The following is an 84,970-nucleotide window of genomic DNA, read 5'->3' as shown; positions in this document are numbered from 1 at the left end:
AGAATCAGACACGCTTTCTGCTACTTAGCCCCACAAAAACGAGCACACCCCAGTCGCCGAAGCGACTGGGGGTGGTACCGGATGCGGTCCAGAAAGCCTAACCCAGAAGGCGCGGCACGACCTTGCCGGTGGGGTTGCGCGGCAGGCGGTCCAAGAAGTGGACGTCACGCGGGACGGAATGTGACGCCAGGTTCTCCTCGACGAATTCGCGGATGGCGTCTTCGGTGAGTGCCTCGCCCAGCTTGTCCTTCGTGCGGACAACCCAGACTGCCACGCGCTTGAACAGGTCCTCGTCATCGACGCCACCGGAGTAGACCTCATGGACGCCTGGCATGGACTCCAGCACCTCGGAGACGGACTCCGGGTGGACGTTCTCGCCGCCCACGATGATCATGTTGTCGGCGCGACCCACGACGTGGAGGTAACCCTCCTCGTCGATGTAGCCCAAGTCGCCGATGGACACGAGACCCTGCACGCGTTTGACCTCCATGCCGGGCTTCGTGTAGCCCGTGAGCGTCATGGAGTTATGTAGGTAGATCTCGCCTTCCTCGCCGCGCGGCAGCTCGTTGCCATCCTTGTCGAGGATCTTCAGACGTGTGCCCGTGGCGACGGAACCCGCGAGCGTCGGATCCGAGGCAACCTGCTCGGCATTCGCGGCTGCGGCGAGCGTGAGCTCCGTCGAGCCATAGATGTTGGCGAGGATGGGGCCGAAGCGATCGATGGTTTCCTCGACGAGGGTTGGCGTGAGCGCGTGGCCGGAAGAGCAGATAAAGCGCAGAGAGGACGTGTCATACGTGCCCTCAGGATCGGCCTCGACCATGCGGCGGTAGAACACAGGCGAAGAAATGAGGCCGTCCAACTGGTAGCGCTGGATGTCATCGAGGCACTGGACGGGGTCGAAGACGCGGTGCGTCACGATGGTGTTGCGTGCGCCCAGCGCAATGTTGAGGCATGCCCAGCCCCACGTGTGGAAGATCGACGCGGTGAGTTGAATCTTTTGGTCGGCGCGCCACGGCACGTTGCCCATGACGGTGCTGAGCACGAACGGGAACTTCGGCTCGGGGCGGATGATGCCCTTGGGGATGCCCGTCGTGCCGGACGACATGAGCACGATATCGCCGTGCTTAGGGAACGCCGGCAGCTTCTCGTCGGCAACGAGCTCCGGGCGGCGGACAATGGAGTCCAGCGTTGTCAGGCCATGGTCGGCTGCGCCGTCGCCCTCGTGGGCGACGATGAGCTCGAGGTCGTGGCTGTAGTTCTTCGGCACGCGCGGCAAGAACTCATCGTCGACGACGAGCACATTGATGCGGTTTTCTTCCATGGAGCCCAGCAGCTGCTCTGCAGAGGAGCCGATGTTGAGCAGGTAGATGGTGGCACCTGCGTAGCCCTTTGCACCAAGCGGCGTGATGATGCCGCGGCCGTTGCGCGCCATGACGCCGAGGCGGATGTCATCGCCGTGGTGGTGACGCAGGTGACGCGCAAACGTGCGTGCCTCGTTGCGGAGCTGACGGTAGGTCAAAGCACCGTCATCATCAATGAGAGCAATACGCTCGGGGCACGTGAGGTAGCCCTGCTCGAGCTCGCGTGCGGTGGTGAACCTGTAACGGGCAAGAACTCCCGGCAGCGATGCCATGGCGCGCGGTCCGCCCTCGGGGCTGACGATGCCGCTGCTGACGAGGGTCTTCGCTAAAGCGCCGAAAGCCTTCGCATAGAACGGCACGCTAGAGAGCGAGAGGGTCATGAGGGATCATCCTTTAATTAAAGTTACGGGTGTCAATCAGGGTATATCTAACTATCGCCGTAGGCATAAGCACCGTTGCATTCACCAGATGGAGTGTTGCGCACGTTACTCGTGTGACAATATAGTGTAGTTTTGTTTCGGAACATAGCCGTCCCAGTACCTAGCAGGGAAGTAACTCATGCTCTTTACCAAGAAATCGTTGAAGAAGTCTCTCACGGCGACGCTTGCCGGAGTCCTCGCGACTGTCTCACTCGGTGTTGCTGCCCCGCAGGCCGTCGCCCAGGAGCGCAACCTCGTTGCGTTCGGTGACTCCGTCCTTGCGGATCCGCGCGCCGATGTCTACCTGGGTGCCAAGATGAGCTCCACTAGCCCCCTTGGCACGAATTGCCCGCAGTCCTTTAACTTTGCCAAGCGCGCGGGCGCGAAGCTTGGCCTCCCTGTCCGTGACTTCTCCTGCTCTGGTGCTGTGTCGATGGCCCCGGGCCCGCAGATGTCCACGCAGGTCGACGAAGCCATCCGCACCGGTGCCCTCACTGGCGCCACCTCGCGCGTGATCTACGCGACCGGCTTCAACGACACGTACAACAATCGCTCGTTGAGTATGCAGGATATTCGTAACCGCTGGGTGGCCTACAACGCGCCCATCGTCAATCGTATCCGTGCTGCCGCCCCGAACGCACGCATTCAGATTGTCGGCTACCCGACGATTGGCTCTGGCGACCGTTACTGCTTGTTCCACGTCAACGGTGGCGTCCTTGACGCTACTGCGCTGCCCGAGGTGCGTTCCTGGGAGGACAAGGCTCAGTGGATGCAGGTGGATCTTGCCGCAGCTACGCGCACGGAGTTCCTCGACCTGAAGCCTTCTACGCGTAACAACGGCATGTGCGCCGGCGATAACAACCGCATGTGGGCAGGCCTCATTGATTTCAGCGGTGGCCCGGGCAACCTGCCCATCCACATCAATGCTCGCGGACACGAGCATGTAGCTAACGTCGTCGCTGCGTCTTAAAGACAGGCCTTAAAGAAGGCCACAGCAACATCGCTCAAGGCGGACACCACGTGTGTCCGCCTTGTGTACGTTTGCGGAGTGTTTACCCTATGGCTGTACTAGGGAACCCTATCGGTCGAAGGAAAATGACCACTGGTGGGCTGGGCGCGTTGCGTGGTTAGTCGTCCCGTGCGGAGGCGAGGAGATAGTCCCCGTAGCCGGACTTCTGGAGGGGTGCGGCTAGGGCAGCGAGGGTTTTGCGAGAGATAAAGCCTTCCCGGAATGCGGCGACCTCGGGTGAGCCGATGATGGTGCCGGTGCGCTTTTGGAGGACCTCGACGTAGGACGCGGCCTCACTCATGGAGTCGATGGTGCCGGTGTCGAGCCACACGTCGCCGCGCTGCATGGTTTGGACGTGCAGGCGGCCACGGCGGAGGTATTCCTCATTAATGGCGGTGATTTCGAGCTCCCCGCGGGCACTGGGTGTGATGGAACGGGCGATATCGACAACGGAGTTGTCATAGAAATAGAGTCCCACCACCGCGTAATTGGACTTGGGTGCTGCGGGCTTCTCCTCGATGGACAGAGCGTTGCCCTCGGCATCGAACTCCACGACGCCGTAGCGCTGGGGATCAGAGACCTCGTAGGCGAAGATGGTGCCGCCGTCGGGGTGTTGGCAGTGCGTGAGCGCGGAGGAGAAGCCGTGTCCGTCAAAGATATTGTCGCCGAGGACGAGGGCGACGTCGTCGTCACCGATGAAGTCCTCGCCGATGAGGAAAGCCTGGGCGAGACCTTCGGGGCGGGGCTGGACGGCATAGTCAAGCATGAGGCCCCACTGTGAGCCGTCGCCGAGGAGACGTTGGAACGCGGCCTGGTCTTCGGGCGTGGTGATGATGAGGATCTCGCGGATGCCGGCTTGGATGAGCGTGGTGAGCGGGTAGTAGACCATCGGCTTGTCGTAGATGGGCATGAGCTGCTTCGAGATGCCCTTGGTGATGGGGTAGAGCCGCGTGCCAGACCCGCCGGCGAGGATGATTCCCTTCATGGGGTTTAGCTTATCCCACGCGTCGCGTCGCACGGCGCGGCACGGGTTCGAGACGAAAACGATTTTCAGCATGTGACCTGGGCCATCAGTAGAGTGGGCCACATGAGTGAAACTGTACAAGGAGTCATCGCCCGTTCGAAGGGCGCCGAAGTTGAAACCGTCTCTGTCGTTATCCCGGACCCAGGCGCCAACGACGTTATTGTCAAGATCCAGACCTGCGGCGTCTGTCATACGGACTTGGCGTACCGCGACGGCGATATCGAGGACGCGTTCCCGTTCCTGCTCGGCCATGAAGCCGCGGGCATCGTGGAGCGCGTGGGCGACGCGGTAACCCACGTCGAGGTCGGCGATTTCGTTGTCCTCAACTGGCGTGCGGTGTGTGGCGAGTGCCGTGCATGCAAGAAGGGTGAGCCGAAGTACTGCTTTAATACCCATAACGCGTCGAAGAAGATGACGCTCGAAGACGGCACGGAGCTCACCCCGGCGCTGGGAATTGGTGCCTTTGCGGAGAAGACCCTCGTTCACGAGGGGCAGTGCACCAAGGTCGACCCGAGCGCTGACCCGGCCGCGGTAGGCCTGCTTGGCTGCGGCATCATGGCGGGTCTCGGCGCTGCCGTGAACACCGGCGATGTGCAGCTCGGCGAGTCCGTCGCGGTCTTCGGCTGCGGCGGCGTGGGCACGGCCGCGGTGGCCGGTGCGCACCTCGCGGGCGCGGCGAAGATCATCGCGGTGGACCTTGATGACGAAAAGCTCGCCACCGCGAAGGAATTCGGCGCGACCCACACCATCAATTCCAAGGGCAAGTCGGAGCAAGAAGTTATCGATGCCGTCCGTGAGCTCACCGATGGCTTCGGCACCGACGTCGCCATTGACGCGGTGGGCATTCAGCCCACCTGGCGCCAGGCATTTTATTCGCGTGACTTCGCAGGACGCCTCGTTATGGTGGGCGTACCGAACCTCACCGACCATATCGATATCCCGGCCATCGACGTCTACGGCCGCGGCGGCTCCATCCGCCCGGCGTGGTACGGCGACTGCCTGCCTGAGCGCGATTTCCCGGCCTACACGGCACTGTTCCAGGCGGGTAAGTTCCCGCTGGATAAGTTCGTCTCTGAACGCATTGGTCTCGACGACGTCGAGGAAGGTTTCGCGACGATGAAGGCGGGCAAGGTCCTGCGCTCGGTTGTGGAGCTTTAGGTATCCTGCGGGTAAACGACCCAAACTCAGGAAGAAAGGTAGACCATGAAGATCGATTCCTTTGTTACCTCTGGCAAGTTCCGCCTCGACGGCAACGAGTGGGACGTAGACAATAACGTCTACATCCTGGGCGGCAAGGGTGGCTGCTACATCGTGGACCCGGCTCACAACGCCGAGCGCATCTACGACGAGGTCGGCGACCGCCCCGTGCGTGGGATCCTCCTTACCCACGCCCACAACGACCACTGCGAGCTCGCCCCAGAGATTGCGGAGCATTACGGTGTCGAGGTGTACCTCCACCCGGATGATCATCCCTTGTGGGAAGAATCCAACGGCGACGCGCACTACACGCCGCTCGCGGACAACCAGACCTTCACCATCGACGGTGAGGATGTCGTCGTGTTCCACACTCCGGGTCACTCGCCGGGCTGCGTGGTGCTCTACATCAAGAACGAGAACGCGCTGCTCTCTGGCGACACGCTTTTTAATGGCGGCCCGGGCGCCACGGGGCGCAAGTACTCCGACTTCGACCAGATCGTCGAGTCCCTGCGTAACGTCATTTTCCACCTGCCGCCGGCCACGAAGGTGCTGCCGGGCCACGGGGATCAGACGACCGTCGGCGCGGAGGCCGAGCGCATCGACGAATACGTCGAGCGCGGCTACTAACGCCTCTGATCGTGCGACCGGCGCCGGGCCCGCGACTGCGGTGCTCGGCGCCGGTCGTCTTGTGGGAGGGGCCTACGGACGGAACGCGGCGAGGGGGAACGTCACCGTTCCGTCGTCGAGGGTGAGACACGGGCCGGTGCCCGTGATGACGGCACGGAAGGCGGGGCGGGGCCGTCAACGACGCGCGGCCAATATTCGGCAGAACCGTTCATGATTCTGCAATTGACCGGTTACGATCCCTGCAATGCAAGGATCGTAACCGGTATTTTGCAGAATTAAGGGGGAACTCCGCAGGTCGTTAGTCTTCGGGCAAGAGCGCGAGGTAGAGTGCGAGCGCCGCGCGCCAGTTCATGGGTGTGAAGCCGGTGGCCTCGATTTTGGAGAGGTCGAAGGTCGAGTGGGCCGGGCGCGGGGCCTCGGGGCCGGCAATCTCGGCGTACTGCTCCGTGGAGACCGGCGTGACCTTGGAGGGGTCGTGTCCGAGCCCGATGAAGGTGGCCATGGCCATCTCGTCGCGGCCCACGGCGTCGCCCTCGGAGGACAGGTTGTAAATCCCGTAAGGAGCCGCGTCGGGCCCGACGCGAAGAAGGTGGGGGATTCCCTTCGCCAGGTCCTCCGCGAAGGTCGGACGGCCCTTTTGATCATGGATCACGGCGGGCTCGACGCCGCGCCGCGCGAGGTTCGCCATGGTCTTAATGAAGTTGTTGCCGTCGCCAAAGACCCACGACGTGCGCACAATGTAGTGCTTCGGGCTTGCCGATGCCGCCGCCTCGCCCGCTGCCTTCGACGCGCCGTAGGCAGACAGCGGGGAGGGAATCTCGTCTTCCGTGTGTACCTCGTGGGAGCCGTCGAAGACGTAGTCCGTGGAGACGTGGACGAGCGTGAGATTGTGGTCGGCGGCTACGCGGGCGAGCTTGCCCGGGGCCAGGGCGTTGACGGCCCAGGCGCCCGCGCGGTCGGTCTCCGCGCCGTTGACGTCGTTATACGCCGCACAGTTGATAATGGCGGAGTACTGCTCCCAATCGCGCGCCGCGTACGCGGAGTCATCCGTGATATCGAACTCCGCATGGGTGACGAACTCTGCGTTGGGAAGGAGCGGGCGCAGCGCGCGGCCGAGCTGGCCGTTGGCGCCGGTGACGAGGATGCGGCGTGGGGCCATGGAGGGGGCATCGGCAAGCTGGGGATGGGCGAGGTCTTTCTCGGAGATCTCGGTGGGCTCGAGCGGCCAATCAACCATGTCGAGGTTAACCGCGGCGTAGCGCGCGTCCGGCGACCAGTGCGCGGTGACGAGGTAGGTGTACGCCGTGTCGTCCTCGAGGGCCTGGAAGCCGTTGGCGACGCCGCGCGGGACGAAGACGGCTGTGTCGGGGCCGACCTCGGCGGTGACGAGCTGTCCGTAAGTCTCCGAACCTTCGCGCAGGTCGCACCATGCGCAGAACGCACGACCGGTAGTTACGGAGATGAACTTGTCCCAGGGCTCGGCGTGGAGGCCTCGTGTGGCGCCTTTCTTCGCACTCAGCGAGACGTTGTTTTGCACCGGCTTGAAGTCCGGCAGGCCTGCGGCGACCATCTTCTCGCGCTGCCAGTTCTCTTTGAACCACCCCCGGTTATCGCCGTGGACGTCGAGGCGGACGAGGAGCAGGCCGTCGATGGTGGTGTTCTCGATGTGCATTTACTGTCCTCGCTGTGCATAGGTTGCTTCTGTGGCGTCCTTGGCCGGGCGCCACCACTCTTCATTGTCGCGGTACCACGCGATGGTCTGCTCGAGGCCTGCGCGCAGGTCCGTGAAGCGCGGCCGCCAGCCGAGTTCGCGCTTGAGCTTCGTCGCGTCCATGGCGTAGCGCTGGTCGTGGCCCGGGCGGTCGTTCACGTGCTCGTAGCCGTCAGCGGGATCGAGGCCCATGAGCGTGCAGATGAGCTCGATGACCTGCTTGTTGTTGATATCTGGCTGGTCCGCGCCAATGTTGTAGGTCTCGCCGATTATGCCCTTGTCCAGGATGTCGAGCACCGCCCGGTTGTGGTCGTCCACGTGGATCCAGTCGCGGACCTGCTCGCCGGTGCCGTAGAGCTTCGGCGAGCGCCCGTCCACGATATTGGTGATCTGGCGGGGGATGAACTTCTCGATGTGCTGGTACGGCCCGTAGTTATTCGAGCAGTTGGAAATTGTGGCGCGCAGACCAAAGCTGCGCACCCAGGCGCGCACGAGGTGGTCCGAGCCCGCCTTCGACGCGGAGTAGGGGCTGGACGGCGCATACGGCGTGGCCTCGGTGAACTTGGTGTCCGCGCCGATCTCCAGATCGCCGAAGACCTCGTCTGTGGAAACGTGGTGGAAGCGCACGTCGTGCTTGCGAGCGGCCTCGAGGAGCGTGAACGTGCCTACGAGGTTGGTCTGGATGAACGGGGAGGGGTCCTCGAGCGAGTTGTCGTTGTGGGACTCGGCGGCGAAATGGACGATGACGTCATTCTTCTGCGCCAGTTCATCGACGAGGGTGGCGTCCGCGATGTCGCCGTGGACGAACTCGACCCCCTCCAGCCCGGCGAGGTTCGCGCGGTTGCCCGCGTAGGTGAGCTTGTCGAGGACGGTGACCTTGATCTCGTCACGCGTAGCGTTGACGAGGCGGACGAAGTTGGCGCCGATGAAGCCGGCGCCGCCGGTAACGAGCATGCTGTGCATGGTTGTCCATCCTAGTCGCCACGCGGGGACGCTTCTCTGACCACAGTTGCACAGTTAGACCCGGGCTGTGGTCTCCGCAGCCAGGCGAGGGCAGCGTCGATCCCACAGAGGGCATGACGGATCCCCATCGTGCTCGTCACGTTGTCCACGGAGTTTCAGAACGACACGACGCTCGCGCAGTCCGCGCTCGACGCGCTCGACGGCACGGGGGATGCACGTCGTGGTCACGACGGGTGCCATCGAGCCCAAGCTCGTGCGCCCGAATAGCAATTGCACCATCGTGCGCCTAGGCGACCACGCGAAGATTCTGGGCCACGCGGCGCTGCTCATCGGCCACGGCGGCATGGGTGTTACGCAGAAGGCTCTCATGCGCTCCGTCCCCATGGTCATCGTGCCCATGCGCGCGGGCGCGCCCATGATGGTGGTGACGTAGCCGGTGAGCCAGATGCCCACCTCCGAGTCGTGGCGGCGGATGACGTCGCGGACCTGCTTATTCAGGTTGCGGAGCTTCTGCAGCGTGGATTCGGAACAGAAGTCGAGCGCGCAGGGGATGGTCTCCGCGCCGGCCGAGGGCTCGTTGATGGGGCCGTAGCCGATGATGCCCGGGGTGTCCGCGAAGTAGGCGGCCGTGTGGTCCCACATGTTCACGTAGTGGTCGCGGATGCCCACGCCGTCTGAGGCTGTGCGGTTATTGAAGAAGTTATCGAAGGCACCCTGGATGGCGGGGGAGAACTGTGCGTCGGCCAGGCCCATGTCTGGGTCGTAGAGACCGTTCGTGAACGTCGCCTAGCGCGGGGCGCCCTCGCAGCCTCGGGACTCCGTGTAGAAGTCCCGGTGAGATTCGAGGAAGGCGGAGATGCCGTAGGAGTTACACGTCTCGATGGCGGCCCAGCTCATGCCTCGGCGTACCGAGTTGAATCCCTGCTTGGCGAGGAACGCGGCGGCCATGCCGGAGCCGCTTGCCGATGCCGTCGGTGCGAGGCCGCAGGCAAGCACGACCGAGGCAGCGACGGCGACGGCAGCTTTGGGAAGAGAGAGTAGAGCGTTATTCACCCGTTTAGACTAATAAAACCGGGGGAATTCTCTCAGACCCTTACGCGGGGAAGTGAGGCAGCGCCGTCTCATCGAGCCAGGCCGCGAGCGTCGCGTCGATATCGGCGGGAGTCACACCCGCGTCCTCGGCGACGCTGTGGAGCTCACGGATGAAGTCCTCCGGTGTCACCGTGCCATGCTGGGAGGCTGCGACGTAGGCGCGGACGGCCTGGAAGAAGGGGGCATCGGCAAGCTGGCGGCGCAGTGCGTGGAGGGTGAGCGCCCCGCGCTTATAGACGCGGTCGTCGAACATGGCACGCGTGCCGGGATCGGCAACGAGAATGTCCTCCTTCTTCCGGGCGAGGACGTCGTAGTGGGAACGTGCGGCCTCATGCGCGGTGGGGCCGCCGGAATGCTCGCCCCAGAGCCACTCGGAGTAGCAGGCAAAGCCCTCGTTGAGCCAAATATCGCGCCAGGCGGCAAGGCCTAAGGAATTGCCAAACCACTGGTGGGAGAGCTCGTGGGCGATGAGTCGCTCGTAGCTGCCGTTCGTGTGGTTGGCGCCGAAGATGGACAGGCCCTGGGCCTCCAACGGGATCTCGAGCTCGTCCTCGGTGACGACGACCTGGTAATCGTTGAAGGGATAGTCGCCGTAAGTCTGCGCAAAGAAGTCGAGCATCTCCTGCTGCTGCGCGAAGGCCTCGCGGACCTGAGACTGGAGATCTGCCGGGGTCCAGGCGCGGGTATCCGGCCCAAGCTTCATCTCGGTGAACTCGCCCACCATGACCGTGGCGAGGTACGTCGCCATGGGGTGTGCGGTCCGGTAATGCCAGCGCGTCATAGATCCGAAGCGCTTGCGGGAGACGAGCTTGCCATTGCTCACGACGGTAAACGGGGAGTCCGCCGTGATGATGATGTCGTAGGGCGCTTTCGCGCTGGGCGTGTCATCGCACGGGAACCAGCTGGGCGCGCCGCACGGCTGACTCGCCACGAGGGAGCCGGACTCCGTCTCCTCCCAGCCGATCTCGCCCCATGCTGTGCGCAGCGGGCGCGGGGTACCGCCGTAGCGAATCACAAGATCGAGCTCCGCTCCGGCGGCGAGCTCATCGCCGAAGGAGACACGCAGCTTGCCGTTCGACTGGCGGAACTTCGCGACGTGCGCACCCTTCGCGCTGACGCGCCGGGCGACCATCGCTCCTGCGAGATCTACGGTGAGCTTGTCCAGCGGCTCGTCGCCGACGCGCAGGTGTAACGTGGCCTCGCCTTGGAGACGATTGGGCTCGACGTTATAGGTGAGATCGAGGTGATAATGCTCGACGGTAAAACCCAGGTTGTACTCGACAGAAGTGTACGGATCGCGGGCAGATTCCTTGTGAAAAACGCCCGCGCGGGCGAGAGAGTCAAGCGTTGTCATAATGCTTGAAACTCTACCGCCCGCGGAGTGCCGACTGTGAGTCGGTGGAGGCTACGCCGGATTTACTTGGCGTAGAACGCGCGCCAGAAGGTGCCCCAGGACGCCTCGAGGTCCTGGCGCCAGCCCGGCCAGGAGTGCGTGCCGGTGGTGCGGAAGTTGTAGTCCGCGCCGATGCCGGACTTGTCCAGCTTGGCCTTGAGGTTGTGCGTGCAGTGGTTGACGGCGGCCTCGATGACGCCACCCTCGACGACGAGCTGGGTGACACCGGCAGCGACGATGGCCGGGTTCATGCCCTGCTTGAGGTAGTACTCCGGAAGGTCAGTCTCGGACGCCAGGCCGGAGGACGCGGAGATGTAGAGCTCCGAACCGCGCAGCTTCTCAGCGTTGAGGAACGCGTCGTTGTAGCGGTTGTAGTCCCCGCCGCGCGGGCCCCACATCTGCTCCGGCTGGCCGCCGCCACGGTTGACGGTGAGGCGCAGGAACTCGTACTGCATGGGCGCGGAGGTCTGCGCGCAGCCAGCGTAGGAGCCGACGGCGTCGTAGAAGCCCTGGTTGTGCTCGGCGAGCAGCAGCGCGGAGGTCGCGGACATAGACATGCCGGCAATCGCGCGCTTGTTATTGGCCTCCAGGCGCTGCTCGAGCGGTCCCGGCAGCTCCTTGGTGAGGAAGGTCTCCCACTTCTGCGGTCCGTTCAAGTACTTGCCGTTCGGGTCCTGGGCCCAGTCCGTGTAGTAGGAGAACGCGCCAGCCTGCGGGATGACGACGTTGACCTTCTTATCGGCGTAGAAGTCCACGACCTGGGACAGGGTGGCCCAGTCAGAGTTCTGCTCGGCGCCACCGGCACCGTTGAGCAGGTAGATGGTCGGGCGGTTCGCCTCACCCGCCGGGATGACGGCGAGCGGGATGGCGCGGCCGTTCATGGCCGGCGAGGTGGCCTGCAGCTTGAGCACGCGCGGGTCGTTGCCGAACTTCTTAAACCACGCTTGGCCGGCGACGGCGTCGGTGACCTGAAGATCGCCCACCTGCGAGACCGGGGTGGCACCGGCGACCTGCTGCGGCGTGAGAACCGCAGCGTTCGCCGGGACGAGAGTGGCGGTAACCAGCGTGGCGGCCACAGACGTTGCCGCGAGGAAGGACGTAAAGCGCTTCATGAGGGTCAATATTCCTTGCAGTGAGAGGTTTAGTTGGTCGCGGCGAGATCGTCAGCGGTGTCGGTGCGGGCAGCGGCCTCGTCGGTCAGAGCGTCGGCTGCGGTGTCGGTGCCGTTGGTGAGGGCGTCTGCGGCGGCCGCGGCAGCGTCGGTGACGTTGTTGAGCGCGCCGGTGTTGCGCTCGGCAGCGTTGGCTTCGTTCTCTTCCTCAGCGGTCGGCGAGAGCTTTTCGACGGTCTCGGCGTTGGCAGCCTGCGGGGCGGCAGAGCGGTCTTCCGATGCCTCCGGAGTTGCGGTCGGCACCTCGGTGGACGCATCTTGGCCGAACGCGGCAGCGTAGGTCGGCCAGGACTTCCAGATATCTTCCTTCCAACCCGGCCAGGAGTGGGTGCCGGTTGCACGGAAGTTCCAGTCAGCGTCGATGCCCTCGCGGTCCATCTTGCGCTTGAGCTGGGTGGTGCAGTCGAACATTGCGGCCTCGATGGCGCCGCCTTCGACGACGAGCGTGGACGAGGACTTGAATGCGGAGGACAGGTCGCCGCCGTTTTTCTCCGCGATCGAGGACAGGTTTTCGTGTTCGCCCGGCAGGCCGGTCGAAGCGGAGACGTAGGTGTGCGTGCCCTTCAGGTTGTTGGAGTTGATGAGCGCGTCGTTGAAGCGGTTGTACTCCCCACCGCGCGGGCCCCACATCTGCTCCGGCGTTGCGTTATTGGCGCGGTTGACGGTGAGACCAACGTAGAAGTTCGTCATCGGCGTGGAGGTCGCGGCGCAACCGGAGTAGGAACCGACGGCGTTGTAGAAGCCCGGGTTGTGCTCGGCGAGGAGCAGCGAGGACGTCGCGGACATGGACATGCCGGCGATGGCGCGCTGGCCGTTGCCGTTGATGTTGGCGTTCACGGTTGCGCCGTCAGTGGCGGTGGACTGATCCTCCGGAGCATCCTTGGCCAGCTCGCCCTCGAGCGGTCCCGGCAGCTCCTTGGTGAGGAAGGTTTCCCAGCGCTGCGGGCCAGGCAGGTACGTGCGGTCCTCTACCGTGTCCGTGGGGTGCGGCGAGTTGTACCAGTCCGTGTAGTAGGAGAAGGCGCCGGCCTCGACCACGACGACGTTGACGTTCTTCGACGTGTAGAAGTCGATGAGGTTGGTCTTACCCTTCTCGCCGTTGGTCATGTAGAGCCAGTCCATACCTTGCTCTGCGCCGCCAGCGCCGTTGAGCAGGTAGATGGTCGGGCGTGCTGCATCGAAGTTGCCGGTCGGCGTGATGACGGCGAGCGGGACCTCGCGGTTGTTCATGGACGGCGAGGTGGCCGTCATGAACTTGACCTTGCCCTTTGAGTTGTTGACGTCAGAAAGCCAGCGCCACTTCTCGTTCTTCGAGGTGACCGTCATCTTGATTTTGCCATCGGCGCCGCGGACGTAGCTGTTGCCGTCCTTGGTGATAAGGCCCTTCTCTGCCATGAACGGCAGGACGTCGTCGTACTGCTTGATGACGGAGAGCTGAGAGCGGTCGACCTGGTCCAAGCTGTCGACGTTCCAGCGGCTAGCAGCGGAGGCGGCCTTCTCGTTCGGGGCCATCTTGTCGTCGGCCTGGGCAAGGGGAGCAGCGGCAAGGCCGAGGGTGAGCGCGACCGCGGCGGAGGTCGTGGTGAGAGTCCTCAAGAACTTCATGTGGTGGCTTCCTGTGTATGTCCTGGCGCGTCCGTGTGGCGCTGGTGGGCGACCTTGACGGGCACGTAGAGATCCATGTGCATCTTCTTGAAACATCGTTGTCTATCCGTCCATCGTTATCAAGCCTTTATGAAATCTCAGGCGCGACCGGGCTTGACGGGGGTGGTGCGCCTGATGGTGGAGCGACGAGATCTGGTGGGCGAGGAGACGTATGGGCTGGCGGCGACCTGGTTGGTGCCGCAGTCCACGCGATTGTGACAAGAGTTTAACAGGTAAAAATTGTTACCCCTGGTACTGAAGTGGCGTTTGTGTCATAATTTCAGGGACCATTTGTGGGTGACATCGCCGTGGCGCGTTCGCGCCAGGAGGTAACGCCCGCGCTGGCGGTAGTGACAAATAAAGATAGAGACCCCGTGTTGCGCGAGGCCGCGTCGCTCTATGTCGGCGAAGAACACCTGACCTTCCAAAGGAAATTTCATCATGTCTTTTGACAGCATCATTCTGGCTATCAACAACGCTCTCGGCCCGTTCGTCCACATGGGCTCCTCCAACCTTTCTATGGCGCTGCTCGACTTCGGCCTCATCTAATTCGGTTTCAGCGCCTGGGGGCTTGAATCCCCGTTTCCGCGCGTCGCGTGCCCCCGTTTCGAGGGGTGGCGACGCGCGTTTGTTGTCTCTTGGTGGTGCCTGTGCGCGGGGACGCGGCGCGGGAGGGGGCGCGTTTGGGGGAAGAAAAGACAAAAGGGGGAGAGGGTAAGTATCCTGTAGTGCGTGACTAATGAACATTATGACGTTGTAGTACTCGGCGCGGGCCCTGGTGGCTACGTTGCCGCCATCCGCGCAGCACAGCTGGGCAAGAAGGTTGCCGTTATCGAGAAGCAGTACTGGGGCGGAGTCTGCCTCAACGTGGGCTGCATCCCGTCCAAGGCGCTGCTCAAGAACGCTGAGGTTGCCCACACCTTCAACTTTGAGGCCAAGGACTTTGGTATCTCGGGTGAGGTGTCCTTCGACTACGGTGTGGCGCACAAGCGCTCCCGCAAGGTTTCTGCAGGCATCGTCAAGGGCGTGCACTTCCTCATGCGCAAGAACAAGATCCAGGAGATTAACGGTCTGGGCTCGTTCAAGGACGCACACACCATCGAGATCACCGAGGGTGACGACAAGGGCAAGACCGTCACGTTCGACGACTGCATTATCGCCACTGGCTCCGTCGTCCGCTCCCTGCCGGGCGTGGAAATCGGCGGCAACATCGTGTCCTTCGAGGAGCAGATCCTCAAGGAAGAGGCTCCGAAGTCCATGGTTATCGTGGGTGCCGGCGCGATCGGCATGGAGTTCGCCTACGTCTTGGCTAACTACGGTGTGGACGTCACCATCGTCGAATTCATGGACCGCGTCCTGCCGAATGAGGACAAGGACGTCTCCAAGGAGATCGCCAAACAGTACAAGAAGCTGGGCGTTAAGCTGCTCACCGGCTACAAGACCACGTCCATCACGGACAACGGCTCCGACGTTACCGTCGAGGTCGAGTCCAAGGACGGCTCCAAGACGGACTCGCTTACCGTTGAGCGTTGCATGGTCTCCATCGGTTTTGCCCCGCGCGTTGAGGGCTTTGGCTTGGAGAACACTGGCGTCAAGCTCACCGAGCGCGGTGCCATTGAGATCGACGACTACATGCGCACGAACGTCGAGCACATCTACGCTATCGGCGACGTCACGGCCAAGCTGCAGCTGGCACACGTGGCTGAGGCGCAGGGTGTCATCGCCGCCGAGGTTATCGCTGGCGCGGAGACCCAGATCCTGGGCGATTACATGAACCTGCCGCGCGCGACCTTCTGCAACCCGCAGGTCGCCTCCTTCGGCTACACCGAAGAAGCCGCTCGCGAGAAGTTCCCGGACCGCGAGATCAAGGTCGCTACCTTCCCGTTCTCCGCAAACGGCAAGGCTGCCGGTCTCAACGAGACCGCAGGCTTCGTCAAGCTCATTGCTGATGGCGAGTACGGCGAGCTCATCGGTGGACACATGGTCGGCGCCAACGTCTCCGAGCTGCTTCCGGAGCTCACCCTGGCACAGCGCTTCGACCTCACGGCTGAGGAAATCGGACGCAACGTCCACACCCACCCGACGCTGTCTGAGGCTATGAAGGAAGCTGCCGAGGGCATCGGCGGCCACATGATCAACCTCTAAACTGCGCACGCAGAACAAAAGGCCCTTCCGGGTAGTTTATCTGAACTACCCGGAAGGGCCTTATCTCTGCGCGGGGACTGGCGCCGCGGGGGATGCCGTCCGGGGTGCGGCGAATCGATCAAGGGGAGTGGAGTGGGAGGGCGCGTGAGCCTGGAAGCGCGCTAGTACGGGGCGATGGTGGAGGAGTGCGCGTCGATGTCGAGCGACTCGTTGATGGCGGGGAAGGCGCGCTGGGCGCAATTGGTGCGCGGGCACGTGCGACATCCGGCGCCGATGGGCGTTGCGGCGGCATCGGAAAGCTCCAGCCCCGCGGCGTAGACCGTGCGATCTGCATGGCGGGACTCGCAGCCGAGGCCAATGGCGAAGAGCTTATTGGTGTCGCTGAAGCGGCCCTGGTGGTGGCGGACGGCGCGAGCGACCCAGAGGTAGTTGCGACCGTCGGGCATCTGAGCGAGCTGGCGGACGATGACCTCAGGCTGGGCGAAGGACTCGTAGACGCACCAGAGCGGGCAGGTGCCGCCCGAGTTGGCGAAGTGCACGCCAGTTGCGGACTGGCGCTTGGACATATTGCCGGCGCGGTCGACGCGAACGAAGGTAAAGGGGATTCCTCGCTTATTGGGACGCTGCAACGTGGAGAGACGGGAGGCGACCGTTTCATAGCCCACGCCGAAGACTTGGCAGAGGTACTCGATGTCGTAGCCGGCTGTCTCAGCCTGGGAATGCATGAGGCCGTAGGGCAGGAGAGTGGCGGCCGCGAAGTAACTGGCGACGCCACGCTTGGCAAGATTCACGGAGGCCTCGGATGTGAAGGGCTCGTGCGACACGAGCTGCGAGATATCCGAGCCGGCCTCGAGGTAGCTGAGCTCCGCGGCCATGCGGAAAGCGCGCTGTCCGGTGCTCAGCCGCGCGGCGAGCTCGAGCGTGCCGGTCTCCGGGTTGAAGCGGTGGAGCGTATCGCCGAGGTTGGGCTGTGTGCGGATCTCAATATTGTGTTTCTCGCGCAGGCGCGTGGCAATGGCCGCCTCGGTGTCGCGGATTCCGAATTCTGCAATGTTCAGGTCGTGGGCGAGACGCTCGGCCTGGTGGTCGAGATCGTCGAGATAGTTCTGCCGGGCATAGAAGAAATCGCGGACCTCGTCATGTGGCATGGACAGCGTTTGCGCACCGGGGCCACTGCGCCGCGTGTCCGTGACCAGCGTGAGCTTGTCGCGTATGGTGCGGTAACGGCGGTGGACGTCGACGAGCGTGCGTGCGACGGACGGGTGGTTATAGACGAGTTCCGACAGTTCCTGAAGCTCGACCGGCGAGGGGGAGATCTCCTGGTCCTGGATAACGTCCTGGATTTCGGCGAGGAGACGGGAATCATCGTCGCGGGAGAAGAACGTGGCGTCGACGCCGAAGACCTCCGTGATCTTCATGAGGACCGGCACGGTGAGTGGACGGACATCATGCTCGATCTGGTTGACGTAGCTGGCGGACAGGCCGAGCGTCGATGCGAGCGAGGCCTGGGAAAGATCGCGTTCGCGGCGGAGCTGGCGGAGGCGGGAGCCGACGTAGGTCTTGGACATGTGAGCTAGGTTACCTGGAACCCCGTGAACGATCCGCAAAATTTGCAAAACTGCTGTGAAGCAAGTTTGCGAGCCGGACATTCGGGGTTGGATCGTGCGAAAGTTTGATACCTAAAGGGGGAAGACTTTCACGTTTCGCTAATCGGGTGAGGAAAGTCACATCAGTGCACGTAAATACGCAACACAACCGTTTCGTAAATCTAAGTCCCCAAGCGTGTTGCGAGTTTTAACATCTGTGACTTAGGCGATCCATGCCTAATGTATTTAATACGGAAATGGGCATGCGCCGGGATCGCTCATTCTTGACTCAAAATCGAATAGTAACCAGCAGTTAAGCGGGTTAATCTAAGGGGCGACTATGGAGGTGTCATGACTGTAAGAAATCCTGACCGTGAGGCTCTCGCTCACGGCCGCATCACTAATGAAACTGTGCGTACCAAGCCGGGCGTTCCGAGCTGGGTACTCAAGCTGACCATGGCCATCACTGGCCTCATCTTTGCGCTTTTCGTTGTCGGTCACATGGCCGGCAACCTCAAGCTCTACTTGCCGAACCACGACGGCGCCCCGGCGCTCGACGTCTACGGCGAGTACCTGCGCTCCCTGGGTGAGCCGCTGCTCCCGCACGGCGCGTTCCTGTGGATGTTCCGTATTGTGCTGCTCGCCTGCCTGGTGGGCCACGTCTATGGCGCATTCGCTCTTACCGCCCGGTCCAAGCAGTCGCGCGGCAAGTTCAAGCGCACGAATCTCATGGGTGGCCTGGATTCCTTCGCCACGAAGACCATGATCGTCACCGGCGTTGTCCTGCTGCTTTTCGTCATCTTCCACCTGCTGGACCTGACCATTGGCGCAGCCCCGGTCGCATCCGCGGCCTTCGAGCACGGCGCCGTGAAGGCTAACATGCTGGCAACGTTTAGCCGCTGGCCCGTGACCATCGTCTATGTCATCGCGATGTGCTGCCTGTTCCTGCACCTGACCCACGGCATCCGCCTTGCTGCGTCTGACCTGGGTATCACCGGCCGTAAGTGGCGCCAGACCTTCCTGGTTCTGGCCTACATCATCCCGGCGGTCGTCTGCTTGGGCAACATCATCATGCCGCTGTCCGTCGCCTTTGGCTGGGTCTCTTAAAGGAGCGTTGTAAACCCATGACTACTACTGAATTGAAGCGCGAGCACCCGAAGTTCACGCACCCGCAGTCCATCGTTCCGGGCGTGACCGCAGGCACCATTCTGGAATCTCACGAGCCGCACGGCGTGCCGATGCGCGACATGTGGGACCACCAGAAGGACCACATGCAGCTGGTCTCCCCGCTCAACCGCCGCAAGTTTGAGATCCTCGTCGTCGGTACCGGCCTGTCCGCTGGTGCTGCCGCCGCTGCCCTCGGCGAGCTGGGCTACAACGTGAAGGTCTTCACCTACCACGACTCCCCGCGCCGTGCGCACTCCATTGCCGCCCAGGGTGGCGTGAACTCCTCGCGTCACAAGAAGGTCGACAATGACTCCGCGTACCGCCACACCAAGGACACCGTCAAGGGCGGCGACTACCGTTGCCGCGAGTCCGACTGCTGGCGCCTGGCCTACGAGTCCGTGCGCGTCATCGACCACATGAACGCTATTGGCGCTCCGTTCGCTCGTGAGTACGGCGGAACCCTCGCTACCCGTTCCTTCGGTGGTGTTCAGGTCTCTCGTACCTACTACACCCGTGGCCAAACGGGTCAGCAGCTGCAGCTGTCCACGACCTCGGCGCTCTACCGTCAGATCGGTCTGGGCAACGTGGAGCTCTTCGCGCACCACGACATGCAGGACATCATCACCTACAACGACGGTGGTAAGAAGCGCGTGGGCGGCATTGTCACCCGCAACCTGATTACGGGTGAGCTCAAGACCTTCACCGGTCACTCCGTCATCCTGGGCACTGGTGGTTACGGCAACGTCTACCACATGTCCACGCTGGCTAAGAACTCCAACGCAGGCGCCATCATGCGTGCCTACGAGCAGGGCGCGTACTTCGCATCTCCGGCGTTCATCCAGTTCCACCCGACGGGCCTGCCGGTCAACTCCGAGTGGCAGTCCAAGACGATCCTCATGTCTGAGTCTCTCCGTAACGACGGTCGCATTTGGTCGCCGGTGAAGGAAGGCGACGACCGCCCGGCCAACGAGATTCCGGAAGAGGAGCGCGACTACTTCCTCGAGCGTCGCTACCCGGCCTTCGGTAACCTCGTCCCGCGTGACGTTGCGTCCCGTGCCATCTCTCAGCAGATCAACAAGGGCCTGGGTGTTGGACCGCTGCACAACTCGGTGTACCTCGACTTCCGTGACGCCATCGAGCGTCTGGGCAAGGATGTCATCCGTGAGCGCTACTCCAACCTCATCGAGATGTACGAAGAGGCCATCGGTGAGTCCGCGTACGAGACGCCGATGCGTATCGCACCGACCTGCCACTTCACCATGGGTGGCCTGTGGACGGACTTCAACGAGATGACCGCCATCGACGGTCTCTTCGCCGCCGGTGAGTGCTCCTGGACCTACCACGGCGCGAACCGCCTGGGCGCCAACTCCCTGCTGTCCGCTTCCGTCGATGGTTGGTTCACCCTGCCGTTCACCATCCCGAACTACCTGGCTGACCACCTTGGCGAGGCTAAGCTGGCTGAGGATTCCGCTGAGGCTGTCGAGGCTCTGAACCGCGCACAGGCGCGCATCGACCGCCTCATGGGCATTCGCGGCGAGAACCCGCACGGCCCGGCGTACTACCACCGCCAGCTGGGTGAGATCCTCTACTGGGGTTGCGGCGTGTCCCGCAACATCGAGGACCTCAAGGTTGCCATCGAGAAGATCCGCGCCCTGCGCGCTGACTTCTGGGCCAACGTCCGCATCACGGGTGCTGCCAACGACATGAACCAGGTTCTCGAGTACGGCCTGCGCGTGGCCGACTACATCGACCTGGGTGAGCTCATGTGCGTTGACGCTCTCGACCGCGACGAGTCCTGTGGCGCCCACTTCCGCGACGACCACCTCACCGAGGATGGCGAGGCCGAGCGTGACGACGAGAACTGGTGCTTCGTCTCCGCATGGGAGCCCGGTGCGGCTGAGGGCGAGTTCATTCGCCACGCTGAGCCGCTGTACTTCGATTCGATTCCGCTGATGACAAGGAACTACAAGTAATGAAACTTAACCTGAAGATTTGGCGTCAGGCCGGACCGACTGAAGAAGGACACTTTGAGGATGTCCAGGTCGATGACGCAGCAGAGCAGATGTCCATCCTGGAGCTGCTGGACCACGTCAACGAGGGCTACATCGAGCGCGGCGAGGAGCCGTTTGCGTTCGCCTCTGACTGCCGCGAAGGTATTTGCGGTACCTGTGGTCTGCAGGTCAACGGCCGCCCCCACGGCCCGGGCCAGAACACTCCGACCTGCCAGCAGCGTCTGTTCCAATTCAAGGACGGCGACACCCTGAAGATCGAGCCGATGCGCTCCGCCGCATACCCGGTCATCAAGGACATGATCGTCGACCGCGCCGCGCTCGACCACGTCATGGAGCAGGGCGGCTACGTCTCCATCATGGGCGGTACCGCCCCGGATGCGGATACCCTCCACATCAACCACGAGACGTCTGAGTACGCCCTCGACCACGCGGCCTGCATCGGCTGTGGCGCCTGCGTTGCCGCCTGCCCGAACGGCGCAGCCCACCTGTTTACCGGCGCCAAGCTGGTTCACCTCTCCCTCATGCCGCTGGGCAAGGAAGAGCGTGGCCGTCGCGCCCGCAACATGGTTGATGACCTGGAGACCAACTTCGGTCACTGCTCTCTCTACGGCGAGTGCGCCGATGTCTGCCCGGCCGGCGTTCCGCTGACCGCAGTGAGCGCCGTCACTCGTGAGCGCGCTCGCGCGGCTCTGCGTGGCAAGGACGACTAAAAGACGCTGTACCCGTGCGAAAAGCATTCGCGCGGGTGCTATAGTCTGTTACTGAAGTTAAAAGAAACGAGAGAAAGTGTCAGCCATGAGCGACAATCATGCAGTAGCTGATTACCTGGAGGAGACCTACCCCGACTTCTCCTACAAGATCCAGGACGGCTACATCGAGGGTTATGATCCCGTCTCCTTCGGTGCTCCGCACTCCTCCCTGCTGCGCATTTCTACGTGGATCGGCATGGGCCTTATCCTGGGTATTCTGCCCGCAGTCGGTACCGTCATCTGGGGTCTGTCCTCCGGCATGTTCTGGGGCGGTTCCTCGTCCGAGGGCAACCAGGCTCAGATCACCCTGTACGTCGGTATCGCTGCGACCATCATCGTCTCCGTCGCCGCTGTGGCGCTGGTGCACTTTGGTCGCCGCTTCTACCGCCAGTACCGTCAGGAGACCGGCCGCGTGAACTAATTCCTCACGCACGCATTCACCCCCGCTGCCCACCCCGGGCGCGGGGGTTTTATGCACCCGAGTCTCGAGATTTTCGCCACTGACAAGGACCCTGCCCCGTGTCCCCGCGAGGGCGCGAAAGGATGACCATGACGCACCGCGCCGCCGAGCCCACCTCTACGTTCGTTCCTTCCCCGAGTAACCAGGAGGCCCGCAGCGCCGAGCTGCGCCGCTGGAAGCGTTACATGCTGCTTCTGCTCGTGCTCGCCGCCGTGGTGTTCCTCAGCTGCTCGTGGTGGCAGAACGCGGCCGGGGGCGCCCCGGGCTGGGTGGGCTACCTGCGCGCCTTCGCGGAGGCCGGCATGGTGGGTGGCCTCGCGGATTGGTTTGCGGTGACTGCGCTCTTCCGGCATCCCATGGGCCTGAAGATTCCGCATACGGCGCTCATCCCGGAAAACAAGGACAAGGTGGGCGACGCGCTGAGCGAGTTTGTCGAGGAGAACTTCCTGACGCCTGATGCATTGAGTGGCAAGATCCACGAGTGGGACGTGCCCCGCAAGGCCGCAGAATGGATCACAGGGGAGGGCAATGCCCATTACGCCTCGGAGATCATCGGTACGCGCCTGGCCTCCGTCATCCGCGACATCGATCCGCAGGATGCGGCGACGATCATCCAATCCCAGATCATCGACCGTGCCATGGAACCGGAGTGGGGACCGCCCGCCGGGCGCGTGCTGGAATCCTTCATCGCCGAAGGCAAGGCCCGTCCGCTCGAGGATGATCTCATCGCCTGGGCTCACGCCAAGATCCTCACCATGGAGGACACGGTGGTCACGACTATCGATGAACGCATGCCGGGCTGGGCCCCGCGCTTTGCTCGCAACCTCGTGGGCGAGAAGGTCTACGCGGAGCTCGTCGGCTTCGCGGACGAGGTCGTCGCGGATTCCAACCATGACGCGCGCCTGGCCATCCGGCGGAACCTCTCCAAGCTCGCGCAGGATCTCCAGTGGGACCCGCAGCTCATCGCCAAGGTCGAGGACATCAAGGCCGACGTTCTCGCCTCCGATCGCATGCAGCGCGCTCCTGAAGCCATCTGGACGTCCGTCTCCGCCACGCTCGTGGACATGCTCGAGGACGAAACCTCGCTGCTGCGCACGAAGATCGAGACCGAGCTCGACGCGTATGGCCAGCGCCTGCTCGCGGACCCCGAAAAGATGGCGGAGCTGGGCGAGCTCGTGGACAAGGCTGCCCGCTACCTCGCTGAGAAGTTCGCGCCGGACCTTGTGAGCATTATCCCCGAGACCATCAAGAGCTGGGATGCCACGGAAGCCAGCGAGAATATCGAGCTCATGGTGGGCAAGGACCTCCAGTTCATTCGCTTGAACGGCACCCTCGTGGGTGGCTTCGCGGGCTTGGCCATCTACAGCGCGAACCAACTCTTCCTCCTTCTCACTTAAGTCATCTGGGATGGCTTCAATCGTCCCGTCTGCCCGCGTCCCGCCTACACTTGGTACTAAATACCCACAGAGAAAGGACCAGCCATGAGTGTCATGGACAACCTCAAGAAACTGTCCCAGTCTGAAACAGTCAAGGCCGCCGGTGCCTCCGTCGCGGAGGTCGCGAAGACCTTCGGCGAGAACGTCAAGGCAGATCGCGCCGCCCACCCGCAGGAGGCCACGCCGGCCGATGCCTCGCTGACGGACAAGGCCACGGCCGCAGCCAAGGAGTGGGGCGGCGTCCTCCGCCGCAGCGTCGAGGCCACCGCGGGCTCCGAGTCCGTCGCCAAGGCCAAGGACTCCCTCTCCGAGGCCGCCACGGAGGTGCGCACTACCTTCGGCACCAAGGGGGTGCAGCAGCCCAAGCCCAGCGCAGATGACAGCGTGGTCGAGGGCGAAGTAATCTCTAGTGACGATCCCGGGCAGTCCCCGTACGCTTAGACCCCTCTCGCAAAGGAAGCACTGTATGTCCTTTACTTCGGCCGTCCTCAACGGCATGAACCTGCTCTATTACGGCCTCTACGCCGCCGTGGGCATCGCCGGCCTCGTCGGCTTTGTCCTCATCCTTATGACGCGCGCAGACGCCTTTGAGGTCGGCGACCGCCAGCCCAAGGCCGTGTGGGCCGCGCTCGTGGGAGTGTCCGCCTTCGTGTTGCTCATCCCCATGCCGGGCCTGTCCATCTTCACCTGGGTCGGCGCCGTCATCGTCGGTCTGTACTGGTTTGACGTGCGCCCGCAGCTCAAGGACATCATCGGCGGCGCCAACAACGCATGGTAGCCGAGCTTTCCGATGTCGCCTGGCTCGCCGCCCGCACCTACCGCTGGGCGGCAGACGCCCAGGCGAGCTTCGCCTGGGACGCCACCGGCTACCGCGGCATCGTCGTCCCACCCACGCATATCGCACACGCCCTGCGTGCTGGTGATGAGCGTGTAGTCGCCGTCGCAGGCTATCCCACCGGCCGCCACCACAGCCTCATTAAGGCCTCCGAAGCCCGTCTCGCCATCCAACAAGGTGCGCACGAAGCATGGGTGAGCGTCGACGACACGAACGCCGATCCCAATTCTGTCCTTGCCGATCTCATCGCGGTGCGCGAGGCCTGCCCCCGCCCCGCTGAACTCGGTCTCCTGCTCCCCGCAGAGGGAGCGCTTTCCGCAGCTCAACTCGCCGAGCTCGCCGCGACCGCGGGCTATGAGCGCGTCATCGCGGACGCCCCAGTCGACGCAGCCCTTGAGGTTGTCGCCTGGGCCGCTGACGACGATGCCGCCGTCGCCGCTCTCGGGGCTGGCGCCGCGGCGCTCGTTCGTCCTTAGGTGTTCGCAGGCGCGGTGGCCGGCGCCTCCGTCGGCGCTGCGCCGCCGAATTGCTCGCCCATCTCGTTGAGCTTGACGTTCTCGCCCGAGATATCGATCGTGATGTCGCCGGCGCCAACGTCCACGCGGTCGATGCGCATGGTATCGCCCGCAACCTGGTTCTTCAGGCCCTCGCTCAGGGCATCCGAAATCTGGTTGGTGACCTCTTCCGGCAGATCCCACGCGAGCAACTTGGAGCCGGTGGCCTCGAAGGCGAGCGCGCCGTGGCGGGCCTCCGGCTTGAGGGTGAGCGTGAACAGGCCACCAGCGAACTCGACGTCGACGACGTCTTCCGCGTCATTCGTGGTGAGGTTCGTCATGACGATATCGCCGAGCATGTCCTGGCCGGAGCGGCTCGCGATTTCATTTTGGAGCGTGACGAGCAGGTAGTCCGTGGGCAGCGTCGTGGTCGTCTGCAACGACCGCGCGACCGGATCCTGGCTCATGGTCATGCCCTCCATGTGGATCTTCGTGGCGGGCTGGCCCTCGATGGTCTTCGCTTCCTTGTCGATCGTGAGCGTTGAGGGCGTGTCCATGTTCATCTCGCTAATCTCGCCGCGAGCGAGGCCGAAGAGGAGCGGCGTCGCGCCAAAACTTACGTTGGCGCCTTCTGCGCCTTGTTCGTCGAACTGCTTCGTCATCTGTGAAGACATGAACCAGCGCAGGCCGAACTCCACGAGAAGGGCGAGCACGAGGAGAGCGACGAGCACGATGAGAACAACGCGCCAGACGCGTGCACCCACGGATTTCTTTCCAGACGAAGCAGACATGGTTAACAATGGTGCCCGTGTTACGCCCGTGGCGCAACTGCTGCCCAGTCGATGGTGAGCCAATTGTCGGAGTAACGGCGGCGCTGCGGCACGAGCGGCCAGCCTTCGGCCACGAGCTCCGCATGCGTGTGCCGCCACCGCACCCGTGGCCCGTGCGGCGCCCAGCCCGCGTTATTCGCCCATGCCTGGTCCGCTGCCGCGAGGAACTCGTGGATGGGCTCGCCCGGCACGTTGCGGTGAATGAGTACCTTGGGCAGGCGCTCCGCGACCTCAGACGGCGTCTCGAGCTCGAACGGATCCCAGTCGAGCGTGAGCGTCTGTGGTCCCTCTGCGTTCAACAGAATCCACGCGCACCGCCGCCCCAGCTCGTCGCACGTGCCCTCGACGAAGAACCCGCCGGGCGCTAGGCGCTCGATTACGGTCTCCCACGCCTCGTGGACCTGGTCCACGTCGTACTGACGCAGCACATTAAACGCTCGCACCAGCTGTGGACGATAGCCCGCGAGCTCGAATCCGCCGAGTTCAAACGTCACGCCCTCGCGCGGCGGCAACACACGCTCCGGCGAGATCTCTAGGCCTGTGACCCGCACGTCGGGGCGCACGGTGCGTAGCCACCGTGCCCATTCACATGTCGTTGTATGGGACGCGCCGTAGCCGACATCCAACGCCAAGGGGGCGGCATCGGCGGGCCCAGCAAGCTGTGCCCGGAGTAAAGACGAAATCTGCGGGTGTGCGACCATCCAGCGGTCGCACTTGCGAAGGCGATTCTGGTTGGTGGTACCGCGGGTAATGACGCCAAAAGGCCGACCCGCGCGGGCGGTGGCCCGGAGATTATGCGCGTGGTCGGCCATTCGGGGTACAGATTTTTAGAGGTTTGCTTCGATCCACTGGGAAGTGAGGTCGGCCTCGTTCTGGTAGAGCTCGCCCAGAGCCTCGGCGACCTTGGGCTCGATGGCAGCGCCCATCATCGGGATGTTGACGGAGACCTCGGAGACGTAAGAGGCGACAGTCTTATCCTCGCCTTCTGCCTTGTACGTGATATCGCCCTTGAAGTCGACCGGGGTGCCCTTGACGTCAGCGACGAAGGAGTTGGACAGCTGGTCAGCGGCGACCTCGCCGATGGTGACGGTGCGCTTGACCTTGAGAGCCTGGGACACCATGGCGCGCACGGCCTCCGGCAGGAGGGTAGTGGGCAGAACCTCGAAGAGGACGGCCTGGTTCTCGGTGAACTCGTGGACCTGGCCCGGCTCCGGCGACAGGGTAGCCACGATGTGCTCCCAGTATGCCTTGGTGGTGAAGGCCTGGTGGACCTTCTCGAGCGGCTGATTGATGATTACGGTGTTTTCGCTACGGGTTGACATGGTTTTCAGACTACCTTGGTAGGCGTGCTTGATTCATTTCTGACCCAGCGACTGTCCGCAATTGACGGCGTTTCCTTGGACGATTCTCAGACATTCGCCGATCTCACGACGCTGCGCGTGGGTGGCGCGCCGCAGGTCACGGTGGTCTGTGAGTCCGCCGCAGCCGCCGTGTCCGCCCTGCGCGAACTCGACGCAACGTCCACGCGCTACATGGTCGTGGGTGGCGGATCCAACCTGCTCGTCTCCGATGATCCGCAGGACATCGTCGTCGTGCGCCTTGCCTTCGAGGACATCGACGTCCATGTCGCCTTCGGCCTCGTGCGTGCGGATGCGGGCGCTACCTGGGACGACGTCGTCGCGATGACCGTCGACTGCGGCCTGGGCGGCATCGAGTGCCTCTCCGGTATCCCCGGCGACGCGGGCGCCGTGCCTGTCCAGAATGTCGGGGCGTATGGTGCGGAAACTTCCGACGTCCTCACGCAGATTTACCTCTATGAATCTGCCACCCGCTCCGCGGCCTGGGTTCCTGCCTCGTCTTTGGACTTGTCTTACCGCTACTCGAACCTCAAGTTCACCGGCCGCGGCGTCGTGCTCGCCATCGAGCTGCAGCTCACCACCGACGGCCTGTCCAAGCCCCTGCGCTTTGGCCAACTTACGCAGAACCCCGGCGAGCGTCGCCCCGTTGCTTCCGTGCGCGACGACGTCCTGCGCCTGCGCGCTTCGAAGGGCATGGTCCTCGACCCCGCCGACCACGACACGTGGTCCGCTGGCTCCTTCTTTACCAACCCGATCGTTTCTTCTTCTACGGCTGACGTGATTCAGTCGAAGGTGCGCGTAGCCCGCGGCGACGAGGATGCGGACCGCATGCCCCGCCACGCCGTCCCCGCAGGCTCGGACGGCGAGGAAGTAAAGCTGTCTGCAGCCTGGCTCATCGAGCGCGCCGGGTTCGCGAAGGGCTACCCGGGCTCCGGTCCCGCGACTTTGTCCACGAAGCACACGCTCGCGCTCACGAACCGCGGCGATGCGAAAGCCGCCGATATCGTGGCGTTGGCCCGCGACATCCGGGCTGGCGTCCTCGCCGCTTTCGGTGTCGAGCTCGTGCCGGAGCCCATTTGGTTGGGTGTGTCCATCGACGAGTAGTTTTCAAGCGCTCGCAACGGCATTTCACGACAACGAAGCCTCAGATTTTTCGAAAATCTGAGGCTTCGTTGTTCTGAAATCCGGCTCGGTGTGAAGTCGTGGCGCTACGCCATGACCTCGAGCCACTCGTCCTTCTTCGCGAGGTACGCGCGGGCTGCTTCCTGCGCGCCCTCGAGGGAGTGGCTGGCACCCCAGCCACACTGGCGCTCGTTGGCGGCGGGAACTTCAGTGGCGGTGAGAATATCGTTTAGGCCGTTCTCGAGCGCCATGAGGAGCTCGTCCTGCTCCATGTTGTAGGTGATGGCGTAGAAGCCGGTCTGGCAGCCCATCGGCGCGAAGCCGATGAGCTTATCCGTGTAGTCGCGCATAAAGTTGGCCATCATGTGCTCAATGGAGTGCATCGTAGGCATCTCCAGGTGCTCCTCGTTGGGCTGGCAAAAACGCAGGTCATACTTGATGATCTCCACGTCGTCGCTGAGGCGCTCGCGCTTGGCCACGCGTACGTATGGGGCCTTGACCAGGCGGTGGTCGAGTTCGAAGGATTCCACGTTGCTCTTTGTCATGGTCTCGAGTCTATCGTTCGACTTCCGCGAATCCCGATTTAAAGTCCCAGCGCCGGGGCGATGGCCTGCGACCACGCCTTTGGCAGTTGGTGCTCGAAGAACTCATAGGAGTGCGAGCCGTAGTTCTCGCGTGCGTAGGTGATGTCCACGCCGGCGGCGCGGGCCTTGGCCACGAATTGGTCGGTCATGGGGCGCGAGACTGTCTCCGCGAGCATCTCCTGGAAGTCGTCGACGTCGTACGGATCCTTTGTCATGGGCGTGCCGTTTCCGGTGGTCACCCACACCTTGATGCCGCGCAGGCGCTCCGGGTGTGCGGACGGATCGTTGTCATCCCACGCCGGGTCATCCGGCCAGCCGAAGGCGTTGACGAGGTCGCCGCCCAAGCGCGCGGTCATGACCGTGTTAAACGCGCGGCCGATGACGGACGACGGCGCCGGATACGGGGAGAAGCCCACGGCGGCTGCGAACTTGCCATTGGACTTCGTCGCGATGTTCAACGCAGCCGAACCGGACATGGACAAGCCCGCGATGGCCGAGCGGCCATCGCCGTGGAACTCATGCTCCATGACGTAGGGCAGCTCCTGGGAGTAATACGTGATCCACTTGTTCATGCCCAATCCGGAATCGTTGCGGCGCCAGTCCGCGAACTGCGAGCCACGCCCACCCACGGCGGAGACGACGTTGACCGGTTTGTCGGCGAAGAAGTCTTCGTAGTTGGTTTGCGTGTACCACGTGGAGCCGAACTCGCCGCCCTCGGAGCCCTGCATGAGGTACACCGTGGGACGCGGGGCATCGGTGGTCGGCTTCACGTAGTAGTTGGTGATGGTGCGGTCCATCGACGGCGAGTAGACGTCGATTTCGTAGACGTTCTTCTCTACGTGGCGGGTATCGACCAGCCGTGCACCCGAGCCGTCCGTGGTCGGCGTATTCGAACCTCCAACCTGGGGCAGTACGGTAGAAGAGCCCTGCGGGAAGTGCGAAGGCTCAAATCCCGGGGCGAGTCCAGACAGGATTTCCGAAGGAGCGAAGTTCGAGGACTGCGCGAGCGCCGGAGCGGCAGTCGACGCAGCAAGGAGCGCAGCAGCGCAGGCTACGGCCGCGCGAGAGAAAGTAAGAGACATGCCACGAATGTAGCCGGTGGCGGGGTCCTTTCCTAATGGCAGCACAGCAGCCGAACCAAAGTTAACTTTAAATTCCGTCCGGAATAGGCGGAAAATAAAACTTAACTTTAAATTGTTGGCGCCATTGGTGAAAATCTGAAGTAAACTTTAAGTCATGACTCGCGCACATGAACTTCGCACCCGCAAGGACTACCTGCAGACATTGGTGGATTGGGACGCGGATCCGGCAACTAACGGCATGGTGAGAGTAATAAGTGGTGTGCGACGTTCGGGAAAGTCGTCTCTACTGGAGCTTTATAAGCAACACGTTGGTTCCGATAAGGTCGTGTCTGTCAACTTTGAGGATTTTTCCACTCTGGGGCTTCGTGAAGCCCAGCGGTTTCACGAGGAAATGACGACACGAATTGCAGCAACGGGGGCGACGCATCTTCATGTGGATGAGGTTCAGGAGCTCGACGATTGGCCACAGGTTATTAACTCGCTGCGGCTTCACGAGAATCTCACCATCACGGTGACAGGTTCGAATGCTTCCATGTTCGTGGGCGAGGGACTTACATACCTAGCTGGGCGCTATATACAGCTGGAGATGTTTCCTCTTTCGCTTCATGAGTACTCCTCTTTCGCTCCGGAAGCTCCTTCTCAGCCTGCGGCTCGTTATGCGGAATGGATGCGGGGTACGCTGCCAGCCGCGGCGCAAGCAGGATCTGCGAAAATCCGACGGGAGATCAACAACGCCATTTTTGACTCTATTTTCGCGCGTGACATTGCACTGCGAGGTGCAATTAAAGATCCTGACATCTTCATGAGGGTTGCGAGCTTCGTATTCGATAATGTGGGATCGCAGCTGTCGTCTCACAAGATTGCCAATTACCTGACATCTGCGGGTGCAAAAACGACGCAACCAACGGTGGAGCGGTACCTCGGTCTTTTGGTCGATGCGCACATGCTCTATCGCTGTGACCGCTTTGATGTCCGTGGGAAAGCACATCTCAAAGGCGGTGCCAAGTATTATTTCGTCGACCCAGGACTGCGTGACGTGTTACTTGGAGCGAACTCGTCGAATACCGGGCACGATCTGGAAAATATGGTCTATCTCGAGCTGCTTCGCCGGGGATTCTCGGTCGCAGCAGGAAATGCGCCGCAGGGAGAAATCGACTTCGTGGTGACGCGGGATAAGGAACGCTATTATGTGCAGGTCGCGCGCACGGCCATGGATGATAAGACGCTGCATCGGGAGCTGTCTTCTTTCCGGGGCCTGCCCGCTGGCAGCCATTGCATTCTCCTCACATTCGATGCAATGCCTCTGAACACTGGAGAGGTAGTACATCTCCATGCCGCTGATTTCCTGGACGGCGCCCCGTTGCGTTAGGCCAGCAGGTCCCTAATCGCCGCCGCATCGAGCGCCGCCCCGCTGGTCGCGGAACCGGTGGGCTCGAGGAAGGCGCTGGACAGCGCGCGCTTGGTGTCCTGGAGGGCGACGACCTTGTCCTCGATGGTGTTCGCGGAGACCAGCCGGTAGACCGTGACGGGCTGCGTCTGGCCAATGCGGTGGGCGCGGTCGATGGCCTGGGCCTCCGCCGCCGGGTTCCACCACGGGTCGGCGACGATAACGTAGTCCGCCTGTGTGAGGTTGAGGCCCACACCGCCGGCCTTCAAGCTAATGAGGAAGACCTGCGTGTTACCTTCTGTGAACGCGCGGATGGCGGTGTCGCGGTCGCGCGTGCCTCCGTCGAGGTAGGAGAAGGAGACACCCTCGGCTTCTAGCCGAGTACGAATCTCTGCGAGGTAGCTCGTGAACTGGCTAAAGATGAGCACACGGTGGTCCTCGGCCAGGATGTCGCGCAGAAGCCCGGTCATTGCGTCGAGCTTGGAGCTGGGTGCGGCGGACTCGGGTTCCACGAGCGTCGGAGAAATCGCGAGCTGGCGCAGACGGGTGAGCGCGGCGAGCACCTCGACGCGGTTGGACTCGGGATCCTCGGTGAGCAGGTGAAGCACGCGCTGGCGCTCGCGGGCCAGGTGCACGTCGTACAATTTGCGGTGCGCGGGCGCGAGCTCCACCGGCACGACCTGCTCTTGGATGGGCGGCAGGTCGAGCGCCACGTCAGCTTTGCGACGACGCAGCAGGAACGGCTCGACGCGGCGGCGCAGCTCCGCCATGCGCGTCTTGGACAGCTCCGTGTCGTTGCCTGCGATGGGCTTTTCGAAACGCTCACGGAACTGCTGGAAGCTCCCCAACAAACCGGGCGCGGCGAGGGAGAACTGGCTCCATGCGTCTTTGAGCGAGTTCTCAATCGGGGTCCCCGTCACCGCGTAGAGCACCGGCGCCTGCAGGTCGCGCACCGCTGCGTAGATCTTGGATGTCGGGTTCTTCACGTTCTGTGCCTCGTCGAGCACCACGCCCGCCACGCCCAACGCCTGGTACTCGGATGCCTCGAGACGCAGAAGCGTATACGAGGTGACGAGCACATCCGCCGACTCCGCCAGAGATTCCAGAGAATCTTGGCGTCGTTTCGACGTCGCGTCCACCACCGCCACCCGCAGTGACGGCGCGAATTTCGCGGCCTCGGCCTTCCAGTTGGAAACCACAGACGTCGGCGCCACGACCAACCAGGGACCGGCGCCAGAATCGAGGATCATCGACAAAAACTGGATGGTCTTGCCCAAGCCCATGTCGTCAGCCAACACACTGCCGAATCCACGCCGCCGCAGGCTTGCCAGCCAGCGGAAACCGTCTTCCTGGTACGGGCGCAGCGTCGCGTCCAACGCAGCCGGCACGTCGAACGAGGGCAGCTCCGTGTGCGCCGCTGCCACGACCTTGTCGAGCCACGCGCGCTCATCGACCTGGAGCGCGTCGAGCTCGCCTAGCTGGTCCCACCAGTCCACGCGCGTCTTCGGCACGCGGACGGCGCTGCGGCGGGCATCGGAAAGCCCCTGCGCCTCCTCGAGGAGCTGGGCAAACTTATCGAATTGTGGCGAGTCGAGGTGCGCGTAGTGCCCGTTTACGATGAGGATGCGCGCCTGCGAGCGCAGCGCCCGAATGACCTCCGCGAGCGGCACGCCCTGGCCGTCGACACGGACTTCCATCGACAAGTCGAGCCAGTCCTTGTCCTGCCCCTCGAGCCCCGCGTGGAGCTCGATGGACTCGGCCGCCTCCAGTCCAAGGAGCTCCCGCGCGCCGGGCGATAACCGCGCGTCGACGCCCGCGGCTTCCAGCTGCGGCAGCGTCTCATGCAGGAATTCCATGAGCTCCGCGCCGATCATCTCGCGATCCGTGAGGTCGAAGCCCTCCAGGCCCGCCAGCAGCTCGCTTTCCGATTCCCCGTTGCGCGTCGGGTCCGCGTCCGTCCCCAGCGCGTACGTGCGCCCATCGGAGTAGGCGAAGCAGAACTCGACGGCCCCGCGCAACAGATGGGCCGTGGCCGTGACAAACGCCCGCACCACGGGCGGTGCCGGTGGCGTGGGCACAAACGACTCGTCCGGACTGCTCCACCCGGTTGCACGCAGTCGCGGCAGGAACTTCTCTTCGAATTCGGCGCGGCCCTCCGGCGGCACCGTGATGGGGCGGCGGGCTTCCCGCAGGCGCTGCCATTCCACTGGTGCGCGGTGCCGGAAGCGTCCCAGGTTCAGATACCCGTCATCATCGAACCATGCCGCACCGCGCGCCTCATATCCCAGAATGAGTGGGGGATGGTCGCCGGACTCTACGATCGCGGCGTGCATGCGCAGCCCCTCATCATTTTCGGTGACGTGCACGGTTGGGGTGAGTGGATCTTCATGGAGGATGACGAGCCCTCCGCCTGCCGTGGCGAGCTCGATGCCGTGCCCCTGGGCTTCGTCCAGAAGCGCAAAGAACTCGGGATTGCGGAGACTACGCAATGACTGAGGCTGGCTATGAACGTCGTAAGAACCGGCCTCGGAAAGAATTTCAATGAGCCTGTCGCGGTCGCGTTCTGCCACCGGATGACCGGTGCCGTTCTCCAGCTTGGCCAGCGTCATGTCAGAGCTCACCCACCCGCGTCCGTTTTTACGCGGTCGGCCGCCGGTGACGCTGAGGTTGCGCAGCACCGCATGATCCCCCACAACGTCAAAGTCGGTCTCGAAGACCACCGCGACTGGCGTGGCGGCCGAGGACTCTGCGGATTCCACAGGCAGGTATTCCTCTAACAATTCCTGCCACGTCGGCTCGCGTCGTACAGGCCGGCGGCGCCGTCCCCACCCCAGTACCTCGCTGAGCACCTCCCGTGTTTCGCGGAAGCTGTCCGTGTGCTCCACAAGGTGGTCAACAAACGCGCCGAACGCGCCCAACGGCTCGCGCTTGTCTATCCCGCGATAGTCACGGTGGTGCTTGAGTGCCAGCGCCACCGCGTGCTTGCACCGCTCGCCATATGGGCACGCGCACCACGAGTTAAATGCCGCGACCACCCCGTCGGTGCCCAGCGTGTAGTCGACCGTGACGAAGTACTCGTCCCCACGCGACCCGGTGCAGTAGCCCGACACCTTGGCGCCCTCGCCCCGGGCAGCCTCGACGGACTCGATGCGCGCGGCATCCTGCGTGGCCAGCGCTACCCCGCGCTGGACGACCCGCGGGTCTACGAAGCTATTGAGTGTCTCTGTCCTTACACCGCACATGCTACGGGAGGGTGCCGACACGAGGTCGCTGACGGCGAAAGCGCTGCTAATTCATGGGGCGAGCGATTTGCCTATCTAACGCCAGAGAGAGCTGCGGGTTGCTCAGAATGCACCACCAGCCTGCGGCATAACTGCTCATCATGCCGGCAGTGCTCCAGCGGTCCCGCGAGCTGCTGGGTGCCGAATCCATGCAGCGGATGAGCTGCTCCTCGGCGGGACTCGTGGGATGAATGACCCGATAGCCGGCATTGATATTGATAAACATGGACGCGCCCGCATAGGAGTCGATGACCTCGGTGAGGCTTGTCGAGGACAGTGCAGGCAGCGGTGCAGCTTCTTGAGCGGACGCCGTGGTCGGGGCGAGCGCCGCGAGGGCAAGGAATGAGGCAGCGGCGGCCTGGGCGAGCCGTGCCGAGCAAGTGAGAGCGGACATTCTCTCATCGTACTGGCACCCTTGCTGCGGCGTTGTGGGATTCGAAAGAGGACCTTCACTTGCGTATACGTTACGTGTGCTGCGACGAATTCGAGCATTCCGCATGCGCCGTCAGCGCTGCCGATGCCCCCTCGCGTGCCGCCGCCCGAATCGCGCCGGGCATCGTGCGTACTCCACTCATGAAGGGCCTTGCTGAGGAACTCGCAGAAAACGCTGGCAAGCCTGCCGAGTGGGGCTGGGAGCAGTTCACCAAGGACATCTCCTTGGGGCGCCTTTCCGAATCCGAGGATGTCGCCAAGATCATCGGCTTCCTCGCTGGTTCCGACTCTGACTACATCACCGGCCAGACCATCATCGTCGACGGCGGCATGGTCTTCCACTAAACCGCAGTCTCACTAAACCACAGGTCAACGCGCCGCGAGCGCACCGTCAGACAAACTGACGGTGCGACTCTGAAACCGGCTGGCACCCGAAAGGTCACCAGCCGGGTTCTTTATGCGCGCATTCTGTACACCGATGGTGTAGGCTCACACGCAGCACTAATAGCCCGAAAGAAGAACAAGAAAGCATAAAGGAGGCGAACCGCGATGATGACCTATAACAATCAGCCGCTAGGACGCTTCTTTAAGCAACTCTTCTAACAGGCTGACTTGACCATTTCCCGGGAAAGCGGCCCTGCTTATCCCGGACGTTGGTGCCAGCCGCGCGACCCGCGCGCACTTATAAGTCAGCCGCCCAAGCAGGCCCTTTCTCACGAACTGCGTTACGCAAACGCAGAGAAAGGCTCTCTTATGCGCCTGCACAACTTCGCCTCCATTGTTGAAGACAAGACGGTGGCGCAGGCACAACTCGTCGCTGACCTGCCCTTCGTCTACCCACACGTGGCGCTCATGCCTGATGCCCACTTTGGCAAGGGCTCCTCGGTCGGCACCGTCTTCGGCACGCTGCGCGCCGTCATCCCAGCGGCCGTCGGCGTGGACATCGGCTGCGGCATGATTGCCGTGCGGACCCACCTCACGCACGCGGATATCCAGGACTTCGCGCTCGAGGACCTGCGCACCGCGGTCGAAGACTCCATTCCGCTCTCGCCCGGAAACTACAACGGTTGGATCATGGACCCGCGCACCGAGGCCCGCACGCGCGAGCTCGCGCAGCTGGCCCAGGACACCGGCGTGGACCTTAGGCATTCGAAGAACTGGCGTCAGCAGCTGGGCAGCTTGGGCGGCGGTAACCACTTCATCGAGCTGTGTCTCGACGAATCCGACCGCGTCTGGCTGTTCCTGCATTCTGGCTCGCGCGGCGTGGGCAACAAGATTGCCCAGAAGCACATCAAGGCCGCGCAGCGTCACTGCGAGAAGCACTGGATCCAGCTCGCGGACAAGGACCTGGCCTACCTCGTCGAGGGCACGCCCGAGTTCGAGTCCTACATTGCGGATCTTCACTGGGCACAGCACTTTGCGCTGCTCAACCGCGATGAGATGATGGACCGCTTCCTCGACTGCGTCGCCACCTGGTCCGGCGCGGACCGGGAGACGCTTGAACTCGAGCGCATCAACTGCCACCACAACTACACCCAGCGCGAGAACCACTACGGCAAAAACGTGTGGCTCACGCGCAAGGGCGCCATCAAGGCGGATGAGGGCGACCGCGGTCTCATCCCCGGCTCGATGGGCACGGCCAGCTACGTCGTAGAAGGCAAGGGCTACGCGCCGGGCCTCAAGTCTGCGCCGCACGGCGCAGGTCGCGTAATGTCGCGCACTCAGGCCAAGGCCCGCTTCACCGAGGCAGACCTTGCCGCACGCATGGAAGGCATCGTCTACCGTCCCGGCGCCGAGTTCGTCGATGAGATTCCGGACGCCTACAAGGACATCGACCGCGTGATGGCCGATGCCGCCCAGCTCGTCGAGGTCAAGCACACCCTGCGCCAGATCCTCAACGTCAAGGGCACCTAACCTGCGCCATGATGGGACCGTCACTTTGAGTGACGGTCCCTTGTGAGCTTTCCGATGCCCCCTCTTGCAGCGTCGCATTACAGCTGACTCATCTCATGCGCTCGACGCATTGGGGATAAGACTTATCCCGGTAGATCGATATCTTAGTTCACCGGGATAGCTGTTATCCCGGTGGACTGCGAGCGCAATGCGCCAGATAACTCTTATCGTGAGTCACTGTTTTGTTAAAGACGCTTGATACGGTCCTTTGCTTCGTATGACACTCGGCCGCTGGATGAGTGGAAAAGATTAACGGAGTTGAGAAGCAAAAGTTGGTCGAGCGTTAGCTGAAACGTAGTGGCCGATTCGGTGGCGGCTACAAAAGCTCAGGCCCGCTTCCCCTTTCAGGAAGCGGGCCTGAGCTCTATCTACTACTGGCTGGTCTGGCCAGCCAGTTAGTTAACGACTACGCACCCGGGAACTCCCCGTTTGCGCCCAGGCGCGCATCGGCGTCGAGGAGCATGGAGATTTCCGCGGCCTTGTCGGCGTCGACGAGGCCGTAGCCGTCGATCATCACCTTGGCGTCGGCGTGCGGCAGGCGGCGGCCGTCGATGACCTCGAAGAGCGGCGCGCGGCCGAGCATGCCGGCCTCGAAGTGCGCGTGGCCTGCGGCCAGGCGTGCCTCGGCGCGCTCGCGCCAGGCGGCGGCATCGGCAGCACCGCGCTGCTGCTTGATGGCCTCTTCGAACACGCCCGGGTGGGCGTAGACAATGAGGGCACCGACGTGGCCGAAGCCCAGCGAGGTGAGTGCCGCGGCCTTGACCGGGCGGCCAGCGGCCCCCAGGTCGAGCGGGGAGCGCAGCCACACGAGGTTCTTCGCCTTCGGCGCGATAAGCGGATCGACGCAGTCCAGGGACACGTTCGCGGGAACGCGGCCGGTGCGGAAGACGTCGATGAGACCGCCGGTCTGGAAGAGCGCGGCACCCGCCTTGGAGTGACCCGTGAGCGTCTTCTGGGAGATGACGAACATCGGCTCATCCGCGTCGCGGCCCACGGCTGGCCACAGGATGGAGTGCAGCTCGGATTCGTTCGGGTCGTTGGCGTTGGTGGAGGTGTCGTGCTTGGACAGGACCGTCACGTCGTTCGGGGTCAGGCCCAGGCCGCGCAGACCCTTGGCCAGCGGGGAGTTCTCGCGGCCACGACCTGCGCCCAGGGTGCCGAGGCCCGGAGCCGGAATGGAGGTGTGGGCGCCGTCGCCGTAGGAAGCGGCGTGGGCGACCACGGCGAGGACCGGAAGGCCCAGGTCCGCGGCGAGCGAGCCACGCACCATGAGAACGGTGCCGCCGCCCTCGCCCTCGAGGAAGCCGCCGCGGCGACGGTCGTTGGCGCGGGAGATGAAGCGGTCATCGATGCCCTTGGCGGTCATCGTGGCCGTTTCTGCGGTGGCGTTCATGTCACCGAAGCCCTGGAGGGATTCGACCTGGACGTCATCGATACCGCCAGCGACCACGAGGTCGGCCTTGCCCAGCGTGATCTTGTCCACGGCCTCCTCGATGGAGACGGCCGCGGTGGCACAGGCACCGATGGGATGAATCATCGAGCCGTAGCCGCCAACGAGGGACTGCATGGTGTGCGCCGCGATGACGTTCGGCAGGGCTTCCTGCAGGATGTCGGACGGACGCTCCTCGCCGAGGAAGCGGGCCACGAAGACCTTGTGGAGGGACTCCATGCCGCCAATTCCGGTGCCCTGCGTCGTGGCAATCTGGCCCGGGTGGATGGATTGGAGCAGCTCCGCGGGTGAGAAGCCCGCCTGCGTGAACGCGTCGACGGCGGTGACGAGGTTCCACACCGCCATGCGGTCGAGCGCGTCGAGCATGTGGTCTGGGATGCCCCACTGAGAAGCGTCGAAGTCGTCCGGCATCTGGGCCGCGACCGTGCGGGTGAGCGTGGCCTTGCGCGGGACCTTGGCGGTCGCACCCTTCAAGCGGGTGACCTCCCACTCGCCGTCGGCCTCGCGGATCTGGGTGAACTCCGGATCCGCCTCGGCGATGTCGTTGGCCTCGGCCTCGGTGGCGACGGTGAATGTGATGTCACGGTCAAGGAAGACCGTGGTGAGGTCGATAGAACCCTGGTCAACGAGGTGGTACTTGTCCGTCAGGGTGCGCACGCCGGCACGGGCGACGACCTCGTCGCGGAAGCGGTCGTAAATCTCTTCCTCGGCGATCTCGGTGCCCTCGGCGTCGAACCAGCCCGGGTGCGGATCCTCGGCCCAGTGGACCAGACCCGTCATCCATGCCAGCTCCAGCACGCCCGCGGCGGTGAGCTCGGCGGAGCCGTCGCGCTGCATGCCAAACTCGGCCTCGAAACGGGTACGGCCGGAGCCCCAGGAGCTCACCTCACCGATACCAGCGATGACGACCATGTCGTCCAGGTCGGTGCTGATGCTGCCGATGCCCTCAAGGCCGCCCGGCTGCACCGGGCTCACCGTGTTGGGCAGGGCCTTAATGACTGGCGTTTCCTCAACCTCCGGCTCGGCGGCCGGAGCCTCAGCCTGGGCCGCGAGCTCCTTGAGGGACACGCCCTCGAGGCCACCGGTGAGGTCGGCTTCGAGCGGGCGCTCGCAAGCTCGCGCCCGGTTTTCAACGGATGCGAGACCCATAATCTCGGAGGAGATTTCCTCCGGCGACCACACGTGGATGCCGGCCTTCTCGGCCGCAGGCACAAGGCCGTCATTGCCGCCCATGAGGTGCGTGCCCGCGACCCAGCCGATCTTGGCTTGGGCCAGGGTGACGCCAGCGGGCCAACCGGCTTCGGCGTGCCACTTGGCGAGGATGGCGTCGAGCGCGGCCTTGACCTCGCCGTACGCGCCGTCGCCGCCGAACATACCGCGGTTCGGGGAACCCGGCAGCACGATGTGGGTGCGCGCCGCTCCTCCGTCGCGGCGCGACAACTCGGAGAGACCTGCAATGGTGCGCTCGACGGACCAGAGAAGCAGGCGTGCCTGCTGCTCGGTGGACGCACCGGCGTCGGCCAGCGAGCCGGAGACAGACGGTGCGGCGAACGGGAAGGCGAGCGTCGGTGTGAGCGCGGGTTTGAGGATCTTCACCTCGTTGCCCACGGATTCGCGTTGTTCGTTGCCGATCCACTCGATGAGCGCGTCGATGTCGCGGTAGCTCGAGAGGTTGGCCGGAACGAGCCAGAGCGCGGAGCCCGCGGCTCCGTGCGCGGCGTAAAGCTTGCGCGCGAATTCCTTGCGGGCCTGGGAGACGCGAGACGCCGTCATGATGACGGTGGCGCCGCCTTCGAGCAGGCGCTCGACAAGTGCGGTGGCAATCGAGCCCGGCGCCGCGCCGGTGACGAGCGCGACCTCGCCGGCGAATTCGCCCTCGAACTTCGTTTCCGCCTCCTTCGCGATGGCCTTGAGATCGCCCTGGCCGCCGTTGGCCGCCCACCAGGTGGCCTGGGCCGCAATGGTGGCGCCGGTGCCACGGAAGTAGCGCGCCGGGGTGTCTACCTCGCCCAGTGCCACGCGGGTGAGCTGCTCACGCGCGATAGCCCAGGCGTCATCGAAGAGGACGGCCTTGTCCGCGTCGAAGGACGGGGTCACGGACTTGACCCAGCCGGATCCGAGCTCGGCCTCGACGGTGTCGATGACCGTGGTGTCCGGAGCCTCGAAGGCCTCCGGCTCGTCCATGAGACCCAGCTGCGTGAGGACTTGGCGTGCGGCCGTGGCGAGCACGCCGTTTTCGCCGGTGACGGTATCCGCGTAGGCGTCGAGCGCGGCGGAATCGACCACGCCGCCAGCAGCGGAACCGCCGGAGGTGAGCGAAACGCTCACGCCGTTATTCGACGCGACCGCGTGGATGGCGGCGTCGACGAGGTCGTTGGCAGCGGACTTGGAGGTCGCCGCAGACGGAACGGTGCCCAGTGAGCCGCCGCGCACGGAGTCTTCCTCGCGGGAGCCGAGGAGAATCTCAGCCTCGACGTGGGCGGTCCAGGAGGCCGGCAGACCCCACGCGCCGGTGACGCGCTCGCCGACGAAGGCGGGCTTGAGGCCAGCGGCGCCGAGAATCTGGCGCAGGCGTCCCTGCACGGCCTCGCCCAGGACGGAACCGAACGGGGCGTAGCCCGGGGCGGCGGCGGTGACCTTCTCGCGCAGGGATTTCACGTCTGCGTCGGCGGCGCCGTCGATGGCCGGCACGCCCAGCTCCGCAGACATGTCCATGAGCAGCTGGTTACGACGCGAGGACACGCCGTTGGTGAGCTCCTCGATGGTGTCTGAGTTGGTGATCTGGTCGACGCGAATCTTGTTCTGGAACGCGAAGAGCACGTCGATGGCCTGTGCCGGGCCGAAGGGCAGCTCCGGCGCGTCGGCGGCGGAGCCGCCGGCGGAAGGAGCGGGAGCCGGCGCAGCAGCCTGGGGCTCAGGGGCGGCGGGCTCGGGCTCAGCCGAGGGGGCATCGGAAAGCTCAGGCTCCGGGGCCTCCTCGACCGGGGCGGCCTGGACGTCCTGCAGCATGACCTGGTCCTGGTCGCGCTCGACGTTGAAGACGGGCACGTCGACTCCGGCGACGGCCATGGAGCGCTTCGCCATGGTGGCCAGCGTCGGGGAGGCAGCGAGGCCGACCTCGACGATCTGCTCGACGTGGTCGAAGAGGAAGTCCTGCGTCTCGATCCAGCGGACCGGGGAAGCGAACTGCCAAGACAGCAACTCGATGACGAGGAGACGGGCGAGTTTTTGCTCGTCCATGTCCTCGACCTTGAGGCCGTCGAGCTTGCCGGACGGGGCGAGCGGCGCGACCGCGTCGACGAAGTCCTGGGTGAGTTCGAACGGACGGGCCACAAGGTTCGGGATGTAGCGGCCCACGAGCTTCGACAGATCGAATTCCTGCGGGAGCAGCTCGTCGAGCTTCTGAGCGAAGGCCGGAACACCGTCGCGCAGGACGCGGGAGTGGAACGGGACGTCGATGCCCGGGACCATGACGGCGGCGCGCGGCGTGATGGCATTTGCGCGGCGGACCAACTCCTTGAGACCGGCCTTGGTGCCGGCCACAGAGTACTGCTGACCCTTGATGTTGTAGTTGACGATTTCGAGGAATTCGCCGGTCTCTTCGCTGAGCGCGTTGACCCAGGCGTCGACCTCGTCGCCGGAAATGCCCACCATGTTGGGGCGCAGCGCTGCCATGGCGTAGTTGGAGTTACCCTCCGCGTCGCGCTCGACGAGAGAGCCCATGGCGGAGCCGCGGGAGTAGACGACGTCGATAACCCCCTCGAGCTCAAAGATGTTCGCGAGCGAAGCCAAGGCGGTGTACTCGCCGAGGGAGTGGCCGGCGTAGAAACTGGTTGGAGCCAGCGCGTCGTTCTCGCGCAGGCGCTCGGTCTGGGCGTAGGCGACGACGGCGAGGGCCACCTGCGTGAACTGGGTGAGGTGCAACACGCCGTTCGGGTGGCGGAACTCGACGCCCTTGACTTTGACGGTCGTGGGGTTCTCGTCGATGATGCGCTGGATGCTGAAGCCAAGGTTGTCGCGGGTGTGACGGTCCGCGCGACGCCAGATTTCGCGGGCGGCCGGGGACGCGTCGCGGTCGCCGCGACCCATGCCGACGGCCTGGATGCCCTGGCCCGGGTAGACGTAAGCGGTCTTCGGTGCTGCGAGCAGCGCCTGGCCGCGAGAGACGACTTCGCCGCCGATGCGGCAGGTGACCTCGAGCGCGGCGTGGATGCCCTTGCGGCCCACGCGCTCGACGGTGATTTCGACCTCGTCATCGAGCTGGACCATGCCGTACATGGAGTAGGTCCAGCCCACGACCTCGCCGTGGCGCGCGGCGAGGTGCTGCGCGGTGGCCGACAGCCACATGCCGTGGACGAGCGGCGCCTGCAGGTTGACCAGCTGCGCCGCGTTGTAGGAGGTGTGAATGGGGTTGTAGTCGCCGGAGACCAGCGCGAACGGAGTCATGTCGTGCGGCGCGGTGACGGTCTCACGATCCACGAAGGAGCGCGGCGTGGACACCACTGCTCGCGCGGCGTACGCCGCGCCGCCGCCCCACTCCGGAGCCGGGACCGGCATCGCGGTGCCAGTGGCGCGGCCGCGGATGGCGAAGCGCTGCATCTGCGTAGCGACGACGTCCTGGGTGTCATGGTCGCGCAGTTCGAGTTCGACGGTGACGATACGGCCGGAGACGGACTCGTCGATGGCGGTGCACTTGGAGGTGACGTCGATGGTGCGACCATCCGCTAATTCGTCAAGCGGCAGCTTGACGTCGACGACGTGGTCGAGGTGCACCGCGTTGAGCAGGCCCTCGATGACCGGGTAGCCATCGGCGAGCTGGCCGGAGCCGAGCGCGGTGTAAATGGCGGGCCAGCATGGGCCGACCAACACATCCGGCGTTCCTACCGGGGACTCGCCGTCGAGAGCGGCGCCAGTGACGTTGGTGTGGGCCTGCAGCAGGGAAGCCGGCAGGGTGAAAGAGTAGTGCGCGACGCCGAAGGGAGCGTCCTCTGAAACAGAGCCTTCTTCGATGACCGGCATCTTCTCAATGGCGTCGCCCTGTTCGGCGGTGGAGCCGACACCAGCGAGACCCTCGAGGAGCTCGAAGACGGCCTTGGGCAGGCGCTCGTCGGAGACGACCGGGGAACCGCCGGTGGACACGTCCGCCGGGAGGTCGAGCGGTACGGAGACGTGTTCGACGTAGAATGGACGATCGTCGGGCTTCAGGTCGTCCCAGTAGGAGTCCGCGTTGATACGGATTTCCCAGTTGCCGTTCTCGTCCTGAATGAGGTCAAAGGCGTCGTTGTCCATTTCGTAGGCTGGGTTGGCCATGAGGTGGCCGTGCCACTGGATGGTCGGCGCATGGAGGATGTAGTCCTCGGCGGTCTTAGCGGCGTGGAGACGAGCGAAGATCTCTTCCGGTTTGTGTTCGGACGAACGCAGTTCGTCCGTGGCAGCCTTTTCGAAGCGACCGAGCAGGTCAGCGACCGGCTCGTTCTTCTTCGTGATGCCGGCCACGGCGACGGGCCCCGGGATGATGCGGACCTGGTCCGCGGTGTAGCGCTCGTCCTGGGCCTGCCACAGGGTGTCCTTGCCGAACCAGACCTTGAGGTCGCCATCGATGGCGGGGACCCACGGCATGGGTTTTACGTGCTTGTAGTGCAGCGAAATCCACCATGCGGCGTCGCGCGGGGAGACTGTCGTCTCGAAAGCGGACGGGTACGCCGCGAGTAGCTTTGCCGCGGCGGCCGGGGCATCCGCGATCTCCTCGATGGAAGGGAAGAGGGTCTCAATCTCGCCGTGGTCGGCGTCGTTGAGGCGGGCCTCGATGCGGTGAAGAAGGTCGAAGAAGCGGTCGTCCCACGTCGGGTCGACGAAGGGGTGCGCCAGCTCGACGAAGCGGTTCAGCCACTGCGCATACGTCATGGTCTCGACGTCGCCGAAGTAGGGCTTGGACGTCTTGTTCAGCGCCGCGATGATGTCGTCGCGACGGGCGTCGTACTCTTCGAGCGGCAGAGACGTGATGAGACGCGATGCCGCGGCGAAGAAGTTGTCCAGGTCGTGGATGTCCGCGAGCAGGTGGGATTGGGAGGAAGCCACACCGTGAGTGCCGGTGCCGCGGCCAACCCAGCCGCCGTTCGTGTCGTAGCCAATGCCCGGGGTGTTGACGAGGAGTTCCTTGACGGAGTCCGTGGCCTTGGCCTCCTTGGTGGCCATGGCGACGGTGCCGATGAAGACGGCATCGACAGGCATGGCGGGCACATCATATTGGGAAGCCCAGGAGCCGGTGAGGTAGGTCGCGGCGCGCTCCGGGGAGTAGATGCCGCCGCCCACGGCGAGGTAGACGTTGGGGTGCAGGCGGACCTCGGCGTAGGTCTCGAGCAGCATGTCGTCGAGGTTGACCCACGAGTGGTGGCCGCCAGCGTGGCCGTCCTCGACCTGGATGATGATCTGATCCTCCGGGTTCGCGGCGGCGATCTTGAGCACGTCGCGAATCTGCTTCGCGGTGCCCGGCTTGAAAGAGATGAAGGGGAAGCCGTCCTCGTGTAGCTGTGCGAGGAGCTCGGTGGCCTCGTCGACCTCCGGGATACCGGCGGACACACACACGCCGTTGAACGGAGCGCCGGCCGCGCGGGCCTTGGGCACGATGCGGGTCTGGCCGAACTGCAGGTTCCACAGGAAGCGGTCGAAGAACATGGTGTTGAACTGGGCGGTGCGGCCCGGCTTGAGTCTCGACTCCATGACTTCACGGTGCTTGGTGAAGACCTCGTCGGAGTACATGCCGCCACCGGCCATCTCCGTCCAGTAACCGGCGTTGGCGGCCGCGGCGACGATCTCGCCGTCGGCAGAGGTCGGCGTCATGCCGCCAAGCATGATGGGGGACAGGCCCGTGAGATCCGAGAAACGGGTCTGCGTATACTCCTGGCCGTCCGGCAGGCGGACGAGGCGGGGAGCGAAGTCGGCGTAGTTCACCGCTTCCGGCAGGGAGTTGCCCGGCGTGGCCAGCGCGTCACGCTGCGCAGGGGACGCAACCTCGACGACGGCGGCGCCGGAGCCGGCGATAAGGGGAGTGGTGAGGCGAGTGAGGGAGGGATCCAGGGAGAGGAAGTAATCCGCGTCGAGGGCGCGGACCTGTGCGGGCCAATCGTGCGGCTCGACGAGGATGGCGCGGGCCAGCGCATGGTCATTGATGCCGCAGTTCTTCGCCCACTCTTCGGTGAGCTTGGCCGCGTCACGCAGGCAGGTGTGGTGGAAGGGCAGTGCTACCGGCAGCTCGTTGAAGGTCGCGACGAGTTCGTCGCCACCCACCGGACGCTCTTCCAAGTTGTCGTTGAAGGCCTGGGCGGCGGCCTCGAGCGCGGACTGCGTTGCTTGGAGGTCCTCCGGCGCGCCAGCGAGCACGAACGCGCGGCGGCCATTGATGACGGCGATGGCGGCATCGCCCGCGATATTGGCTTCGATGAATTCGCGGGACAGGCCCCGCACAGCCAGCATGTGCGAGCGTGCGTCCGAGCCGCCATGGCTTGCCGATGCCGCCGTCCCCATCAGGATGGCAAGAGTCAGGGCTTCCTGCGGATCCTTGAGCGCGAGCACGCCGAGGGAGCCCTGGGAGTGGCCGGCGGCGAGTTCTGGCTTGAGTCCCAGCTGCTCGAGGTGCTCGATGGCTGCAATCTGGCCGAGGACGATGCCGGGAATGGAGTACGCCGGGAAGACGTCCACCGGCTTGACCGTTGCGTCGCCAGCGAGGAGCTCCTCTAGGCGATCGAAAACGCCCGGGCAGGTCGAGGCGATCTGGCGGGCGATGGGAGCGGCGGTGGCGCGGGCGGCAGTGAGAAGCTCGCGCAAGCGCGTGGCAACGTGCGGGGCCGTGGTGGCCTGGGCAAGCGACGCCTGCCATGCGGAACCCTGGCCTGCGAAGAGGAGGGCGGGGCGCTGCATGGAGTTGAGCGGTGTCAACGACGAAAGCGGCATGTAAGGAAACCTCTGTGATTCTCGGGGATCGTGCGCGATAAAAGGATTGTTAGCAACAACAAACAAATCGCAATTACGCTACCGTAGCCTACTGCTCCGTAACTTTCTAGCTATGACGGCCCAAAACGTGAGGTTTTACTCAACTTTCAGGAAATCTTTAGAAACTTAGTTGTCGTGTGCGCAACCCGACCATGAGGGGTAGACTTAAGGATTCAAGTTAGAAACTGCGCATTTGTGCAGGTTAAAAGTGCTGAAAGGCTTTAGAAATATGGCAAAGATTGGCATCATCCTGGGGTCCATCCGCGAAGGCCGCTCCGGCGAGGCCATCGCGAACTGGGTCAAGGAGATCGCTGACAAGCGCGAGTCCGGCGTCGAGTACGAGCTGCTCGACCTCAAGTCCTTCAACGTCCCGCTGCTCGAGTCCGCCATCGTCCCGGGCATGGCCAACGGTCAGTACGATAACGCCAACGTTCAGGCTTGGGCCGACGCCATCACGTCCTGCGACGGCTTCATCTTCGTCACCCCGGAATACAACCACTCCGTGCCGGGCCCGTTCAAGAACGCCTTCGACTCCATCGCTGAGTGGCAGGGCAAGACCGTCGCCTTCATCGGCTACGGCTTCTCCGGTGGCGTCCGTGCCGTCGAGGCATGGCGCCTAGCCGTCGCGAACTTCTCCATGCACCAGATTCGTGCCCAGGTTGAGCTCAACCTCATCACCGACATGACCGACGGCGAGTTCACCCCGGCCGACTTCAAGTCGGGCCTCGTGGACGGCGTCCTCGCTGAGGTTGAGGCTGCAGTCAAGTAAGCGCCTCCGCTCACCTCTGCATAACCCACCCGTAACTCCCGAAATCTGTCAGATTCTCTGAGTTATGGGTGGGTTCTGCTGATCCTGGGCACCGTCACTTTTTCTAACGCCCCTGACTCAGTCCTGGGCTGTGACACCTTTGCTCCGGGGCCGTCCGCGAGCTGAAGGCTAGCCCCTCAACGTCGCGCCCAAACCCCACCACAACTCTGGAATCCTGTACACAATTCCGAATTGTGGGTGGGGTTTGGGCGCCGTCAGTTTTCTGACGGTCTTATTTGGGCGGAATCACAGAAAGCGCTCCGCGACGGATCGGCGCCTCAGCTTGCCGAGGGCATCGCGGCCGAGATCGTCGACGCGCACAAAAGATCGCGGCACCTTGTAGCGGGCGAGCATGCTGTGGCACCACGCGCGCAACTCGTCATTGGTGGGCGCGGAATGTGCACCGTCATTTTTAATGACGATGCATGCGACGACGTCTTCGGACCCATCCTCGCGTGCGCGGCCGAGGACGGCGGCATCGGAAAGCGCGGGATGCGCGGTGAGGACGTTCTCGACCTCGGCGGGGTAGACGTTGAACCCGCCGGTAATGATGGTCTCCTTGAGTCGCGCGTGGAGAGTGAGGAAGCCGTCCGCGTCCTGCGTGGCGACGTCGCCCGTGCGTAGCCAGCCGTCCTCGAACGCGGCGCGCGTGGCTTCCTCGTTGTGGAGGTAGCCCGCGAAGACCTGGGGCCCGCGGACGAGGAGTTCGCCGGACTCCGGAGAGATGCGGACCTCGGTATCGGGCATCGGAAGGCCAATGCATCCGGCGCGACGGTGTTCATTGAGGGGATTGCAGGCGATGACGGGTGCGGCCTCGGTGAGCCCGTAGCCTTCGACGAGGATGCCGCCGGTGAGTTCTTCCCATTCGGCGACGGTCGCGGCGGGCAGCGTGGCGGCGCCGGAGATGGCCTGCTTAATGCCGTGTGCCTGCGGCGCCGCGCTAATGACGCGCTGATAGATGGTCGGCACGGCGGGCATCCACGTGGGTGGGTGTGCAGATAGCGCGGAGAGAATGAACTCCATCCGTGGCGCGGGCAACAAGGTGATTGTCGCGCCGGAGAGGATTCCGACGGTGAGTGACATGGTGAGGCCGTAGGAATGGAAGAGCGGCAGGACGGCCAGCGCCTGTGGGTGCTCCTCGGGCAGGCGCCACGCCGCCATCTGGAGGGCATTGGCCGCGAGGTTGCCGTGCGTGAGCATGGCGCCCTTGGGCGTGCCTGTCGTGCCCGAGGTATAGAGGATGAGTGCAACGTCAGTTTTAGTGACGGTGACACGTTCCGGCAGTTCAGTGCCGCGGGAGAGGAACTCATTCCAGTCATCGTCGACGTTGATGACGTGCTCGATCTCATCGAGATCCTGGAAGATGGTCACGGCGGGGCCCGCCGCGATGGCGACACGTGCGCCGTGGTCGGCGACCATGGGGGCGAGCTCATGCGCGGTGAACTGGGGGTTGTGTTCGACTACGGTCGCGCCGAGGCGGAGTACTGCGTAGAAGGCGATGACATGCTCGGGGCGGTTGGGCAGCGCGAGAGCGACGAACGCGCCGGGCTTGACGCCCAGTTGAGCGAGTGCTGCGGCGAGACGATCGATCTCGTGATCCAACGAGGCGTAGGTGACGACCTGGTCTACGTAGCGCAGTGCGATGCGGTCTGGGTGGGTGGCGACGGTCTCGGCGAGCTGGCTTACCAAGGTGGCGTCGCCGTAGTCGAGGGATGCGGGCGTCCACGAACCGTAGAACCGGTGCCAGGGTTGAGTTTCCACGCGTCGCCTTTCTTGTTGTCGGACGAAAGTATCCTAACGCGCGGGCAACCTAGAGCAAGATCTTCAAAGACGATTTCAGATATGGCACATGCCGCGCTATCGGAACCGCTCTTTCCGCGGGAGACGTACCTCGGCACACTCACGCGTCCACTCGCCGGCGACAGGGTTCGGATCATCACCGGCGTGCGTCGCGCGGGTAAGTCCACACTACTTCTCGTTCTTCTCCAGCAGCTTGAGCAAGTCGGCTTGGACCTCGCGGCGGCGGATCTTGCCCAGCTGGTCCTTGGCGAGCTCCTCGAAGTGGTAGAAGGTGCGCGGGACTTTGTAGCGGGTGAGACGCGTGCGGGCGAATTCCTTCATGCCCTCAGGGTCGAGTGCGGCGCCGTCGCGGAGGATGACGCAGGCCACGACGTCCTCGGAGCCATCGTCGCGCGGGCGGCCGACCACGGCGACGTCTGTGACGTCGGGGTGGGCGAGCATGGTTTCTTCGACCTCGGCGGGGTAGACGTTGAAGCCGCCGGTGATGATGATCTCCTTGATGCGGCTCACGAGGCGGATGAAGCCGTCTTCTTCCATGATGCCCATGTCGCCGGTGCGGAACCAGTCGCCGTGGAAGGACTCGGCGGTGGCCTCCGGCTTGTTGAGGTAGCCTGTGAAGACCTGCGGACCGCGGACGAGGACCTCGCCGGGCGTGCCGTCGGGCTGTGTTTCGTCGAGGTTATCGGGGTTGCCGATGCGAATCTCGGTATCCGGGAAAGGCAGGCCGATGTAGCCAGGGCGGCGGTTGCTGTTCATAGGGTTACCGACGATGACGGGTGAGGTCTCGGAGAGGCCATAGCCTTCGACGAGGAGACCGCCGGTGAGCTCTTCCCACTCTTTCACGGTCTCCGTGGGCAGGGCGGCCGCACCGGAGAGCGCATTGCGCACGCCGTGGATGCTGATGTTCTTCTCATGCGCGGTGGCGATGATCTTCGAGTACAGCGTGGGCACACCCGGAATCCAGGTGGGCGTGTGCTTCTTCATGATGTCCATGATGAGATCCATCTTCGGCGCCGGGGTGAGCACGAGCTCGCCGCCGATGGCGACCCCGAGTGCCGCGATGAGCGTCATACCGTAGGCATGGAACATGGGCAGCGCCGCGAGCATGCGTTCGCGGTTCTCGCCCAGGCCAGGCACCCAAGCGACACCCATCTTGGTGTTAGCCACGATATTGCCGTGCGTGAGGATCGCGCCCTTGGGCTTGCCTGTCGTGCCGGAGGTGTAGAGGATGATGGCCGGGTCATCCTTGCTTACGTCCTCGGCGTCGATGAAGGCGTGGCCGTCGCCTCCCATTGCGGGGCTGGCCAGGGTGGACCATGGCACGGTATTCGGGGCGGGCGAGGTGAGCTGTGCGCGCTTCTCCGCAATCGGTGGGAGCGGAATGCGCAGCAACAGCGCCTTCATGCGTGGCATGGCGTCCGTCATGTTCACGGAGACGATGGTTTCCAGCGGCGTGGTCTCGCGCAGTTCCTCGAAGACCTCGGAGCGGTTGTCCCACGCGATAACGACGCGGGCTCCGTGATCGATGAAAAGCTCCTCGAGCTCGCGTGCCGTATAGAGCGGGTTGTGCTCGACCACGACAGCGCCGAGTTTGAGGATGGCGTAAAACGCCGCGATGTGCTGCGGGCAGTTGGGCAGCGCGATGGCTACGCGGTCACCCTTGCGGATACCGAGGGCCTTGAGTCCCGCGGCGGCGGCGCGCACCTGCGCGTCGAGCTCGGCATAGGTCTGCGTGCGGCCGAAGAACCAGGTGGCCGGCCACGTGCCGTGGGCCTCGAGGTTCTCGCGGTAGCTGTCGATGAGCGTGGTGTCGTCGTACTCGAGCGTGTGCGGCGTCCAGTCTGCGTAGTACTGCAGCCAGGCCTTGGACTCATAGGCACCCATACCGATCCCCTTTTATTTCTTAAAGTGAACTATCTATTGCGATTAGTATAGCTATGAAAAAAGCCGCCTTTGCGCATTCGGAGCGCTGGGGCGGCCTATTCGTGCAGACTTAGTCCTACTTCTTTTCGGCTTCGAGGCGCTTGATGAGGTCCTCCTGAACCTCACGGCGGCGGATCTTGCCCATCTGATCCTTGGCCAGGGACTCGAAGTGGTAGAAGGTGCGCGGGACCTTGTAACGGGTGAGGCGTTCACGGCAGAATTCCTTGAGGCCTTCGGGGTCGAGTGCGGCTCCGTCAGCCAGATCGATGCAGGCCACGACGTCCTCGGAACCGTCGGAGCGCGGGCGGCCGACCACGGCGGCGTCATCGATGGCCGGGTGGGTGCGCAGGACTTCCTCGACTTCGCCCGGGTAGACGTTGAAGCCGCCGGTGATGATGATTTCCTTGATGCGGCTCACGAGGCGGACGAAGCCATCCTCTTCCATGATGCCGAGGTCGCCGGTGCGGAACCACCCGTCGTGGAAGGCGGCATCGGTAGCCTCAGCATTGTTGAAGTAGCCCTTGAAGACCTGCGGGCCGCGGGCGAGGACCTCGCCCTCCTGGCCGTCCGGCATGGTCTCGTCGAGGTTATCGGGGTTCGCAATGCGGATGTCGGTATCGGGGAAGGGGATGCCCACGTAGCCAGGGCGGCGGTCATCGCTCATGGGGTTGCCCACGATGATCGGCGAGCACTCGGTGAGGCCGTAGCCCTCAACGAGGCGGCCGGCGGTGTACTCCTCCCACTTCTCGACGGTCTGAACCGGCAGAGTAGACGCGCCGGAGAAGGCCGCGCGCACGCCCTTGATCTCCACGGAATCCTTCTCCGCCGCTTCGACGATGCGCTCGTAGAGCGTGGGCACGCCCGGAATCCAGGTGGGGGTGTGCTTCTTCATCAGCCCCATGATGAGCGGGATCTGCGGCTTGGGTAGAAGCACGAGCTCGCCGCCAATGAGTTGAGCGAGGGTCAGGTTCATGGTGAGGCCGTAAGCGTGGAAGAAGGGGAGCGCGGCGAGCATGCGCTCGGGCTGGTCGCCCAGGCCCGGAACCCATGCCTTGCCCTGCAGAATATTGGCGAAGAGGTTGCCATGGCTAAGCTGCGCGCCCTTGGGCTTGCCGGTCGTGCCGGAGGTGTAGAGGATGAGCGCGATGGAGTCCTTGGTGATGGACTCGGGCGACTTCACATCGGAGCCGTCGCCGCCAATGGCGTTGCCGATGAGCGTGTCCCACGGGACGGTATTGGGGGCATCGCCAGTGAGCTGCTCGCGCGTTGACTTGAGGAACGGCGTGCGCAGGGCGAGGCGCTGCACCGTGGGCATGGCGTCGATCATGTTGATGGACACGACCGTCTCCAGCGGGGTGGTGGCGCGCAGCTTCTCCAGCGTGGAGGCCGTCTTATCCCAGGAAATGGCGACGCGGGCGCCGTGATCCTGGAAGAGGCTCTCGAGCTCGTGGGCGGTGTAGAGCGGGTTGTGGAGCACGACCGTGGCGCCCAGCTTGAGGACGGCGTAGAACGCGGCGACGGTCTGCGGGGCGTTGGGGGCGACGATGGCGACGCGGTCGCCCTCGCGGACGCCGAAGGCACGCAGGCCCGCGGCGGCGCGGCGCACCTGACGGTCGAGCTCCGTGTAGGTCTGGGTCTTACCGAAGAAGTAGGTGGCCGGCTTGTCCGCATTGATGGCCAGGTTGTTGTCGTAGATGTCCAACAGCGTTGTGTCGCCGTAGTCGAGGGTATGCGGCGTCCACTCGGGGTAGTACTGGAGCCAGGCTTTGGACTCATAAGCCGACATAAAATGACCTTTCGGTTGCGTAGGTTCTAGCGACCACCCAGTATAACGCGCACGCTCGGCGGACTCGCGGCGCTAGGATGGGCGTCTATGCGTATCGCGATGATCTCCATGCACACCTCGCCCCTGGAACAGCCCGGATCCGGGGATGCGGGCGGCATGAATGTCTACGTCCTCAACACCGCACGCCAACTCGCGCGCCGAGGCATCGAGGTAGACGTCTTTACCCTCGCCACGCGGCCCTCACAGGGCGAGATCGTGGAGGTCGAAGAGGGACTGCGTGTCATCAACATCGTGGCGGGTCCCTACGAAGGTTTGAGCAAAGAAGAGCTGCCCACGCAGCTCGCCGCGTTCGCCGGCGGCATGATTACCTTCGCGCGCTGCTTCGACTTGGACTATGACGTCATCCACTCGCACTACTGGCTCTCGGGCCAGGTGGGCTGGCTGCTGCGTGACCTGTGGGAGGTCCCCCTCGTTCATACCGCGCACACGCTTGCCGCAGTGAAGAACGCGCACCGTACGGCAGATGACACGCAGGAGTCCGAGGCCCGCCGCATCTGCGAGCAGCAGATCGTGGATAACGCGGATCTCCTCGTCGTCAATACGGCGCAGGAGACTCAGGACCTTATTGAGCATTACGATGCCCCGCCGGAGCGCATCGTCGTCGTCTCGCCCGGTGCCGACACCGAGCTTTTTACTCCCGGCACGGACCGCAACACGGAGCGCTCGCGCCGCCTGCTCGGCATTCCGCTGCATATGAAGGTCGTGGCCTTCGTGGGTCGCCTTCAGAAATTTAAGGGCCCCGAGGTCCTCGTGCGCGCCACGGCGGAACTCATCAAGCGCGACCCGTTCCGCAACGTCCGCGTCATTTTCTGCGGCGGGCCCTCGGGCGCGAACGCGACGCCGGAGACCTACCAGAACCTCGCCCGTGAGCTGGGCGTGGAGCGTTATGTCCGCTTCATTGCGCCGCGCCCGCCGGCCGAGCTCGTCGCCGTGTATCAGGCCGCGGATATCGTGGCGGTGCCCAGCTACAACGAGTCCTTCGGCCTCGTCGCCGTGGAAGCGCAGGCATCCGGCACGCCCGTCATCGCCGCGCGCGTGGGCGGGCTGCCTATTGCCGTGGACGACGGGGAGACGGGCTTGCTCGTGGACAACCACGACCCTGAGGCCTGGGCGGACGCGCTGGAACAGCTCCTCGACAACGATGAGCGACGCATCGCGATGGGCGAGGCCGCCGTCGATCATGCACAGAATTTCAGCTGGGCCGCCGCCGCGACGCAGCTCGAGGCCATCTATGCCGATGCCATGAGCATTCAGATCCCGGACTGTCACGCGCGCCGGGCGACGGGCTACTAGATTCGCTTGAGCTAATTCGTTTCATAGAACTTCAGCACCAAGCCCAGCTTGTTATTGATGGCGAGCATGGGAGCGTTGTCCAGCGCGTTATACGTCGTCACGCGCTCGATGTCGGGATAGCGCTGCGCGACTTCGTCCGCGGGCGCGCCGGTGTGCGACTGTGGGGCCCTGCTCCATCGCGTGGGGATGGTCGGGGTAGACATTCGCCGCGGTGAATGCGACGACGCCGTCCACGTCCGCGATTTTCACGATGTCGAGGAACGAATCGATGAGGTCGCCCAGCGGCATAATTCCGGTGAAGAATTCCGCGCGCAGTCCCTCCGGGACTGCCGGGGTGCCCAGCTTGCCGATGCCCACTTCCGACGCTTGCTCCACCAGCCCCAGGTTGCAGCCTGCCGCGCGCAGGATGCGTGCGCGTGGATGTTCCTCGAGCGAGTTCTCGCTTATCGGTAACTGCGTCCACAGCGAGAGCACCGTGCGGCCCGGCGTGGTCAGTGCTCACCGCAAAGTCATCGTGGCCAGTGGCGCAATGGATTGTGCACGGGTGGCCTCCACGTAGGCGGCTATGGCGGTCGACGGCTGGTCGTTCGTGTCGAGGTGCGCGGAGGAGATGCGGATAAGGGGCATGAAATCCTTTGGGTGTGAGGTGTGTTACAGGATGTCTGGTCGGGTAAAAAGAGTAACCAATCAGACAAGCGCGCCGCAGGAAAACCTGGCATGCTGGACACCATGACTAACGGAAAACTCATTCTTCTTCGTCACGGACAGTCCCAGTGGAACGAATCCAACCAGTTCACTGGTTGGGTCGACGTTGACCTCACCGCCAAGGGCGAGGGCGAGGCCAAGCGCGGCGGCGAGCTGCTGCGCGAGCAGGGCATCCTGCCTGAGGTCGTCTACACCTCCCTGCTGCGCCGTGCTATCCGCACTGCCAACATCGCTCTCAACGCCGCGGACCGTCACTGGATCCCGGTCGTCCGCGACTGGCGTCTCAACGAGCGTCACTACGGCGCTCTCCAGGGCCTGAACAAGGCTGAGACCAAGGACAAGTACGGTGAGGAGCAGTTCATGGCATGGCGCCGCTCCTACGGCACCCCGCCGCCGGAGCTCGAGGACTCCTCGGAGTACTCGCAGGCGAACGACCCGCGTTACGCGGATCTGGACCAGGTTCCGCGTACCGAGTGCCTCAAGGACGTCGTCGAGCGCTTCGTCCCGTACTTCGAGTCGGAAATCCTCCCGCGCGCCAAGAAGGGCGAGACCGTCCTCATCGCCGCACACGGCAACTCCCTGCGCGCGCTGGTCAAGCACCTCGACAACATCTCGGATGATGACATCGCGGGGCTCAATATCCCGACCGGCATCCCGCTGGTCTACGAAATCGCGGAAGACGGCTCCGTCGTCAACCCGGGCGGCACCTACCTCGACCCGGAGGCAGCCGCTGCCGGCGCCGCCGCTGTCGCGGCACAGGGCGGCAAGTAAATAACAGCTCGCGCTGCGAACTATCCCCAGGGGGCCTATACTCCCTGGGGATATATTTGTGTCCCCGGCGTTCAATGCCGGGAGAAGAGAAACGAACTTACACAGTACTAGTGGATATTATTTTTGGCCTGGTCGCAGGCGTGATTTTGACGCTGCTGGCGCAGCTGGTGTGGCGTCTCGTCAACGCACGTCTCATGCGCCAAGGCGTCGTCGACGCCCCGAACCAGATCACCACCATCAGCCAGGTGCTCCACCTTGGCGTGCAGGGATCGCCCACGGGACTTATCGTCGTGGCGCAGGCGGGCGACGTCGTGTTGTCCAATAGCTCGGCGCACAGCATGTCGCTCGTGCACGATCGCGTCCTCAACCCGGACGTGTGGAAGGTGGCTCAGGAGGTCTTCAAGGACGGCGAGGAACGCCGTCTCGACGTTGTCATCCGCAAGCGCCGCACGGGCCACCGCGTCACCCAGGTGCAGGCTGTGGTCAAGCCGCTTACTCCGAGTGATGCTCGCTTTGTCATCATCTACGGCACGGACGAGTCCGAGTCGGTGCGCATGGAGGCAGCGCGCCGCGACTTCGTGGCCAACGTCTCGCATGAGCTGAAGACCCCGGTGGGCGGCATCGGCTTGCTCGCCGAGGCACTCCTGCAGGACCCGGATGATCCGGAGCACGTCAAGTATTTCGGCGAGCGCGTCCAGAAGGAAGCCTCGCGCATGGGCAACATGGTCCAGGAGCTCATCGCGCTGTCCAAGCTGCAGGGCGCCGAGCGTCTGCCCAGAATGGAGCCGGTCCGCGTCGACGACATCGTCTCCGAGGCTATTTCGCGCAACCAGCTCACAGCGGACTCGCATGGCATCGAGCTCCTTCGCGGCGAGGACACCGGCGTGGAGGTACTCGCTGACAAGCCGCTGCTGGTCACGGCCGTAACCAACCTCATCTCCAACGCCATCAACTACTCGCCTGAGGCGGCGCCGGTGTCCGTATCGCAGAAGGTCGTGGGTGGGGACATCGTGCTCATCCGCGTCACGGACCGCGGCGTGGGCATTGCGCCGGAAGACCAAAAGCGCGTGTTCGAGCGCTTCTTCCGTGTCGACAAGGCGCGGTCACGTCAGACCGGCGGCACGGGTCTCGGCCTGTCCATCGTCAAACACGTCGTGGCGAACCACGGCGGCAACATCAAACTGTGGTCGCGCCCGGGAACGGGATCGACTTTTACCATTGAACTGCCCGTTCATCACCCTGTATGCGAGACAGATACGGCCTCGACGGGGGATAATGGACACGGCGTCGCTTCCGCGACGGCCGGAAACGCCGGGCGCGTGAGCGCTCGCCGGAAGGACTAGAGAGTAAAGCACATGACTACCATCCTCATCGTTGAAGACGAAGAATCCCTGGCGGATCCGCTCGCCTTTCTTCTGCGGAAGGAAGGCTTCGAGGCTGTCATCGCCTACGACGGCCCTGAGGCGCTCGCCAAGTTCGAGGCCGAGGACATCGACATCGTGCTCCTCGACCTCATGCTGCCCGGCATGTCCGGCACGGACGTGTGCAAGGAGCTGCGCGCACAGTCCAGCGTGCCCATCATCATGGTCACCGCGCGCGACTCGGAAATCGACAAGGTCGTGGGTCTGGAGCTCGGCGCAGACGACTACGTGACGAAGCCCTACTCCTCCCGCGAGCTCATCGCTCGCATCCGCGCAGTCCTGCGCCGTGGCGACGTCCGCCACCACGAGGACGAGGAAGAATTCGAGGAGCAGATCCTCGAAGGCGGCCGCGTGCGCATGGACGTCGAGCGCCACATCGTGACAGTCGAGGACGAGCCCGTCAACATGCCGCTCAAAGAGTTTGATCTCCTCGAATACCTGCTCCGCAACGCCGGACGCGTACTCACCCGTGGCCAGCTCATTGACCGCATTTGGGGCGCGGACTACGTGGGCGACACGAAGACGCTCGACGTCCACGTCAAGCGCCTGCGATCCAAGATTGAGGCGACGCCGTCGCGCCCAGAGCACCTCGTCACGGTGCGCGGCCTCGGGTACAAATTCGAGCTTTAAACCCAGCGCTCGCTGGCTGGGTGCACGGAGACGAGCCCGGCGGCCGCGCGTTTGGCACAGTGCTTGGCGAGGATCGCGTAGGCGTCCTCGCCCATGAGGGCTATGAGCTCGTTCTTCTGGGACTTCCACATGGGCTCGGGGTTGTTGTGGCAGGCGGGGTCCGTCGAGCAATACCAGTCGAAGTCCTCGCCGCCGTTGCCCCAGCCGCGGCGGTCGTATTCGCCGATCTGCGTGCGGAGAATCTCCACGCCGTCGGGGCGCTCTTCGTAGTCCTCGTAGCGGCGTAGCGGCAGCTGCCAGCACACTTCCGGCTTGACCACGGTGAGGTCCTCGCCCTCGGCGAGCGCCCATTGGTGGAGGGCGCAACCGGCACCGGTCTCCCAGCCCGCGCGGTTGGCGAAGATGCAGGCGCCCTCGACGACCGGGGTCTTCAACGCGGGCTCCGGCTCGCCATCGTCACCATCGAGTTCGTCCCACATGAGCCACGGCTCCAGCTCGTCGCCCTCGAGCACAATCTCTTCGGAGGGCGTGCAGCCCGTAACCTCCTCGCGACGCTGCCAATATGTGGCGGGCATGCGCGAGACGGCATCGGCAAGCTGGTCGCGGTCCTGCTCGTCTGCCATGTAGGCACCATGCCCGCAGCAGCCGACATCAGGATTGTTGGAGTCGATGCCGGGGCAGCGCTCGGTACCAAATTGGCACGCGTAATGGGACTCGAGCCACGTGAGATCGATGGAAAAGACGTGCTCAGGATCGTTCGGATCAGTAAATTCAAACCATTCGCGCGGAAAATCCGGGGCTTTTTCGCGACCGGATGCAATCGATATTCCCGCAGGTGAAGTGGCAGGAAAGCCAAGATACACGGGTTTTGTTTTCGGGCGATTCACACTTAACCACGGTAGACCCATTACTCTGTATGTGTGCGATTAGGTGTATTAGACGTGGGAAGCAACACGGTCCATCTCGTGGCGGTCGACGCCAAACTGGGCGGCCGTCCAACTCCGATGAGCGACTGGAAGACCCCTCTGCGCCTCGTGGAGCAGCTCGACAAGCAGGGCAATATCCATGACAAGGGCCTCAAGGCGCTCACGGACTCGGTGGCCGAAGCCTCCGAGCTCGGCAAGAAGCTGGGCTGCGACGAGCTCATTCCATTTGCGACGTCTGCGGTGCGCTCGGCGCCCAATAGCGCCAAAGTTCTCGACCACGTGGAGAAGGAAACCGGCGTCCGCCTGGAGATCCTCTCCGGCAAGGACGAGGCGCGCCTTACTTTCCTTGCCGTGCGCCGTTGGTACGGCTGGTCTGCTGGCCGCATTACCAACCTCGACATCGGCGGCGGCTCGCTGGAGCTGTCCACTGGCACAGACGAGGAGCCGGACATGGCGTTCTCCCTTGATCTGGGTGCTGGCCGCTTGACCCATAACTGGTTTGAGACGGATCCGCCGAGCAAGAAGGACGTCAACGCCTTGCGCGACTACATCGACGCCGAGCTTGCCGAGCCCACCGCGGCAATGAAGACCGTGGGCTCCGCGCGCCTAGCCGTGGGTACCTCGAAGACCTTCCGCAGCTTGGCCCGCCTTACCGGCGCCGCACCGTCCTCAGCTGGGCCTTTCGTCAAGCGAACCCTTACCGCTGCGGGTCTGCGCCAGCTAATTTCCTTCATTTCGCGCATGACAGCTGCGGACCGCGCGGACCTCGAAGGTGTTAGCTCCAACCGCTCGCACCAGATTGTTGCCGGTGCCTTAGTAGCGGAAGCGTCCATGCGCGCTCTAGGCTTGGAACAACTGGAGATTTGTCCCTGGGCTCTGCGCGAGGGTGTTATCCTGAGACGTCTCGACAAAGGTCTCGGCGCAGACCCTCAGAAAGAATTGGTTTAGTAAGACATGGCTGAAGAGAAGCAATTGACTGTTGCGGAGCTCCTTGCCCGCAACAAGCAGGAGCGCACGGGCGGCGACAAGCCGCGCCGTCGCCGCCGCAGCCTGGAAGAAGGCGGCGTTTCCGTCGCCGAGCTCACCGGCTCGCTCAAGAAGGTCGAGGCTACTCCGGCGCAGGCGAAGCACTCGAACGTCGACATTGACGAGACCGCTCCGGTCATCCCGGCGCCCAAGCCTGAGGCCGCGCAGTCCGATGCCGCACAGTCGGACGCTGCGAAGTCTGCTCCGGCGCAGTCCGAAGCTGAGCGCATCGAAGCTCTGAAGAAGGCCGAATTCGCGAAGAAGGCGGAGGAAGCCAAGAAGAAGGCTGCCGAAAAGAAGGCGACCGAGGACAAGGCTGCTGCGTCGTCCATCGACGAGGCACCGCTGGATCCCAAGGCTGAGGAAAACCGCCGCATTCTCGCCGAGAAGCGCGAGCGCGATGCTGTGACGGCGGCGTCTACGCCGTCGACGGGGGATACCACCGTCATCAAGAAGGTCGAGGACGAGCCGGCGGCGCAGCTCGAGGATGCTGCGACCACCGAAATCGACCGAGTGGATGATGCCGAGGACGCCGATCCTGCCGAGTACGAGGATGCCGAGGACGACGGCAAGCTCAATCCCGTGTCCATCATCCTGCTCGCACTCGTGGGCATCGTGCTGGGCGCCGTGGTCTACAAGGGCTTCGAAATCCTGTGGACCAACTTCAACAAGGGCCTTGTGGCCGCGCTCGCCGTGGCTGTGACCGCCGCGATGGCAGGCGTCGTGCACGCCCTGCGCACGGATCGCGACAAGGCGGCGATTGTCTTGTCCATCATCGTGGGCCTGGTGCTCACGTTCGGCGCGCTGCTCACGGCATAAAGTCACGGCATAAAGCGTCGCCGCGGCTAACCCCCGGGACCGACACGATGTGTACGGCCCCGGGGGTTTCGCTATAGGGTGGCAGCATGACTGAGAACGCATCAACTTCCACTGCCCAGCACACCGTCACCGTCATTGGCGGCGGCCAGATTGGCGAGGCGCTCGTCTCTGGTCTCGCCGCGTCGGGAGAGACTGCCATGACGGTGACTAACCGCCGCGCCGAACGTCGCGCCGAGCTTGCAGACCATTACGGCGTGTCCACGACGGACGACAACGCGGCGGCGGTCAAAGACGCCGACGTAGTCTTCCTGTGCGTGAAGCCCTACGCCATCGTCGACGTCGCCAAGGAGATTGCGGACGCGCTGCCGCAGGACGCTGTTGTGGTGTCGCTGGCGGCGGGCGTGCGTCTGGAGACCCTTGAGGCCGCCGTCGCCAACCCTGTGGTGCGCGTCATGCCCAATACGCCCATGCTGTTGGGCCGTGGCATGTCCATCGTGACGCCGGGTTCGCGCGTGAGCGACGAGCAGCTGGCCCTCGTGCGCGAACTCATGGATGCGGTGGGGGAGACCGCGATCGTCGAGGAGAAGAACATGGATGCCGCAACGGCGCTGTCGGGCTCCTCGCCCGCCTACTTCTTCCTCGTGGCCGACGCCCTCATTGACGCTGGCGTCGCGCTCGGCGTGCCGAGGGATACGGCGTCGAAGCTCGTCAACTACGCCCTGGCCGGCTCCGGAGAGATGCTCATCAACTCCGGCTCCGAGGCGTCGACGCTGCGCGCCAACGTCACCTCGCCGGGCGGCACGACGGCCGCAGCCGTCCGCGAGCTTGAAGAGTCGGGCCTGCGAGGCGCCTTCTATCGTGCCGCGGAGGCTTGCGCGAACCGAGCGGCCGAATTGGGCTAGTGCAGCCGCGAAGAACAGCCCCCCGCGTGGGGGTGTAGGGAAGCCTGTGACACATGCGTCTGCCCGGTAAGAAGTTGTCGTGAGAAACTAATGAGAAAAATATCGGCTATTGAGTCGCATTAGTCACAGGTTTCACGCTAGGCTAGAACAAGCACGTGCGTGTACTCCTGCAGGAGGGGAAGCCTTGCAGCGCGCCACGAGCTGAAGGGTTATACAACTATGGCTAATGAAGATAAAGGAACCTTCTTGACCATCGCTGAGGTCGCGGAAATCATGCGCGTCTCGAAGATGACGGTCTACCGTTTGGTTCACGCTGGCGAAATGCCGGCAGTTCGCGTCGGTCGCTCTTTCCGCGTCCACGAGTCTGCCGTCAACGAGTACCTCGAGGCTTCCGTCTACGGAGCCTAGAGTTATTTTTAGTCGCCAGAAGGCGCCCACTGTCTCTCACAGTGGGCGCCTTTGTCATGCGTGCTGGTGCTGAATCTCGCCGTGAGAAAAACTGACGGTCGCGTCTGCGTTGCCGGTGGTCATTTTTGTTGGACTGGGGCCGGTAGGTAAGATGGTGACCATTCGTGTCGGCATCTGCATGCCTGTGACTCTCGCCTGTGTCTCAAGGACTTCGGTTCTGGTAGCGGGCGGTGGACGCAAAGAGTGCACCTTCGCGGCCCAGTAATCCAGGCGGCGCCGGCAGGTCTAGTACGTACTGATCGTGAAAGTGAGGAAACCGTTATGGGTTCTGTTATCAAGAAGCGCCGCAAGCGCATGTCCAAGAAGAAGCACCGCAAGATGCTGCGCCGCACCCGCGTCCAGCGTCGTAAGCTCGGCAAGTAAATCTTGGTCGACGAAAGGTCCCGGTCACACCTCGGTGTGGCCGGGACCTTTCGCATGCGCTTGCCGATGCCCCCCCCTTTTAAAGGTTTCCTTAGCGTCTAGCGTTTGAAAGCCTTCCAGCCGCCGTAGGAGAACAGCGCGGTGACCAGTGCAGGCACGCCGTAGGTACGCACGGCCTTGCGGACGCTGCGGTAGTCGCGGATGAGCCATCCGCGAGCCTCCGCGATATCGCGCAGCTTGGCGTCCGGGTTAATCGCCACGGCGGTGCCCATCATGGACAGCATGGGCACGTCATTCGCGGAATCTGAGTAGGCGGTGCAGCGATCCAGGTCGAGCCCCTCCATCGTCGCGAGCGCCGCAACGGCGTGCTTCTTACCGGGGCCGTGCAGGATGTCGCCCACGAGGCGGCCGGTGAACTTGCCATCCTTGACCTCTGCGACGGTGCCGAGCGCGCCAGTAAACCCGAAGCGGTGTGCCAGAATTTGTGCGAGTTGGACCGGGGTCGCGGTGACGAGCCAGACCTGCTGGCCGGCGTCCAGGTGCATTTCTGCGAGCTGGCGTGTGCCGGGGTAGGCCTTGCGTGCGAGCGATTCGTCCACGATTTCCTCGCAGAGCTGCACCATTTCCTCTACGGAGCGGCCCTTGATGAACTCGAGGGCCTGGATGCGCCCGGCAGCAACGTCGTTGGCGTTCTCGCGGCCCAAGAAGCGGAACTTCGCCTGCTTCCACGCGATGGGGGTGATTTCGCGGATGCGGAAGTAGCGGCGGCGGAACAGTCCCATGGCGAAGACGATGAGCGAGGAACCCTGGATGAGCGTGTTATCCACGTCGAAGAAGGCGGCCGCCCCGGCATCCTGCGGGATATCGGGGTCGGGCGGGGTGATGCGGGCGCGTCCGGCCGAAGTGAACGAACCCTCGACCGAGTCCACGCCGGCCGTGTAGTTATCAAGCGTGATGTCGAAGAGATCCGCTGCGGCGGCCGCGGCGGCTTCGCCGGCCGTACGCTGGGCGGCATCGTCAAGCGGGGCGAGCGCCGTGTTCTCAAGGAAATTGCGCAGATTGCCGCGGCTGGCCGTCCAATTCGCGAGGAAGTCGCGGGGTGAGGGCGGCATGGACGGTGGGGTAGGGGTGGCGGACACGAGGCTCCTTGGACTGCGGCGGTATCGTGTACATCTTAGGACGAAACAGCTCAGCGCGAAGGGTGAGGGAAAATGCGACAAGTCGAACTCATGGTGCGCGCCACGTGTGGATCCTGCACGCGCGTCTATGCGCAGATAGAGCCCGTGGTCGCGGCCGCTGGCGCGAGCCTGACCGCGCGCGACGTTGACGAGGACAAAGAGCTGGCGATGGAATATGGCGACCGCATTCCGGTTGTGGTGATAGATGGCGAAGAATTCGCCTGTTGGGAAGTCGACAACGATGAGCTCGCTGCCGAACTTGCGGTAGACTAAGCCCACCCTTACTACCCCTAGGGTAGGCACAGCTAGTAGTCTTTTGGTTGATTTTTCTCATCCAAAGGGTTGATAAGGAGCGTTCATGAGCGTGCTGGTCGTAGGCATGTCCTACCAGTCGGCGCCGGTTGCGTTACTGGAGCGGCTGAGCATGGCCGATGAGATCCAAAACGACGCATGCGGCAAGCTGGTGGGCCAGGGCTCTCTCAGCGAAGCGATGATCATTTCCACATGCAACCGCATGGAGGTCTACACCGTCACCAATTCCTTCCACACGGGTGTCAAGGATGTCGTCGACGTGCTGGAGAAGCAGTCCGGCGTGACGGCCGATGAGCTGCGCAACTACCTGTATGTCCGCTACGCGGACGCGGCAGCGGAGCACCTCATGAACGTCACCTCGGGCCTGGACTCAATGGTCGTGGGAGAGCAGCAGATCATTGGCCAGGTGCGCACGGCGTACCAGAAGGCCGCGGATCAGGGCACGGTGGGTCCGCGCATTCACGCGCTCGCGCAGTCCGCGCTCCACGCCGGCAAGCGCGTGCACTCGGAAACCGCCATCGATGACGCCGGCGCGTCCATGGTCTCCTTCTCCTTTGACCGTGCGTTGCAGGTCATGGGTACCTCGGATCTCGCAGGCAAGACCGTGCTCATCCTCGGCGCCGGCGCCATGGCTTCGCTCGCCGCGACGCACGCGGGCCGACTGGGCGCGAGCCTCATCATCGCGAACCGCACGCGTGAGCGCGCCGAGCGCGTCGCCGACCACGCCGCTCAGGCTGGCGTGAAGGCTGAGGTCGTCGACTTCGCGGATCGCGCCACTGTCCTTGATCGCGTCGACGTCGCCGTCTCCGCCACGGGCGCGCAGGGGTTTACCATCGCTGCGTCCGACATGCCGGACCGCGAACTCATGCTCATCGATCTCTCGCTTCCGCGCGACATTGATGAGGCCTGCGCTAAGAAGGACGGCATCGAGCTCGTCAATATCGACCGCCTGTCCAACGACCTCACCAGCGGCGAGGTCCACGAGGGGCCGCACTCCCAGGCGCGCGATATCGTGCGTGAGGAGCTGGATTCCTACAGCTCGGCACAGCGCGTACGTGACGTGGCACCTGCGGTCTCCGCACTACGTAAGCATGCCGCGGACCTCGTGCACTGTGAGGCCGCGCGCCTCGAGCAGAAGCACCCAGAACTCACGGAAGCACAGCTCAAGGACGTCAACCGCGCCCTCAAGCGCGTGGTGGACAAGCTGCTCCACGAGCCGACGGTGCGTGCTAAACAGCTCGCCGCGACGTCTGGCACCGTGAGCCATGAGACCGCCTTGCAGCAGCTCTTTGGCCTCAACCTCGAGGACACCGGCTCTGAGGGCGTTGCTGTCAACGCTGCCGAACTGCCCACCGAAATTTAGGAGATAAACACCATGTTCAAAATCGGTACGCGCGGCTCCATGCTCGCCACCACGCAGTCCGGCCACGTGCGCGATTGGCTCGCGGCGGCGGGCTACCCGGTGCAGCTCCACATCGTGACGACGGCGGGTGATACCAACATGGCGCCCGTCGAGCGCATTGGTGTGGGCGTCTTTACTCAGGCGCTGCGCGAGGCACTCGACCGTGGCGAGTGCGATATCGCAGTCCACTCCTTCAAGGATCTTCCCACCGCAGCCGATGAGCGTTTCCGCCTCATCGTGCCGCAGCGTGAAGATAACCGCGAAGCCCTCATCGCTCGCGACGGCCTTAGCCTCGCCGAGCTTCCCGAGGGTGCCACCGTGGGCACCTCCGCCCCGCGCCGCATCTCGCAGCTCAAGGCCCTGCGCCCCGACCTGGACATCCGCCCCCTCCGCGGTAACATCGATACGCGTATGGGCAAGGTGACCTCCGGTGAACTCGACGCCGTCATCCTTGCCTACGCTGGCCTTTCCCGCGCGGGTCGTGCGGACGCGGCAACCCAGGTCTTCGATCCTGACACGTTCATGCCCGCCCCGGCGCAGGGTGCCTTGGCGATTGAGGCCAAGGTGGGAACGGCGGCATCGGAAGCCTTGGATGCCATCGTGGACCCGCGCGCACTCGCCGCAGCTCAGGCCGAGCGCCAGGTGCTCGCGCGCCTTGAGGCCGGCTGCACCGCGCCCGTCGCGGCGACCTCCCACTGGGACGGCGACCAGCTCACGGTCCGCGGCGGCGTCTTCGCGCTCGACGGATCACGCCAGCTCATTTCCGAGGCGACAGGCACAGACGCCAGCGCCTTGGGTCACCGCGTGGCCGAGGATCTCTTCGCTCGCGGCGCGGCAGAGCTCCTGAGCTAATTTCGCTTACTGCAGGTTTTAAATTAAAGTGTGGATACCACATGCCGCGATCTGATCCCGGCATGACCCCCGTGTAAGAGCGTGTCGCCCTGAACTTGAAGCCCGTACATAGAAAAGAACCTTCACATTGAGCAACCCCGTGTCAGCGTCTATTTCTGACTCCCCGGAGCCACTGGGCAAAGTCATCTTCGTCGGCGCTGGTCCAGGCAACCCTGACCTGTTGACCATTCGTGCCCGTGAGGTGCTCGCGCATAACGCGCTTGCCGTCGTCGATCCGGAGGTCACGGGCGGTATTCGCGAGACCATCGCGTCCGCGCTCCCGGTTCCACAAGAGCTTCTTGATGCCGCCGAGGAGGAGTACGCCCGCATCTGCGCCGAGGCAAAGGCCAACGGCGCGCGTCGCAAGCCGCCGCGCCCCGCCGCCCCGACTGCCGCCATCATCGAAGACCCGGCAGAGGATCTCATCGCGCAGTTCCAGTCCGCGCTCGACCAAGGCGGGGACGTCATCCGTCTCGTGGCTGGCAACCCGCTGGGCCGCGAGTCCATTAAGGACGAGATTTCGTCCGTCGCCGCAGCAGGCATGGAATTCCAGGTCGTGCCGGGCATGTCCCTGCCGTCCACCGTGCCCTCCTTTGCTGGTCTCGCGCTCGGCTCGGCCTACACCGAAGCTGATCTCAGCGACGGTGCCGACTGGGACGCCCTGGCCAACGCCACCCAGCCGCTCGTCCTGCAGACCACGCAGGAGCAGCTCGCGGATATCTCGCGCGAGCTGCAGTCCCGCGGCATGCCTGCGGACACGGAGGCCTACGTGACGGTGCATGGCACCACGCGTCTCCAGCGCACCCACGAGACCACGCTTGGCACCCTGGGCAAGCTCTGCGCCGAACTTCCCGGCCCGCTTGTCGTGACCCTGGGCCGTAGCTTCGATGACCGCACGAAATACTCGTGGTGGGAAAACCGCCCGCTCTACGGCTGGCGCGTGCTCGTGCCGCGCACCAAGGAGCAGGCCGCCGCGATGTCCGCGCGTCTCGCCGGCTACGGTGCTATTCCGCAGTCTGTGCCCACTATCTCCGTCGAGCCGCCGCGCAACCCGGCGCAGATGGATCGCGCCATCAAGGGCATTGTCGAAGGCCGCTACAAGTGGATCATTTTCACCTCCGTTAATGCGGTGAAAGCAGTCTGGGACAAGATCTTCGAGCTCGGCCTCGACGCCCGCGATTTCGCCGGCGTTCACCTTGCCGCCGTGGGCCAGAAGACGGCCGACGCCATCCGTGAAAAGGGCATGGTCCCCGAGCTGCTCCCAGATCGCACGAAGCAGAATGCCGAAGGCCTGCTCGAGGTTTTCCCCAATTACGTGGAAGACATCGACGCCGTGGGCCGCATCCTCCTGCCGCGCGCCGATCTTGCTGGCGAGGCCCTGCCCAAGGGCCTCGAGGCCCTCGGTTGGGAAGTCGACGATGTCGTTGCCTACCGCACCGTCCGTGCCGCCCCGCCGTCAGCGGAAATCCGCGACATGATTAAGTCCGGCGCTTTTGACGCTGTGGCGTTCACGTCCGGCTCGACCGTGCGCAACCTCGTGGGCATCGCCGGCAAACCGCACGCCCGCACGATCATCGCCTGCATCGGCCCCTCTACGCAGGCCGCCGCGGAAGAGATGGGCCTGCGCGTCGACGTCGTCCCGGAGGTTGCGGAAGTGCCCGCGCTTATCGATGCCCTCGCGGAGCACGTCGCTGCCCTGCGCGCCGCCGGCAATCTTCCCGCGCCGCGGAAGAAGCGCCGTGCGCGCAAGAAGGCTACTAAAGTCGATTAGGCATTAACTACTTGTGTAAAAGGAGCATTCACGCTGTGAGCACCTTCCCTGTCCGTCGTCCGCGCCGCCTGCGCCAGTCGCCCGCCATGCGGGAGCTCGTTGCCGAGACGCACCTGCACCCGAGCGACCTCATCCTCCCGATGTTCGTCGCGGATGGAATCTCCGAAAAGCGCGAGATTTCCGCCATGCCGGGCGTCTACCAGCACACCATCGACTCGCTCAAGGCCGCCGCCCACGAAGCGCTCGACGCGGGTGTGCCGTGCATCGATCTCTTCGGCGTGCCGCTCGACGAGGACAAGGACGCCACGGGCTCCGTTGCCTGGCAGCCGGACGGCATCTTGAACCGCGGCATTCAGGCCCTGCGCGAGGAATTCGGCGACGACCTGCTCATCATGGCCGATACCTGCCTTGACGAATTTACCGACCATGGACACTGCGGCGTCCTCGACGACCGCGGCCGCGTGGACAACGACGCCACCCTGCAGCTTTACGCCGACATGGCGCGTGCTCAGGCCCGCGCCGGTGCCCACATCGTCTCGCCGTCCGGCATGATGGACGGCCAGATTGGCGTGATCCGCGAAGCTCTTGACGAGGGTGGTCACGAGGACGTCGCCATCATGGCCTACTCCGCTAAGTACGCCTCCGCGTTCTTCGGCCCGTTCCGCGAGGCCGTCGGCTCCTCCCTCCAGGGCGACCGCCGCACCTACCAGCAGGATCCGCGCAACTTCCGCGAGTCCATGCTTGAAGTCGAGCTCGACATCGACGAGGGCGCCGACTTCGTGATGGTCAAGCCCGCCCTGCCGTACCTCGACGTGCTCTCTGCCATCGCCGAGTTCTCCTCCGTGCCTGTCGCCGCGTACCAGGTCTCTGGCGAGTACGCGATGGTCAAGGCGGCCGGCGCCAACGGCTGGATCGACGAGCACGCCGTCATGATGGAGTCGCTTACCGCCATTAAGCGCGCGGGCGCTGACCAAATTTTCACGTACTACGCCGTCGAGGCCGCCCGCGAGCTGAAGGCTTAACACTTTGAGCGAGACTCCAGACCAGACCCCAGACACGACTGCTGCGAAGAAGCAGGAGAAGTCCCCGTGGCCCGAGGCCGCGGTCTACGCCATGGGCGTGTGGGCCGTCGCTCTCGGCGCGGAGGTCGTCCACCAGATCCTGCAGGTCATCCTCGGCATTCTCAACCGTGACGTCATGGTCGCTCAGATGTCGAAGTTCCTGCGCGACGAGGACCCCACCGCGTATTCGGACGGACTCGTGCGGCTCTCGGCGTACCTGTCCATCGGCTTTTCCGCCTTCGTCGCGTTTGTGATCTTGGGAGTGCTCGCCTGGATGCTCACCCTCTTCCGTGCGAAGCACAAGTGGGCGGGAACTGCGCGCCGCCTGTTGTTCATCTTCGGGCTCTACTACGCCTTGCGCGTCGTCTTCGTCTTCGTCACCTCGCCCGCGGGCTCCGATGCCCCCGATTGGCTCTTTGCCATTGACGGCATGATCCAAATCGTCGCTGGCGTCGCCGGTGGTCTCGGCGTCTACTTCGGTTCCCGCGAGCCGGTCATCAAGTACACCGGCGAGTACGAGCAAATCCGCAAGCTCCAGAAGGAGCTCGAGGAGGAGCAGAAGAAGCGCGAGGAAGAAAAGAAGCGCGAAGCCGAAGAGAAAAAGAAAGACGACGCCCCGCGATGACGAACGCCTTTCCCCACGACTACAACCGAGCTGCGCGCGGACAGAAGAAACCCGTCGATCTTGGGATCTGGCCCAACTCACTGAAGTACGCCTACTGGGTATTCGTCGTCGCCGCGGTCTACCTGGCGCTCACCGGACTCGCCGGCTTCTTCGGCCCGGGCGACTCGTCGAATACCGCCTTCTCCCAGTTCCTCGCCGAGAATCGCCATTTCGTGTCGTGGACGAATCTCGCCGCCGCCATCATTATCGCGCTCGTCGCGCCACAGCTCGCCCGCGCAATGAAGCACGCGCGCACCATTCTCGCAGCCGTCGTCGGCTTGTCCTGCTTCTTCAATATCGCGGCTATCGCCATCGGCGCGGGTGGCCTGCTGCTCGTCGCCATCCCGTTCCTCCTCCTCGGCGCGACGGTGCTCATGTACCGCCCCGACGCGAATGAGTTCATTCGCGAAAACAATCGCCCGACGCTTGATTAACTCTCTTCACAACACAAAGGATCCCAGCATGACCACTCGCAATGCCCCGATCATCGAGGCCGCCTATGGCCGCACGCCGTCCCGCCCGCCGGTGTGGTTCATGCGCCAGGCTGGGCGCTCCCTGCCGGAGTACAAGAAGGTGCGCGAGGGCATCGACATGCTCGACTCCTGCTTCATGCCGGAGCTGCTCGCTGAGATCACCCTCCAGCCGGTGCGCCGCCACGACGTGGACGCTGCCATCCTCTTCTCGGACATCGTGGTCCCGCTCAAGGCGGCGGGCGTCGACGTCGAGATCGTCCCCGGCCGCGGCCCTGTCATGGACGCCCCGGTCCGTACCGAGGCCGACATCGCGAACCTGCCCATTCTTGACCACGAGATCACCGAGGTCGCCCAAGGTATCCAGATCATCAACGACGAACTCACCGAGACCCAAGCCCTCATCGGCTTCGTCGGCGCACCGTTTACTCTCGCCAGCTACCTCATCGAGGGCGGCCCCTCCAAGAACCACGAGCGCACCAAGGCGCTCATGCACTCCCAGCCCCAGCTGTGGCATGCGCTCATGGAACGACTCACGCCGACCATCATCGCGTTCCTCGAGCAGCAGATGGCTGCCGGCATCGACGCCATGCAGCTCTTCGATTCCTGGGCGGGCTTCCTCAACGAGGCGGACTACCGCGAGTTTGTCCTGCCCTACTCGACCCGCATTCTCGCTACTGCCGCAGGCCGGATTCCCCGCATTCACTTCGGCGTCGGCACCGGTGAGCTGCTCACGGCCATGTCCGAGGCCGGCTCCGAGGTCATGGGCGTCGACTACCGCGTCTCCATGGACGCTGCTGCGCACAGAGTCAACACCAAGGTCCTCCAAGGCAACCTCGACCCGGCGCTGCTCTTCGCTGGCGACGATGCCGTCCGCAAACAGGTACAAAGGATCAAGAGCGAGGTCGACGCCGCCGGCGTCGGCCACATCTGGAACCTCGGCCACGGGGTTCTGCCCACCACTGACGCCGACGCTATCACTCGCGCCGTCGCCATCATTCACAACGAAGGCTAGAGGAGAAGGCTAATAATGAAGATTGCCATCATCGGAGCCGGCGTCGCCGGGCTTACTGCGGCCTATGAGCTGCGCGACCACGAGGTGTACGTGTTCGAGGCGGCGGGGCGCATCGGCGGCAAGTTGCACACCGTGCCCTTCAACGACGGTCCTATGGACATGGGCGCCGAGGCCTTCATCGCTCGCCGCACGGACGCCGTCGCGTTCTTCGAGGAACTCGGCCTCACTGACTTTGCGCGTCCGAATCGGGAGCTGCGCCCCCGCATCTATTCCGGCGGCGAGCTCCACTTCCTGCCCAAGGGCGGCATGATGGGTATCCCGTCGCAGCCCATTGACCTGGTTTCTGATGAGACCAACGCCCGCATCGAAAACGAGCAGCCCTTCGAGTGGACCCCGGGCCAGGACGTCTCCGTGGGCAAACTCATTCGCCAGCAGTATGGCGATGACGTTGTCGACCACGTGGTCTCGGCGCTGCTTGGCGGCGTGTACTCTTGCACCGCTGATGACCTCGGCGTCCGCGCAACGGTGCCACAGCTTGCCGATGCCCTCGACACCCTCGCCGCCGAGGGCCCCGTCACCCTCTCCGCTGCCATCACGCACATCGAGTCCAACCGTTCGCCGGCCGAGGGCTCTGTCTTCGCCGCGTTCCCGGGTGGCTACGCGACGCTTTACGAGACCCTCGCCGAGAAATCTGGCGCCGAGATCCACCTCGACACCTTCATTTCGGGTGTCACAAAAACTGACGCTGGCTTCAAGGTCGCCGGTGCCCCCGCTGAGCTGGGCGAGTTCGACCGTGTCCTCTTCGCAACCCCGGCTCCCACCACCGCGCGCCTGCTACCGAAGGTCGCCCCCAAGGCTGCCGATGCCCTCAAGTCCGTCAAGCTCGCCAGCTCCGCCGTCGTTGGTTTCAACTTCGCGTCCAACGTCGACCCGGAGGGCAATAAGATTCCGGACGCCACCGGCATCCTCATCGCCGCTGACGAGCCCGACCTGCATGCAAAAGCATTCACCATCTCGTCTAACAAGTGGCCGCACATCGGCGAGCGCCCCGGCTTCATCGTCCGTGCTTCCTTCGGCCGCTATGGCGATGACGCCCTCGTCCGCGCCGAGGAAGACGACCTCGTCGACTACGCGCTCGACGATCTGCAGAAGATCACCGGCTTCGATGGCCGCGCGACCGGAGTGAACGAAATCTACACCCAGCGCTGGTTCGGTGGCCTGCCGCGCTACGACGAGACCCACCTTGCAACGGTCGAGGCCACGCGCGCAGCCATCGCCGAGGTTCCCGGCATCGACGTCACCGGCGCCTGGGCCGGCGGCGTGGGCGTGCCCGCGGTTATTGCTGACTCACGAGCAGCGGCAGCGCGATTGATCCAATAATGAGCAACGCAATGGCGGCCAAGAACGCCTTGGCCTGCCAGCGCGCGTAGTTGAAGTCGATGCCCACCCCGAAACGCTTCTCCACCAGCACGGCTGGGTCGTCTGGGTTGTAGTAGAACATGCCTGCCTTGTAGAGGTGGTCGTTTGAGGTGTCACTTTTTCTGACGGTCGGGCGCGTGTCCTTGTTAATCCTTGTGGACGAAGATGGACGAGAAGTCCTCGTTGCCGTGGCCGAGTTCCTGCTGGTGCTCGAAGCGTGCGATGGCGGCCTCGACGGCGGGCAGCGGCTCGGTGGCCGTGGCGACCATGAGCTTGGAATCCTTGCACAGTGCGTCCACCGTGAAGTCGCCCGGATCGGTCGAACGCTCGCCGCGGATGAATGGGCCCTTCATGGTGGCCATGAAGTTGAGGCCTGTGATGGAGAGCATGTCAAGGACCTGCTCCTCGCTGAAGCCCTCGGCGTCGCCGAGCACGAGGGCTTCCTTGACGCCCTCGGCCATGACAGAGAGCGCCATGTTGGCGAGCAGCTTGCCGGTCGCGGCGGCCGCGCCGGAGTCGACGGGGATGAGCTTGTCTGGGTGGGCCCAGGGGCGGGCGATCTCAACGGCGAGATCCCTGATATCGCGATTCGCGCCGCCCACATAGACGCCCAGCTCGCCCGCGCGGGCCGGACCGAGTGAGCCCACGACGGGCGCGTGGACGTACGTGGGCACGGCCTCTGCGAACTCGCGGGCGGCGGCAGGGGAGACAGTCGTCGTGTCGATCCACGGGATACCGGCGGGGATAACGTCAGTTTTAATGACGGCCTCGCGCACATCGTCAGGGCCGAAGAGCGAGGTGATGATGACCTCGGCGTCCTTGACAGCGCCCTGCGGAGTCGCGGCCTGTGTAGCGCCCTCGTCGACGAGCGGCTGCGCGCGCTCGGCAGTGCGGTTCCACACGGTGACCTCGTGGTCCTTCAAAAGATGACGGGCCAATTCAGTGCCCATACGGCCAGTACCTAAAAATGCGATCTTCATGGAATCGAGTGTGCCAGAATGGTGCGCAGGCGCGCAGAGTTTTGCGCCCCGGACGAGGGAGCCGTACCCGGCCACGCGACAAGACGGCCAGAAGGATAGCTATGTCTTGGCTCGTGTTGGTAATCTCCGGTTTGTTTGAGGCGGTGTGGGCGACCGCGCTCGACCGCTCGGCAGGCATGACGAAGCTCTGGCCCACTGTCATTTTCTTTGCGGGGCTCGCGGTGTCTATGGGCGGGCTCGCGTGGGCGCTTAAGTCGCTTCCGGTGGGAACTGCGTATGCCGTGTGGGTGGGCATCGGCGCGGTGGCGACGCTGGGCTACTCCTTCCTCACGGGTGCTGAGACGATGACCGCGGTGAAACTGCTGTTCGTGGCGATGATTGTGGGCGGAATTATCGGGCTGAAGGTCACCGGCTAGGCGGAACTAGAACGGCGCGGGCTCGTCCGGGTCGGGCTGCGGGGCCTCGTAAATTTCAACAATCTGGCCGTCGAGCTCGATCTTGAGGGCCTGGGCCTCGGCGCGGGAGCTGCGGCGACGGGCCTGGATGTTCTGGGAGACGGACTGGACCCAGTGCTTCTGCTTGGGCGAGAGCGGGCCCGAGGGCTCCGTGATTTCCCAGGTGCCGTCCTCGAAAAGGAAGACAAGATCTCCCGTTTCCGGGTGAGGGATGTAATAGAAACGCCCGTCCGTCTTCATATTGTGGTGGTGCTGGCAGAAGGAGAACAGGTTCGACGGGTGCGTGGGGCCACCGTCAGAAAAATCGACGCAATGATCCTTCTGGCACTTGTGTGCGGGGCGCTTACATCCAGGGAAGCGACACGTGCCGTCGCGGCCCTCGATGAATTTCGCCATGACGTCCGGTGTCTTGTACGAACAAGACTCCTCGACCTGGGACTCGTCGCGAACCACGGTGGGCGTTAGATTTTCTAACGTCGTGCCATAGCCCTCGATGAAGGTGGGCGCGAATTCCACGTCCGTCGCGCGGTACGTGTGGAGGATGACGTGCGCGGTGGGCTTGACGGCGCCAGTAAGCAGCGCCACGGCGGCATCGGCAAGCGGGACGCCGAGCTCCTTGGCCATCTCGCGGACCTGCTGGTCGATGATGGCGCGGGTTTCTTCCTCGACCTCGAGGGAGATGAATTCGGAATCGGAGCGGAAGCGGCGCTTCTTGTGCCCCTTGCGCATGGCGATGGTGTCATCGAGCGCCGTGATGATTTCGCGGACCCGGCGCACGATATTGGCGCGCGTGGGCAGATGTTGGTTGGCGCGCCGGGGCGTGAGGTAGTCGATGAGCGCCTGATCGACCTGGTCGTAGAGGAACTGTGGTGCGACGCCGAGGCGGTCGAGCGCCTTGTCAATGCCGATGAGACGATTGAAGTCGAGCAAGAAATACTTTGCCTGGAGGGCAGCCAGCTTGGGCAGCTCGCGCAGGCGGTAGAGGGCGGAGATGTAGTTATTGATTTCGGTGAGATCCTTGCCCGTGATGGCCTGAAGGCGGCGCAGGACGAGATCGATGTCGAGAGAGGGCTCCGGGAGATGCTTTTCCCAGAATGCGAATTCTTCGCGGCGCATGCGGGCGGCTTCGCGGGTCTCGGGGCAGTCGGGGTTGGTGGGAGCGTAGAAACGGGTGGGCGGGGTGGAAGTAGTGGTGGCGGTCGTCATGATTCGGCTCCGGGAGAGATATGAAGGAGGGGAACTAACGTACGAATGCCACTCTAAAATAGGGGGTCAACATGAACGCATGTATATGCGTTGAACAGCGGTTATGTGAAGTTCAGGTGGTCTGGCATGCGGGGGGCAGGAAGCGCAGGGATGTTCGGCATTTGGGGTGGTGGCGGCAGAGTAGGTTGCGGCAGGGTGGGCGGCGCAGGAAGCGGCGGCAGGGTCGGAGCGGGAGGTGGCGGCGGCAAGGTGGGGACGGTGGGCAGAGCAGGAAGTTCGGGCATGCGAGGGAGCGCGGGAGCTTTGGATCGTGCGGGCTTCGGCGCAGGAGCCGGAGCCGGGGCGGGCGGAGGTGTCGAAAGGGCCGGCGCAGATATGCGGACCGGTGTAGACGTGGATGTGTGCGCGAGGGTGGGAGAGGGGGCATCGGAAAGCGTGGGCGGGGGTGTGGAAGGGCGCGGGCGCAGGGGCGTGGGAGAAAGAGCGGGCGTCCATTCGGCGAAGACGGGCGTGGTGGTGTGGCGCGGTGCGAGCGACGGCGCAGGTGCAGCGCAGGCACACAAGGACAAGGTGAGAGCGGTAATGGCAGAAAAAGTGACGGTGCGTGTGAGCACGATATCCCCCCGGGTATGTGACAGTGTGTGACCCCAGATTAAGCGAGGTGAGGTGCGGTGGCAATATCAGACTTTTGTATGGCGCTTAAATAGTTACAATGATTCCCATGCCTAATATCTCCCAGTCCCAGCAGTGGTTCGAGCGTTCTTCCCAAGTCATCCCCGGCGGCGTGAATTCGCCGGTCCGCGCGTACGGTTCGGTGGGCGGTCAAGCCCGTGTTATCGCACGGGGCAAGGGCTCGCGCCTGTGGGACGTGGACGGTAACGAGTACGTCGATTTGGTGAGCTCCTACGGCCCCATGATTCACGGCAACGCACACCCGGAGATTGTCGAGGCCGTGCAGAAGGCGGCCGTGGATGGCCTGTCCTTCGGCGCGCCCACGGAGGGCGAGGCTCTCCTCGCGGAGGCTATCGTCGAGCGCACCGCTGCGGAGAAGGTCCGTATGGTCAACTCCGGCACGGAGGCCACCATGTCCGCCGTGCGTCTGGCCCGCGGTTTTACGGGCCGTTCTAAAGTCCTCAAGTTTGATGGTTGCTACCACGGCCACGTGGACGCGCTGCTTGCCGCCGCGGGCTCCGGCGTTGCGACGTTCGCGCTCCCGGATTCCCCGGGCGTGACGGGTGCGACGGCGGCGGATACCATCGTCGTGCCCTACAACGATTTGGAGGCCGTGAAGAAGGCTTTTGCTGAGCATCCGGGCGAGATTGCCTGCATCATCGCGGAGGCCGCCGCCGGCAACATGGGCACTGTCGCTCCGGCTGAGGGCTTCAACGCGGCGCTCAAGGAGATTGCGCACGCGGACGGCGCGCTGCTCATCCTCGACGAGGTCATGACCGGTTTCCGTACCTCCTACAAGGGCTGGTACGGCGTGGATGGCGTTGCAGGCGACCTCGTCACCTTCGGAAAGGTCATCTCCGGCGGCCTGCCCGCCGCGGCCTTTGGCGGCCGCGCCGAGATCATGGATTACCTTTCGCCGCTGGGCCCCGTCTACCAGGCGGGCACCCTCTCCGGTAACCCCGTGGCGATGGCCTCTGGCCTCAAGTCGCTGGAGCTTGCCGATGCCCCCCTCTACGACCGCTTGGCTTCCCATGCGGACCGTCTCACCGGCATCCTGTCTGCTGCGTTGTCCGCCGAGGGCGTCGCGCACCATATCCAGCGCGCGTCCACGATGTTCTCCCTGCGCTTCGCGGAGGGCGAGGGTCACAACTTCGAGGAGATGAAGGCCGCGGAGACGTACCGCTTTGCCCCGTTCTTCCACGCGCTGCTGGAGAACGGCGTCTACGCTGCGCCGTCGCCGTTCGAGACGTGGTTTGTATCTGACGCGCTCACCGACGATGATTTTGAGGTAATCGAGAAGGCCGCCAGTGTGGCGGCGAAGGCCGCGGCCGCTGCGCAGCCGGCATCCTAAAAGGAGAACACACTATGTCGACGACCATCGTGCACTTGGTGCGCCACGGCGAGGTGCACAACCCGGAGAAGCTTCTCTACGGGCGCATTCCGGGCTACCATCTGTCCTCGCGCGGCTTCTCCCAGGCTGCGCGTACCGCGCAGTCCTTCCTGGGTCACGACGTGGAGCACTTGGTGGCCTCGCCTCTGCAGCGCACCCAGGAGACCGCGGGTGAGATCGCCAAGGTCGTGGGCCTCGACGTGGAGACGGACAAGGGCCTTATCGAGTCCGGCAACCAGTTTGAGGGCCTGCGCACCAAGGGCTGGAACTCGCAGCTGTGGAACCCCAAGCGCTGGCCGCTCATGCGCAACCCGCTGGAGCCGTCGTGGGGCGAGCACTTCGACGTCATCGCGGATCGCATGATGGCCGCCGTCGAGCGTGGCCGCGTCGCCGCCGAGGGCCACGAAGCCATTCTGGTGTCGCACCAGTTGCCCATCGTCATGGTGCAGCGCACTGTGCTGGGCAAGCGCCTGGCCCATGCCCCCTGGAATCGCGAATGCGAGCTCGCCTCCGTGACCTCGCTCGTGTTTAAGGGCTCCGAAATCACTGACATCTTCTACTCCGCACCGGCACATGAAATTTAAGATCGCTATCGCCGTTGTAGTCGCCGGCCTTACTTTGAGCGCCTGCACCTCGGACAACGCGGACCAAGCCGTCGCCCAGGGGGGAACCTTCGAGTTCATCTCGCCCGGCGGCCAGACCGTCATCGAGTATCCCGCGGAAGAGCGCAAGCCGCTGCAGGACTTCTCGGGCGAGTCCCTCCTGGAAGAAGGGAGGACGATTTCGCTCTCCGATTTCAAAGATGAGATCGTCGTGCTCAACTCGTGGGGCCAGTGGTGCGCGCCGTGCCGCTCCGAGTCGGATGACCTGCAGCGCGTCCAGGAGGAGTTGGACAAGCGTGGCACCGGCACCATCCTGGGCATTAACGTCCGCGACTACAACCCGGACATCTCGCGCGACTTCGTGAAGGATAACGGGATTACCTACCCGTCCATCTACGATCCGCCGTTCAAGACGGCCGCTGCGCTCGGCGGCGTGCCCACGTCCGTCGTGCCCACCACCATCGTGCTCGACAAGCAGCACCGTCCCGCCGCCGTCCTCCTCAAGGAGACGACGGACAAGGAGCTGCTCGAGATCATCGACAAACTGGAGCAGGAATAGATGGGCGAGGCTTTCGCTGATGCCGCGGCGAGCGGCCCACTGCTGCTGGGCCTGCTCGCCGCCGCCGCGGCCGGACTCGTGTCCTTCGCGTCGCCGTGCGTCGTGCCGCTCGTGCCGGGCTATATCTCATACCTCGCCTCCGTCGTCGGCGGCTCGGTGGAGTACGACGCGGCGGGCGTGCGCGTGTCGGGTCGTCGCGGCCGCGTGACGCTCGCGGCAATCCTCTTCGTGCTCGGGTTTACCGTGGTCTTCGTGCTCGCGACGGTCTCCGTCTTCGGCGCGATCTCGGCGCTCCGGCTCAATGCTGACTCCTTGATGCGCGTGGGCGGCGTCATCACGATCCTCATGGGCATCGTCTTCATGGGCATCGTGCCGGTCCTGCAGAAGGACACGCGCATGGCGCCCAAGCGCTGGACCACGTGGCTGGGCGCGCCGCTCCTCGGTGGCGTCTTTGCCCTCGGCTGGACCCCGTGCCTGGGGCCGACGCTCGCGGCCATCATTTCGGTGAGCGCTGGCACCGCGGGCATGACGGCGGTGCGGGGCACGTTCCTCATTGTTGCCTACTGCCTGGGCCTGGGACTGCCGTTTGTGCTCGTGGCCTTGGGCTCGGCTAAGGCAGTGCGCTCCGTCGACTGGTTGCGGCGCCATACCCATGCTATCCAGATCTTCGGCGGCGTGCTCATGATCCTCGTCGGCCTCTCCCTCGTGACGGGGCTGTGGGCAGAGTTTATTAACCTCATCCAGCAGTGGACTTTCAACTACGGCGCGACGCTTATCTAGCAGTCGCGTCTATGTAAGGAGACTTCGTGAAATATTTGCGCAAGGCGTGGCACTGGCTCACCAGTATGCGCACGGCACTGGCCCTGCTTTTCTTGCTCGCCGCCGCCGCCATTCCGGGGTCTCTGTTGCCACAGCGCTCGCTCAACGAGACGAACGTCAACGAGTACATTGCCTCCAACGGCAAGGTCGCGGAGATCTACGACAAGCTTCAGCTTTTCGATGTCTTCGAATCCGTGTGGTTCCAAGCCATCTACCTGTTGCTGGCCATTTCGCTTATCGGATGCATCATCCCGCGCTCATGGGATCACTACAAGGCGTGGCGTTCCAAGCCCACGCGTGCCCCGCGCTACCTGGAGAAGATGCCGCTGCATGCGGCCGCGACCTCGGAACGCTCCTTCGACGAGCTGCAGGCCTCCGCAAAGAAGATGCTGGGCAAGTGGCGTTTCACGGAGGTGCAGCCGGACGAGGATCGCGCCGGGGCGTATTCCATTTCCGCCGAGCGCGGCTACGCCCGCGAGCTTTTTAACCTCATCTTCCACATCGGTCTCGTGGCTATCCTTGCCGCGGTGGCGCTGGGCAAGTTCTTCTCCTACGAAGGCATGGTCATCGTCGTGACGCAGTCCGGCTCCTACGAGAACGCGACGAAGGTCGACCAGTCCACGGAGTTCTGCAATACCTCGACCTCGAACTTCGACTCCTTCCGTGCCGGAGCGCTTTTCGACGGCACAGGCCTCAACCCCTTCTGCTTCATCGCGCATGACTTCACCGCGAAGTACCTGTCCAATGGCCAGGCCGAGATGTTCACCTCGAATATCTCGTATGCCGAGGGTCAGGACATCTACAAGGACGAGTCTGAGTGGCAGGACTACCAGCTGCAGGTCAATCACCCGCTGCGCCTGTCCACGGACCGCGTCTACCTGCAGGGGCACGGCTACGCACCAACCGTGACCATCGAATGGCCGAATGGCGAAAAGCGCACGCAGACCATGCAGTTCCAGCCCACGGAGACGACCCGCTTCCTCTCTTCGGGCGCTATGCGCTTCGACCCGCCGGCGGGCATGTACCCGGACCTCTATGAGCGTCGCCAGAACCAGATCGCGCTGCAGGGCCTTTTTGCACCGACGGCCGAGTGGACCGGCGAGAACGGCAAGATGCTCGCCTCGGCATACCCGGCACTGACAGACCCGGCGCTCGCTATTGACATCTACCGCGGCGACGCGGGCCTCGACACAGGTGTCGCGCAGTCCATCTTCTCGCTCGACTCATCGCTCATGCACTCGGGTCAGCTCCAGAAAGTCGACCGCGTCAACCTCACACAGGGCGAGTCGGTCACGCTCGACGACGGCACGAAGCTCACCTTCGACGGCGCCTCCGAGTTCGCGAATTACCAGATTTCTCACAACCCGGCCCAGACACCGCTGCTCATTGCGGCGCTCGCCATGCTGCTCTCGCTCGTGGGCTCGCTCGTCATCAAGCGCCGCCGCGTGTGGGTGCGCCTGCGCCCGAATGATGATGGCACCACCCAAGTCGAGATGGGCGGTCTCGCGCGCACGGACCGCGCTGGCTGGTCCGAAGAATTCGACAAACTCTACCGCATCCTCATGGAGCTGCCGGACGCGGACGAGGTTGAAGAAGACGATATCTGGGTCGACGACTAGCGTCTTACCCCCGTATCCAGGTCATTAGCAGGATATAAAACTCCGTCAAAAGTTGGACTCGGTCGCCGGGGCGGGGTAGCCTGTGTAACCATGCTCGTCGATCAGAACCTGTCCAATTTCTCGGACTTATCGTTTAGGACTGCGCTGGTCCTTTACGTGATTTCTCTGTTCCTGTCCCTCTTTTACTACGTGCGCATCCAAGCCGTCATCGACGCACGGCGCGTCCTGAAGGCGGCGGTGCCCGCCGCGGGTCAGTCGGGCGGCGTTCTCCTTGAGGAACGCCCCAGCAACCTGCAAGAAAATGCGGAGAAGGCCGAGGCTACCGCGAACAAGATTGGTGGCATGCTGCAGTCGCTGCTGTGGATCGGCATTGCCGTCCACGTCGTCGCCATCGTGCTGCGCGGCCTGTCTGCGCACCGCTTCCCGTTCGGCAACCTCTACGAGTACGTCCTCATGGTCACCGCGGGCGTCATGATCGTCTCCTCCATCGCGCTGCAGCGCAAGGAGTGGCGCACCCTGTGGCCGTGGATCCTCGTCCCGGTCCTGGCACTCATGTTCTTCGGCGGCACGAAGCTCTACGCCGAGTCCGCCCCCGTCGTCCCGGCGCTGCGCTCCTACTGGCTGCCGGTGCACGTCACCGTCGTCTCCCTCGGCGCTGCCATCGGCCTCTTTTCTGGTCTGTCCTCGCTGCTGAGCATCCTGCGCAGCTGGCAGCCGAAGGGGAAGGAGCATGGCTTTATTGGGGGCATCGTCAAGCCGTTGCCCACCGCGACGAAGCTGGATACTCTCGCGTACCGTACCGCTGTCATTACGCTGCCCACGCTGGGCCTGGGTATCGTGCTCGGCGCCATCTGGGCCGAGGCCGCCTGGGGCCGCTACTGGGGTTGGGACCCGAAGGAAACCGTCTCCTTTGCGACGTGGGTTCTGTACGCCGCGTACCTCCACGCACGCGCTACTCCATCAATGCGGAAGGCTGCTCCGTGGATAAATATCGTGGCTATGGCTACGATGGTCTTTAACCTGTTCTTTATCAACATGGTCGTCTCCGGCCTGCATTCCTACGCGGGCCTGAACTAGCTTCTGCTTGAGTGAGGTTCCCCGTGTCTGAGGAAAGCCCGTTAAACCGTACGCGCAATAAACAAGGCAAGCCTGCTGGCGATAATCCGGCGTTGCTTGACCTTGGCGCGCAGCTCGCCGCGCGCCGCCGTGAGCTGGGCATTTTGCAGCAACAGCTTGCCGATGCCGCCGGTATCTCCCGCTCCACCCTCCACACCATCGAGCATGGTGGCACGGGCGTGCGCTGGGAAAAAGTCGTGGCCGTTGCAGACGCGCTGGGCCTCGAGATGACCTTCACACAGCGCTAATCTTCAGCGCTATTTTTCGTCTTCGTTCTTCTTCTGCTCCCGTTCGCGTGCGCGGCGCTCCTTGAAGCGCTTCTTGTCGAGCTCCCACAAAAAGTTCTCATCATCGTCCGGCCCCTTGATCTGCGGGGTGGCCGGGCCTTGCACGTTTTTCCGGTTGTTGTTCCACGTGCCGGGGCCAAAGGCCTTCCAGACGAGGATGACGGCAACGACGATGAGGACGAGGAGGAGGATTCTACCCATGAGGGCCATTCTAGCTTTTCGGGTTTCGCGCGGGGCGCGTAGAATCATACGAATGATTGAGGAGAATACGAACCCCGAGCCGCCGGCACCGGATCCGGAGCTGCGTAAGAAGTCGCGTCGCGCCATGGTGAAATACGGCCTGGCCCGCCTGGGACTCTTCCTCGTGCTCACGGTTATCATTCACGGCATCGTGCTGCTCGTGAACGCCCCCGTCATGTTGCTCATCTCGGCGATGCTTGCGCTCTTCCTTGCGCTGCCGCTGTCCATGCTCATGTTCACCAGGTGGCGCGTGGAGGCCACCGAATCGCTCGCCGCGTACTCCGCGCAGCGCAAGGCGCACAAGGCGTGGGTCGAACAGGAGCTCGCGGGCCGTTAAACCTGGCTTCCGCGTGGAACCCAAGCGTGGAGCCCAAGAGGGTGTCATTGAGATGGTGCATTGTGGTCCTTAGAAGATGAATTACACCTTCTCAGGTACACCTTTTACTTTCGCGGGCGCGACCGAACAGAAAAACTAACGTCCGAAGAGTGCGGCGATAATGAGCATGACCGGCAGCGCGCCGAAGGTCGTGATGAAGACGGTGTCGCGCGCGACAGTCTGGCCCGCTTGGAAGGTCGCCGCATAGTTGTAGACCTGCTGCGCCGTCGGTAGCGCGGCGAGGATCGTGGCCGCATAGACCGCGTCAGCGTCGAGGCCAACGAGGGTGGCTACGGCGAAGGCGATGGCGGGCATGCCAGCGAGCTTGAGACCAGAAGAGACGAGCACCTGGGTGCGCACGGTGGCATCGGAAAGCACACCGGAGGTCTTGAGCGAGGCGCCGAAGCTCATGAGGATCATGGGGATGGAGGCGCCGCCCAGCAGATGAATGGGTTCCGTAATGGGTTCGGGGACGTGGATGCCTGTGTAAGCGACGATGAAGCCGAGGATGCTCGCCACGACCATGGGGGAGAGCAGTCCGGTTTTCACCGCGCCGAGGAGCGACTTTCCGCCCAGCGCGCCCAGGATGATGGGCGTGAAGAGCACCATCTGGATAAAGACCATGGGGATGGCGTACGTCGAGTCGCCGAGGACGTAAATGGAGACCGGCAGGCCAATGTTGACCGAGTTGAAGTAGCTCGCGGCGGCGGCGCCGGAGGTGGCGTTGGCGAGGCCCTTGCGCCAGAAGAGCGCAAGGTAGAGCCCGGAGACGATGACGGTCGTCACGATGATAATGAGTGTGACCGGTGTGAAGACATTCGCCGGATCGGAACGCGCGACGGAGTCAAAGAGAAGCGCCGGGGTCGCCGCGTAGAACGCCACGCGGTTGAACATGAGACGCTCTCGGTCGCTGGCAATGATCCCGCGCACGGCGAGGAACCAACCAATGAAGATGACCGCCAGGATGATGGCGAAGCCCGTGAGAACGCCCTGCATGCGCTAGATGAAAGCCACGGCGATTGCGGTGAGCAGTGCCCAGATGAGCATCGCGCGGCCAGCGAGGCCGAGGACCGGGATGAGCTGGGGGCCGCGGGCGCCACGGTTGACGGTGCGCACCGCCTGCAGCGCGAACGGGAAGTAGAGCAGGCCCGCGAGCGCTGCCCAGGAACCGAACGCAATGATGATTGTGTACACGGTGGGCAGGAGCAGCAGCGCGGTAAAGAGCAGGCGAGATTTCTGGTCGCCGAGGCGCACCGCGAGGGTGATCTTGCCGGCCTCGGTGTCCGAGGGGATGTCGCGGATATTGTTCGCCAGGTTTACCGCGGAGCTCATGCCGCCCACACCGATGGCGAGGAGCACGCCGGTCCAGGAGGTGGCGTGAGCCTGCGTGAACTGCGTGCCGAGGACGGCGACGAGGCCGAAGAAGACGAAGACGGCGACCTCGCCCAGTCCCATGTAGCCGTAGGGGTTCTTGCCGCCGGTGTAGAACCACGCGCCCGCGATACACAGGGCGCCGACGAGGATGAACCACCAGGCGTCCGCGGAGATAGACAGCGCGATACCCGCGAGTGCGGCGACGCCGAAGCAGGCGAAGGCCGCGTACTTGACGTGTTGCGGTTTCGCTAATCCGCCACCGGTAAGGCGCTGCGGGCCGGTGCGGTCTTCGTCCGTGCCGCGGATGCCGTCCGAGTAGTCGTTCGCGTAGTTGACACCCACGATAAGAGCCCATGCGACGAGGAGCGCGAGGAGCGCGCGCCCGATGTGGAATCCACCGAGCGCTGCGGCAGCGCCCGTGCCCGCGACGACGGGGGCGAAGGCGTTGGCCCATGTGTGCGGGCGGGCGCCTTCGAGCCAGTCATGAGCGGTCGCGGGATACTTCTGAGCGGGTGTGGTCATGGAACATATTGTGCCACGCGCGGGTGCGGGCTCTGAATGCAGGATCGCTAGACTGTTATTCATGGATGAACACCTTCGGCTGGCGGACTTGCCCGAGCGCACCCAGGATTATCTCAAGGTCCTGTGGGATATTGCGGAGCATACCGGCGGGGACGCGGTGCCGCTGGGCGAACTGGCGCGGCGCACGGGCCAGAAGCTGCCCACGGCCTCGGAGGCGGTGAAGCGTCTGGCGGCGCAGCGGCTCGTCTATCACGAGCGCTACTCGGGCGTGCAGCTCACGGAGGAAGGCCGCCGCCTCGCCATGGGGATGGTGCGCCGCCACCGGCTGCTGGAGACCTTCCTCGTCACGACGCTGGGCTACACGTGGGACGAGGTCCACGAGGACGCGGACCAGCTCGAGCATGCGTGCTCGGATCTCTTCGTTGAGCGTCTCGACGCGCTGCTCGGCTCGCCCGCGCGCGACCCGCATGGCGATCCCATCCCAGATCCGGAGGGTCGCATCGAGGACCTGGGCACAGCCACGCTTGCCGATGCCCCCGTGGGCGCCACCGTCGCCATCGAGCGGGTCCGCGACGAGGACGCCGAGTTGCTGCGCTATCTCCAGGAACATGGGGTGCGCGTGGGCGAGAGCGTGACCGTTGAGGCGGTCGTCGCGGGACTCGTGCGGGTACGGGTCGGAGACGCCGTGATGCCGCTCGCGCTTGACGCGGCACGCGAGGTTACGGTCTCGGGAATGTAGATTTTTTGCGGCTGCACGGTTCCTCGTGTGCCGCTTATACCTGCAGGTTATCCATGTTTGAAGTAGGGTGTTCAGCACGTTGAACTATGCGGTGGGGGTTAATAGAGGAAAATTGTTGGGAACCATTGGGGTTTCCGGCTCTTCCGGTTTTAGAGTGCATTGATTTT

General features: G+C 63.9%; 77 protein-coding genes and 1 riboswitch. Of the genes, 46 read left to right on the top strand and 31 right to left on the bottom strand.

The window, feature by feature from the left end:
• Nucleotides 1-97: 97 nt before the first annotated feature.
• Complete coding sequence (locus HMPREF2559_RS03010) at nucleotides 98-1,741, bottom strand: AMP-binding protein (RefSeq protein WP_066509920.1); 1,644 nt, start codon at nucleotides 1,739-1,741, stop codon at nucleotides 98-100.
• A 178-nt stretch (nucleotides 1,742-1,919) separates the two neighbouring features.
• Here HMPREF2559_RS03010 and HMPREF2559_RS03005 point away from each other — a divergent pair, with 178 nt between their 5' ends.
• Nucleotides 1,920-2,750 (top strand): GDSL-type esterase/lipase family protein, encoded by an 831-nt coding sequence (locus HMPREF2559_RS03005; protein ID WP_066489441.1) that lies wholly within the window; start codon nucleotides 1,920-1,922, stop codon nucleotides 2,748-2,750.
• 157 nt (nucleotides 2,751-2,907) lie between these two features.
• Here HMPREF2559_RS03005 and rfbA read toward each other — a convergent pair whose 3' ends face one another.
• Nucleotides 2,908-3,774, bottom strand: a complete 867-nt coding sequence (gene rfbA, locus HMPREF2559_RS03000; protein WP_070539508.1) for a glucose-1-phosphate thymidylyltransferase RfbA — start codon at nucleotides 3,772-3,774, stop codon at nucleotides 2,908-2,910.
• A gap of 102 nt (nucleotides 3,775-3,876) precedes the next feature.
• Between rfbA and HMPREF2559_RS02995 the strand changes: the two genes are divergently transcribed.
• Entirely contained in the window at nucleotides 3,877-4,971 is a 1,095-nt protein-coding gene (locus HMPREF2559_RS02995; protein ID WP_070539506.1) for an S-(hydroxymethyl)mycothiol dehydrogenase, read from the top strand.
• Nucleotides 4,972-5,016: 45 nt separating this feature from the next.
• On the top strand, nucleotides 5,017-5,637 hold the full coding sequence (locus tag HMPREF2559_RS02990) for an MBL fold metallo-hydrolase (protein WP_066489452.1): 621 nt from the start codon (nucleotides 5,017-5,019) through the stop codon (nucleotides 5,635-5,637).
• A 298-nt stretch (nucleotides 5,638-5,935) separates the two neighbouring features.
• On the opposite strand, the gene rfbD is transcribed toward HMPREF2559_RS02990, so the two are convergent.
• The 7 genes from rfbD to HMPREF2559_RS02955 all read right to left on the bottom strand — a co-directional run bounded on the left by rfbD (nucleotide 5,936) and on the right by HMPREF2559_RS02955 (nucleotide 13,572).
• Nucleotides 5,936-7,309: a dTDP-4-dehydrorhamnose reductase gene (gene rfbD / locus HMPREF2559_RS02985; RefSeq protein WP_070539505.1), complete on the bottom strand. Its 1,374-nt coding sequence runs from the start codon at nucleotides 7,307-7,309 to the stop codon at nucleotides 5,936-5,938.
• A complete protein-coding gene (gene rfbB / locus HMPREF2559_RS02980; protein WP_066509902.1) occupies nucleotides 7,310-8,311 on the bottom strand; it encodes a dTDP-glucose 4,6-dehydratase in 1,002 nt (333 codons plus the stop codon).
• 54 nt (nucleotides 8,312-8,365) lie between these two features.
• A complete protein-coding gene (locus tag HMPREF2559_RS02975) occupies nucleotides 8,366-9,064 on the bottom strand; it encodes a hypothetical protein (RefSeq protein ID WP_070539504.1) in 699 nt (232 codons plus the stop codon).
• Nucleotides 9,065-9,097: 33 nt separating this feature from the next.
• Nucleotides 9,098-9,364 (bottom strand): hypothetical protein, encoded by a 267-nt coding sequence (locus HMPREF2559_RS02970; protein WP_070539502.1) that lies wholly within the window; start codon nucleotides 9,362-9,364, stop codon nucleotides 9,098-9,100.
• Between the two features lie 40 nt (nucleotides 9,365-9,404).
• Nucleotides 9,405-10,757 carry a M1 family metallopeptidase gene (locus HMPREF2559_RS02965; protein WP_070539500.1) on the bottom strand — a complete coding sequence of 451 codons (1,353 nt, stop codon included), beginning with the start codon at nucleotides 10,755-10,757 and terminating at the stop codon, nucleotides 9,405-9,407.
• 62 nt (nucleotides 10,758-10,819) lie between these two features.
• Nucleotides 10,820-11,908 (bottom strand): alpha/beta hydrolase, encoded by a 1,089-nt coding sequence (locus tag HMPREF2559_RS02960; protein ID WP_066489491.1) that lies wholly within the window; start codon nucleotides 11,906-11,908, stop codon nucleotides 10,820-10,822.
• Nucleotides 11,909-11,937: 29 nt separating this feature from the next.
• Nucleotides 11,938-13,572, bottom strand: coding sequence for an alpha/beta hydrolase (locus HMPREF2559_RS02955; protein WP_070539498.1), 1,635 nt, complete (start codon nucleotides 13,570-13,572; stop codon nucleotides 11,938-11,940).
• 332 nt (nucleotides 13,573-13,904) lie between these two features.
• Here HMPREF2559_RS02955 and HMPREF2559_RS12945 point away from each other — a divergent pair, with 332 nt between their 5' ends.
• Together HMPREF2559_RS12945 and lpdA are read left to right on the top strand one after the other, a co-directional pair.
• Entirely contained in the window at nucleotides 13,905-14,063 is a 159-nt protein-coding gene (locus tag HMPREF2559_RS12945) for a hypothetical protein (protein ID WP_168162229.1), read from the top strand.
• A 280-nt stretch (nucleotides 14,064-14,343) separates the two neighbouring features.
• The gene (gene lpdA, locus HMPREF2559_RS02950) at nucleotides 14,344-15,756 is read left to right on the top strand and encodes a dihydrolipoyl dehydrogenase (protein ID WP_070539495.1); all 1,413 of its coding nucleotides are present in this window, start codon (nucleotides 14,344-14,346) and stop codon (nucleotides 15,754-15,756) included.
• Nucleotides 15,757-15,917: 161 nt separating this feature from the next.
• Here the strand turns inward: lpdA and ramB are convergent, their stop codons facing one another.
• Complete coding sequence (gene ramB / locus HMPREF2559_RS02945) at nucleotides 15,918-17,324, bottom strand: acetate metabolism transcriptional regulator RamB (RefSeq protein ID WP_066489509.1); 1,407 nt, start codon at nucleotides 17,322-17,324, stop codon at nucleotides 15,918-15,920.
• Between the two features lie 369 nt (nucleotides 17,325-17,693).
• On the opposite strand from ramB, the gene HMPREF2559_RS02940 reads away from it, so the two are divergent.
• The 8 genes from HMPREF2559_RS02940 (at nucleotide 17,694) to HMPREF2559_RS02905 (ending at nucleotide 24,477) form a co-directional block, all read left to right on the top strand.
• On the top strand, nucleotides 17,694-18,449 hold the full coding sequence (locus HMPREF2559_RS02940) for a succinate dehydrogenase cytochrome b subunit (protein WP_066489516.1): 756 nt from the start codon (nucleotides 17,694-17,696) through the stop codon (nucleotides 18,447-18,449).
• A 17-nt stretch (nucleotides 18,450-18,466) separates the two neighbouring features.
• Complete coding sequence (locus HMPREF2559_RS02935) at nucleotides 18,467-20,482, top strand: fumarate reductase/succinate dehydrogenase flavoprotein subunit (RefSeq protein WP_066509886.1); 2,016 nt, start codon at nucleotides 18,467-18,469, stop codon at nucleotides 20,480-20,482.
• Entirely contained in the window at nucleotides 20,482-21,231 is a 750-nt protein-coding gene (locus HMPREF2559_RS02930) for a succinate dehydrogenase/fumarate reductase iron-sulfur subunit (RefSeq protein WP_066489533.1), read from the top strand. The genes HMPREF2559_RS02935 and HMPREF2559_RS02930 overlap by 1 nt, the downstream gene beginning before the upstream one ends.
• Nucleotides 21,232-21,316: 85 nt before the next feature.
• Nucleotides 21,317-21,691, top strand: a complete 375-nt coding sequence (locus HMPREF2559_RS02925; RefSeq protein ID WP_066489539.1) for a hypothetical protein — start codon at nucleotides 21,317-21,319, stop codon at nucleotides 21,689-21,691.
• Nucleotides 21,692-21,819: 128 nt separating this feature from the next.
• The gene (locus HMPREF2559_RS02920; protein WP_070539493.1) at nucleotides 21,820-23,127 is read left to right on the top strand and encodes a DUF445 domain-containing protein; all 1,308 of its coding nucleotides are present in this window, start codon (nucleotides 21,820-21,822) and stop codon (nucleotides 23,125-23,127) included.
• Between the two features lie 84 nt (nucleotides 23,128-23,211).
• Nucleotides 23,212-23,607 (top strand): hypothetical protein, encoded by a 396-nt coding sequence (locus HMPREF2559_RS02915; RefSeq protein WP_066489551.1) that lies wholly within the window; start codon nucleotides 23,212-23,214, stop codon nucleotides 23,605-23,607.
• A 25-nt stretch (nucleotides 23,608-23,632) separates the two neighbouring features.
• Nucleotides 23,633-23,944, top strand: a complete 312-nt coding sequence (locus HMPREF2559_RS02910; protein WP_068801377.1) for a DUF2516 family protein — start codon at nucleotides 23,633-23,635, stop codon at nucleotides 23,942-23,944.
• Entirely contained in the window at nucleotides 23,938-24,477 is a 540-nt protein-coding gene (locus HMPREF2559_RS02905) for a deoxyribose-phosphate aldolase (protein WP_148138765.1), read from the top strand. Before HMPREF2559_RS02910 ends, HMPREF2559_RS02905 begins: the two co-directional genes overlap by 7 nt.
• Here HMPREF2559_RS02905 and HMPREF2559_RS02900 read toward each other — a convergent pair.
• Genes HMPREF2559_RS02900 through HMPREF2559_RS02890 form a run of 3 tightly spaced genes read right to left on the bottom strand, consistent with a single transcriptional unit; the run spans nucleotide 24,474 to nucleotide 26,647 of the window.
• Nucleotides 24,474-25,286 carry an LmeA family phospholipid-binding protein gene (locus HMPREF2559_RS02900; protein WP_068801376.1) on the bottom strand — a complete coding sequence of 271 codons (813 nt, stop codon included), beginning with the start codon at nucleotides 25,284-25,286 and terminating at the stop codon, nucleotides 24,474-24,476. The two genes, HMPREF2559_RS02905 and HMPREF2559_RS02900, sit on opposite strands and share 4 nt — an antisense overlap.
• Before the next feature lie 20 nt (nucleotides 25,287-25,306).
• The gene (locus HMPREF2559_RS02895; protein WP_066489554.1) at nucleotides 25,307-26,137 is read right to left on the bottom strand and encodes a class I SAM-dependent methyltransferase; all 831 of its coding nucleotides are present in this window, start codon (nucleotides 26,135-26,137) and stop codon (nucleotides 25,307-25,309) included.
• Nucleotides 26,138-26,152: 15 nt separating this feature from the next.
• Complete coding sequence (locus tag HMPREF2559_RS02890; RefSeq protein WP_066489565.1) at nucleotides 26,153-26,647, bottom strand: DUF2505 domain-containing protein; 495 nt, start codon at nucleotides 26,645-26,647, stop codon at nucleotides 26,153-26,155.
• Between the two features lie 24 nt (nucleotides 26,648-26,671).
• Between HMPREF2559_RS02890 and HMPREF2559_RS02885 the strand changes: the two genes are divergently transcribed.
• Complete coding sequence (locus HMPREF2559_RS02885; protein ID WP_066489569.1) at nucleotides 26,672-27,787, top strand: UDP-N-acetylmuramate dehydrogenase; 1,116 nt, start codon at nucleotides 26,672-26,674, stop codon at nucleotides 27,785-27,787.
• A gap of 104 nt (nucleotides 27,788-27,891) precedes the next feature.
• Here HMPREF2559_RS02885 and HMPREF2559_RS02880 read toward each other — a convergent pair whose 3' ends face one another.
• Both HMPREF2559_RS02880 and HMPREF2559_RS02875 read right to left on the bottom strand, forming a co-directional pair.
• Nucleotides 27,892-28,350, bottom strand: a complete 459-nt coding sequence (locus HMPREF2559_RS02880) for an S-ribosylhomocysteine lyase (protein ID WP_066489573.1) — start codon at nucleotides 28,348-28,350, stop codon at nucleotides 27,892-27,894.
• A gap of 38 nt (nucleotides 28,351-28,388) precedes the next feature.
• Nucleotides 28,389-29,471 carry an alpha/beta hydrolase gene (locus tag HMPREF2559_RS02875; RefSeq protein ID WP_066489576.1) on the bottom strand — a complete coding sequence of 361 codons (1,083 nt, stop codon included), beginning with the start codon at nucleotides 29,469-29,471 and terminating at the stop codon, nucleotides 28,389-28,391.
• Nucleotides 29,472-29,625: 154 nt separating this feature from the next.
• Between HMPREF2559_RS02875 and HMPREF2559_RS02870 the strand changes: the two genes are divergently transcribed.
• A complete protein-coding gene (locus tag HMPREF2559_RS02870; RefSeq protein WP_070539491.1) occupies nucleotides 29,626-30,840 on the top strand; it encodes an ATP-binding protein in 1,215 nt (404 codons plus the stop codon).
• Here HMPREF2559_RS02870 and HMPREF2559_RS02865 read toward each other — a convergent pair.
• Together HMPREF2559_RS02865 and HMPREF2559_RS02860 are read right to left on the bottom strand one after the other, a co-directional pair.
• Complete coding sequence (locus HMPREF2559_RS02865) at nucleotides 30,837-34,100, bottom strand: DEAD/DEAH box helicase (protein WP_083297756.1); 3,264 nt, start codon at nucleotides 34,098-34,100, stop codon at nucleotides 30,837-30,839. The genes HMPREF2559_RS02870 and HMPREF2559_RS02865 overlap by 4 nt on opposite strands.
• Nucleotides 34,101-34,146: 46 nt before the next feature.
• Nucleotides 34,147-34,533: a hypothetical protein gene (locus HMPREF2559_RS02860; RefSeq protein WP_066489590.1), complete on the bottom strand. Its 387-nt coding sequence runs from the start codon at nucleotides 34,531-34,533 to the stop codon at nucleotides 34,147-34,149.
• 59 nt (nucleotides 34,534-34,592) lie between these two features.
• On the opposite strand from HMPREF2559_RS02860, the gene HMPREF2559_RS02855 reads away from it, so the two are divergent.
• Together HMPREF2559_RS02855 and HMPREF2559_RS02850 are read left to right on the top strand one after the other, a co-directional pair.
• Entirely contained in the window at nucleotides 34,593-34,916 is a 324-nt protein-coding gene (locus HMPREF2559_RS02855; protein WP_246818449.1) for an SDR family oxidoreductase, read from the top strand.
• A 408-nt stretch (nucleotides 34,917-35,324) separates the two neighbouring features.
• Complete coding sequence (locus tag HMPREF2559_RS02850) at nucleotides 35,325-36,485, top strand: RtcB family protein (RefSeq protein WP_068801373.1); 1,161 nt, start codon at nucleotides 35,325-35,327, stop codon at nucleotides 36,483-36,485.
• 445 nt (nucleotides 36,486-36,930) lie between these two features.
• Here HMPREF2559_RS02850 and HMPREF2559_RS02845 read toward each other — a convergent pair whose 3' ends face one another.
• Nucleotides 36,931-45,924, bottom strand: coding sequence for a type I polyketide synthase (locus tag HMPREF2559_RS02845; protein WP_070539487.1), 8,994 nt, complete (start codon nucleotides 45,922-45,924; stop codon nucleotides 36,931-36,933).
• Nucleotides 45,925-46,192: 268 nt separating this feature from the next.
• Here HMPREF2559_RS02845 and HMPREF2559_RS02840 point away from each other — a divergent pair, with 268 nt between their 5' ends.
• Nucleotides 46,193-46,732: an NADPH-dependent FMN reductase gene (locus HMPREF2559_RS02840; RefSeq protein ID WP_070539485.1), complete on the top strand. Its 540-nt coding sequence runs from the start codon at nucleotides 46,193-46,195 to the stop codon at nucleotides 46,730-46,732.
• A gap of 285 nt (nucleotides 46,733-47,017) precedes the next feature.
• Here the strand turns inward: HMPREF2559_RS02840 and HMPREF2559_RS02835 are convergent, their stop codons facing one another.
• The 3 genes from HMPREF2559_RS02835 to HMPREF2559_RS02825 all read right to left on the bottom strand — a co-directional run bounded on the left by HMPREF2559_RS02835 (nucleotide 47,018) and on the right by HMPREF2559_RS02825 (nucleotide 52,280).
• Nucleotides 47,018-48,532, bottom strand: a complete 1,515-nt coding sequence (locus HMPREF2559_RS02835; protein WP_070539483.1) for an AMP-binding protein — start codon at nucleotides 48,530-48,532, stop codon at nucleotides 47,018-47,020.
• 207 nt (nucleotides 48,533-48,739) lie between these two features.
• On the bottom strand, nucleotides 48,740-50,455 hold the full coding sequence (locus HMPREF2559_RS02830; protein WP_066509846.1) for a long-chain-fatty-acid--CoA ligase: 1,716 nt from the start codon (nucleotides 50,453-50,455) through the stop codon (nucleotides 48,740-48,742).
• A gap of 115 nt (nucleotides 50,456-50,570) precedes the next feature.
• Nucleotides 50,571-52,280: a long-chain-fatty-acid--CoA ligase gene (locus tag HMPREF2559_RS02825; protein WP_070539482.1), complete on the bottom strand. Its 1,710-nt coding sequence runs from the start codon at nucleotides 52,278-52,280 to the stop codon at nucleotides 50,571-50,573.
• An 87-nt stretch (nucleotides 52,281-52,367) separates the two neighbouring features.
• Between HMPREF2559_RS02825 and mshA the strand changes: the two genes are divergently transcribed.
• Entirely contained in the window at nucleotides 52,368-53,633 is a 1,266-nt protein-coding gene (gene mshA, locus HMPREF2559_RS02820) for a D-inositol-3-phosphate glycosyltransferase (protein ID WP_070539480.1), read from the top strand.
• An 87-nt stretch (nucleotides 53,634-53,720) separates the two neighbouring features.
• Here the strand turns inward: mshA and HMPREF2559_RS02815 are convergent, their stop codons facing one another.
• Both HMPREF2559_RS02815 and HMPREF2559_RS13390 read right to left on the bottom strand, forming a co-directional pair.
• Nucleotides 53,721-54,107, bottom strand: a complete 387-nt coding sequence (locus HMPREF2559_RS02815) for a hypothetical protein (protein WP_066489627.1) — start codon at nucleotides 54,105-54,107, stop codon at nucleotides 53,721-53,723.
• A 24-nt stretch (nucleotides 54,108-54,131) separates the two neighbouring features.
• The gene (locus HMPREF2559_RS13390) at nucleotides 54,132-54,260 is read right to left on the bottom strand and encodes a hypothetical protein (protein WP_255356869.1); all 129 of its coding nucleotides are present in this window, start codon (nucleotides 54,258-54,260) and stop codon (nucleotides 54,132-54,134) included.
• A 102-nt stretch (nucleotides 54,261-54,362) separates the two neighbouring features.
• Between HMPREF2559_RS13390 and HMPREF2559_RS02810 the strand changes: the two genes are divergently transcribed.
• From HMPREF2559_RS02810 to HMPREF2559_RS02800, 3 genes are all read left to right on the top strand, one after another.
• Nucleotides 54,363-55,109: a phosphoglyceromutase gene (locus HMPREF2559_RS02810; RefSeq protein ID WP_066490385.1), complete on the top strand. Its 747-nt coding sequence runs from the start codon at nucleotides 54,363-54,365 to the stop codon at nucleotides 55,107-55,109.
• Nucleotides 55,110-55,219: 110 nt separating this feature from the next.
• Nucleotides 55,220-56,452, top strand: a complete 1,233-nt coding sequence (locus tag HMPREF2559_RS02805) for a sensor histidine kinase (protein ID WP_369799429.1) — start codon at nucleotides 55,220-55,222, stop codon at nucleotides 56,450-56,452.
• A gap of 12 nt (nucleotides 56,453-56,464) precedes the next feature.
• Complete coding sequence (locus HMPREF2559_RS02800; RefSeq protein ID WP_066509839.1) at nucleotides 56,465-57,160, top strand: response regulator transcription factor; 696 nt, start codon at nucleotides 56,465-56,467, stop codon at nucleotides 57,158-57,160.
• On the opposite strand, the gene HMPREF2559_RS02795 is transcribed toward HMPREF2559_RS02800, so the two are convergent.
• Nucleotides 57,157-58,047, bottom strand: a complete 891-nt coding sequence (locus HMPREF2559_RS02795) for a DUF3109 family protein (protein ID WP_148138764.1) — start codon at nucleotides 58,045-58,047, stop codon at nucleotides 57,157-57,159. The genes HMPREF2559_RS02800 and HMPREF2559_RS02795 overlap by 4 nt on opposite strands.
• A 33-nt stretch (nucleotides 58,048-58,080) precedes the next feature.
• Between HMPREF2559_RS02795 and HMPREF2559_RS02790 the strand changes: the two genes are divergently transcribed.
• From HMPREF2559_RS02790 to HMPREF2559_RS12305, 5 genes are all read left to right on the top strand, one after another.
• Nucleotides 58,081-59,034, top strand: a complete 954-nt coding sequence (locus HMPREF2559_RS02790; RefSeq protein WP_077210017.1) for a Ppx/GppA family phosphatase — start codon at nucleotides 58,081-58,083, stop codon at nucleotides 59,032-59,034.
• 6 nt (nucleotides 59,035-59,040) lie between these two features.
• Complete coding sequence (locus tag HMPREF2559_RS02785; RefSeq protein WP_070539476.1) at nucleotides 59,041-59,931, top strand: hypothetical protein; 891 nt, start codon at nucleotides 59,041-59,043, stop codon at nucleotides 59,929-59,931.
• An 86-nt stretch (nucleotides 59,932-60,017) separates the two neighbouring features.
• Nucleotides 60,018-60,833: a pyrroline-5-carboxylate reductase gene (gene proC / locus HMPREF2559_RS02780; protein ID WP_070539473.1), complete on the top strand. Its 816-nt coding sequence runs from the start codon at nucleotides 60,018-60,020 to the stop codon at nucleotides 60,831-60,833.
• A gap of 219 nt (nucleotides 60,834-61,052) precedes the next feature.
• The gene (locus tag HMPREF2559_RS02775) at nucleotides 61,053-61,241 is read left to right on the top strand and encodes a helix-turn-helix domain-containing protein (RefSeq protein WP_005527601.1); all 189 of its coding nucleotides are present in this window, start codon (nucleotides 61,053-61,055) and stop codon (nucleotides 61,239-61,241) included.
• Between the two features lie 321 nt (nucleotides 61,242-61,562).
• The gene (locus HMPREF2559_RS12305) at nucleotides 61,563-61,664 is read left to right on the top strand and encodes a 30S ribosomal protein bS22 (RefSeq protein ID WP_003855542.1); all 102 of its coding nucleotides are present in this window, start codon (nucleotides 61,563-61,565) and stop codon (nucleotides 61,662-61,664) included.
• Between the two features lie 98 nt (nucleotides 61,665-61,762).
• On the opposite strand, the gene HMPREF2559_RS02770 is transcribed toward HMPREF2559_RS12305, so the two are convergent.
• Nucleotides 61,763-62,776, bottom strand: coding sequence for an HAD family hydrolase (locus HMPREF2559_RS02770; RefSeq protein ID WP_070539471.1), 1,014 nt, complete (start codon nucleotides 62,774-62,776; stop codon nucleotides 61,763-61,765).
• Between the two features lie 99 nt (nucleotides 62,777-62,875).
• Between HMPREF2559_RS02770 and HMPREF2559_RS02765 the strand changes: the two genes are divergently transcribed.
• From HMPREF2559_RS02765 to HMPREF2559_RS02725, 9 genes are all read left to right on the top strand, one after another.
• Nucleotides 62,876-63,115, top strand: coding sequence for a glutaredoxin family protein (locus HMPREF2559_RS02765; protein WP_066509834.1), 240 nt, complete (start codon nucleotides 62,876-62,878; stop codon nucleotides 63,113-63,115).
• An 85-nt stretch (nucleotides 63,116-63,200) separates the two neighbouring features.
• Nucleotides 63,201-64,517 carry a glutamyl-tRNA reductase gene (locus tag HMPREF2559_RS02760; protein ID WP_066489649.1) on the top strand — a complete coding sequence of 439 codons (1,317 nt, stop codon included), beginning with the start codon at nucleotides 63,201-63,203 and terminating at the stop codon, nucleotides 64,515-64,517.
• Between the two features lie 12 nt (nucleotides 64,518-64,529).
• Nucleotides 64,530-65,408, top strand: a complete 879-nt coding sequence (gene hemC, locus HMPREF2559_RS02755; protein ID WP_066489653.1) for a hydroxymethylbilane synthase — start codon at nucleotides 64,530-64,532, stop codon at nucleotides 65,406-65,408.
• Between the two features lie 139 nt (nucleotides 65,409-65,547).
• Nucleotides 65,548-67,218 (top strand): bifunctional uroporphyrinogen-III C-methyltransferase/uroporphyrinogen-III synthase, encoded by a 1,671-nt coding sequence (locus HMPREF2559_RS02750; RefSeq protein ID WP_231725093.1) that lies wholly within the window; start codon nucleotides 65,548-65,550, stop codon nucleotides 67,216-67,218.
• Nucleotides 67,219-67,253: 35 nt separating this feature from the next.
• On the top strand, nucleotides 67,254-68,240 hold the full coding sequence (gene hemB, locus HMPREF2559_RS02745) for a porphobilinogen synthase (RefSeq protein WP_066489668.1): 987 nt from the start codon (nucleotides 67,254-67,256) through the stop codon (nucleotides 68,238-68,240).
• Between the two features lie 4 nt (nucleotides 68,241-68,244).
• Nucleotides 68,245-68,904, top strand: coding sequence for a hypothetical protein (locus tag HMPREF2559_RS02740; RefSeq protein WP_066489676.1), 660 nt, complete (start codon nucleotides 68,245-68,247; stop codon nucleotides 68,902-68,904).
• Nucleotides 68,901-69,377: a hypothetical protein gene (locus HMPREF2559_RS02735; RefSeq protein ID WP_066489686.1), complete on the top strand. Its 477-nt coding sequence runs from the start codon at nucleotides 68,901-68,903 to the stop codon at nucleotides 69,375-69,377. Before HMPREF2559_RS02740 ends, HMPREF2559_RS02735 begins: the two co-directional genes overlap by 4 nt.
• 28 nt (nucleotides 69,378-69,405) lie before the next feature.
• Nucleotides 69,406-70,428: a uroporphyrinogen decarboxylase gene (gene hemE / locus HMPREF2559_RS02730; protein WP_066489692.1), complete on the top strand. Its 1,023-nt coding sequence runs from the start codon at nucleotides 69,406-69,408 to the stop codon at nucleotides 70,426-70,428.
• 15 nt (nucleotides 70,429-70,443) lie between these two features.
• Nucleotides 70,444-71,808, top strand: a complete 1,365-nt coding sequence (locus tag HMPREF2559_RS02725) for a protoporphyrinogen oxidase (RefSeq protein ID WP_068801371.1) — start codon at nucleotides 70,444-70,446, stop codon at nucleotides 71,806-71,808.
• Here HMPREF2559_RS02725 and HMPREF2559_RS12300 read toward each other — a convergent pair.
• The gene (locus HMPREF2559_RS12300) at nucleotides 71,765-71,929 is read right to left on the bottom strand and encodes a DUF5808 domain-containing protein (protein WP_220124778.1); all 165 of its coding nucleotides are present in this window, start codon (nucleotides 71,927-71,929) and stop codon (nucleotides 71,765-71,767) included. The two genes, HMPREF2559_RS02725 and HMPREF2559_RS12300, sit on opposite strands and share 44 nt — an antisense overlap.
• 64 nt (nucleotides 71,930-71,993) lie before the next feature.
• Nucleotides 71,994-72,827, bottom strand: a complete 834-nt coding sequence (locus tag HMPREF2559_RS02720; RefSeq protein WP_070539469.1) for an NAD(P)-dependent oxidoreductase — start codon at nucleotides 72,825-72,827, stop codon at nucleotides 71,994-71,996.
• Nucleotides 72,828-72,854: 27 nt separating this feature from the next.
• A riboswitch (guanidine-III (ykkC-III) riboswitch) is annotated at nucleotides 72,855-72,919 on the top strand.
• Between the two features lie 9 nt (nucleotides 72,920-72,928).
• On the opposite strand from HMPREF2559_RS02720, the gene HMPREF2559_RS02715 reads away from it, so the two are divergent.
• Nucleotides 72,929-73,243 carry a DMT family transporter gene (locus tag HMPREF2559_RS02715; RefSeq protein ID WP_066489701.1) on the top strand — a complete coding sequence of 105 codons (315 nt, stop codon included), beginning with the start codon at nucleotides 72,929-72,931 and terminating at the stop codon, nucleotides 73,241-73,243.
• A 6-nt stretch (nucleotides 73,244-73,249) separates the two neighbouring features.
• Here HMPREF2559_RS02715 and HMPREF2559_RS02710 read toward each other — a convergent pair whose 3' ends face one another.
• Nucleotides 73,250-74,488, bottom strand: a complete 1,239-nt coding sequence (locus HMPREF2559_RS02710; RefSeq protein ID WP_068801369.1) for an HNH endonuclease signature motif containing protein — start codon at nucleotides 74,486-74,488, stop codon at nucleotides 73,250-73,252.
• A gap of 712 nt (nucleotides 74,489-75,200) precedes the next feature.
• On the opposite strand from HMPREF2559_RS02710, the gene hemL reads away from it, so the two are divergent.
• The 7 genes from hemL (at nucleotide 75,201) to HMPREF2559_RS02675 (ending at nucleotide 81,513) form a co-directional block, all read left to right on the top strand.
• Entirely contained in the window at nucleotides 75,201-76,511 is a 1,311-nt protein-coding gene (hemL, locus tag HMPREF2559_RS02705; protein ID WP_371325671.1) for a glutamate-1-semialdehyde 2,1-aminomutase, read from the top strand.
• 14 nt (nucleotides 76,512-76,525) lie between these two features.
• A complete protein-coding gene (locus tag HMPREF2559_RS02700; RefSeq protein WP_066489722.1) occupies nucleotides 76,526-77,134 on the top strand; it encodes a histidine phosphatase family protein in 609 nt (202 codons plus the stop codon).
• On the top strand, nucleotides 77,124-77,711 hold the full coding sequence (locus HMPREF2559_RS12680; protein WP_066489734.1) for a TlpA disulfide reductase family protein: 588 nt from the start codon (nucleotides 77,124-77,126) through the stop codon (nucleotides 77,709-77,711). The genes HMPREF2559_RS02700 and HMPREF2559_RS12680 overlap by 11 nt, the downstream gene beginning before the upstream one ends.
• Entirely contained in the window at nucleotides 77,712-78,491 is a 780-nt protein-coding gene (locus HMPREF2559_RS12675) for a cytochrome c biogenesis CcdA family protein (protein WP_070539467.1), read from the top strand.
• A gap of 26 nt (nucleotides 78,492-78,517) precedes the next feature.
• Complete coding sequence (locus HMPREF2559_RS02685) at nucleotides 78,518-80,149, top strand: cytochrome c biogenesis protein ResB (RefSeq protein WP_066509807.1); 1,632 nt, start codon at nucleotides 78,518-78,520, stop codon at nucleotides 80,147-80,149.
• Between the two features lie 90 nt (nucleotides 80,150-80,239).
• On the top strand, nucleotides 80,240-81,226 hold the full coding sequence (ccsB, locus tag HMPREF2559_RS02680; RefSeq protein WP_066489743.1) for a c-type cytochrome biogenesis protein CcsB: 987 nt from the start codon (nucleotides 80,240-80,242) through the stop codon (nucleotides 81,224-81,226).
• Between the two features lie 23 nt (nucleotides 81,227-81,249).
• Nucleotides 81,250-81,513, top strand: a complete 264-nt coding sequence (locus HMPREF2559_RS02675) for a helix-turn-helix domain-containing protein (RefSeq protein ID WP_066489756.1) — start codon at nucleotides 81,250-81,252, stop codon at nucleotides 81,511-81,513.
• Nucleotides 81,514-81,522: 9 nt separating this feature from the next.
• On the opposite strand, the gene HMPREF2559_RS02670 is transcribed toward HMPREF2559_RS02675, so the two are convergent.
• Nucleotides 81,523-81,753, bottom strand: coding sequence for a hypothetical protein (locus HMPREF2559_RS02670; RefSeq protein ID WP_066489764.1), 231 nt, complete (start codon nucleotides 81,751-81,753; stop codon nucleotides 81,523-81,525).
• A gap of 52 nt (nucleotides 81,754-81,805) precedes the next feature.
• Here HMPREF2559_RS02670 and HMPREF2559_RS02665 point away from each other — a divergent pair, with 52 nt between their 5' ends.
• Nucleotides 81,806-82,129, top strand: coding sequence for a DUF4229 domain-containing protein (locus HMPREF2559_RS02665; protein ID WP_066489773.1), 324 nt, complete (start codon nucleotides 81,806-81,808; stop codon nucleotides 82,127-82,129).
• 135 nt (nucleotides 82,130-82,264) lie between these two features.
• Here HMPREF2559_RS02665 and HMPREF2559_RS02660 read toward each other — a convergent pair whose 3' ends face one another.
• Together HMPREF2559_RS02660 and HMPREF2559_RS02655 are read right to left on the bottom strand one after the other, a co-directional pair.
• Nucleotides 82,265-83,164, bottom strand: coding sequence for an AEC family transporter (locus HMPREF2559_RS02660; RefSeq protein ID WP_066489783.1), 900 nt, complete (start codon nucleotides 83,162-83,164; stop codon nucleotides 82,265-82,267).
• A 3-nt stretch (nucleotides 83,165-83,167) separates the two neighbouring features.
• Entirely contained in the window at nucleotides 83,168-84,064 is an 897-nt protein-coding gene (locus tag HMPREF2559_RS02655; protein WP_066489790.1) for a 1,4-dihydroxy-2-naphthoate polyprenyltransferase, read from the bottom strand.
• A gap of 61 nt (nucleotides 84,065-84,125) precedes the next feature.
• Here HMPREF2559_RS02655 and HMPREF2559_RS02650 point away from each other — a divergent pair, with 61 nt between their 5' ends.
• Entirely contained in the window at nucleotides 84,126-84,803 is a 678-nt protein-coding gene (locus HMPREF2559_RS02650) for a metal-dependent transcriptional regulator (RefSeq protein WP_066489795.1), read from the top strand.
• Nucleotides 84,804-84,970 lie beyond the last annotated feature (167 nt).

Source organism: Corynebacterium sp. HMSC072G08 (assembly GCF_001809185.1).
Taxonomy (GTDB): Bacteria; Actinomycetota; Actinomycetes; order Mycobacteriales; family Mycobacteriaceae; genus Corynebacterium; species Corynebacterium phoceense.
The sequence above is the reverse complement of the archived record's forward strand: the minus strand, read 5'-3'. Positions and strand labels throughout refer to the sequence as shown.

What these genes read in the sequence shown, in the direction of transcription:
- HMPREF2559_RS02875 (WP_066489576.1), bottom strand. Translation starts at nt 29,471, where the DNA reads ATGTCTCTTACTTTCTCTCGCGCGGCCGTAGCCTGCGCTGCTGCGCTC.
- HMPREF2559_RS02890 (WP_066489565.1), bottom strand. Translation starts at nt 26,647, where the DNA reads ATGTCAACCCGTAGCGAAAACACCGTAATCATCAATCAGCCGCTCGAG.
- rfbB (WP_066509902.1), bottom strand. Translation starts at nt 8,311, where the DNA reads ATGCACAGCATGCTCGTTACCGGCGGCGCCGGCTTCATCGGCGCCAAC.
- HMPREF2559_RS02940 (WP_066489516.1), top strand. Translation starts at nt 17,694, where the DNA reads ATGACTGTAAGAAATCCTGACCGTGAGGCTCTCGCTCACGGCCGCATC.
- HMPREF2559_RS02860 (WP_066489590.1), bottom strand. Translation starts at nt 34,533, where the DNA reads ATGTCCGCTCTCACTTGCTCGGCACGGCTCGCCCAGGCCGCCGCTGCC.
- HMPREF2559_RS02960 (WP_066489491.1), bottom strand. Translation starts at nt 11,908, where the DNA reads ATGAAGCGCTTTACGTCCTTCCTCGCGGCAACGTCTGTGGCCGCCACG.
- HMPREF2559_RS02955 (WP_070539498.1), bottom strand. Translation starts at nt 13,572, where the DNA reads ATGAAGTTCTTGAGGACTCTCACCACGACCTCCGCCGCGGTCGCGCTC.
- HMPREF2559_RS02665 (WP_066489773.1), top strand. Translation starts at nt 81,806, where the DNA reads ATGATTGAGGAGAATACGAACCCCGAGCCGCCGGCACCGGATCCGGAG.
- HMPREF2559_RS02760 (WP_066489649.1), top strand. Translation starts at nt 63,201, where the DNA reads ATGAGCGTGCTGGTCGTAGGCATGTCCTACCAGTCGGCGCCGGTTGCG.
- HMPREF2559_RS02800 (WP_066509839.1), top strand. Translation starts at nt 56,465, where the DNA reads ATGACTACCATCCTCATCGTTGAAGACGAAGAATCCCTGGCGGATCCG.
- HMPREF2559_RS02865 (WP_083297756.1), bottom strand. Translation starts at nt 34,100, where the DNA reads ATGTGCGGTGTAAGGACAGAGACACTCAATAGCTTCGTAGACCCGCGG.
- HMPREF2559_RS02910 (WP_068801377.1), top strand. Translation starts at nt 23,633, where the DNA reads ATGTCCTTTACTTCGGCCGTCCTCAACGGCATGAACCTGCTCTATTAC.
- HMPREF2559_RS02830 (WP_066509846.1), bottom strand. Translation starts at nt 50,455, where the DNA reads ATGGGTGCCTATGAGTCCAAGGCCTGGCTGCAGTACTACGCAGACTGG.
- rfbA (WP_070539508.1), bottom strand. Translation starts at nt 3,774, where the DNA reads ATGAAGGGAATCATCCTCGCCGGCGGGTCTGGCACGCGGCTCTACCCC.
- hemE (WP_066489692.1), top strand. Translation starts at nt 69,406, where the DNA reads ATGACCACTCGCAATGCCCCGATCATCGAGGCCGCCTATGGCCGCACG.
- HMPREF2559_RS02810 (WP_066490385.1), top strand. Translation starts at nt 54,363, where the DNA reads ATGACTAACGGAAAACTCATTCTTCTTCGTCACGGACAGTCCCAGTGG.
- HMPREF2559_RS12300 (WP_220124778.1), bottom strand. Translation starts at nt 71,929, where the DNA reads ATGTTCTACTACAACCCAGACGACCCAGCCGTGCTGGTGGAGAAGCGT.
- HMPREF2559_RS03010 (WP_066509920.1), bottom strand. Translation starts at nt 1,741, where the DNA reads ATGACCCTCTCGCTCTCTAGCGTGCCGTTCTATGCGAAGGCTTTCGGC.
- HMPREF2559_RS02845 (WP_070539487.1), bottom strand. Translation starts at nt 45,924, where the DNA reads ATGCCGCTTTCGTCGTTGACACCGCTCAACTCCATGCAGCGCCCCGCC.
- HMPREF2559_RS02715 (WP_066489701.1), top strand. Translation starts at nt 72,929, where the DNA reads ATGTCTTGGCTCGTGTTGGTAATCTCCGGTTTGTTTGAGGCGGTGTGG.
- HMPREF2559_RS02735 (WP_066489686.1), top strand. Translation starts at nt 68,901, where the DNA reads ATGACGAACGCCTTTCCCCACGACTACAACCGAGCTGCGCGCGGACAG.
- HMPREF2559_RS02650 (WP_066489795.1), top strand. Translation starts at nt 84,126, where the DNA reads ATGGATGAACACCTTCGGCTGGCGGACTTGCCCGAGCGCACCCAGGAT.
- proC (WP_070539473.1), top strand. Translation starts at nt 60,018, where the DNA reads ATGACTGAGAACGCATCAACTTCCACTGCCCAGCACACCGTCACCGTC.
- HMPREF2559_RS02905 (WP_148138765.1), top strand. Translation starts at nt 23,938, where the DNA reads ATGGTAGCCGAGCTTTCCGATGTCGCCTGGCTCGCCGCCCGCACCTAC.
- HMPREF2559_RS02880 (WP_066489573.1), bottom strand. Translation starts at nt 28,350, where the DNA reads ATGACAAAGAGCAACGTGGAATCCTTCGAACTCGACCACCGCCTGGTC.
- HMPREF2559_RS02720 (WP_070539469.1), bottom strand. Translation starts at nt 72,827, where the DNA reads ATGAAGATCGCATTTTTAGGTACTGGCCGTATGGGCACTGAATTGGCC.
- HMPREF2559_RS02825 (WP_070539482.1), bottom strand. Translation starts at nt 52,280, where the DNA reads ATGTCGGCTTATGAGTCCAAAGCCTGGCTCCAGTACTACCCCGAGTGG.
- HMPREF2559_RS02725 (WP_068801371.1), top strand. Translation starts at nt 70,444, where the DNA reads ATGAAGATTGCCATCATCGGAGCCGGCGTCGCCGGGCTTACTGCGGCC.
- HMPREF2559_RS02975 (WP_070539504.1), bottom strand. Translation starts at nt 9,064, where the DNA reads ATGGGCCTGGCCGACGCACAGTTCTCCCCCGCCATCCAGGGTGCCTTC.
- HMPREF2559_RS02995 (WP_070539506.1), top strand. Translation starts at nt 3,877, where the DNA reads ATGAGTGAAACTGTACAAGGAGTCATCGCCCGTTCGAAGGGCGCCGAA.
- HMPREF2559_RS02925 (WP_066489539.1), top strand. Translation starts at nt 21,317, where the DNA reads ATGAGCGACAATCATGCAGTAGCTGATTACCTGGAGGAGACCTACCCC.
- HMPREF2559_RS13390 (WP_255356869.1), bottom strand. Translation starts at nt 54,260, where the DNA reads ATGCCCCTTATCCGCATCTCCTCCGCGCACCTCGACACGAACGACCAG.
- HMPREF2559_RS02870 (WP_070539491.1), top strand. Translation starts at nt 29,626, where the DNA reads ATGACTCGCGCACATGAACTTCGCACCCGCAAGGACTACCTGCAGACA.
- HMPREF2559_RS02775 (WP_005527601.1), top strand. Translation starts at nt 61,053, where the DNA reads ATGGCTAATGAAGATAAAGGAACCTTCTTGACCATCGCTGAGGTCGCG.
- HMPREF2559_RS02915 (WP_066489551.1), top strand. Translation starts at nt 23,212, where the DNA reads ATGAGTGTCATGGACAACCTCAAGAAACTGTCCCAGTCTGAAACAGTC.
- HMPREF2559_RS02765 (WP_066509834.1), top strand. Translation starts at nt 62,876, where the DNA reads ATGCGACAAGTCGAACTCATGGTGCGCGCCACGTGTGGATCCTGCACG.
- mshA (WP_070539480.1), top strand. Translation starts at nt 52,368, where the DNA reads ATGCGTATCGCGATGATCTCCATGCACACCTCGCCCCTGGAACAGCCC.
- HMPREF2559_RS02900 (WP_068801376.1), bottom strand. Translation starts at nt 25,286, where the DNA reads ATGTCTGCTTCGTCTGGAAAGAAATCCGTGGGTGCACGCGTCTGGCGC.
- HMPREF2559_RS02660 (WP_066489783.1), bottom strand. Translation starts at nt 83,164, where the DNA reads ATGCAGGGCGTTCTCACGGGCTTCGCCATCATCCTGGCGGTCATCTTC.
- HMPREF2559_RS02965 (WP_070539500.1), bottom strand. Translation starts at nt 10,757, where the DNA reads ATGACAACGCTTGACTCTCTCGCCCGCGCGGGCGTTTTTCACAAGGAA.
- HMPREF2559_RS02670 (WP_066489764.1), bottom strand. Translation starts at nt 81,753, where the DNA reads ATGGGTAGAATCCTCCTCCTCGTCCTCATCGTCGTTGCCGTCATCCTC.
- HMPREF2559_RS02770 (WP_070539471.1), bottom strand. Translation starts at nt 62,776, where the DNA reads ATGCCGCCCTCACCCCGCGACTTCCTCGCGAATTGGACGGCCAGCCGC.
- HMPREF2559_RS02990 (WP_066489452.1), top strand. Translation starts at nt 5,017, where the DNA reads ATGAAGATCGATTCCTTTGTTACCTCTGGCAAGTTCCGCCTCGACGGC.
- HMPREF2559_RS03005 (WP_066489441.1), top strand. Translation starts at nt 1,920, where the DNA reads ATGCTCTTTACCAAGAAATCGTTGAAGAAGTCTCTCACGGCGACGCTT.
- HMPREF2559_RS02710 (WP_068801369.1), bottom strand. Translation starts at nt 74,488, where the DNA reads ATGACGACCGCCACCACTACTTCCACCCCGCCCACCCGTTTCTACGCT.
- rfbD (WP_070539505.1), bottom strand. Translation starts at nt 7,309, where the DNA reads ATGCACATCGAGAACACCACCATCGACGGCCTGCTCCTCGTCCGCCTC.
- ramB (WP_066489509.1), bottom strand. Translation starts at nt 17,324, where the DNA reads ATGTCCAAGACCTACGTCGGCTCCCGCCTCCGCCAGCTCCGCCGCGAA.
- HMPREF2559_RS12680 (WP_066489734.1), top strand. Translation starts at nt 77,124, where the DNA reads ATGAAATTTAAGATCGCTATCGCCGTTGTAGTCGCCGGCCTTACTTTG.
- hemC (WP_066489653.1), top strand. Translation starts at nt 64,530, where the DNA reads ATGTTCAAAATCGGTACGCGCGGCTCCATGCTCGCCACCACGCAGTCC.
- HMPREF2559_RS02785 (WP_070539476.1), top strand. Translation starts at nt 59,041, where the DNA reads ATGGCTGAAGAGAAGCAATTGACTGTTGCGGAGCTCCTTGCCCGCAAC.
- HMPREF2559_RS02935 (WP_066509886.1), top strand. Translation starts at nt 18,467, where the DNA reads ATGACTACTACTGAATTGAAGCGCGAGCACCCGAAGTTCACGCACCCG.
- hemL (WP_371325671.1), top strand. Translation starts at nt 75,201, where the DNA reads ATGATTCCCATGCCTAATATCTCCCAGTCCCAGCAGTGGTTCGAGCGT.
- HMPREF2559_RS02655 (WP_066489790.1), bottom strand. Translation starts at nt 84,064, where the DNA reads ATGACCACACCCGCTCAGAAGTATCCCGCGACCGCTCATGACTGGCTC.
- HMPREF2559_RS02700 (WP_066489722.1), top strand. Translation starts at nt 76,526, where the DNA reads ATGTCGACGACCATCGTGCACTTGGTGCGCCACGGCGAGGTGCACAAC.
- HMPREF2559_RS02850 (WP_068801373.1), top strand. Translation starts at nt 35,325, where the DNA reads ATGCGCCTGCACAACTTCGCCTCCATTGTTGAAGACAAGACGGTGGCG.
- HMPREF2559_RS12675 (WP_070539467.1), top strand. Translation starts at nt 77,712, where the DNA reads ATGGGCGAGGCTTTCGCTGATGCCGCGGCGAGCGGCCCACTGCTGCTG.
- HMPREF2559_RS02840 (WP_070539485.1), top strand. Translation starts at nt 46,193, where the DNA reads ATGGCAAAGATTGGCATCATCCTGGGGTCCATCCGCGAAGGCCGCTCC.
- HMPREF2559_RS02920 (WP_070539493.1), top strand. Translation starts at nt 21,820, where the DNA reads ATGACGCACCGCGCCGCCGAGCCCACCTCTACGTTCGTTCCTTCCCCG.
- HMPREF2559_RS02895 (WP_066489554.1), bottom strand. Translation starts at nt 26,137, where the DNA reads ATGGCCGACCACGCGCATAATCTCCGGGCCACCGCCCGCGCGGGTCGG.
- HMPREF2559_RS02930 (WP_066489533.1), top strand. Translation starts at nt 20,482, where the DNA reads ATGAAACTTAACCTGAAGATTTGGCGTCAGGCCGGACCGACTGAAGAA.
- HMPREF2559_RS12305 (WP_003855542.1), top strand. Translation starts at nt 61,563, where the DNA reads ATGGGTTCTGTTATCAAGAAGCGCCGCAAGCGCATGTCCAAGAAGAAG.
- ccsB (WP_066489743.1), top strand. Translation starts at nt 80,240, where the DNA reads ATGCTCGTCGATCAGAACCTGTCCAATTTCTCGGACTTATCGTTTAGG.